Raw genomic sequence first — 106,756 nt, forward strand, 5'->3', positions numbered from 1 at the left:
CGGCCCTTCGAGATAGGGCCCGGTCGCGTCGATATCCGGCCCGGGCTGCTTCCCCTCCCGGATCGCCCGCGCGGTGTTGATGTCGCCATAGGGCGCGAGGCTGCCGCCGGTGCGCATCGTCGTCGTGCCGCCGGCGAGGTAGAGGCGCGAGAAGCTGTAGGGATATTCCTCATATTCCCCGCTCTTGGGCGTGGGGTAGAAGAAATGCTCGTGGACCATGACGAAGCCGGGCAGCAGCGTCTTGCCGCGCCCGTCGATGATGGTCGCACCCGCCGGGGCGGCGACACGCCCGACCGCGGCGATCCGCCCGCCCCGCACCAGCACCGACACATCCTGGCGCGGCGCCGCGCCGGTGCCGTCGACCAGCTGGACATGCTCGATGAGGATATCGCCGCCCGGATAGGCGATGAACGCCTGATCCGCGGCTGAGAATTGCGGCGGTGCGGGGGGCGGAGCGGCGCCCAGCGCGAGCAAGGCCAGAACGATCGACATCTTCATCGGCGCCTCCACTGCCTCGCCATCGCCAGATGGGGAGGGGGACCATGCGTAGCATGGTGGAGGAGTAATGGCACCGGAGGCGGTTGACGCGAAACGACAACGCCTTGTGAATTACCCCTCCACCACCTTCGGTGGTCCCCCTCCCCACGCGCTACGCGCGCAGGGAGGCAGGTGGTCATTCGGACGCTGGGTTTACGGTCCCATCTCGTGGACGTGCTGGACGACGCGGTGCCTGAGCGGTCCACCGAGCCCGAGCGCGGCGGCGAGCTTGTCGTCCCAGCCATAGGGATCGCCGCGGAACACCACCTTGCCTCCGTCCAGGTAAGCGGTGTGGTAGAGGAGGCGGACCGGGATCTTGTTGGGGATGGGGACGTCCGTCTCCTTGTGGGTGGCGAGCGCCTGCTCGAAGCGGTCCCGCACGCCTTCGTCGTCGGCGAGCATGCGGGCGAAGCCGATGGCGTCGTTGACGCGCACGCAGCCGTGGCTCTGGTGGCGCTCGGGCTGGCCGAAGGCGGCCTTGCCCGGCGTGTCGTGGAGGTAGATGGCGTAGGGGTCGGCCATGTTGAACTTGACGATGCCGAGCGCCGACTTGTCGCCGGACGCCTGGACGAGGCGGCCGTTCTTGGTCGTGATCTGCTCCTTCGCCATATAGGCGGCGCCCTTGGGGAGGATCTCCTCCTTCGCGATCTTCTCGGGGATGGTCCAATCGGGATTGGCGACGAGGCTGACCATCGGCGCGCCGATCTCGGGCGTCTCCCAGTCCGGCTGCCCGGCGACGACGACGCGGCGGTCCTTGGCCTGCCCGTCCTTCCAATAGGTGAGCACGGTGGCGGCGGTGTTGACGTCGATGCGGGTCGCCGGGGCCTGGCGGTTCAGCCAGCGGCGGCGCTCGAGGTTGACGGCAAGGATGCGAGCCCGCTCGCCGGCGCCGGAGTTCAGTGCCTCGAGCGTCGAATTGCCGATGATGCCGTCCGGCTTGATGCCGTAATCCTGCTGCACCTTCGCCACCGCGGCGGCCATCGCCTTGGTGTAGCTATTGGCGTCGGGCTGGGCGGCGGCCTTCTTCGCGCTCTGGGGCTGGGGCTGGGCTTGCGGCTGCGCCTGGTCGGCGGGGAGGTAGCCGCCGCCGCGCAGCGCCGCGACGATCTGCGGCACACGCGCGTCCTTGTCGCCGGGCGCGATCTTGTCGCCGGGCTGGATCGGCTGGCGCTGCGGGCCCTTGGACGCGGCGGCGTAGCGGACATAGGCTTCGGACAGCGCCTTATATTCGTCGTCCTGCGGGGCGAGGCTCGCCAGCCATTCGCGGACATTGCCTTTCTGCACCGCCTGGGCGAGGCCACCCGCCACATCGGTATCGTTGCCGGGGACGGTGTAGGGATCGAACACCTTCTTGGGATTAGCGACGCCCTGGGCCAGCGCCTGGGCGTAGTCGAGCGCGTTGAGGGTCATCGCCGCCTCGCGCTCGGCGGGGGTGGCGCCCTGCTTCACCTCCTTGATGAAGGCCTGGCCCTGGAGGCCGTGGCGGCCGGCGTCGGCGAAGGCGGCGGTGAGGTCCCTGGCATGGGCGTCGTCCCAGACGGCGGCCCAGCCCCGCGCCTCGTAAAATTTCTTGGCGCGCGGATCGGTGACGGCGGCCTGGAGATCGGCGGCGCTCACCTGCTGCGGGCTGACGCTGACCGACTGGCCGCCGCTGGCGCCCCCGCCATTGCCGCCCCCCTTGTCGCAGCCGGCGAGGGCGAGGGCGGTGAGGGAGACGCACACCAAAGCTTTACGCATCGAGGGAATTCCTATCGTGGATCAGGCGCTTGAACGTCCGCAGCCGCCGATCCGATCCAGAGCCGCCGCCGATTAACCGGGCACGCCGTGCCGTCCCGCGGCGGGACAGTCCAAATTGGGGGGCAGCCGGGGGGCAACGCCTTAAGCTATCCGGCTTTAGGGGCCCTCTTTCCTCAGGCGGCGAGACCCAGTGGCGGTACGAGATACGATAGCGGCGAAGGCTTTGGGCGAGGTGGCGGCGGCGCGCGGCCGCGAGATCGCCTGCTTGGCCTTGCTCACGCTCAGCGCCTCGTGCGTGCCGAGCTACGCCGCTTATGCGCCCGAGGCGCCGAAGCTTGCCGCCAACGCGGGCGCGGCCGCTCCGGCCGCGGCGCCTGCTCTCACGACGGTGCCGGTCCCGGAGGAAGTGCTCGCCGCATCCGAGCCGCTCGACCTGAAACCCGTCTCCGCCACCGACGCCGCCGCGATAAACGCCGCGATCCCGATCGTCGCCGGCGCTAACTCCCGCGCGCCCTCCATCGTGTTCCGCGCGGCGACCGGCCTGGACCAGCTGCGCGCGCTCGATTGCCTTGCCGAGGCGGTTTACTACGAGGCGCGCTCGGAGACCGAGGACGGCCAGCGCGCCGTCGCCCAAGTGGTGCTGAACCGGGTGCGGCACCCGGCCTATCCGGCGAGCGTCTGCGGCGTCGTCTACCAGGGGCCGATGCGCGCCGGCGGCGGCTGTCAGTTCACCTTCACGTGCGACGGCTCGCTCGCCATCCGGCCGGCCGGCGAAGCCTGGCTGCGCGCCCGCCGCATCGCCGCCGCCGCCCTGGCCGGCGGCGTCTACGCCCCCGTCGGCCTGTCCACCCACTATCACACCCAGCAGGTCGTGCCGGTCTGGGCCTTCCGCCTCGCCAAGGCGGCGGTGGTCGGCGCCCACAGCTTCTATCGCCTGCCCGGCGGCTGGGGCGATTCCGCCAGCTACGGCCGCCGCTATGCGGGCCGCGAGCCCTCCCCCGCCATCGTCATCGCCAACCGCCTGCCGACCTACGTGGCGCCCAAGGCGGTCACCGGCCCGTCTTTGCCGCTCTCCCCGCTCCTCGCATACGGAGCGCCGACGCGGCCGATTTCAGGCCGGGTCGACGCCGCCGCCCCGCCGCCGCCGACCAACGACGCCCTCCCGGTCTCCACCATCCGCCCGGAATTCCAGAACAGCGGCCGCTGGATCGGGGACGCGGCCCCGGCGCGTTAGGCCGGCCGCGGCTCCACGCGCAGGGGCAGCCCGCCCGCAGGCCGCAAAGTAACCATGCCCGAGGCTGTGACGACATGGCCCTGCACCGGCCGGAACCGCCATCTGGCGAGCCAGTGGGCGAGGATGGTCAAAGCCTCCGCCGTGGCGAAACGCGCGCCGACGCAGGTCCGGGGACCCGCGCCGAACGGGATATACTGGAAGCGGTGCCGCTCGGCCTTGCGCTCCGGCGCGAAGCGGTCAGGATCGAAGGCATCGGGATCGTCCCACAGCATCTTGTGGCGGTGGAGAAGCCAGGGCCAGATCGACACAATGTCACCCGGCGCCACCGTTTCGTCGCCCAGCCGGTCCGCAGCCACGGCCTGGCGGTCCATACGGGGCGCGGACGGGTAGAGCCGAAGCGTCTCCTCCAGCACCCGGCGCAGCAGGGGGAGGCGGTCTGGAGGATGCGGGTCGTCCGCCCCCTGACCGAGGGCGGCGCGCGCCTCCCCGGCTAGGCGATCCTGCCATTCCTCCTGCTCCGAGAGGAGGAAGAGCGTCCAGGTGATCGCGTTGGCGGTGGTTTCGTGACCAGCTAGGTAGAAGGTGGCGGCGTTGTCGACGGCGAGCGCCTCCGCCTCGGCCGGCTCGAAGCGGGCGTGGAGATCGGCGAGGAGGCGGCCCAGGAAATCGTCGCGCTCGCTGGCAGGGTCTCGGCCGCGATCGCGCACCACCTGGGTCAGCGTCGCGCGAAGATAGATCTGCCCGCGCCGGCCCGCCCAACCCCGCGGGGTCAGCGGAATGCGCGGCAGGCCGAGCAGCGCCTGCAGGCGTACGCCGCTGAACGCCTCGAGCGCGGCGGCGATGTGCGCGCTTGCCACCGGGCTGGTCAGCCGCGGATCGCCGGCAAAGAGGCTTTCGGAGATGATCGCCATCGTCGTGGCGGTCGCCTCGGTCGCGGCGTCGATGCGGCCGCGGCCCGTCCAGGCGGTGGCGCGTTCGGCGGCCGTACGGGCGAAGATCGGCACCATCGCGTCGGCCGCAGCGGGCACGAAGGTGCCGGCAACGATCCGCCTTTGCTCGCGCCACAGGCTGCCGTCGGACGTCAGCAGGCCGCGGCCGATGACGGGGCCGAGCAGCGACTTGGTGAGCGCCGGCTTCTCGTAATTGGCGACATTGTCGAGCAGGACGTGCTGGACGAGGTCCGGGTCGGTGGGGATGTGGACGTTGAAGCCCATCACCCGCCGCCGCATGTAGGTCTGGGTGAAGGCCGCTTCGGACCAGCCGTAGACGGCGGTCCGCGCCCGCTCGCCGAAGAAGCCGCGCCACACCGGAACGGGCCCGGCGCCCCGCGGCGGATGCGGAGGAACGAAGCGGGCGCTCACTCCGCCGCGAGCAGGCGCTCGGCGCTGCCCAGATCGACGCTGACAAGGCGGCTTATGCCTTTTTCGATCATGGTGACGCCGAACAGGCGGTGCATGCGGCTCATCGTCACGGCGTTGTGGGTGACGATGAGGTAGCGTGTGTCGGTCTCGTCGGTCATGCGGTCGAGGAGGTCGCAGAAGCGCTCGATGTTCGCGTCGTCCAGCGGCGCATCGACCTCGTCGAGGACGCAGATCGGCGCCGGATTGGTCAGGAACAGGCCGAAGATGAGGGCGATGGCGGTCAGCGCCTGCTCGCCGCCCGACAGCAAGGTGAGGGTGGAGAGCCGCTTGCCCGGGGGCTGGGCGAGGATTTCGAGGCCGGCCTCGAGCGGATCGTCGGATTCGACCAGCTCGAGATGGGCCTGACCGCCTTCGAACAGGGTGGTGAACAGGCTGCGGAAGTGGCGGTCGACCGTCTCGAAGGCCGCTAGAAGCCGGGCGCGGCCCTCGCGATTGAGGCTGCCGATCGAGCCGCGGAGGCGGTGGATGGCCTGGCCGAGTTCCTCGCGCTCAGCGGCGCTGGAAGTGCGGCTTTCGTCGAGTTCGGCCAGCTCGCGCTCGGCGACGAGGTTGACCGGGCCGATCCGCTCGCGCTCCTGCATCAGCCGCTCGTGGCGGGCGGATTCCTCGGAGGCGGGGGCGATGCCCGCGTCGTCGAAGCCGAGCTTTTCGGGGAGCAAGGGCGGCGGGCATTCGAAGCGCTCGCCGGAGATGCGGCCCATCTCGATGCGGCGGCCCTCCTGATTCTCGAAGCGGGCGGCGGCACCGGCGCGGGCCTCGCGGGCGGTGGCGAGCGCTTCGCCGACCTCGGCGAGGCGCGCCTCGGTGGCGCGAAGGGCGGCCTCCCCCTCCCGCTCGGCCTGCAGCGCCGCTTCGGCGGCGGTGGCGGCGTCGGCGGAGTCCGCCTCCATGGCGGCGATGCGGCGGGCGATCTCGTCAGGCGCGTCGGCAAGGCGCTCGGCTTCCTCCTCGGCTTCGGCGATGCGGCGGCCCATGTCGGCGTGGCGCTTCGAAGCTTCAGCGGCGCGGACGGCCCAGTCGGCATGCTCCTTCTTCGCCGCCTCGGCCCGCTGCCGGTCGGCGCCGACCGCGCGGGCATGGGTGGCTGCTTCGGCACGGACCTCGGCGAGCGCGTGCTGGGCGGCTTCGGCGACGCCGCGCAGGGCGGCGACGCGGTCCTCGGTGGCGGCGGCGTCGGGAAGGGAAGCGACGACGGCCTGGGCATCCTCGACGGCCTTGCGCGCTTCGGCGAGATCCTGCCCGGCCTGGTCGATGCGCTCGGCGAGGCCGGACTTGCGGATGTCGAGGCGCTCGATCTCGCTCCTGGCGACATCTTCGGCGCGCGCCGCCTCACGGATCGCGGCGCCGGCTTCGGCCTCGGCGCGGCGGGCGGCGTCGGCGGCGTCGCGGGCGGTCTGCATCGCGGCCAGGGCGGCGGCGGTGCGCTCGCCGGCGGCCTCGACGGCGGCGCGGGCCGGGGGCAGCGCCGCCTCGATATCGGCGAGCCGGTTGACGCGGATCAGGCGCTCGGCCGCGGCGGCGCCCACGCCGGTGGCGACGAAGCCGTCCCAGCGGCGCAGGCGCCCGTCGAGGGTGACGAAGCGCTGCCCTACGGCAAGAGGGGTGTTGGCATCCTCCGCGCCGACCGCGATCTGCGCGAGGCGGCGGGCGAGTGCTGCAGGCGCGGTGACGTGGGCGGCGAGGCTCTCGCAGCCGGTTGGCAGCGCGGGATCGGCGGGATCGGTCTCGGCGCCGCTCCAGCGGCGGGGGGCGTCGCCTTGCAGCGCGGCTTCGAGGTCGTCGCCGAGCGCGGCGGCGAGGGCGCGCTCGTAGCCGCGCCCGGCCTTGACGTGGTTGATGGCACGGTCGCCGCTGGTGCCCTCGACGGCTTTGGCGAGCGCCCGCGCCTCGCTCTCCAGAGCCGCCAGTGCAGCACGGGCCGAGGCGCCTTCGCTCTCGGCGGCGTCGCGGGCGAAGGCGGCGGCGGCGCGGGCGGCTTCGGCGGACTTGATGCGCTCCGCCGCTTCTGAAAGCCGGGTCTCGGCCGCCTCGCGCCGCTCACGCGCGGCCTGCAGGCCGGCGACCAGCGGCGCTTCGTCGCCCAGCGCCCCCATCTGCTCGTCCAGCCGCCGCGCTTCCGCTTCGACGCGGGCGAGCCTCGCGCGGGAGGCTTCGAGCGCGGTGCGGGCGACGCGGGCCTCGGCCTGCTCGGCGGCCTGGACGGCGCGGGCCTTGCCGAGCTCGGCCTCGGCGGCGCGGGCGGCGTCCCCGAGCTCGGCGGTGCGGATGTCGATCGTGCCGCGCGAGGCTTCGGCGGCGGCGATGCGGGCGGCGATCTCCTGCTGCTCCCCCTCGAGGCGGGCAAGCGCAACGGCGGCGTCCTCGCCAAGCGCCGCTTCGCGAGCGCGGTCGGCGGCCAGCGTGGTGCGGCGCTCAGACAGCTCGCGGATGCGGCGGGCGACGGTGTCGCGCTCGGCGCGCAGGGTGGCGAGCTGGTGGCCGAGCGAAGTGGCTTTCTCGCGGGCGGCCTGCGCCGCAGCGCGGCGCTCGGCCAGCGCCTGCGTCGCCTGGTGCTGATAGGCGGCGGCGGCGCGCTGCGCTTCGGAGGCCTTGTCGACCGCGGCGCCCGCCGCTTCCGCCTCGCGCTTCGCCGCGTCGGCGGCCTGCGCCGCTTCGCGCCAGCGGGCGAAGATCATGCGGCCTTCCGCCACCCGGATCTGGTCGGAGAGCTTGCGGTAGCGCTCGGCCGCCTTGGCCTGGCGGCGCAGCGCCGCGGCGCGCACTTCCATGTCGCCGAGGACTTCGTCGAGTCGCAGGAGGTTCGCCTCGGTGGCGCGCAGTTTCTGCTCGGCGTCCTTGCGGCGGACGTGGAGGCCGGAAATGCCGGCGGCCTCCTCCAGCATCATCCGCCGCTCGGTCGGTTTGGCGGAGATGACCTGGCTGATCTTGCCCTGGCTGACGAGCGCCGGCGAGTGTGCGCCGGTGGCGGCGTCCGCAAACAGGAGCGATACGTCCTTGGCGCGGACGTCGCGGCCGTTGACGCGGTAGGCGGAGCCGGCGCCGCGCTCGATGCGGCGGGTGACCTCGACGTCGCCGACCGGCGCCAAAGTCACGTCGCCCGGCATGTCCTCGGCGGTGCGTTCGAGGAGCAGGGAGACTTCGGCGAATTCGCGGGCCGGGCGGGTGGCGGTGCCCGCGAAGATGACGTCGTCCATGCCCGCGCCGCGCATCGATTTCGGGCTGGACTCGCCCATCACCCAGCGGATCGCCTCCAGCACGTTCGATTTGCCGCAGCCATTGGGGCCGACCACCCCGGTGAGGCCGGGCTCGACGCGCAGTTCCGCAGGCTCGACGAAGCTTTTGAAGCCCGAAAGCTTCAGGCGCTTGATCTGCATCCGCGCCCCCCCAAGCTCATTCCAGCCCCCCGGCGCCCATCTCTATCCTCCGGCTTTCCGGATCAAAGGCTCGAGCTCTTCCCAGCTTGCGGCGTCGGTCTTGGCGCCGTTCAAGATAAAGGTCGGGGTCTGGTTGACGCCCATCTTGTTGGCGGCCTCGGCGATCGCGCCCAAACGGGCCATGGCGGGCTTGCTCTGCAGGCAGAGGTTGGCGCGCGCGGCGGGGACGCCGAACCGCGCTACCATCGGCGTGAGACCGGACACGGCGCCGATGCGGACCAGCCGCTGCGCGTCGGGAAGCGACTGCATCTGCTGCCGGGCGGCCGCCGACATGGCGCTGACCTTGCCGAGCCATTGCGGCTGGGCGGCGTAGATCGCGTCGGAGGCGCGGAAGAAATTGGGGCCGCTGCAGCGCGCCAGCAGCGTCGCCGCGACGTCGATCCCGTTCAAGATGAAGTTGCGGAATTCGTAGCTGACCTTGCCGGCGCGCACGTAATTCTGGACGAGCGGGCGCACCCCGGTTTCGGCGAAGTGGCGGCAATGCGGGCAGGTGAGCGAGCCGTACTCGACGAGCTTCACCCGCGCCGCCGGATTGCCCATGCGGAAGCCGCCTTCGGGAGTCGCGACGACGGTCTGGCTCCAGTCGCGCGCCCCGGGGTGGGCCGCCGGGTGCGCTGCCGGCCCGTGATGGACCGGAGCGCGGTGATGGACCGGCGCCGCGGCGAGCGGCGCGGCCGCTGCGCTGCCGACGAGGGCGGTGACAAGGAGAGCCCCGCGCATCAGCCGACCGCCGCGCGCAACGAAGGCTCGAGCGGCTTCCAGCCGGCGACGTCCTTCTGGATCTGGCCGTTGATGAAGAAGGTCGGCGTGCCGGTCACCCCCTCCTTGGTCGAGCGCTCCGTGGTGTCGGCGATCTTCTTGAAATTGGCCGGGTCCGCAAGGCAGGACTGGATCTTCGCCGCCGGCATGCCGCGCTGCTGGAAGAACTGGTCCAGCCCGGCAACCTTGACCAATTCGGCGGCGCGCTGCTGCGGCGGCAGCGCGTTCAACTGCTGCTGCTGCGCCTCGGACAGGCCCTGCAGCTTCACCGCCCAATTCTGCTGGTCGGCGTAGAGCTCCTCCTTCAGCCGGAAGAAGGGCATTGCGCCTTGGCAATAGAGCAAAGCGGTCGCGCCGGGGTCGGAGGCGAAGAGCAGGATCGGCCGGAATTCCCAGCTGACCTGGCCGCTCTTCACATATTTGTCGCGCAGGACCGGCCCGCCTTCCTCCTCGAACTCGCGGCAGTGCGGGCAGGTGACGGAGGCATATTCGACGAGCTTCACCGGCGCGTTGGGATTGCCCATGCGGTAGCCGCCCTCGGCGGTCTCGACGACGGTCTGCGTCCAGTCGCTGCCCTGCGGCGCCGCAATCTGCTTGAGCGGCGCGTTGGAGACCTGGCCGTTGGCGTCGGCGCCGCTCTTGTTGCAGCCTGTCAGCGCGAGCGCGAAGAGCGCCGCGCCGGCGAGGGTCCTGGTGGCAAGCTTCATGACTTCCTTTCTCCAATTCTTCCGACGATCGGGATGGCGACCGCAATGGCCGGGGCGTTGGGGCTCTCCGCCACCCCGCGGGCGAGGGATTCGAGGCAGGCGCGCAGCTCCGGATCGGCGATGCCGCGGAGAGACTCGCCAAGCTCCGCCGGGATCGCCCGCAGCGACGGCGGCGCGTTGCGCGAGGCGGCCTTCGCCACCCGGACGATGCCCTGCCGGAACTGCACCCGCTCGATCGCGGGATAGCCGAAGAAGCGGTTGACCCGCTCGACGATCACCGGGACGACATGCTGCATCATCGGCGCGTGGGCGCCCTCGACGACGAGGTTCAGGACTCCGGCCGAGCGCTTGCCGACCGGGAAGCGGATCGATTCGGGCGAGGAGACGCCGGCATAGCGTTCGCCGACAATCTCGCCCCAGCGGCTGACGATCGAGGATTGGACGAAGCCGAAGCGGCGGAAGGCGGCGCCACCGACGGCGGGGAGCATGTCGGCGACGGCGCGCGCGCGGTTGGCCCGCGGCGCCTCCTCGGCCTTCTTCCTCGTCCCGGCCACTTTCGCCCCACCTTTCGCCATCGCGCCGGACCATGCCATAGGCGGACCATGGCCGTCGATGCATCAAATGCCCTGCTGCGCTGGTATGCTGTGGATAAAAGGCGGCTTCCCTGGCGCGCCGAGGCGGGGGAGCGGCCGGACCCGTATCGCGTGTGGCTGTCGGAGGTGATGCTGCAGCAGACGACGGTGGCGGCGGTGCGGCCTTATTTCGAGAAGTTCACCGCGCGGTGGCCGACGGTGGAGGCGCTCGCGGACGCGCCCGAGGCGGAGGTCATGGCGGCGTGGGCGGGGCTTGGATACTACGCCCGGGCGCGCAACCTCATCGCCTGCGCCCGCGTCGTGGCCGGCGAGCATGGCGGGCGCTTTCCGGACAATGAGGAGGGGCTGCGCAGCCTGCCGGGCATCGGCCGCTACACCGCCGCCGCCATCGCCGCGATCGCCTTCGGCCGCCGCGCGGTGGTGGTGGATGCCAATGTCGAGCGGGTGGTGTCGCGGCTGTTCGCGGTCGAAGCGCCGCTACCGGGGGCGCGGGAGACGCTGTACGCGGTCACCGACACGATAACGTCGGAGGAGCGTGCGGGCGATTTCGCGCAGGCGATGATGGACCTCGGCAGCGCCATCTGCACGCCCCGCGCGCCGCACTGCCCGCGCTGCCCCATCGCCGCGCATTGCCGGGCCCGGGTCCGGGGCGAGCAGGAGCGCTTTCCGGTCAAGGCGGCCAAGGCGCCGAAACCGCGGCGAACCGGCACCGCTTACTGGCTCGAGCATGACGGCCGCGTCCTCCTCGTCCGCCGGCCCGCCAAGGGGCTTTTGGGCGGCATGCTGGCGCTGCCCACCGAGGACGCGCCGGCCGCCGCCGCGTGGCGGGAGGCGGGCGCGGTCGACCACGTCTTCACCCATTTCGCCCTCACCATGCGGCTCCTGTGCGCCAACACCGACGACCCGCCCGAAGGCGAATGGCACGAGGTGGAGCGGCTGGAGGAAGCCGGTCTCCCCACCCTGTTCGCCCGCCTCGCCGCGCGAGGAGCCGAGTGGCGCGCCAGCCCTCCTCTCGCTTTTGGGGGAGAGGGGTTTTGATCCGCACCGGGTTCACCGGCGCCGGGCTCGACCGGGCCGACCATCTGCGGCTCGACGAGGCGGCGCTGGCCGAGCTTGCCGGGCGGGAGGGGGCGGCGATGCTGCGGCTCGACGGGCACGACCCCCTGGTGGACGACGAGGGCGCGCTCGTCTGGGACGCGCTCGCCGCCCTCGAAGCGGAGGCGGAGCGGATCTTCCTCGGCCTCGCCGAGGAGCGGCCGCTGTTCGCGCCGGTGCCGCGGGTCGAGATCGGCCGCCCGGCCTGGGGGGTGTTCCCGATCCTGTCGCTGATGTCGGCGCAGGACGCGGCGATCTGGGGCGCGGCGCGCAGCCTCATCGAATGGCACAACCGCCACCTCTTCTGCGGCCGCTGCGGCGCGCCGACCCGGGTCTACCGCGCCGGCTGGGGACGGCATTGCACCGGCTGCGGGCTCGACCATTTCCCGCGCGTCGATCCGGTCGTCATCATGCTCGCCGAGCATGACGGGCACGTCCTCGTCGGCCGCCAGCCGCAATATCCGCCCGGCCGCTATTCCGCCCTCGCCGGCTTCCTCGAGCCCGGCGAATCCATCGAGGAAGCGGTGGCGCGCGAGCTGAAGGAGGAAGCGGGGGTGGACGTGACCGGCGTCCGCTACGTCGCCAGCCAGCCTTGGCCCTTCCCCGGCCAGCTGATGATCGCCTGCATCGGCAGCGCCGCCTCGGCCGACATCGTCCTCGACACGAACGAGCTGCAGGACGCGATCTGGGTCGATCGCGCCGGAGTCGCCGCCGCGCTCGCCGGAGCGCCGGACGCACCGTTCGCCGCGCCGCCGCCCTTCGCCATCGCACGGACCTTGCTGCAGGCCTGGGTGGACGCCCGGGTGGATGGCGCGGCGGACGGTCTTGCTCCGCCGCCCGGCGCTGCTTAAAGGACCCGCCCAACGCACAATCTGCGCGGGGCTCCTCATTCCTTTCCCCGCATCCTCGGAGGCTTGAGACGGCATGGACAATCGCAGCAACACGATTGCGGGCTGGGTGCTCGGCGCCGGCATCGTCGCCCTGGGCGTGACCATCGTGACCGGCGAGATGTTCCACGCCGAGCGGCCCGAGAAGATGGGCTATCCGGTCGAAGGCGTCACCGGGGTCGAGACGGGCGGCGGCGCCGAGGCCGAGAAGCCGGCGGCCTTCTACCTGGCCTCCGCCGATCCGGCGAAGGGCGCCGAGACGTTCAAGAAGTGCACCGCCTGCCACAATGCCGACAAGGGCGGCCCGAACCTCGTCGGCCCCAACATCTACGGCATCGTTGACCAGCCGATCGGCAAGCATGCCGCCGGCTTCGCTTACTCGCCGGCGATCTCCGGCAAGGGCGGGTCCTGGACGTGGGACAATCTCTTCGCCTGGCTGAAATCGCCGAGCAGCTTCGCCACGGGCACCAAGATGACCTTCGCCGGCCTCTCCAACCCGCAGGACCGCGCCAACGTCATCGCCTTTTTGAACTCGAAGAGCGACGCGCCCAAGCCGATGCCGGCCGCCCCCGCCGCCGCGCCGGCCGCAGGCGGTGCTGCCGCGGGCGGCACCACGAACGCGGCGGCCGCCGCCGAGGCGAAGCAGCCGCCGCAGGGCGACAAGGCCAAGGACCAGCCGATCCTCACCGAAAACAAGGCGACTCCCGGCAAGAACGTCAAGGACATGGCCGCCCCCAGCGTCGACGGCCGCGCCTCCCAGACGAAGAAGTAAGGCTCAGGCGGCGAAGTCGCCGAGGTCGACAGCTTCCACACCAGCCGCAACGTCGGGGTGAAGCCGCGCCAGCGCGCGCATCGCCTTGCGCAGGTCCGTGACGAGATAGGGTTTGAGGTACGGCTCGGCTGCGGCGGGGTCGCGGCCGGCAAGGCGTTCGGCGAGGGCCAGCCCCGTCACCAGCGCCCCTTCGCTGAGATAGCCCTGCCGGCGCGAAGACCAGCCCATCTCGCCGCCGCTCTGGAATTGGGCGAAATTGCGGGCGCTGTTGGCGAGAAAGATCCCGAAGCCGAGATAGACGGCGGCGAGATCGGTGTGGAGTTCGTGCAGCGCCCAGCCGCCCGGCGGCGCGCTTTTGGCGGTGCTCATCAGATAGTGGCCGAGCTCGTGGGCGAGGGTCGCGATCATCCCGCCGGTGTCCGCGGCCAGCGACGGATTGTAGGTGATGACGGCCCTCCGCGTCCCGTCCGCCTCCTCGACCTGGAAGGTCCCGCACGGCGCGGCCGCGCCATGATGCTTGAGCAGGAGCGCGAAGCCGACCTGAACCGGCCGCTCCGACCGCCCCGGGCGCAGCTCGCAGGGCCAGTCCGCCATCCCCGCCGCCTTGCGTACCGCCGCGAACAAATCCTCCATCCGCGCGTGGCCCTGGCGTTGCGACGGCGGAAACCAGTGCGGGGTGGGCAGCACCAGCGCCTTGGCGACGGGGCCGAATTCGGCCTGCAGCCATTTGAACGTCGCCAGCTGCCACTCGAGTTCGTCGGCGTCGATCGGCAGCTTCGGGCGGAAGAAGGAGAGCATCTCGGCAAAACCCCGGCTGCGGCGACCAAATGGCGCCGATTACTAATGGCAATAAGGCCCGCGCCCCAGATCGAAGTGCAGATGGTCTCGGTGGAAGGAATTGGCGTCGGGGCCGAGGACGACGTTGAAGCGGCGGCAGCCTTCGTCGTGGACGGCGCGCAGGAACCGGCGGGCCGGTTCGTCGGCGCCGTTCCAGTCGGCGGCGACGCTGATCCGGCGGCCGTCCTTCAGCACGAATGCGGCGACGTCGACGGCGTTGGCGTGGCCGTGCTCGCTCAGGCGGCCGCCGGGCTGGTTGTTGAGGGGCCGGCAGCTGAAGGTGCCGAAGCTCTCAATCCTCGCCACCGGCGTCCGGAAGGCGGCGAGGGCGGCGGGCTGCACGGCGTCCTGGACCCAGGCGGTGAAGCGTTCGGCGAGGCCGCAGGTCATGGCGCCCAGGTTGGTCACCGGCGTGCCGATGTCGAGGAGCTGCACGGCGCCGGTCATGCCGCAGCCATTGTCGAGCACACGGTCCGGGAGTGGGCGGAAGGTGGCGCCGGCGGCGCGCAGGTCGGCATAGCATTGGAGCGGCGCCGCGGCGGCGGCGCGAGGCGGCGGCGGCGGGGCGTGACGAGCATGGGGGATGCAGCTGCTGAGCGCGAGAGGGGCGAGGAGGAGCAGCGGGCGGCGCACGCCTGCGATGCTGCGGCGGCATGGCACGCCGGTCAAGTTGCCTCCCCATCTGGCGATGGGAAGGCAACATTCGCGATATTTTCACCCGACCGCGCGTTGACACCCCCCGCCTTCCCACTACCGTCGCGCGTGGGCCACGCCGTCCCAACGCGGCGCGCGCTCTCTGCAAGGAGAGACTGAACATGACTGCCACGAAACCGGATGCCGCCGGCGCGCTTGCGCGTCGGGAAAAGCCGACAGAACGTCCGGCACGCCCCTTTTTCTCTTCCGGCCCGTGCGCCAAGCCGCCGGGCTGGGGCCCCGAACATCTCGCGCTCGGCTGCCTCGGCCGCTCGCACCGCTCGAAGCTCGGCAAGGCGCGGCTGCAGCATGCGCTCGATTTGACCCGCAAGGTGCTGCGCGTCCCCGACACCCACCGCATTGGCATCGTCCCCGCCTCCGACACCGGCGCGGTCGAGATGGCCCTGTGGTCGATGCTCGGCACGCGGCCGGTGACGATGCTGGCGTGGGAGAGCTTCGGCGAAGGGTGGGTTACCGACGTCGTCAAGCAGCTCAAGCTCGACGCGACGGTGGTGAAGGCGCCTTACGGTCAGCTCCCCGACTTGGCGCAGGTCGATCCGGCGACCGACGTGGTGTTCACCTGGAACGGCACCACCTCGGGCGTCCGGGTGCCGGACGGCGGCTGGATCGCCGACGACCGCGCCGGCCTCACCTTCGCCGACGCCACTTCGGCGGCGTTCGCGCAGGACCTGCCGTTCGCCAAGCTCGACGTCACCACCTTCTCCTGGCAGAAGGTGCTCGGCGGCGAGGGCGGCCACGGCATGCTGATCCTCGGCCCGCGTGCCGTCGAGCGGCTGGAGAGCTACACCCCGGCCTGGCCGCTGCCCAAGATCTTCCGCATGACGAAAAGCGGCAAGCTCAACGAAGGCATCTTCAAGGGCGACACGATCAACACGCCGTCGATGCTCGCCGTCGAGGATTATATCTGGGCGCTCGAATGGGCGCAGGGCGTCGGCGGCCTCCCCGCCCTCGTCGCCCGCGCCGACGCCAATGCCGCCGCGGTCGATGCGTGGGTGGAGCGCACGCCGTGGATCGCCCACCTCGCCGCCGATCCGGCGGTGCGGTCGAACACCAGCGTCTGCCTGAAGTTTGCCGAGGATGGCGATGCGGAGGCGCAGACGGCGCTGGTGAAGCGGATGGCGGCGCTGCTTGAGGCCGAAGGTGCGGCGTACGACGTCGCCTCCTACCGCGACGCGCCGCCCGGCCTGCGCCTGTGGTGCGGCGCGACCGTAGAGACCGACGATCTCGACGCGCTCTTCCCCTGGCTCGACTGGGCCTCGGCGGAGGCGGCGCACGCCTGAAAGCCCTCTCTCCTTCAGGGGAGAGGGTTGGGAGAGGGGCAGTCCCGCCGCTCTCTCCGCTCTCACCGCCCTCCCCCTCTTCCCCTCTCCCCAACCCTCTCCCCTGAAGGGGAGAGGGAGTTTATCCGGAGCACCCCCAATGCCCAAAGTCCTCATCTCCGATCCTATGGATCCCAAGGCCGCCGAGATCTTCCGCGCCGGCGGCGTCGAGGTCGACGAGAAGCCCGGCCTCACCAAAGACGAGCTGAAGGCGATCATCGGCGAGTATGACGGCCTCGCCATCCGCTCCGCCACCAAGGTGACGCCCGACCTGCTGGAGGCGGCGCCCAATTTGAAGGTGATCGGCCGCGCCGGGATCGGCGTCGATAATGTCGACATTCCCGCCGCGACCGCCCGCGGAATCGTCGTCATGAACACCCCGTTCGGCAATTCGATCACCACCGCGGAGCATGCCGTGGCGATGATGTTCGCGCTGGCCCGCGAACTGCCCGAGGCCAATGCCTCCACCCAGGCCGGCAAGTGGGAGAAGAACCGGTTCATGGGCGTCGAGCTGACGTCGAAGACCTTGGGCCTGATCGGCGCCGGCAATATCGGCTCGATCGTCGCCGACCGCGCGCTCGGCCTCCGCATGAAGGTGATCGCCTACGATCCCTTCCTCACCCCGGAGCGCGCCGTCGATCTCGGCGTCGAGAAAGTGGAGCTGGACGAGCTCCTCGCCCGCGCCGATTTCATCACCCTCCACACGCCGCTGACCGACCAGACGCGCAACATCTTGAGCCGCGAGAACATCGCCAAGACCAAGAAGGGCGTCCGCATCGTCAATTGCGCGCGCGGCGGGCTCATCGACGAGGTTGCGCTCAAGGAGGCGCTGGAGAGCGGCCAGGTCGCCGGCGCGGCGCTCGACGTGTTCGTCGAGGAGCCGGCCAAGGCCAACCCCCTGTTCGGGACGCCCGGGTTGGTGGCGACGCCGCACCTTGGCGCGTCGACGACGGAGGCGCAGGTCAACGTCGCCATCCAGGTCGCCGAGCAGATGAGCGAGTTCCTCACCCGCGGCGGCGTCACCAACGCGCTCAACATGCCGTCGCTTTCGGCGGAGGAAGCGCCGAAATTGAAGCCGTATATGGCGCTGGCGGAGAAGCTCGGCTCGCTGGTCGGCCAGCTCGAGGGGCGGCATGCGAGCGGCGTCTCGATCGAGGTCGAGGGGGCCGCCGCGCAGCTCAATCAGAAGCCGATCACCGGCGCGGTACTGGCCGGCCTGATGAAGGTTTATTCGGACACGGTGAACATGGTGAACGCACCCTTCCTGGCGAAGGAGCGCGGGTTCGACGTGCGCGAGGTGCGCCACGACCGCGAGGGCGATTACCACACGCTGGTCCGCGTCTCGGTGCAGACGCCGCAAGGGGAGAAAACCGTCGCCGGCACCTTGTTCGCCAATGCGGCGCCGCGGCTGGTCGACATGTTCGGCATCCGCGTCGAGGCCGAATTGGAGGGCCAGATGATCTACATCGTCAACGACGACACGCCCGGCTTCATCGGCCGGCTCGGCACCACGCTCGGAGAGGCGGGGGTCAATATCGGCACCTTCTCGCTCGGCCGCCGCGCCGCGGGCGGCGAGGCGGTGGCCCTGGTCTCCGTCGACAGCCAGGTGGGCGACGATCTGGTGGCGCGGCTCTCGGGCCTGCCGGGGGTGCGGCGGGTCGAGCCGCTGCGCTTCTGAAGGCCCGCGCTAACCGCTCCTTAACCATCGCGCTCTAGCGAGGAGGGCGAAGCGCTTCGCGGCGCACCGCAAGCGCATTCGGGGGAGTCGCTCGCCTTGTTCGAAGTCGAAGTCCAGAACGAGACCTGCCAGACGCAGTCGACCATGAAGTTCGTGGTGCTGCCGCGCATCGGCGAGGGGGTGCAATTGCTCGCCCCCGACGGCTTCTGGGCTTCGTACGACGTGGTCGACGTCTGGTACCAGCGCGCCCAATATGGCGACGTCTGGGTGCCCTATCTCCACGTCCGCAAGACCCCGGACAGCGACACCAGCCGCGTCCAGGAACCATCGCCTGTCACGCGGCCCCCGGGGCCCGCGCACTAGGCTTAACGCGCCTCCGGCTTTCCATCCACGAGACGGTCGATGCCGCGGGGGTTCGACTCGCGCAGGTCGTCCGGCAGCAGCGCGTCGGGCAGGTCCTGATAGGCCACGGGGCGCAGGAAGCGGTCGATGGCCATCGTGCCGACGGAGGTGGAGCGGCCGTCCGAGGTGGACGGGAACGGGCCGCCATGGACCATCGCGTGGCTGACCTCGACGCCGGTGCCGAAGCCGTTGACGAGGATGCGGCCGACCTTGCGCTCCAGCACCGGCAGCAATTTGCGCGCGTCGTCATGGTCCGCCTCGCTCATGTGCAGCGATGCGGTGAGTTGGCCTTCGAGGCTTTCGAGGACCGCGGCGAGCGCCGGCTCGTCGGCGCAGCGGACGATGAGAGAGGAGGAGCCGAACACTTCCTCGCGCAAATGCTCGTCGCCGGTGAAGGCGTCGGCGCTGGTCGAGAACAGGCCCGCCTGGCCCTGGTAATTGTGGCCGGCCTGGCCGCGGGCGACGGTCTCGACCTTCGGGTGCTTCGACAGCGCCTCGACCCCGGCGCAATAGGCCTGGTGGATGCCGGGCGTCAGCATCGTCCCCGGCGCGGCGTGCTGGAGCGCCGCCGCTGCCGCCTCGGTGAAGCGGTCGAGGCCGTCGCCTTCGATGGCGAGGAGGAGGCCCGGGCTGGTGCAGAACTGGCCGGCGCCCATCATCAGCGAATTGACGAAGGCCTGGGCGATCTGCGGGCCGCGCTCGTCGAGGGCGCCCTTGAACAGCAGCACCGGGTTGATCGAGCTCATCTCGGCATAGACCGGGATCGGCTCGGGCCGGTTCTGGGCGATCTTCATCAGCGCCAGGCCGCCGCGGCGCGAGCCGGTGAAGCCGACCGCCTTGATGCGCGGATCGGCGACCAAAGCCTGGCCGATCTCGTAGCCAGAATCGAACACCAGGGAGAAGACGCCCTCGGGCAGCCCGCTCGCCGCCACCGCGTCACGGATGGCGCGGCCGACCAGCTCCGAGGTGCCGGGATGGGCCGGGTGGGCCTTGGCGACGACCGGGCAGCCCGCCGCCAGGGCCGAGGCGGTGTCGCCGCCGGCGACGGAGAAAGCGAGCGGGAAGTTGGAGGCGCCGAACACCGCGACTGGCCCTACCGGGATCTTGTGCGAGCGGATGTCGGGGCGCGGCATCGGCTTGCGATCCGGGAGGGCGGGATCGATCCGCGCCTCGACATAGCGGCCGTCGCGGACGACCTGCGCGAACAGGCGAAGCTGGCCGACCGTTCGCCCGCGCTCGCCTTCGATGCGGGGCCGCGGCAGCCCGCTTTCCGCCATCGCCCGCTCGACCAGCAGGTCGCCGATGTCGAGGATGTTCTGCGCGATCGCCTCGAGCAGCTGCGCCCGCGCCTCGGGGTCGGCGCTGCGATAGGGATCGAACGCCTCCCAGGCGAGGCGGCAGGCTTCGTCGAGTTCGGCGCGGGTGGCGCCGCCGTAAGCCGGCTCCAGCGTCTCGCCTGTCTCCGGATTGACGCCGCGCACTTCGCCGACGCTGCCTTTGACCCCGCGGCTACCGATGAACATCTCTGCGTTGATCACGTCTCGTCTCCTCGGGGCGGCGCCTGCTGGTAGCGCTACCAAAATGGGTGCGGGCGCTGTAATCCCAACCCCGCACAAAAGAAAAGGCTTCGAGGAGAGAGATGATGAAGACCTTCGCCGCCGCGGCTGCCGCCGCCTCGCTCCTCGCGCTCGCCGCCAGCGCCGCGCCCTCCGCCCCCGCCCCGCACGCCGCCGCGAAGGGTGCTCGGCCGTGGATGAACGCCGCGCTGACGCCGGACCGCCGCGTCGCCTTGCTCCTTCCGCAGATGACCCAGGACGAGAAGCTGAAGCTCGTCTTCGGCTATTTCTCGACGGATTTCCCGCCCAAGAATTTCACCATGCCCGAAGGCGGGCGGGAGGGTTCGGCGGGGTTCGTGCCGGGCATCCCGCGCCTCGGCATCCCGCCGCAATGGCAGACCGACGCCGGCGTCGGCGTCGCCACCCAGGGCGGCGCGAAGCACAAGCGCGAGCGCACCGCCCTCCCCTCCGGCCTCGCCACCACCGCCAGCTGGAACCCGGCGATCGGCTATGCGGGCGGCCGCATGATCGGAAGCGAGGCGCGCGCCTCGGGCTTCAACGTCATGCTCGCCGGCGGCGTCGACCTCGTCCGCGATCCGCGCAACGGGCGGAATTTCGAATATGGCGGCGAGGACCCGTTGCTCGCCGGCACCATGGTCGGGGCCCAGATCGCCGGCATCCAGTCGAATTCGATCATCTCGACGGTCAAGCATTATGCGCTGAACGACCTCGAGACCGGCCGCGACTATCACGACGCCCGCATCGCCCCCGACGCGGCGCGCATGTCGGACCTCCTGGCCTTCCAGATCGCCGTCGAGCGCTCGGACCCCGGCTCGGTGATGTGCGCCTACAACCAGGTGAACGGCGTCCACGCCTGCGAGAGCCGCTGGCTCCTCACCGACATGCTGCACCGCGATTTCGGCGCGAAGGGCTATGTCATGTCCGACTGGGGCGCGACCCACAGCACCGAGGCCGCCGCCAATGCCGGGCTCGACCAGGACAGCGGCTATCCGTTCGACAAGGCGCCCTTCTTCGGCGCGCCCTTGAAGGCCGCCATCGCCGCCGGGCGCGTGCCGCCGGCCAGGCTCGACGAGATGGCCGGCAGGATCCTGCGCGCCATGTTCGCCCACGGCCTGTTCGACCGCCCCGTCGCCCCCGGCCCGATCGACCTCGCCGCCGACGCCGCCGTGAGCCGCGCCGATGCCGAACAGGGCGCGGTGCTGCTCAAGAACGAGCGCGCCGTACTTCCCCTGTCGCCGCGGGCGAAGCGGATCGTCGTCATCGGCGGCCATGCCGATGTCGGCGTCCTCGCCGGCGGCGGCTCCTCCCTGGTCTACCCGGTCGGCGGCAACGCGGTGCCGGGCCTCGCGCCTACCGGCTGGCCCGGCCCGATCATGTACTATCCGAACTCTCCCCTGCGGGCGCTGAAGGCGCTGCTCCCGAACGCGGAGATCAGCTACGTCGACGGCACCGACCCGGCCGCCGCCGCCGCCGCCGCGCGCGGCGCCGACGCCGCCCTCGTCTTCGTGACGCAATGGGCGGGCGAGGCGTTCGACGTCCCCTACCACCTGCCGGACAACCAGGATGCCCTCGTCGAAGCCGTCGCCGCCGCCAATCCGCGGACCGTCGCAATCCTCGAGACCGGCGGCCCGGTGGCGATGCAATGGTCGGGCCGCGTCGCCGGCATCCTCGCCGCCTGGTATCCCGGCACCGCGGGCGGCGAGGCGATCGCCGACCTCCTCACCGGCCGCGCCAACCCGTCGGGGCGCCTCCCCGTCACCTTCGCCCGCGACGAGAGCCAGCTCCCCCGCCCGGTCCGCCCCGGCACCGGCATCAAGGAGGGCGAGCCGTTCGCGATCGACTATTCGGAAGGCGCCGCGGTCGGCTACAAATGGTTCGACGCCAAGGGGCTGGAGCCGCTCTACCCCTTCGGCCACGGCCTCTCCTACACCAGCTTCGCCCATTCGAACCTCGCCGCGGCGACGCGCGCCGGCCGCGTCACCGTGACCTTCCGCGTCCGCAACAGCGGCGCCCGCCGCGGCCAGGACGTGCCGCAGGTCTATGCCGCCGCGCCCGCCGCGGCCGGCTGGGAAGCGCCGAAGCGCCTCGCCGCCTTCACCAAGCTCGACCTCGCCCCCGGCGCCTCGACGAATGCGGCGCTGACCATCGACCCGCGCCTCCTCGCCACCTTCGCGAACGGCCAGTGGCACATCGCCGGCGGCGCCTACCGCATCACCCTCGCCAAGTCGGCCCGCGATCCCGGCGAGACGGTGACCGTCCGCGTCCCCGCCCAGACGCTGCCGGGCAATTGGCGGCCGTGAGGCGGGGGGCAGTTACGTAACTGCCCCCAAGGCGACCGTCCACCCCTCGCGCGCACTCTCGCGTGCCGCTTCGATGATGCGCAGCCCGTCCCGCGCCTCGGCGGGTTCGACCGGCACCGGCCCCTCGCCGCGCACGGCTGCGGCGACGCCCTCATAGAAACTCAGATACCGCCCCCGCTCGGTCGCCACCGTCTCCCGCGCCCCGTCCGCCGAGGTCAGCACGCCGTCCACCCGATCGGCGCCGGTCTCGCGCGGGTCGATCCCCGCCTTGAGCTCGGCCTCCTGCGGATCGACGCCGTGTTTGACGAAGCTCCCGCCGGTCCCATGCACGCCAAAGCGCGGCCGCGGCTCGGCCACCAGCATCGATGCCGACAGCAGCACCCGCATCGGCCCGTAGTCCAGCGTCAGCGCGAAATAATCGTGGATCCCGCTCCCCTCCCGCTGGGCGAGCACGTCCGCCCGCACCCCCCCGGGCATTCCGAACAGGCACAGAGCCTGGTCGACAAGGTGCGGCCCGAGGTCGAGCAGCAGCCCGGCGCCCTGGTCCGGATCCTCCTTCCACCCGTCCCGGAGCGCCGGCCGGAACCGGTCCCAGTGCGCCTCGTACAATCGCACCGTCCCAAGCCGCGGCAGCAGCTTCTGCACGGTCAGGAAATCGCCATCCCACCGCCGGTTATGGAACACGCTCAGCACCCGCCCCCGCGCCGCGGCGAGGTCGATCAACGCATCCGCCTCCGCCACCGAGACCGTGAACGGCTTGTCGACGACGACATGCTTCCCCGCCTCCAGCGCCGCCCGCGCCAGCGGAAAGTGGAACGCGTTCGGCGTCGAGATCACCACCAGCTCGACATCGTCCGCCGCCGCCGCCGCCCCGGCCTCCGCCGAGCCGACCCACCGCACCAGCTCCAGCCCCTCGCACGCGCGGATAAGCGGCGCATGAAACACGCCCCCGCCAAGGCCCCGCCCGATCAACGCCGTCCGTATCGCCACCGCCATCGCCGTCCACTAGAGCGGACGTGGAATTCCGGCAACGCGCTCCGCGTCGGACTCCGTGTCGGGGAGGACCGTGCCTCCCTCTTTCTCGGGGACAGTGACTTCACTGTCCCCACCCCCAGCCTCCCGCCGCGCCTCGTGTGCGCGGATCGCGTCGATCCGCCGCAATATCTCCTCGCGCACTGCTTCGATCGGCATGTCCTCCACCGCCTGCCGCCGCGCCGCCGACGCCGAGGAGCGCGCGCCGCCGCCGCCCTGCGCCCGCCTCTTCTCCTCCCGCCACTTGAGGAAGCGCAGCGCGAATTCCGGGTCAAACGGCACCGCTTCGCGCGCCCCCTCACGCGACGCCGCGGCGGCCCCGGCATCGCCGGTTCCGGCGCCCGGACCCGCGCCGCCGGCGCCCTCCGCCTGCACCCACTTGTTTCCCGTCGAGGCGAGCAGGAGCTCGAGCCGCAGCTCGGCATCCTCGAGCATTTCGTCCATCCGCCGCGCGAAGGCCGGCCACTGGCGCCGGCGGCGGTGCATGTCGGTGCCCGCAAAGCCGACCGCACGCGCCGACGCGTCGATATTGCCGCACGCTGCGAGCGCGGCGAAGAAACGGTCCTCGATCTTCTTCGACCAGCGTCCCGGCCCGACCGCGATGATCTGCACCCGTCCGTCGCGCCGCCGCCGGATCGTCTCGAAATTGCCGTCTTCCACGCCGTCGAACGGCCCCTTGACCCCCGCCAGCCGCCGCGTCGCCGCGGCCTCCGCCTCCGCGCAGTCGCGGTCGAACCCCGGTTCGCGCCGCCGCATCGCCCGCAGCCGGTTGCGCGAGATCCCGATCGCCTCCGCCGCCGCCCGCGCATTCCCCGTCCGCTCCAGCACCTCCAGATAATCGGACCGCCTGAGCGCCGTAAACCGCTTCCGCCGCCCCCGCCGCCACTCCGGCGCCTCTCCCTCGCCAGCCCGCTCCACGCCTTCGCCTCCCACCGAATCGAGGTAAAGAACATAACACGAATTGGTATGTTGCGTCAATCTTGTGGAACCAAATAGGAAACAAACAGCTGCTAATTGCCCCCAGCACCTTCCGCCGGGCCTGAAAAATTGTGCCAGGCACGTGCCTGGCACGTGCCTGGCACCACGTACCGGGAAGTCCGGCTCCTACCCGGTTTGCCTGCCGCCGGCTGACTCGAGGCGCCCGCGGGTTCTCCCGGTGACAGGCACGTGCCTGTCACTACGCGCGGCTGCTAATCCGTTCGCGGGCCGGGCGGCTGCAGGCGGCCGCGGCGTTCGGCGAGGCGGAGGTCGGCGTGGGTGCTGGGATCGAGGCCGGCGTCGAGGAACGCCCGCCAATCCTCGACTCGCGCCCGCGCCGCCGCCGGGTCGGTCAGCCGGTCGGGCCCGAGTCCGAGATGGCCTCGCGCGCTGGACCACGGCCAGTCCTCCGGCCGCTCGACCAGCCCCGCCCGCACCGGATTGAGTTCGACGTAGCGCAGGCACGCGTAGAGATGCGCCTCGTCGAGCGGGAATGAGGCGAAGCGGCTCTGCCACAAATGGCCGCTCCACCCCTCGCGGTGGTTGACTTCGATGCTGTAGCGCCGGTGCAGCGGCCCGAGCGCCGCCGCCAGTGCGTCCTCGCGAGCGGGCACGAGAATCAGGTGGACGTGGTTCGGCATGAGGCACCAGGCCCAGACGTCCGTTCCGGTCTTCGCGCAGGCATGCCGCAGCAGCGACAGGTAGAGCGCATAATCCTCCTCGCGAAAGAAGGTGCGCTGCCGCCGGTTGCCGCGCTGCGTCACATGATGCGGCTGGTCTCGGACGACGAGGCGGGCGGGCCTGGGCATGGCACAGATTCACCGGAAAACGAGGACGAGTCGAGCCCCTTATTCAAAAGCAGTGCCAGGCACGTGCCTGGCACCAGATGCAAGCCTTCCGCTGCCTTCCGCTGATCGAGGATGAGGAATGAAGGACGGGACAATACGTGACTGTCCCGAAGAGACCACAACCTGTCGTAACGGAACGACGCTACTTGTCTTTTTTCGGCTCCGGCGGTTTGGGCCGCGGTTTGCTCGGTTGGTGCGTCGGTGATGCCTTCTCCAGGCGCCCCTTCCTGTCCTGGATGAATGCAGATCGAGACTGCTTTTCCGGTTCCTTTGCCATTCCATGAATATTAAGCAATCGCTATGGCACGAGGCAAGGATTTATCGGATCTCCGGAAACTCGATGCGGAGGTGCTTGCCGAGCTCATCCGAGAAGGTGAGACTCGGATAGCGGCGCAGCTCGCCGTCGCCACGGCAGCAGATCAGCGATCGATGACCTGGGCCGGATTTCTTATTGCAGTCGCGACAGCAGCAATTGGCGGGGGTGCATCATTACTGATTTCGGGCAAGCACTTGGCGTTCGCGCTCGTTGCCATCGTTTTCTCCGGATGGATATTCGCCGCGGCTTGGATGATCGTAGACGCTGTCCGTCCCAAGCATTACTTTTTTCCAGGCAACATTCCGGAGAATTGGCTGCCAGAAAACTGGTTGGCCTATCCGAAAGGACCTTTCGACCTGAAAGAGGCGAGGGTAGAGCAAGCGACGTGCCTCAACAACGGGATCGACGACAATGCGGAGGCCGCTGAGACTCACGCAAACGCGCTTAAACGCTCTATGGATCATGCTCTGCTCGCGATCGCGTTTGCCGGCGTCTCCATACTTGGCCTTTTTATCTGGAGTGCCTTGGCGAACGCGACCCAGGTACAGCCGGTGACTTGGCTATAAGAACGGGGCTGCTCATGACTGTTCAACTACGTGGCATCGGCGATGTCGTGGCTGCCGAGGACCTCGTCTCCGGCCAGTTTTATCACATGCGGCACCACGATGCCAAAACAACGCTGCTTCAGGTTATCGAAGAGGAGCAGCCAGAGGGTATCGTCAAATGGGCTTTGGAATTTCGCGAACACTCGGACGGAGGGGCACGACTGGATGAAATCTACGATGGCATGATGTACGTTGAAGTACCAAACGTCCACATCCGCATCGAGCCGACATCGTTTGCTGGTGATTCATATTCGACCAGTTCCCACGCGGGAATGTTGCTCGTGGGTGGTGGCGCAGTTATTCTCCTGGCGACGCCGCCCCGAAACTATGGCTGGATATCTGTCGATTTGATGACAGGGAAGATAGTGCGGAAGCAGCCAACGGAATGGGCGTGGTTCAGCCGCTGGAGTCTGGTCACGGACGATGCTGATGAGGAGAAAGAGTTGTTCGGTTACGACTTGCCACGCCGGTAAGGGAGTTTTGCTCTAGCCTATACCTGTGGTCACATCCCGATTCGAGCGGGTAAATCAATCGCGTGGCTCGGCGGTAGACAATTAATAATGGATCGCCCGGCCATAAGCATCCAGCACGCTCTCGTGCATCATCTCGCTCAGCGTCGGGTGCGGGAAGACGGTCTCCATCAAATCGGCCTCCGTCGTCTCCAGCTGCCGCGCCACCGCATAGCCCTGGATCAGCTCGGTGACCTCCGCCCCCACCATGTGTGCGCCCAGAAGCTCGCCGGTCTGGGCGTCGAACACCGTCTTCACGAAGCCTTCGGCCTCGCCGAGCGCGATGGCCTTGCCGTTGCCGATGAAGGGGAATTTGCCGACCTTGACGGCGCGGCCGCCCTCCTTCGCCTTCGCTTCGGTGAGGCCGACGCTCGCCACCTGCGGGCGTGAGTAGGTGCAGCCCGGGATGTTCCAGGTTTCGAACGGGTGGGGGTTCTTCCCCGCAATCGCCTCGACGCAGACCACGCCCTCGTGGCTCGCCTTGTGGGCCAGCCAGGGCGGGCCGGTGACGTCGCCGATCGCGTAGAGGCCCTCGACGTTGGTGCGCCCGTAGCCGTCGGTGGCGATGTGGCCGCGGTCGGTCTTCACGCCGAGCGCCTCCAGCCCGACGCCTTCGGTGTTGGGCACGATGCCGATGGCGACGATGCAGTGGCTGAAGTCCTGCACGTCGCCGCCCTTCAGCGTCGCCTTGACGCCGTTCGGGCCGGTCTCGAGCTTCTCCACCCCCGAGCTCGTCAGTATCTTCATCCCCTGCTTGGTCAGCGCCTTGTGGACGAAGGCGGAAATGTCCTCGTCCTCGACGGGGAGGATGCGGTCGAGCATTTCGACGATGGTCACCTCGGCGCCCATGTCGGAATAGAAACTGGCGAACTCGACCCCGATCGCGCCCGATCCGATGACCAGCAATTTGGTCGGCATGACCTTGGGCACCATGGCGTGGCGGTAGGTCCAGATCCGCTCGCCGTCCGCCTTAGCGAAGGGCAGGTCGCGGGCGCGCGCGCCGGTGGCGACGATGATATGCTTCGATTGAAGCGCCGTCGTCTTGCCGTCCTTGACGACCTTGAGGCCGCCCTTGCCGGTGAGGGCGCCGTCGCCCTCAACGACCGTAATCTTGTTCTTCTTCATCAGCCCTTTGACGCCGGCATTGAGCTGGCCGGCGACCTTGCGGCTGCGGTCGACGATCTTGGCGAGGTCGAAGCCCGGCTTCTCGGCGATCAGCCCGTAGGCCGAGGCGTGGGTCATGTAGTGGTAGATCTCGCTCGTCCGGAGCAAGGCCTTGGTCGGGATGCACCCCCAGTTGAGGCAGATCCCGCCCAGCTTCTCGCGCTCGACGATCGCCACCTTCATGCCGAGCTGTGCCGCCCGGATCGCCGCGACATAGCCGCCGGGTCCGGAGCCGAGGACGATGAGATCGTAAGTGTCAGCCATGGAAAGCTCCTGAAATCCCTCTCCGCCCTACGCACCGGCGGACGGGAGGTTTTACTCGAACACATAAGCCAGCTTCGCATCGAAGGCGGGCAGCCACGCCCACCAGACGAAGCCCGCGGCGGCGGCGGCGAGCGCGATCGGGCCGGGGCCGGCCTGGGCGAACAGTTCGAACGATGCGCCGACGCCGATCACGAAGATGGTCGTCGGGACGATGATGGCGAAGAGCAGCGGTCCGATTGCCAGCCATTCGCGGCGGCGCCGAGGCCGGAAGTAATCGAGCATCAGGTCGGTCGCGCCGAGCACGACGGTGCCGAGGACGAAGAGTCCCACCGTCAGCACGACCAAGGTGAGCCAGAAGGGCGCGATCGAGGACGTCGCATATTCGTGCGGCGCGAACATCAAAGCGAGCATCGCCGCCCAGGCGAGGCCGGTGAGGAGGATGCGGTGCCGGCGCCTCGGCACGTCCTGCACGGCGGGCGCGGCGCGGCGGTAGGCGAGGAAGGCGGCGGCGAGGAAGAGGAGGATTCCGATCGCCCAGGGGAGCCAGGGGCTCGGACTCCACTGGGGTTCGGCAGGAGAGCTGATGATGATGAGCTGGCTGCCCGTCCCGTCCGGGGCAGAGTCGGCCAGGAAATGGAGCGCTCCAATCAAGCGATCATCCCCAGCGGGTTCTCCACCAGCCGCTTGAAGGCCTGCATGAGGCGGGCGCCGTCGGCGCCGTCGATGGCGCGGTGGTCGAAGCTGCCGGTGGCGCTCATGATGGTCGCGACCTGCAGCGCGCCATCCACCACCCACGGCTTCTTCTCGCCCGCGCCGATGGCCAGGATCATGCCCTGCGGCGGGTTGATCACCGCGGAGAAGCTCGAAATGCCGTACATGCCCATGTTCGAAAGCGAGGCGGTGCCGCCCTGATATTCCTCGGGCTTCAATTTGCCCTCCTTCGCACGGCCGGCGAGGTCCTTCATCTCGGTGGAGATGGCGGACAGGCTCTTGGACTCGGCGCCGGCGACGATCGGGGTGATCAGGCCGGCGGGGATGGAGACCGCCACCGAGATGTCGGCGCGCTTGAAGGTGACCAGCTCGCTGCCGGTATATTGGACGTTGCACTCGGGCACTTCGACGAGCGCGGCGGCGAGCGCCTTGATCATGAAGTCGTTGACGCTGAGCTTGACGCCGCGGCTCTCGAGGCTGGCGTTGAGGTCGCCGCGCAGCTTGAGCAGGGCGTCGAGCTGGACCTCCACGATGAGGTAGATGTGCGGGACCTGCTGCTTCGATTCGGTGAGGCGCCGCGCGATCGTCTTGCGCATGTTCGACAGCTTGGCGATTTCGTGCGGCACGTCCGGGATCGGGTGCGCGGTGGGCGCGGCGGCCGGAGCCGCGGCTGCCGGAGCCTGTGCAGGCGCGGAGGCAGGAGCCGGCTGGGTAGACGGGGCCTGCGCCTTGCCGGGCTGGGCGCCGTCGACGTCGGCCTTGACGATGCGCCCGCCGGGGCCGGAGCCCTTCAGCGCCGAAAGCTCGACGCCGCGCTGCTCAGCGAGGCGGCGGGCGAGCGGGCTCGCCTTGATGCGGTCTCCGGCATCGTGCTGCGGCTGGGCCGGGGCGGGAGCGGCAGGCGCCTGCTCGGCGGGGCTGACGCCATAGCCCTTGACCTCGGGCGTCGGCGTCGGCGCCTTGTCGGTCGCGGGCTGCCCGGCGCCGGTCTCGCCGCCATCCTTGGCCACCGGCTCCTTCGCCGCGGCGGGGGCGGGGGCGGAGGCGGCGCTGCCGGCATCCTCGCCCTCGGCGGCGATGAGGGCGATGACGGTGCCGACCTTCACCTCGTCGGTGCCCTCGGGAACGAGGATCTTGGCGATCGTGCCTTCGTCGACGGCCTCGAACTCCATGGTGGCCTTGTCGGTCTCGATCTCGGCGAGGAGGTCGCCGGACGCGACGGTGTCGCCCTCCTTGACCAGCCACTTGGCGAGCGTGCCCTCCTCCATGGTCGGGCTGAGGGCCGGCATCTTGAGTTCAATCGGCATGGAAGGCTCCCGTCACCAAGCTCTCAAGCCCAAACAGCATGTTTCGGTTCCCGGTCAAGGCCCCGGACGCCTCGGCTTGCCCGGCGGCGCGATCTGGCGCAGCATCCGCGTGGCAACGAAGGGACGACGATGCGCTCCTATCTGGTGGTGGTCGACGAGAGCGAGGAGGCGCGGGCGGCTTTGCGCTACGCCGCGCGCCGGGCCGCGCGCACCGGGGGGGGCGTCGTCATCCTCGCCATCGTGCCGCCGCAGGAATTCGTCCAGTGGAGCGGCGTCCAGGCGGCGATGGAGGAGGAAGCGCGGCTGCGCGCCGAGGCGATGGGCCTGCAGGCGGCGAGCGCGATCGACGAGGAAGCCGGCGTCGAGCGCAGCATCGTCGTGCGCCAGGGCGAGCCGGTGAAGGAAATCGCCGATCTTCTCCGCGAGCGCGAGGACATCTCCGCCCTCGTCCTCGGCGCCGCCGCGGAGGGTGGGCCGGGGCCGCTCATCGAACATTTCTCCGGCGCGGCGGCAGGGTCCCTGCCTTGCCCGCTGGTGATCGTCCCCGGCCGCCTCGACGGCGCGGCGCTCGACCGGCTCGGCTAGACCAGGGTCGCTTCAGGCTGGTTCAGCCTGAAGCGTGAATCCTGGTCGCACTGTGGTCAGCCGCGCTCGCCGGCGCGGGGCGCGGCCTTGACCAGCTTGCAGCGGCAGGCGCGGCGGACGACGTGCCGCGGCGCGACGCGAACGCGGACACGATGCGTCGTGTAATAGACGCGGCGCTCGACGACGGGGGCCTCGGTGACGGTGGTCTCGGTGACCAGCACGGCGCCGCCGCCGCCATAGGCATAGCCGTAGCCATAAGCCGGACCGCGCGGGCCGCAGGGGCCGGGGCATGGCGGAGGCGGCGGCATCATCGGCGCGCCTTCCATCGCATAGCCGCCCTGCCAGCCGCCTTCCCAGCCGGCGCCGGGGCCCATGTAGCCGGGACCGCGCCCGTAGCGGCGGACTTCGACGTGCCGGCGCATATCGCCACGGCCGTCATGGCCGCGCCCGTCATAGCCGTGCTCCTCGTAGCCGCGGCCGTCATGGCCGTAGCCGCCGCCATAGGCGCCGTCGTCATGATGGCGTCCGTCCATCGGCGGCGGCGGCGGGCCGTCGCCATGGTGCATGCCGCCGCCCATGCCGGGAGGCGGCAGCGCGCCATGCTCGACCCAGGTGCGGGTGCGCACGCCGGGCGCGCCCTGCATGTCGGCGGGCGGAGTGCCGTAGACGTGGCCGGTGCCCGGAGGCGTTCCGTAGACGTGGACGCGCGTGCCCGGCGCCGGCTGGCGCCAGCTGACGCCGGGAGGCGGCGGCGCGTGGACCGCGGGCGGCGGCGGCGCCATGCCGCCGGCGGGCGCGCCGTAATAAGGGCTGGAATCGGGGACGGTCTGCGCCCCCAGCGGAGCCGCCGCGGCACTTGCCGCCAGCGCAATAAGAGCCAGTCTACCCATGTCGCGTCCCCTTGTTGCGTCGCGCGAGGCCTGCACGGCCCCGGCGAGCGGGGACCGAGTTAAGGCTTTCTTAACGCTTCGGGCGCCGCCCCGTCCATGGAGGCAAGCCGGGGTGCGAGCCGCCGTGCCAATTCGGAACAGCCCGCAACGTCCTCCGCATCGAAGCGGGCGAGGCGCGGGCTGTCGAGGTCGATGACGCCGAGCAGCCGCCCTTCGTGGACCAGCGGCACGACCAGCTCGGACGCCGAGGCGCTGTCGCAGGCGATGTGGCCGGGGAAGGCATTGACGTCGTCGATGCACTGCACCTCCCGCGTTGCCGCCGCCGCCCCGCACACGCCCTTGCCGAAGGGGATGCGGATGCACGCTGCCCGGCCCTGGAAGGGCCCGAGCACCAATTCGCCGCCGACATTGCGGTAGAAGCCGGCCCAGTTCAGATCGGGCAATGTATCCCACAGCAAGGCGGCGATGTTGGCCATGTTGGCGACGGCGTCCGGCTCGCCGTCGGTGAGGGCGTCGGCGGCGGCGATCATCTCGCGGTACAGCGCCGGCTTGTCGGCGGCCTCGATCTTAAAGTCGTACATTCCTACTCCATCTCCCGGCGAATGCGGGACCTCAATTCGAAAAGGGCGCGGCGCGGGTCTCCAGGAGATCCGGCTTCCGCCGGGATGACGCTGGTCGACCTGCGGCGTCAATCCAGCTGCGGCTTGGCCCGCGTCGCCTTGACCGCGCCGCGGCCCTTCTTGGTGTCGACCCGCTTCGCCTTGGCGCTGCGGCTCGGTTTGGTCTTCACCCGTCTCGCCTGGCGGATATGGGCCTTGGCGATCAGCTCCGCCAGCCTGGCGCGGGCTTCCTCGCGGTTCATGTCCTGAGTGCGGTGGGTGCGGGCGGTGATGACGATCTCGCCGTCCCCGGTCATGCGGCTGCCGGCCAGCTCCCTGAGGCGCGCATAGGCATAGGGGGCGAGACCCAATTTGAAGACGTCGCAGCGCAGCTGGACCGCGGTAGCGACCTTGTTGACGTTCTGGCCGCCCGGGCCGGAGGAGGCGATGAACTTCTCCTCCAGCGCGTCGTCGGGGATCGGGAAGGGGTCAGAGGAGGGCATCGTCGAAGCCGGCGGAAAGGAAATGCGGCGGCAGCGGCGCCGTCGCCTCGACGGGCGGCTTGCCCTCGCGATCGACGCGGATCGAGCGGGCGTGGAGCAGCATCGGCCCGCGGCCCCTGCCGTAGACCGGATCCCCGGCGATCGGCACGCCGATGCCGTCGGCGGCGTGGACGCGCAGCTGGTGGGTGCGCCCGGTCTCCGGCGAGAAGAGGATGAGCGCGCGGCTGTCCTTCACCGCCAGCGTCTTCCAATGGCTGATCGACGGCTTCCCCGCCGGCTCAGCGATCATCCGCCAGCCGGCCTCGGCCGAAGAGACTTTGGTGAGGGGGATGTCCACACTGCCTTCGCTCGCCTCCGGCACGCCGTCGAGCACGGCTAGATAGGTCTTCGTCACCTGCTTGCTCTCGAAGGCGCGCTGGAAGCGCTTGTGGGCCTTGGGGTTGCGGGCGAGGAGCAGGCAGCCGGACGTGTCGCGGTCGAGCCGGTGGACGGGGAGCGGCGGGCGCTGGAAGCCGAAGCGGAAATGCTTGAGATAATCTTCGAGGCTCTCCGGCGTTTTCGACCCCGGATGCACCGCCAGACCGGCCGGCTTGTCGATGACGATCGCCTCGCCGTCGATGAACAAAACATACTTCTCCCACATATGCTGGCCCTGCCATGCCTGTTGCGGCGGCGCAACGGATTGCGCGACTCGTTGGGATTCCTCGTTTAATTCGAAATTAACCTTTTGCGTTCATTCCTCTCATAGTTAATGAATCTCCTCAGGGGCGCGAGGCCGAGGCCGGAGCACCGCTGAAACAAGGGGCGAGCCAACATGCGCGTGCTGCTGATCGAAGACGAGCCGACCACCGCCAAGAGCATCGAGCTGATGCTGAACGGGGAGGGCTTCAACGTCTACACGACCGACTTGGGCGAAGAGGGCTTGGACCTCGGCAAGCTCTACGATTACGACATCATCCTGCTCGATCTGAACCTGCCGGACATGCACGGCTACGACGTGCTGAAGAAGCTCCGGCTCGCCAAGGTCGGCACGCCGGTGCTGATCCTCTCCGGCATCAGCGAGATGGATTCGAAGGTCCGCGCGCTGGGCTTCGGCGCCGACGATTATGTCACCAAGCCGTTCCATCGCGACGAGCTGGTCGCCCGCATCCACGCCGTGGTGCGCCGCTCGAAGGGCCATTCGCAGTCGGTGATCAAGACCGGCAAGCTTGCGGTGAACCTCGATGCCAAGACCGTCGAGGTCGACAGTGCGCGGGTGCACCTCACCGGCAAGGAATATGCGATGCTGGAGCTCCTGTCGCTCCGCAAGGGCACGACGCTGACGAAAGAGATGTTCCTCAATCATCTCTACGGCGGCATGGACGAGCCGGAGCTGAAGATCATCGACGTGTTCATCTGCAAGCTTCGCAAGAAGCTCAGCCTCGCCTGCAGCGGCGACAATTATATCGAGACCGTCTGGGGCCGCGGCTACGTGCTGCGCGATCCCGAAGACATGGAAGCGGCCCAGGTCGCCTGATCCCTCGAGCGCGTGGGGGCGCAGGAACCGGCGTCCGCTCGAAAGAGCGGGCGCCGGTTTCGTTTGGGGGGGAGAGGGGCGCGCGCATCTCTTGTCCTCGCTGTCGCCGAAGGCGATGGGGAGGGGAACCGCGTGCAACGCGGTGGAGGGGCCTTACCGAGTCCGAGACGGCCCCTCCACCATGCTTCGCATGGTCCCCCTCCCCATGAGGCTTCGCCGCACAGGGAGGATTGGGAGCCTCAAGCCGCGGCGCGGCCGATCGCGATGACCTGGGGCGAGGCGAGCGCCGCAGCGGCCGCGGCGTGCATGGGGGGCGAGAGGAAGAAGCCCTGGCCGTCGCGGCAGCCCATGGTGCGGAGCAGGGCGACCTGCTCCTCGGTTTCGATCTGCTCGGCGACGCACGGCATGCCGAGCGAGGCGCAGAGGTCTAGGACGCCCTTCAGCAAGCGCTGGGCGCGCTGGGACTGGGCGATGGGCGCGACGAGCGAGCCGTCGATCTTGACCCCGTCGAACGGCATTTCGCGCAAATAGGAGATGGACGCGTGGCCGGCGCCGAAATCGTCGAGGACGATGCGGGCGCCGGCTTCGCGTAGCTGGCGCAAATTGCGGCGGGCCGCTTCGAAATCGACGAGCAGGGCTGTTTCAGTGAGCTCGATCTGCAGCCGCTCGGGCGTGAGGCCTTGGGCGGTGGCGACGGAGAGGATGCGGTCCGACGAGCGGGCGGTGCACAATTCTATCGCGCTGACGTTGAAGGAGAGACGCACCGAACCCGCCCAGCCGCGTGCTTCGCGGGCGGCCTTGGCGAGGAGGCGATCGCTCAATTCGCCGATGACGTTGATCTGTTCGGCGACGGTGACGAACTGGTCGGGCGGCACCCTCCCCAATTGCGGATGGTCCCAGCGCGCCAGCGCCTCGAAGGCGCGCAGCTCGCCGGTGACGAGGTCGCGCACCGGCTGGTAGACGAGGCCGATCGAATCCTGCGTGTCGCTGTCGCGCAGCGCCTGCTCGACGAGGCTGCGGCGGCGGTGCATCGCGCCCATTTCCGGCGTGAAGACCGCGATGCCGGCGCGGCCATTGCCCTTGGCGCGGTAGAGAGCGGTGTCGGCACGCATCAGCGCCTCCTCGACCACCGAATCGCCGAAGCCAAGGATGGTGAGGCCGCAGCAGGCGGAGACGCGGAACTCGCGTCCGTCGACGACGAACGGCGCCTCGAGGGCGAGGCAGGCGGCGGCGCCGGCGCGCTCGGCAGCGGCGGCATCGGCGATGCCGGGGAGCGCGATCGCGAACTCGTCGCCGCCGGTGCGGGCGACGAGCGCCCCGGCCCCGGCCGCCGCGACCAGCCGCGCGCCGACTTCCTGGAGGACGGTGTCGCCGGCGGCATGGCCGAACGTGTCGTTGATCGGCTTGAACCCGTCGAGATCGAGGACGGCGAGGGCGAAGGCGCCGCCCGCCTGATGAACGGCGTCGGCGCGGGTGCCGAGCTCGCGCAAAAAGGCGCGGCGGTTGGCGAGGCCGGTCAGCGGATCGGTGTCGGCGACGATGGTGGCGCGCGCTTTCTCGACCTTGGCGGCGCGCTCGGCGCGGCGCGCGCGGGCGCGCTCGGCCTCGGTCTCGACCTGAGCTTCGACGAGCTTGCGGAAACCCCGATTGTGGCCGGTCAGGAGCCGCAGGATCAGCAGCATCACCATGCCGACGCTGACGCCCATGCCGAGATGCGCCGCATCGCCGTAGAGAAGCAGGCGGGCGGCGAGCGGGTAGCCGAGCAGGAGCAGAGGCAGGCGGGCCGCGCCGCCGTAGCTGGAGATGCCGTAGGCGCAGCCGACGGCGGCGAGGCTGCCGAACAGGATGACGTCGAAATGGTCCTCCGGGGAGACCGTATCGAGGAGGTAGAGCGCCCAGCCGCAGAAGCCGACGCTGATCAGCAGCGCGTAGACCCAGGTCTTGCGAAGCTCGCGCAGGATCTGCTCGGGCTCCGGCCGGCTGTTGCGGGCGCGGATCCAGTAGATGAGGCGGAGGACGACGACCGCCACCAGCACCCAGGACACCCGCATCACGTTGCCGGTGCGGCCGCTCGTTGCGACGAGGAGGCCGACGACGTTGGTCAGCGCCACCGTGTAGAGGAGCGGGATCTGGCGCTGGAGCGCGGCGAAGCGCTGCTCGAGCAAGGCACGGCCGGCCGGCGTCTCCGCCTCGCCGGCGTCGACGATCCGCCGCAGCAGCTCTTTCACCCCTCCCATGAGGAAGGGGTTTAAGGCACCAGTCTTAAAAGGAAGTTTCGCTGCCCATGCCTCCCCATCCTGCGGATGGGGAGGCAAGTGAGGCCGGATCAGGCGCCGAGGGGGAGCTCGCGCTGATCGGGCTCGAAGCGGTACCAGCCGTTGGGGCCGAGCCGCTCCAGCGGGCGGAAGCGGCCCTTATAGGCCATGCGGCGCGAATTCTCGACCCAATAGCCGAGATAGACGTAGGGGAGGCCCGCCTTGCCGGCGCGGACGATGTGATCGAGGATGATGTAGGTGCCGAGGCCGGGGCGGTTCGCATCGTCCGGCTCGAAGAAGCTGTAGATCATCGACAGCCCATCGCCCTGCTGGTCGGTGAGGCAGGCGCCGACGAGGCGGCCGGGGCGGCCGTTCTTCGACGGCTCGCGATATTCGATGACGTAGGTGCGGACCGGGCTCTGCTCGATCATGTCGGCGAAATCGGATTCGTCCATGCCGACCATGCCGCCGTCCGGGTGGCGGCTCTTCAGGTAGCGGCGCAGCAGCGCGTACTGCTCCTCGGTCGCCCAAGGCTTGCAGGCGGTGACTTCCAGATCGGCGTGGCGCTTCAGCATCCGCTTCTGCGTCGCGCTCGGCTGGAAATCGGAGGCGACGACGCGGACCGAGACGCAAGCGGCGCAATCGAGGCAACTCGGCCGGTAGGCGACGCCCTGGCTGCGGCGAAAGCCGATGCGGCCAAGCGCGTCGTTCAATTCGCCCGCATGCGTGCCGGTCAGCTCCGTGAAGACCTTCCGCTCCGTCTTGCCCACGAGATAGGGGCACGGCGCGGGGCTCGTCACGAAGAAGCGGGGAAAGCGAAACGGTGCGCTCAAATCGGCTCCGGCGGTTTACGGGCGTGGTTGCACGCAGGTTTATGCGGCCTGGGGCCTCCGTTGGAAAGCTCGGTCCGGCGCAGAAACGTGGTTAACGAACGCACGTTCCGGGGTGGGACGGACCCCTAGCGAATGTCAACGGGATGGAGCGTGAAGCCGGCGGCCTTCAGCTCGGCGATCAAGGCCTCGAGATGGGCGGCGTCGCGCGCTTCGCAATCGACGTCGATGAAGGCGTCCTTGGCGGGGAGCGAGGTGAAGACGCGCTGGTGGACCACGTCGATGATGTTGACCCCGTGCCGCTCGAACAGCCGCACCACCGAGTAGAGGGCGCCCGGCCGGTCCTGGAGCTGGATGCGCAGGCGCGACATGCGGCCGGTGCGGAACAGGTCCCTCAAAAGAACTGTGGCGAGGAGACGCGGGTCGATGTTGCCGCCGGTGAGGACCAGGCCGACCTTCCGGCCGCGGAACCGCTCCGGGTGGGCGAGCATCGCGGCGAGGCCGGCGGCGCCCGCCCCTTCCGCGACCGTCTTGTCGAGCTGCAGGAACATGCTGACGGCGTGCTCGATGTCGGCCTCTGTGACGAGGAGGATGTCGTCGACCGTCTCGCGGATGATCGCCGAGGTGAGCGTGCCGGGCTTCTTGACCGCTATGCCTTCGGCGATCGTGTCGCCGGCCGACGGCAGGTCCTTGCCGCTGACGGCGCAATACATGGACGGATAGAGCTCGGCCTGGACGCCGATCACCTCGATGTCGGGCCGCAGGGCCTTTGCGGCGATCGCCATGCCGGACATCAGGCCGCCGCCGCCAATCGGGACGACGAGCGTGTCGATCTCCGGCGCATCCTCGAGAAACTCGACGGCGACCGTTCCCTGGCCGGCGATGACGTCGGGCTCGTCGAACGGATGGAGGAAGGTGAGGCCCTCCGCCTCGCGCAGGCGCTGGGCTTCCGCGAAAGCCTCGTCGAGAAGCTCGCCGTGGAGGATCACGCGGGCGCCGTGGCGCTCGGTCTGCGCGACTTTCACGGTCGGCGTGCCGCGGGCCATGACGATGGTGACCGGCACGCCGAGGCGCTTGCCGTGATAGGCGACCGCCTGCGCGTGGTTGCCGGCGGAGGCGGCGATGACGCCGCGTTCGCGAACCCCCTTGTCCATCAGCAGCAATTTGTTGAGCGCGCCGCGCTCCTTGTAGGCGGCGACGACCTGGAGGTTTTCGAGCTTCACCCACACGTCGGCGCCGGTCAGCTCGGAGAGGGCGCGGCTGCGATAGGTGGGGGTGCGGACGACCTGGCCTTCGATCCGCTTCGCCGCCGCCTCGATGTCCGCGAGGGTGACGGGAAGCGGGGCGGTCGGAGCGAGGCTGGCCATGGCGCGCGTTACCGCATCTGGCGCGGCCGCGAAACAAGCCTTATCGCCGCGCGATGCAGCTTAGAAAACTCGCCGCCGCGGCCTTCGCTTTCCTCGCCGTTTCCGCCGCGTCGGCCGACGTGCTGGTCGACAACGTCAACGGCTATACGCTGGACAGGACCGGCCGGCTGGTGCGCTTCTCGGCGATGCTGGTGGGCGACGACGGCAAGGTCCAGCAGCTCTACCGGCAAGGCGAGCGCAAGGCGGAGCGGCCGCGCTTCCGGGTCGACGGGCGGGGCCGGACGCTGATCCCGGGGCTGATCGACGCGCACGGGCATGTCATGGAATTGGGCTTCGGGGCGCTGCAGCTCGATCTCGGCGACACCCACAGCCTTGCCGAGGCGCAGGCCAAGCTTGCGGCTTATGCGCGCGCCAATCCGCTGCCGCGCTGGATCGTCGGGCGGGGCTGGAACCAGGAGACGTGGAACCTTGGCCATTTCCCGACCGCCGCCGACATCGACGCGGTCGTCGCAGATCGGCCGGTGTGGCTCGAGCGGGTCGACGGGCATGCCGGCTGGGCGAACAGCGCGGCGCTCAAGGAAGCCAAGATCGACGCGCGCACCGCGGCTCCGGCGGGTGGACGGGTGGAGATGGCGAGCGGGCGTCCGACGGGGATCATGGTCGACGCCGCCAAGGCGCTCATTGAGAAAATCATCCCGCCGCCCCAGCCGCGCATCCGCGACCAGGCATTCGAGACATCGCAGCAGATCCTGCTCGGTTACGGTGTCACCGCGACCGCCGACATGGGGACGAGCCCCGACGACTGGCTGGTGATGCGGCGGTCCGGGGATGCGGGGCATCTGCGGGTCAGGATCATGGCCTACGGCCTTGGCGTCGAGTCGGCGCTCGAGATCGCCGGCACCGGGCCGACGCCGTGGCTCTATGGCGACCGGCTGCGGATGGTGGGGGTGAAGCTCTATGCCGACGGCGCGCTCGGATCGCGCGGGGCGTGGCTGAAGCAGCCCTACAAGGACGCACCGACGCAGCGCGGCCTCCCCTTCCATTCCGAGGCTGAGATCAAGAATTTGATGAGCCGGGCGGCGATGGACAATTTCCAGGTCGCCGTCCACGCCATCGGCGACGCGGCCAATGCGCAGATCTTGGGCGCGATCGGAGAGCTTTCCGACACCTACAAGGGCGACCGGCGCTGGCGGATCGAGCATGCCCAGATCGTCGATCCCGCGGACCTGCCGAAATTCGCGCTGCACGGCACCATCGCATCGATGCAGCCGACGCACGAGACCTCCGACTGGCGGATGGCGCAGGCGCGGATGGGGATGGAGCGGCTGGGCGGCGCCTATGCGTGGCGGACGATGCTGGCGAACAACGTCCCCCTCGCCTTCGGTTCGGACTATCCGGTGGAATCGCCCAACCCGTTTCCGGGGATCGCGGCCGCGATCAGCCGCGAGGATATGCGGGGCGAGCCGCCGGGGGGGTGGATGCCCGAGCAGAAGCTGACGCTGGAGCAGGCGCTGGCGGCGTTCACCAGGACGGCCGCTTATGCCGGTTTCGCCGAGGACCGGCTGGGGAGCCTGGAGCCGGGCCATTATGCCGACTTCATCTTCCTCGACCGCGACATCTTCGCAGGCGCCGCGGCGGCCGACATCCGCCAGACCAAGGTGCTGGAGACCTGGATGAGCGGCGAGAAGGTTTGGCCGAACCAGGCGGCCGCTCCCGCGCGTGATGGGGATCGGGGGCGCTAGGCAGTCAGCCCGGTAATCGCCCCGATCGTGAGGATCTGGGGCAGGGTCTGGGCGTCCTTGCCGGGGGCGTACCACAAATAGAGGGGGACGCCGGAGCGGCCCTGGGCTTCGAGGAAGCGGCCGATCTCCGGATTGCCGCGAGTCCAGTCGCCGACGAGGATTGCGGCGTTGCGCTTCTTGAAGGCCTCGGCGACGTCGCCGCGCTCGAGCACGGCTTTCTCGTTGACCTTGCAGGTGAGGCACCAGTCGGCGGTGAAATAGACGAAGACGGGGCGCTTGGCGGCGCGCAGCTGGGCGAGGCGGGCTTCGCTGAACGGCTGGGCGGCGAGGAGGCCGCCGGTCTCTGCGCGCACCTGAGGTGTGGCGGGGACCGCGACGAGGGCGGCGGCGACTATGGCGAGCGCGGGCGCTGCGGCGAGCCAGCCGCCGCGCTTCCCGCCCCACCACAAAGCGGCGGCGAGGCAGGCGAGCGCGGCGAGGCCGATCAGGAGCGCCTCGTCGCCCGATTCGCGCCAGAGCAGCCAGGCGAGCCACAAAGCGGTCAGCGCCATCGGGACTGCGAGGATGCGGCGGAGCGTCCCCATCCAGGGGCCGGGGCGCGGGAGGCGGCGGCGCAGGGCTGGGATGAAGCCCAACGCCAGAAACGGGAGCGCGAGGCCGAGGCCGAGGCCGGCGAAGATGGCGAGGCCGGCGGCGGCGGGGAGGACGAGGGCGGCGCCGAGCGCGGCGCCCATGAAGGGGCCGGTGCAGGGGGTGGCGACGAAGGCGGCGAGGGCGCCGGTCCAGAAGGCGCCGGCTGCGCCGCTCTTGCCGGCGAGCGCATCGCCGGCGCCGAAGGTCGGGAGCTCGAACAGGCCGGCGAGGTTGAGCGTCAGGCCGCCGATCAGGAGCAGCAGGAACAAGGCGACGCGCGGGTCCTGGAGCTGGAATGCCCAGCCGACGGCGGCGCCGCCTGCGCGCAGCGCAAGGAGGGCGACGCCGAGGGCGAGGCAGACGAGGATCACGCCGGCCGTGTAGGCGAGGCCTTCGATCCGGGCGGCGCGGGGGCTTTCGCCGGAACGGGCGAGGCTCAGCGCCTTCAGGCTCAGGATCGGGAAGACGCAGGGCATGACGTTGAGCAGCAGCCCGCCGAGGATCGCGCCGCCCAGCGCGAGGAGGATGGCGACGGCGCCGCGCGCCGGGGCTGCTTCGCCGAGCGGGTGGCCTCCCGTAGGGACCGTGCCGGGCGCGGCGGCGACGGCGAAGGCTTGGCCGTTGCCGATGCTGAGGACGCCTTCGAGCGCGGCGGCGGGAGTGGGGCCGGCTTTGGTCTCAACGATCAGCCAGTCGCCGTTGCGGCTGATGCGCTGGGGCGCGGCATAATCGATGGCACCGTCGGTGGAGGGGTAGAAATAGGCATCGGCGATTTGAACGGCGGCCGGCAGCGGGATGCCGAGGCGGATCTGGCCGCCGGCCGCGGCGAATCGGGCGGGGGTGCCGAGCGGGCGCGGCAGGGCCTGGCGAGCGGCGGCGACTTCGGCGGGGAGGCCGGCGGGAATCGTCGCCGAGACCTCCGCCGTTTCGGGTACGCAGATCTTGTCGGTGCAGGCGAGGTAGCGAAGCGAGGCGGTCACCGGCAGCGTCTCGCCGGGGGCGAGCGGCCTGGCGAGGGTCAGGTCGGCGAGAAGGACGTAATCGCGGGCGTAGACGTAGTTCATCAGGCCGCCGATCAGCAGGCGGTCGGGGACCGGATATCTGAGCGGGCCGGCGGCGGCGCCCTTGGGGAGCTTCCAGAGGGCGGTGGTCGGTTGCCCGGCATCGCCCGGGTTGATCCAATAGCCATGCCAGCCGGGATGCGGGTGCATGACGAGGGCGAGGCTGCCCTTCGTGCCGTCGACGCCGCCGACGAGGCGCACGTCGATGTGGCGCTCGCCGCCGCCGAGCTGCGCCGCGGCGGGGGCGGCGAGGAGCAGGGTAGCCAAGAAAAGGAGGAGCGCGCGCATGGCCGACGGGACCCTAGGATGCAAAGCGGGTTCCGGCAACGCTGCGAAACTGTTCTTGACACGTTCCGCAGTATCGGCTATGTTCCGTGCGACTCGATGTATGAGTTTCTTTGAAGGTGTGAAGCGAATTGCGGGCGGCGGCGCGGGGGGCGTCAGCGGCGCTCGAAGCGCGCGATCTTCGGGGCGAGGCGGTTGTCCTCGATGCGGATCGCGGCGTCGTTGAAGCCGACGACGAACGAGGTGCCGTGCTCCATGTCCGGAGCGAGCGAGGCGGTGTTGCCGGTCACCGTCAGGCCGCTCGCGTCGTGGACGGTGCCTTCGGGCGCGACGGTGATCATCGCGCTGTAATTTTCCTTGTCGTGGCCCTGGACGAAGACGTTGCGGGCGATGAGGCCGGTGGCGCCGCCGGACAGGTCGATCATGTAGTTGGTGGTGCGGCCGGCGCTGTCGTCGAAGCTCGAATCGGTGACGTCGATGCGGCGGGCGCGGGTCTTGACGTAATGGCCGCCGCGGCCGCGCTCGAAGCGGGAGGCGCGGACGATGAGGCTGCCATATTCGCCGATGTAGATCGAGTGCGCGCAGGCGAGGCCGCGGTCGCAGCGGCCGAGGCCGGAGAAGGTCGAGCGCTCAATGAGGATGCGCGAACCGGCATCGTCGGCGCTGAGGATGCCGCTTTCCGAATTCCTGAACATCGTCTCGCGGACGGTGAGCGGGCCGTGCTCGAGGCGGATGCCGGCGCCGTTGGCATCGGGCACGCGGACATTCTCGAAGATCAGCCCCTCGACCGCCGCCGCACGCCCCCTCAGCACCAGGGTCGCCTTGCCCTCGCAGGCGCCGCCGTCGAAGACCGCCGTGCCCGGCTCGGCAGCCTGGAAGGTGACCTCCCCCGCCTGCTGCACCGCGCAGTCCCGATAGCGCCCCGGTGCGACGAGGATGGTCCCCCGCCCGCCGCCGATCGCCTGCACTGCCTGCTGGAGCGAGCCGAAGCTCTGGCCGGTCTCCTGCACGGTATAGGGGGCGGCGCCCTGCGCACCGGCGGGGGCGGCGAGGACGGCGAAGAGGATGAGGGCGCGTTTCATGCGCGACGGGATTGCGCGGCGTGGGTGCCAAGTCGAGGGTGGAACGAGGTTAACCGTGCTCCTGCCCCTTGGCGGGACAGAAAGGCGGGCAGCGGTAACGCGGGGCTTCCGGGCGCGGCGGGCGGAAGCCGACCCGTCTCATAACGTTCGAATCGAGCTACCTCCCCGCCTCGGGGAACCGATGGTGCGCCGGCCTCGACTCCTATAGGCTCGGCGCGACGCAGGAGGCGACATGGCATATCAGGGCATCAAGGTGAGGCGCGCGACGCTTCAGGCTGAGATCGACCGCTTCGACGCCGGCGATGCGATCGACATGGGCGACGCCGGCTCCTCGAAAAAGACGTCGCCGTCGGAATATCGTGCAGACCTGGGGCGGCGTCGGGATCAGCTGGATCGGCTGATCAGGGCGGGTGGGAATTCCTAAGCGGCCCCGTGAGCCGCATTCGGCTTTGCGGTCCGCGCGTCACCCGTGAGCCGCATTCGGCTTTGCCGTCGGCGCATGACCCGTGAGCGCATTCGGCTTTGCCGTCCGCGCATTGGCACGCGAATTGACTCGCCGGCCGATAAGGTCGAGGGCCGGTATGCTGACAGCCCTGGAGGGTGGCGTTCAGCCGACGTCGCGTACCCTCTGGTTTTAGGTCACGCCACCGCGGCCTCTGCGCGAATCCGACACCTGTGTCGCACGCGCATCACGCTTGGGAGGCAAAATGGCTGAAACCCTTGATGAGGTCGTCGCTGCGTTCAGCCTCGCGGCTCGCCGTGGCCGAGAAGCGCGTCCCGCCACTCCCGCCGCGAAATCGATGCTGAAGCACGCGATCGTCGTGCTGCAATCCTCTCCGCACTCCCCCGGCTACTTCGTCTGGCTGGAGAGCGGGTCGCCGCCGGAGCATTTCGCAGGCCGATGCGCGCTGCCGAACATGATGCAGGCCCGAAGCTTTGCCCAAGCCTTGTCCGTCGTCACGGGGATGCCGGTCGAGGATCGAACACAGGATGCCCGATTGCCGCTTCAGTGACATTCTCTCTGCTGGCCGCAAACACGCGGCCTTCAACCCTGCCAACCAAGGAAATCGATATGCCCACTGGCATTGTGAAATTTTTCGACGAGACGAAGGGCTTTGGCTTCATCACCAACGAAGCCGGTGGCGCCGACGCCTTCGTCCACATTACCGCCGTCCAGGCTGCCGGCATGGACAGGCTCGAGAAGGAGCAACGCATCTCCTACGACCTCGAGAACGATGCCCGCGGCAAGTCAAGCGCGGCCAATCTCAAGGCGGTCTAGCCCGGTCGGAAGTTGCAGGTGTGATGAAGGCGGGTGCCGTGTGCGCTCGCCCCACCGGCGGGAGATCATCGATGTCGGCTATGCACACATTCCAGCTCGCACGCGCTGCCGAGGCGCGCATGGGCGCCGCGGCCGCAACTCTGGACCACGTCCGCGATCGTTGGCTTCGATCGGAAGCGAGTTGGACGGCATTGGCCGCTCGCAGCGGACGTAGCGATGAAATGCGGGCAATGCTGATCGCGAACAAGGCGGCCGAACGGGCTCAGCTTGAAACTCCGAGCCCGACACGGTTCGATTGCTGCGTCTGACCTGAGGCCGCGCGTTCGCTTCACGCGCTCGATCAGACTTGGGCCGCCTCCAGCTTCTCCGCCAGAGCCGCGATCCGCTGTTTCAAGCCGTCGCGGTTTTGCGGGATCGCGCTTGCGGCCGCTCGCGTCTCGTGCTCCTCAAGCACCCTTTTCAACCGCTCGTGCTCCTGGTGCATCTGATCTCTTGTCATCTCGCCTCCGGCTCTCCTTGATATATGGGATGGCGAACCGAAAATCGCACGGATCAGCGTAAAATAGGTGCTGGGCCTTCGCAGGACTTTTGTCTGATCGTCACTGATTGACGGCCGGTCAGGGCCTGGACCTGGGAAAATACCAGCCTCCGGCTGGGGTGCCGAGGCTTCTCCGGCCTCAAAAGACGAGGCTGACGCCGCGAGCTGGCAGGTCTGCACAAGGCCAAACCGAGCAGTCAAACGGCCGTCGCGAGAGATCGCTTTGGGTCTGCCGTCGCGTCCCGTACGGCGCTCTTGCAAATCATCTGAAAGAGCAGCACGTGCCCACCTTGCGCGCGGCGCGTGAACAACATATGTTGTTGATATAGAGTGGAAATCACGCGTCGATCCGCGGGGGCGGGGACGGCTCAGAGCCGAGAAGCATATCATGACCCGAGCAGACATCGTCGCGGGCGCCGCTGGCGCGACGCTGGAGAATCCGCGCTGGAGCGAAGGGGCGGCACACCAATGGTATGACGGACTGCCGTGGCTGGTCGGGTGCAACTTCACGCCGTCCTACGCCATCAACCAGCTCGAATTCTGGCAGGCCGAGACGTTCGATCCGGTGGCGATCGACCGGGAGCTCGCCTGGGCGGCCGCGCTCGGCATGAACGCGGTGCGCGTCTACCTCCACGATCTGCTGTGGCAGCAGGATCCGGAAGGCTTCGCCGCGCGCATCGAGATCTATCTCGCCACGGCGGACCGGCACGGCATCCGTACGATGCTGGTGCTGTTCGATTCCTGCTGGGATCCCGATCCGGCGCTCGGCCCGCAGCGGGACCCGGCGCCCGGCGTGCACAATTCCGGCTGGGTCCAGTCGCCCGGCATGGCGGCGCTGTCGGACCCTGCGCAGCACGAGCGCCTGCGCCGCTACGTCACCGGCGTCGTCGCGGCCTTCGCCGACGATCCGCGCGTGCTGGCCTGGGACATCTGGAACGAGCCCGACAACGGCCCCGAGGTGGCGCTGTGCAACCGCGCCGTGCTGGCCGCCAAGTCCGCTTTGGTGACGCCGCTGCTGGTCGAGGCGTTCCGCTGGGCCCGCGAGGCCGGCCCGAGCCAGCCGCTGACCAGCGCGATCTGGCTGGGCAATTGGTCGGCCGACCACCGGCTGAGCCCGATCCAGCGCGTCCAGACCGCCAATTCGGACGTGATCTCCTTCCACAATTACGGCAAGCCGCGTGAGTTCGCGCGCCGCCTCCGGTGGCTCAAGAGCTTCGGCCGGCCGATCCTCTGCACCGAATATATGGCGCGGTCGGTGGGGAGCACGTTCCAGGCCATCCTGCCCAAGGCGAAGAAGCACCGCGTCGCCGCTTTCTCCTGGGGCCTCGTCTCCGGGCGCACCCAGACCCACTTCGCGTGGGACCGCGAGGAGAATGACAAGATCGCGCGCGGCTCCCGGCGCTGGTTCCACGATATCCTGCACGCCGACGGCCAGCCGCACCTGCCGCACGAAGCCGAATTCCTGCGGCGGATCACGGGGCGCGTCGACGTCGCCGCTTAGACGAGGCGGCGCAGAACAGGGGAGCAGCGGTTGTCCCTTGCTCTGGCCCTCTGCCTTTGACGGTGCTCTGAAGGCATATGTCGGCGTCCGGCGGCCTTAGCCCCTCCCTTTCAGGGGAGGGGGTTGGGATGGGGGATGTCGTCCCCGTTGACCGCCGGCGGTTCCCCACAGGCCCCACCCCAAAACCCTCCCCTGAAGGGGGGGGCTTTTTTAGTCGAGGTTCGGGCGCAGCCAGCGTTCGGCCTGCTCGAGGGTGACGCCGCGGCGGGGGGCATAGTCTTCGAGTTGGTCGCGGCCGATGCGGGCGACGCCGAAATACTGGCTGTCGCGGTGGCCGAAATAGAAGCCGGAGACCGCCGAGGTCGGCCACATGGCGAAGCTTTCCGTCAGCGTGACGCCGGCCGGCTCGCCGCCGAGCATGGCGAAGAGGGCCGGCTTCAGGCTGTGGTCCGGGCAGGCGGGGTAGCCAGGGGCTGGCCGGATGCCGACATATTTTTCGCGGATGAGCTGCTGGTTGGTGAGGTGCTCGGTGCCGGCATAGCCCCACACGCTCTCGCGGACATGGGCGTGGAGGGTCTCCGCAAAGGCCTCGGCGAGGCGGTCGGCCAGTGCCTTCAGGAGGATGTCCGAATAATCGTCATTGTCCGCCTTGAAGCGCTCGAGATGCGGCTCGAGGCCGTGGATGGCGACGGCGAAGCCGCCGATCCAATCCTCGCCGGCGGGATCGATGAAGTCGGCGAGCGACATGTTCGGGCGCCCTTCCCTCTTCTTCACCTGCTGGCGGAGGAAGGGGATACGGGTCTCCTCGTTGGAGGCGAGGACGTGGACGTCGTCGCCCTCACGGCGGCAGCGCCACAGGCCGACGGTGCCGCGCGGGGTCAGCCAATGCTCGGCGATGATGCGGTCGAGCATCGCTTCCGCATCCTTGAAGAGGGCGCTGGCGCTTTCGCCGACGATTGGGTCCTCGAGGATGGCGGGGTAGTTGCCGGCCAGCTCCCAGGCGCGGAAGAAGGGCGTCCAGTCGATCGAGGCGCGCAGATCGCGGAGCGGCCATTCGCCATAATGGTGGAGGCCGGGGCGGAGCGGCGGCGGCGCCTTGCCTTCGAGATCGTAGGGGAAGGCGTTGGCGCGGGCTTCGGCGAGGGGCGAGAGCTCGTTCTGGCCGCCGCGGGCGCGGGCGACGCGGACCGCTTCATATTCCTCGACGGTGCGGGCGATGAGCGGCTCGCGCTGGGTTTCGGAGACGAGGCTGGAGGCGACGCCGACGGCGCGGCTGGCGTCGAGGACGTGGATCACCGGGCCCGCATAAGCCGGGTCGATGCGGAGCGCCGTGTGCGCCTTGCTGGTGGTGGCGCCGCCGATGAGGAGCGGGAGCGTCATGTTCTCGCGCTGCATCTCGGCGGCGACGGTGACCATCTCGTCCAACGAAGGCGTGATGAGGCCGGAGAGGCCGATCATGTCGGCATTGTTCTCGTTGGCGGCTGCGAGGATCGCCGGCCAGGGCACCATGACGCCGAGGTCGATCACTTCGAAGCCGTTGCACTGGAGGACGACGCCGACGATGTTCTTGCCGATGTCGTGGACGTCGCCCTTGACGGTGGCCATGACCACGCGGCCCTTGCCGGCGGTGACGCCCGATTTCTCCTTTTCCTCCTCGATATAGGGGATGAGGTGGGCGACCGCCTTCTTCATGACGCGGGCGGATTTGACGACCTGGGGGAGGAACATCTTGCCGGCGCCGAACAGGTCGCCGACGACGTTCATGCCGTCCATCAGCGGGCCTTCGATGACGTGGATCGGGCGCTCGGCCTCAAGGCGGGCTTCCTCGGTGTCCTCGACGACGAAGGCGTCGATGCCTTTGACGAGCGCGTGCTCGAGCCGCTTCGAGACGTCCCAGCCGCGCCATTCGGCCTCGGCCTTTTCGCGGACGGGGTCGGAGCCGCGATATTTCTCGGCGAGCTCGACGAGGCGCTCGGTGGCGTCCCCCCCGGCATTTGGCCGGCGGTCGAGGATGACGTCCTCGCACGCTTCGCGCAGCTCCGGGTCGATCGTGTCGTAGACGTCGAGCTGGCCGGCATTGACGATCGCCATGTCGAGGCCGGCGGGGATGGCGTGATAAAGGAAGACCGAGTGCATCGCGCGGCGCACCGGCTCGTTGCCGCGGAAGCTGAAGCTCAAATTCGAGAGGCCGCCGGAGAGGTGGACGTGCGGGCAGCGCGCCTTGATCTCGCGGCAGGCCTCGATGAAGTCGAGGGCGTAGCGGCGGTGCTCGTCGATGCCGGTGGCGACGGCGAAGACGTTGGGATCGAAGATGATGTCCTCGGCCGGAAAGCCGTCGCCGACGAGCAACTTGTAGGCGCGCTCGCAAATCTCGACCTTGCGCGCCCTGGTGTCGGCCTGGCCGACCTCGTCGAAGGCCATGACGACGACGGCGGCGCCGTAATTGCGGACCTTCCGGGCGTAGCGGAGGAACTCCTCCTCGCCCTCCTTCATGCTGATCGAATTGACGATCGGCTTGCCCGAGACGCACTTCAGCCCCGCCTCGATGACCGACCATTTCGAGCTGTCGACCATCACGGGCACGCGGGCGATGTCGGGCTCGGCAGCGATGAGCTTCAGGAAGGTCGTCATCGCATATTCGGCGTCGAGCAGGCCCTCGTCCATGTTGACGTCGATGACCTGGGCGCCGTTCTCGACCTGGCTGCGCGCGACCTCGACGGCGGCGGCATAATCGCCGGCCATAACCAGCTTCTTGAAGCGGGCAGAGCCGGTGACGTTGGTGCGCTCGCCGATGTTGACGAAGGTGGAGGAGGCGGAGGCGGTTTCGGGCTGAAGGGCAGTGGCCATTTTTCTCGTTTCAATTTTTTCCGTCACCCCGGACTTGATCCGGGGTCCCCCTTCTTCCCCTCGAAAAAGGAGAAGGTGGATGCCGGATCAAGTCCGGCATGACGGCTCTGGATTATGCGGCGATGGTCATCGGCTCGAGGCCGGCGAGGCAGGTGATCCTGGGGGCGGTCGGGACCTTCCGGGGCGGGAGGCCCGCGACGGCTTCGGCGATGGCACGGATGTGGGCGGGGGTGGAGCCGCAGCAGCCGCCGAGCACGTTGACCAGCCCCTGCTCGGCCCAGGCGCGGACGAAGCCTGCCGTCTGGTCAGGACGCTCGTCATATTCGCCGAGGTCGTTGGGGAGGCCGGCGTTCGGATAGGCCATGATGAGGGTGTCGGCGATGGCGGAGAGCGCCTGGACGTGGGGGCGCAGCTGCTGGGCGCCGAACGAGCAGTTGAGTCCGATCGTCACCGGCCGGGCGTGGCGGACGGCGTACCAGAAGGCCTCGACGGTGTGGCCGGAGAGGTTGCGGCCGGAGAGGTCGGTGATGGTCATTGAGATCATCAGCGGCACGTCGCGGCCGGCTTTCTCCGCTGCCTGGAGCGCGGCCATGATGCCGGCCTTTGCATTCAGCGTGTCGAAGATCGTCTCGATGAGAAGGAAATCGACGCCGCCTTCGATGAGCGCGTCGGCCTGCTCGACATAGACTTCGGTGAGGCCGTCGAAATCGATCTCGCGATAGCCTGGATCGTTGACGTTGGGGGAGAGGGACAAAGTCTTGTTGGTCGGCCCGATCGCGCCGGCGACGAAGCGGGGGCGGCCGTCGCGCGCGGCATAATCGTCGGCGGCGGCGCGGGCGATGCGGGCGGATTCGATGTTGATGGCGCGGACGAGATGCTCGGCGCCGTAATCGGCCTGGCTGATCCGGTTGGCACTGAACGTGTTGGTCGAGACGATGTCGGAGCCCGCGTCGAGATAGGCGCGGGTGATCGCGTCGGTCACCTCGGGCTTGGTCAAAGCGAGGATGTCGTTATTGCCCTTCTGGTCCCGCGGCAGATCGAGGGTGCCGCGATAATCGGCCTCGACGAGCTTGCGGTTCTGGATCTCGGTCCCGAAGGCGCCGTCGGTGATGAGGATCCGCTCCAGGGCGGCCTTTTGCAGTCTGTCTCGCGCGCTCATGCGGCCTGCTCCTGTGCGGGCGCCCGCGGCCGGAGGCCGAGGAGGTGCGAGATCGCGTAGGCGAGCTCGGCCCGGTTCAACGTGTAGAAATGGAAATGGCGGATGCCGCCGGCGTAAAGCTGGCCGCACAGCTCCGCCGCAATGGTCGCGGCGACCAATTGGCGGGCGGCGGGAAGGTCGTCGAGGCCTTCGAACAGGCGGTCCATCCACGGCGGGATGGCGGCGCCGCAGGCGGCGGCGAACTTGCGCGTCTGGGTGACGTTCGAGACGGGAAGGATGCCCGGCACCAGCTCGGCGTCGATACCCGCCGCGGCGGCGGCGTCGCGGAAGCGGAAGAAGCTCTCGGGCGCGAAGAAGAACTGGCTGATCGCGCGGTCCGCACCGGAGTCGATCTTGCGCTTGAGATTGTCGATGTCGCTCTGGCGGCTGACAGCGTCCGGGTGGCATTCCGGATAGGCGGCAACGGAAATTTCGAACGGCGCGACCCGCTTCAGGCCGGCGACCAATTCGGCGGCGTTGGCATAGCCGTCCGGGTGAGGGACGTACTTCTGGCCCTGCACCGGCGGGTCGCCGCGCAGGGCAACGATGTGGCGAATGCCGGCGTCCCAATAGGCGCGGGCAATGTCGTCCACTTCGCCGCGGGTCGCCTCGACGCAGGTGAGATGTGCGGCGGGGGCGAGGCTGGTCTCGCGGGCGATCCGGACCACGGTGTTGTGGGTACGCTCGCGGGTGGAGCCGCCGGCGCCGTAGGTCACCGATACGAAGCGCGGCTGCAGGGGCTCGAGCGTCTTCACGCTGTCCCACAAGGTCTGCTCCATCTTCTCCGTCTTGGGCGGGAAGAATTCGAAGCTGACCTCGATGTCGCCGGCGACTTCGGCGAACAGGGGTTCCCTCCAATGGGCGATGCCGGGGCTCATGCGACGACCTTCAATTGCTGCGCGGGCCGCTCTCCGGCCCAGATGGTGACGGTGAGTTCGCCGCCTTCGAGATGTTCGACGACGCGGCCTTCGAGGCCTGCGGCGGCGAGGTAGGCGAGCATCGTCTCGTCGGCGAAGCCGAGGCGCAGGTGCGCATCGCTGTCGCGCAGCTCCTCGCGCTCGTGCGGGGCGAAATCGACGATGAGCAGGCGCCCGCCCGGGGCGAGCAGCCGCGCGGCCTCTGCGATCGCGGCGGAGGGCTGCTGGGCGTAATGGAGGACCTGGTGGATGATCACAGTGTCGGCGGCGCCGGCCGCGAGGGGCAGCGCGTACATGTCGCCCTGGCGCAGCTCCGCGCCGAGCCCGGCCTGGGCCAGCTTGACGCGGGCGAGGCGGAGCATTTCGGGAGAGCGGTCGACGCCGAGCGCCTGCTCCGCCGCAGCGCCGAACAGTTCGAGCATGCGGCCGGTGCCGGTGCCGACGTCGAGCAGGCGTCCGAGCGGGCGGCCATCCGCTTCGGCGCCGAGGGCGCGGGCGATGGCGGCCTCGACCTCGCTCTCGGCGACGTGGAGCGAGCGGATGCGGTCCCAGTCGCCGGCGCGGGCGGCGAAATAGCGTTCGGCGGCGGCGGCGCGGTCGGCGCGAACGGCAGCGAGGCGGGCGGCGTCGGCGACGGCCCACGGATCCTCGCCGTCGCGCTCGGCCCAGCGGTCGAGGGCCTGGAACAAGGGCTCGACCCGGTCGCGCGCGCCGAGGCTGAGGAACACCCAGCTCCCCTCCTTGCGGCGCTCCGCGAGGCCCGCCTCGATGAGGATGCGGACGTGGCGCGAGACGCGCGGCTGGCTCTGCCCGAGCACCTGCGCCAGCTCGCCGACCGAGAGCTCCATCGCCCTCAGGAGATTGAGGATCCTGAGCCGCGTCGGGTCGGCAAGGGATCGGAAGATGTCGGCGGCGGCGGGCATAGATAAGGATATAAAGATATCTTTATATGCGGGTCAAGGCACTCGGCTCGCCGCAATCCTAACTGAAGCAGTAGACATATACCCACGGCTCCCGTACATCCCGCCCCTGCCGGACGCTGCGCCCGAGAGGGGGCGGCACCTCGCCCGGCGAAAACAACATCGCTTCCCCAAGGAGGGCAATGCCATGAAGAAGATCGCTTTCGTCGCCGTCGCCGTCGCCGCTCTCGGCGTCGCCGCCTGCACCCCCAAGACCGCCGACACCAACAACAGCGCTGACTTGAACGCCACCGAGAATGCGGCCGGCGTCGACGTCAACGCCGCGGTGATCGACGCCAACTCGACCACCATAACGTCGAACACGGCGACCACCAACACGACCGGCGGCAACATGGGCGCCGCCAACGTCACGGCGACCGGCAACACCGCCGCCGGCAACGTTGCCGCCACGACCACGACGACCACCAACACCTCGCACACCGCGAAGCATTGATCGGTTAAGCCGGCCGCTTTCGCGACCGGCTGAGAAGGGGCCGCGTTCCTTGGAGGGACGCGGCCCTTTTTCTTTGCCTTCGCTTCGGGCAAGCTGCGGTTCGATCAGCAGGGGAAGCCTCATCATGCGCAAGACCGCCATCGCCGCTTTGCTCGCCGCCGCCGCCGGCGTGACGCTCGCCGGCTGCGGGAAGAAAGCCGATCCCAACGTGCCGACGGCCGAGGAGAATGCCTCCCTCGCCAATGCCTCGGCGATGGACACGTCGCCGGACAGCCTGGTCGCGGGGGACAACACCGCGCTCGGCAATGGCGAGGATGCGGACGACGACGACGATGGGGGGAATGGGGCTTAGGCACTCGAGACTGCCGCAGGGGCCATACACGTCGTCCCAGCGAAGGCTGGGACCCCAGCGAGAGTACACGCCAGCTTCTCAGCAGCGGGCAGCTCGTACTCCTGGCGAACCATCCCCGGGGCCCCAGCCTTCGCTGGGGCGACGGGTGTTGCAAAGGCGCCGCCAGCGGAGCAGCATCGGCCAATGACCGGTGGGTGGGTCTACATCGCCTGCAACAAGCCGCACGGGGTGATTTACGTCGGCGTCACCGCTGATCTCGTCCGCCGTGTCGCGCAGCACCGGGGGCGGGAGGGTTGGGCGGTTCACCCGCAGGCACCATTGCGATCGGCTTGTCTACGCCGAACCACATGCGATCATCGATGATGCCATTCGCCGCGAGAAGGCGGTGAAGGCATGGCTCCGGCTCTGGAAGCTGAGGCTGATCCAGGAGCATAATCCCACCTGGGAGGACTTGTTCCCGAAGATCGCGGCAGTCGAGGGTTAGGACAGGTCCGTCACGGCCGGGCCGGTCCCGTCGCCCCAGCGAAGGCTGGGGCTCAGCGGGTTTCGTTCCCCGCGTGTGCAGCGCCCTACATGACCGCCGGGCTAGTTCTCGCTGGGGTCCCAGCCTTCGCTGGGACGACGATCTCGTGCGGCGTCCTCGGCGCTGCGTACAAGAAAAGGGCCGGGGGTTTCCCCCCGACCCCTTCTTTTCGTTCAGCCTGGCGTCTGGATCGGCGCGGGCAAAGCCCGCGCTGGCGTCGGACGAGATCTGCGATCTGAGGAATCGCAGCCTCGCCGGCCGTTCCTCGGCGAGTCCGCCGCCAGCTTGCGGGCGCTGTCGCGCCCGCTTCGCTGACGGAGGCCGCCTCAGAAATCCATGCCGCCCATGCCGCCCATGCCGCCGCCGCCCATGCCGCCGCCGCCGCCGGCCGGCTTGTCTTCCGGAGCCTCGGTCACCGCCGCTTCGGTGGTGATGAGGAGACCGGCGACCGAGGCCGCGTCCTGCAGCGCCGTGCGCACGACCTTGGTCGGGTCGATGACGCCGGCGGTCACGAGGTTCTCATAGACGTCGGTCTGGGCGTTGAAGCCCATCGTGTCGTCATTGCCGTCGATCAGCTTGCCGACCACGACCGCGCCGTCGCTGCCGGCATTTTCGGCAATCTGGCGGATCGGGGACTGGAGGGCGCGGCGGATGATGTCGATGCCGCGCGTCTGGTCGTCATTGGCACCCTTCATGCCCTGCAGCGCCCTGGTGGCGTAGAGCAGAGCCGTGCCGCCGCCGGGGACGATGCCCTCTTCGACGGCCGCGCGGGTCGCGTGGAGCGCGTCGTCGACGCGGTCCTTGCGCTCCTTGACCTCGATCTCGGACGAGCCGCCGACCTTGATCACGGCGACGCCGCCGGCGAGCTTGGCGAGGCGCTCCTGGAGCTTCTCCTTGTCGTAATCGCTGGTGGTGTTCTCGATCTGCGCGCGGATCGCCTCGACGCGGCCCTTGATCCGGTCGCCCTCGCCGGCACCGTCGACGATGGTGGTGTTGTCCTTGTCGATGGTGACGCGCTTGGCCGAGCCGAGCATGCCGACGGTGACGTTCTCGAGCTTAATGCCGAGATCCTCGCTGATCATCTCGCCGTTGGTCAAAATCGCGATGTCCTCGAGCATCGCCTTGCGGCGATCGCCGAAGCCCGGCGCCTTGACGGCGGCGACCTTCAAGCCACCGCGCAGCTTATTGACGACGAGGGTGGCAAGCGCCTCGCCCTCGATGTCCTCGGCAATGATCAGGAGCGGACGGCCCGACTGGACCACCGCTTCCAGGATCGGAAGCATCGCCTGGAGATTGGAGAGCTTCTTCTCGTGGATGAGGATGTAGGGGTCGCTGAGCTCCACCTGCATCTTCTCGGGATTGGTGATGAAGTAAGGCGACAGGTAGCCGCGGTCGAACTGCATGCCTTCGACGACGTCCAATTCGAACTCGAGGCCCTTGGCCTCCTCGACGGTGATGACGCCTTCCTTGCCGACCTTCTCCATCGCTTCGGCGATCTTCTCGCCGACGATCGTGTCGCCATTGGCCGAGATGATGCCGACCTGGGCGATCTCGTTGTTGCTCGACACCGGCTTCGAACGCGCCTTGAGGTCCTCCACGACCTTCAGGACCGCGAGGTCGATGCCGCGCTTCAGGTCCATCGGGTTCACGCCGGCCGAGACCGACTTCATCCCCTCACGGACGATCGCTTGGGCGAGGACCGTGGCGGTGGTGGTGCCGTCGCCGGCATGATCGTGGGTCCGCGACGCGACCGAGCGCAGCATCTGCGCGCCCATATTCTCGAACTTGTCGTGGAGGTCGATCTCCTTGGCGACGGTGACGCCGTCCTTGGTGATGCGCGGCGCGCCATAGCTCTTGTCGAGGAGGACGGTGCGGCCCTTAGGGCCGAGCGTCACCTTGACGGCGTTGGCGAGGATGTCGACGCCGCGGGTGATGCTTTCGCGCGCGTCGCGGGAGAATTTGACGTCTTTGGCGGCCATGTTCGGTTCCTTGATTTGGGGTCCCGGCGGTCAGGCCGCTCGGGCGGGGAGCGTCGCCGCTCCGGAAGGGATATCGGCCGGTGTCAGCCGAGGACGCCGAGGATGTCGGCTTCCTTCATGATGAGGAGGTCCTCGCCATCGAGCTTGACCTCGCTGCCGGACCATTTTCCGAACAGGATCTTGTCGCCGGCCTTGACGTCGAGCGGCGTCACCTTGCCGTCTTCGGAACGGGTGCCCGAGCCGACGGAGACGATCTCGCCCTCCTGCGGCTTTTCCTTGGCGGTGTCGGGGATGATGATGCCGCCGGCGGTTTTCTCGGCGGCTTCGATGCGGCGCACGAGCACGCGGTCGTGAAGGGGGCGGAATGTCATGGATTGCGGTCCTCGCGCTGGATCGCGACGAAGTCGTCGCTTCACAAGCGGGAGCCAGCGCTGCCAATTTGCGATTGGCACTCTCAGTTCGCGAGTGCCAACCTAACCCATGTGGGTGTTCGCACGCCGCGGGTCAAGCTGCGCATGGTGTGGCTGGCCTCGTATCCCCGTGACCGAACCCCTATATCGGATCATCACCTGATCTTCCCGCGAGCATCCCGTGACAGAGAGACCGTCGTGCTCTCGCTTGCGCACACGGAGGCTTCAGATTGCCAGACGATCATTCCGACGCGGCCACTCCGCCCGCAGGCTCATCGAAGGAAGCACGCGAGACCGTGGCCGGATGCCGCGACCGGGCGGCCAAAGACCGTCTTCAGGCCGCCGGCGCCGGAACCGAAAACAGCCGCCGCGTCTTCGAGCGCAGCGCCGCCAGCTGGGACGTGCGGGGGAATGACATACAGGAAGCCGAGGATGCGTCCGCACAGCAGCGGGCCGCCGATCGCGACCTGTGGGCGAGCGAGGAGCGGGATGACGCCAGCCCGCCGGATGACGCTGCGTCCAAGGATTAAACGTCGAAAAGCCCCAGCGTCCCCCCGAGGGGCTGGGGCTTCTCCGGCCTCAAAGCAGGAGGCTGACGCCGCCTTATGGCAGGTCCGCTAAGGCCGGATCGATCCGATCGACGGCCTCTGCGCCCGACCCGTCTCGGCGTCCGGCACGAGGTTGTCAACGCGGGGAAGTGTCTCGGTCTGAAATCGTTCCGGACCTGATCCCGTTTATGGCGCGACCCAAAAAACTGGGCATAGTGCGAGCGTGGCTCGCTTCTACTTCCACGTCTTCAACGACGAAACATGCCTCGACCAAGAGGGGCTTGAGCTGGCCGATGCGGGGGCCGCGCGGAGCATGGCGGTGAAGGAAGCGCGCGTCCTTATGGCCGAGGCGGTCAAGAAGGGGGAGATCGTCCTGAGCCATCATATCGCCGTTGAGGATGAGGACGGCGCATCCGTGTGCAACGTCACTTTCGGCGAGGCGGTTCGGATCAGCATGTAGCCCCCTTCTCGTAGGAGCCGCGCGGCTTGGGCTCGGGAGCCACCGCGCTCAGGGCAGGCTCAGCGAATCTTCCAGTCCAGTCCCGGCAGCTTGATCATCGCTGCGTGGCAGACGGTGCAGCGGGAGACGAAGTTGCCACGGTCCCAGCGGCTGGCGACGTGGTCCGGCAAATGACGCCCGAACAAGCTGTGCAGGCTCATCTTCCTGCCTCCCGCGAGCGCCTGGCCTCCGCGATCGCGTCAGCGGCATTGGTGTAGCGATAGCCGCCGACGTCGAAGCGGTCGGCAGGCACGCGGACAATGCCATGTTCGGCGAGCAGCGCGGCTTCGGCTTCGGCAGCGGACCGGTTCGCCAGCCCGCGATCAGGTGTTTCGGAAACCATGACGCTCTCCTTAGAACTGCTTGCCCGCCGTCCAGGCGGTGACGTCCGCTTGCGCGTCGGCACGCGACCGGCCGCTGCGAATTCCGACGAGGGACGCAAGCTGCATCTCGTTCTTGATCGTGGACGCATCGAAATTGGTGAGAAAGGGCCAGCGCTTCTGAGCGTCACGCATGTAGGCGCGCTTTCGCGCCACGGTCTCGCCGCTCTCGGCGCCCTGGAATCCGAACATCGTCTTCTCCTCGCTAAGGGATGGTGTCAGCGCCGGCGGTCGCCGACGGCGTCGACCCGCAGCCGTGCGTATTTCGTGGCCATGGCGAGATGCTCGTTCGCCTCCGCCTCATTGGCAGCACGTGACGCCAGCCAGCGCGCGCCGGTCTCGAGACGCTCGTAATGCTCGGCACCGCCCCGCTCCGGCCGCTCCAGCGTGAGCGCCATTCGCGGTTCGACTCCAGGGCGCGCGGGACACGCCAAGGCGGCTTTGATGCTGTAGCGGCCGGCAAGATCGAGATGGATGAGCCGGGATACCGCGCTCCTTGCGCCCCGCGCGTTCGCAAGGGAGGCGCGCTTACGGCCGAGCCAATATCTCTGTTCCATGGGATTCACCTGGTGTGCAAGCGGGAGCACACGGTGTCTCTCTGTCACGGGACGCTTGCGGGAAGGTCAGGTGATGCAAGCAGCGTAGCACCCAAGGATCGGGTTAGCCAGCCCGACGACGTCGACGACGCAGGCTGCGCATGTGCGGTCGGACTGCCCGGCGTATAATTTGAGGAACTCTGAGGGTCCGCGGCAGCGTCGCCAGCTTCGCGCCGTCAGCGGCGTTTGACGAGGCCTGTGGGCATCCTCGAGGGGCGGGCCTCGCCGATCTCCACCCAGGGGAGGTCGTCGAAGGGCGGGAGATAGCCTCTCAGGCGGTAGAGCCGCTCGGCGATGTCGAAGGCGATGCTGCGATCGTTGACGAAGGCGGTGTGGCCGCTGGGATCCGCGCCGCGGCATCGATATTGACCGGTTCCGTCCATCGCCTTGGCCCCTTCGTTGCGGCGCGCGACGCTTCTCGCGGCAGCGGCCGGCGCCGCCGGCCCGATCCCGCGCGTGGCGCGCACGAGACGATCCTACCGGCAATGACCCGGGATGGGAACCAAGCGATGCCAGTACGCGGGGCGCGCAGTCCTGACGCCCGCAACGTGGCGGCGTTGCCCTCCGCTCAGCCCTCGCCGCGGCGCATCTTGTCGGCGCTGCGGCGCATTTCGGCGGCGCCGCGGCGCATGCCTTCGGCGCCGCGGTGGAGCTCGGGGATCATACGCTGGACGTCCGCGTCGGTGACGCGGCGGCCTTCGCGGGCGGCCTTGGCGATCTGGCGGGCGCGGTAATCGGGTGAGCGGAGGCGCTCGGCCTCCTCGTCCATCTGCCGCGCGCCGCGCTCCATGCCGTCGGCGCCGCGCATCATGCCCTCCGCGCCGGCCGCCATCGAGATGCGGACCTGGCGCTGGGCGTCGGCGACGGCGCGGGCGGCCTGCGCGGCGATGGCACGGGTGTCGATGTGGCGGAGCGCCTCGCGCTGCGCCTCGCCGACTTCGCGCATGGCCTCACGCTGTGCCTCGCCCGCCTCGCGCAGGGCCTGCTCGCGCTCGACTCGGGCCTCGGCGAGCGCCTCCTGCACCTCGCGCGCGATCTCGTCTCCGTCGACCATGCCGTGGCGGGCGTGGCGGGGCGGAAGCGGCGGGATGGGCGGCGCGGGCGGCGCATAGGCCGCGGCATAGGCTGCCGCCAGCGGTGCCACGGGGGCGGGCGGCGCGAGCGGCGTCGAGGGGGCACGAGGCGCACCAGGCACCGGCGGCACCAGGGGGGCCTGTGGAGCAGTCGCAAGCTCAGGCAGATCCGCCGGAGACACGGGAGCCTGCGGAGCGACCGGCGCTCCGGGCGCCACCGGCGGGGCGGCGCGGACGATGGCCTGGACGGGCTTCAGCGCGGCGATCGGCGCGGCAATTGCGGCGACGGCGATCACCGCCATGCGGATCCAGCGCGGGTGCGGCGCGCCGGCGGCGAGGCGCCGGTCGAGGATCGCGCGCACCCGCTGCCCCAGAGCGGCGTCGGCCATGCCGCTCGCGGGGAGACGAAGGGCGGTATAATGCTGGGCGCAGCTCAGCAGGGTCTGGGCGTAGCGCGCCGGCTCGACGTGGAGGAGGGCGAGGGCATCGGCCGCCTCCTCCGCCTCGCGGACGATCTGCCGCTCGAGCAGCCACATCAAAGGGTTGAACCAGAACAGGGCGACGGCGACCCGCGACAGGATCAGCACCTGCCAGTCGCCGCGGGCGATATGGGCGATCTCGTGGGCGAGAACGGCACCCGCCTCGCCGGGCTCGCGGGCGGTGTCCGGGTCGATGAGGATGACGGGGCGCAGCGCACCCCAGCTCAGCGGTGCGGTGACGTCGGCGCGGAGCAAAGCGATGGGGCGGACGATGCCGGCCTCGGCGGCGGTACGCTCGAGCGCGGCCTGCCAGACGGGGGAGGCGATCGGCTCACCGGTGCGGGTCCAGCGCCGGAGGGTCCAGAGGCCCGCAACGAGGCGCGCGAGCACCATCGCCGCGCCGCCGGCCCACAGCCATTCGAGGAGCAGCGACGGATCGTCGAACGCGCTCGGCGCGGCGGCGGGCTCGGAAGCCGCCGCAGCCGCCGCGGCGAGCATCGCGGGAGTGATCGCGATTGGCGCCGCTTCGTGCACCGTCGAGGTTACCACCGGCAGCGCCGGCAGCAGCAATGTGATGAGGGGCAGCGCGACGATCAACGCCGCCGCGGTGGCGAGGAGCGCCGAGCGCTCGCCGGCGCTGCGGCGGCGGAGCAGGGCGGCAAGGCCCAAGGCGGCGCCGCTGATCAGGGCCGATTTCCAGGCCAGCTCGAGGAGAAAGTCGAAGCTCATTGCGTGCGCTCCCTCGCTTGGTCGATCGCCCGCTGGAGCGCGTCGAGCTCCTGCGCGTCCATGTCCTTGGTGAGGCCGAGAAGGGCCGTCGCGGCCGAGGCCGCCGATCCGTTGAAGAAGGTCCGCACCATCTGCTTGAGCGCCGATTCGCGGACCTTGGCCGGCTGCGGCACCGGCGCGTAGACGTAGCTCTGCTCGGCGGTGCGGTGGCGCAGCATGCCGCGTCCCTCCAGCCGGGCGAGGAGGGTGCGGACGGCCGAATGGCTCGGCGGGTCCTTCATCGCCGCGCGGACGTCGGCGGCGGTCGCCTCCCCGGCGCTGCAGACGATCTCGAAAATCTCGCGCTCGCGGCGCGGCAGGGTCTCGATCATGACGTTCGAATCGGCCTTGTTGCTGCTACACCTGTAGCATGCCACATTTGTAGCCGAGCGCAAGCCCCGTTCGTCGAGGAAACGATCCGTTGGTCGCTGAGGGGAGTGGGCTCTTGCTACTTCCGGGGTTTGCGGAAGCGGTAGACGATGCGGTCGGTGTTGCCGCGGATACTAGGGTCGAAGACCAGTTTGGTGTGGTCGTCGGCGGGGTTGCGCAGGAGGCTGGATTCGCCGTCGAGAACGAAGCCGGCGCGTTTGAAGTCGGCCTTCACCACCGCCGGGTCGATGCGGTGGAGCTTTTCGACCACGTCGCGGACCTCGCCGCCGGGGGCAGCGACATGGTCCACCACCTCGATCGCGGCGCCGGGCTTCATCGAATCGTAGACGGTGCGCAGGAAGGCGTTCGGGTCGAGCGGGCCGTAGCCGTACTTCGCGCTCTGCCAGTAGACGTCGTGATAGTTCAGATGGATCATCACGAAATCGAAGGCGTCGCGCGGCAGCGTGAAGGCGCTGGAGGAGACCATGATCAGGCCGGCATTCGGCGCACGCTTGCGCAGGTCCGCCCAGCCCGCTCTGGCCTTGTCGTTGAGGAAGCCCGCCGGCTCCCAGGCAAGCACGCCTCCGCGCGGGCCTACGGCCTTGGCCATGATCTCGGTATAATATCCGCCGCCGGCGAACAGATCGAGCGCGATGTCGCCGCGCCGCAGGCCGCCGAACTTGAGGATTTCGACGGGCTTGCGCACCGCGTCGAGCTTCACCTGGTCGTCGGGACGGCCGGGGCCGGAAACCGCCGCGGCGACGTCCGCGGGGCCGCTTGCCGCCACTCGCGCGTCGGGTGCCGCCGCCGCCAGTGCGGGCGCCGCGAGCAGCAGGGCCAAGGCCGTCAATCCGAAAGCGCGCATAATCCCCTCCATCGATTTTCTTGCCGCGAGAGCTAGGCCAAAGTCGCAGCCTCCGCATCCCCTCTCTTGCCGTTTTCGCGGGGAGCGACACCTAGGGCTCTTCGACGGAAGCCCCGTCCGCTGCGACGAAGCCCGGGCCGGAGCCGGGGGCGCCGCGCAGCTTCGCCCGCTGGGCGCGCTTGTGGCGGCGGCGGGAGCCGGCGACGACGTCCTCGCCCAGCCATTCCCGCCACACCAGGAACAAAGCCGCCATGATCGCGGGGCCGATGAACAGGCCGACGAGCCCGAACGTCTCGAGGCCGCCGAACGTCGCCACCAAAGTCCACAGGAACGGCAGCTCGACCGAATTGCCGATCAGCGCCGGCTGGACGATGTTGTCGCCGATGAGCATCACCGCCGCGCCGAACACGAGCAGGATCACCGCGCCGACGACATGGCCCTGGACGAGGAGGACGAGGCTGGCGACGCCGAAGGCGGCCCAGGCGCCGAAGGGCAGCATCGCGAAGCCGATGGTGATGACCGCGAACAGCACCGGCCGCGGCACGCCCAGGGCGGCGTATGCGAAGCCGATCAAAGTGCCCTCTCCGATCGCAACGAAGACCGTCCCGTTGACCGCGCCGCGGATCGCGTCGGCCAGGCGCATGACGAAGCGCTCGCCGAAATCGCCGTAGAAGCGGCGGGCATTGTCGACCGACTTGTTCGCGAGCCGCTCCCCATCGCGAAGGATGATGAAGAGGGCGAGCAGGGTGATGGCGAAGAACATGCTGCGCGAGGCGAGCTCGCGAGCCAGCGTCTCGGTCCATTTGGCGATTGCGCCGGCGTCGAGGCGGCCGAGGAGGTTGGCGGCGGCCTGCGGGGTGGCGAGATGGCCGTTCCACCAGCCCACGGCCCGGTCCCCCGCCAGAGGCATGTGCGAGAGCCAGGGCGGCGCAGGCAGCCCGTGCTGCTGGGCCTGCGTCACCCAGGCCATCGCCGCCTGGCTGTCGCGCGCCGCCTCGACGGCGACGATGGCGAGCGGCAGCATGAGGATCAGGCCGGTGCCGAGCGTGACGACGAGCGGCGCGACGATCGGCAGGTGGCGACCCTCTTTCCGCGGCGGGGCGAGGCGGCGGTAGAGCGGCCACAAAGCCACCGCCATGACCACGGCCCAGGCGAGCTCGAGCACGAAATCGCGGGCGATCCACATCCCCGCCAGAGTCAGCACGACGAGCAGCAGCCGCAGCTGCAGCACCGGCGTCGCGACCGCGGCTTCCTCGATCCGCGCCTCCTGCAGCGCCGCCGCCTCGCGGCCCTCGCCGCGCCCCTCGTCGCGGCCCTCGCCGCCCCCCTCGTCCTGGCTCGCCATGGTCCCTCCCTCGCCGCCTTCCTGCCCAAAGCGGGGCCTTGGAGCAAGGTTTCGCGGCGGCAACGAGATTGACAGCGGCGCCTTCCGGGATTATCGGCCCGCTCCCCGCGCCATTTCCGGCGCGCGGAGATGACGGAGACTGCGATGCACGATCGCATGAATGACGGGATGAATATTCCCGCCTCCGTCCGCATCCCGCCCAAGCGCTAAGGCGCGCCGGCCGGGTTCGGACCCGGCGGGCAACCAATCGACCTCAAAGCAATGAACGGCTCCGGCCGCGCCTTTTTTCGTGCGCGTCCGGGCCATGCAGGAACGAGCCATGGGCGAGAAGCTTCTGGCGCAGCGTGCGCTTGCGCTGCTGCGCGACACTGTGGGACCGTCGAGCCAGGAGGCCGCGGCGGCACTCGGCTGGGCTGCGGACCAGCGCGACTGGCTGTGGCCGGGTCAGGCCTGGGCGGACTCGCCGCCGGGCCGGATTGCGCGCGCCTTCGGCGTGGAGGCGCTCGACTGGGAGACTCTGCCGCGCCTGCTTTCCCGCATCGACACGGCCGAGCCGGAGCCGCCGCTGCTCACCAGCCTCGCAGCCGCTGCGGCCCTGCTCGACCTTGACGGATTCGAGCTTGCCCTCGTCCGGACGGTAGCCGCCTTCGAGCGCCTGCCGCGCCTGTCCGGGCTGCGCTGCCGGCTCGCTACGGCGGGGCACGACGTGGCCTCGCTGGTGGGCCAACTCGCGGGCGCCCCGGCCGCCGAAGCGGGACAGCGCATCCGCCGCTCCGAAGCGCTCGGGCTTGGCCTGCTCTGGTTCGGAGCCGACGGCGGCTATGGCGGCAGCGAGCTCCAACTCCAGTGGCGCTTCGCGCGCCTGCTCGACCGCGGCCAGACCGACGAGGCGCAGCTGGTGGCGGCGCTCGCCGGCGCGCCTCAAGCCGCGGCGCTCGGTCGCGAGGACTTCGCCGAGCAGGCGGAGGCATTCGACCTCGTCGTGCGGCTGCTGAAGGGCGCCCTCCGGGCTCGGGCGGCGGGTATCGGCGTGCTGCTCTACGGCCCGCCGGGAACCGGCAAGACGGAATTCGCCCGCGCGGTCGCGGCCGCCGCCGCCGCGTCGCTGTTCGCCGTCGGTGAGGCCGACGTCGAGGGCGAGGAGCCGAGCCGCTCCGAGCGGCTGCAGGCGCTGAAGCGTGCGCAGCGGCTGCTCGCACGCCGCGGCGCCAGCGTCCTGCTGTTCGACGAGATGGAGGATATGTTCGCGGAGGCCAGCTTCACGCCCGGCGTCGGCCGTCGTGCGGGGTCCAAGATCTACGTCAACCGTCTCCTCGAAGAGGGGGCGGTGCCGGTGATCTGGACCACCAACGACCTCACCGCCGTCGATCCGGCGCACATACGGCGGATGAGCTTCGTGCTGCGTATGGACCACCCTTCGCCGAAGGCGCGCGCGCGCATCGCCGCGCGCGCGGCGGAGGCGGAGGGAGTCGCCGACGCCGCGGCGGGGCTCGCCCCGTTCCTGCTGCACGAGCCGGAAAGCGCCAGCGTCGCGCGCTCGGCGCTGCGCACCGCCGCCCTCGCCGGTGGAGGAGCGGCGGCGGCGGCGGCGGCCGAGCGCGCGCTTATCCTCGGCCTGCGCGGTGGTCGGGCGCTGGCGCCGGTGCCTGAGGGAGGCGGGCTGGACCTGTCGCTCTACGACGGCGGCGGCGACATTGCGGGGCTCGTCGAGCGGCTCGCCGCCGCCGGGGCGCCGCGCGACTTCTCGCTGCTTCTCACGGGTCCGCCCGGGACGGGGAAGACGGCGCTCGCGGCGCACGTCGCGGAACGGCTCGACCGGCCGCTGCAGGTGAAGCGCGCGTCGGACCTCCTGTCGAAGTGGGTGGGGGGCACCGAAGCGAATATTGCCGAAGCCTTTGCCGAAGCGCGCGAGACGGGCGCCGTCCTTTTGTTCGACGAGGCGGATTCGCTCCTCCTCGACCGCACGGATGCGCAGCATTCGTGGGAGATCACCCAGGTGAACGAATTGCTCACCTGGATGGACGCCCATCCCCTCCCGTTCGTCGCGGCGACCAACTTCGCACGGCGGCTCGATCCCGCGGCGCTCAGGCGCTTCGTGTTCAAGATCGGGCTGCGGGCGCTGTCGGAGGACGCCGCGGCGCGGGCGTTCGCGCGCTTCTTCGGTCGGGCGGCGCCACCATGCCTGCGCGACGTCGGCGGCCTGACGCCGGGCGACTTCGCGGTGGTGAAGCGGCAGCTGCGCTACCGTGGCGAGGCCGGGCCGGCGGAGATCGTCGCATTGCTTGCGGCGGAGGCGAAGGCAAAGCCCGAGCGGCCGGTGAAGCTGGGCTTTTAGGCCGAGACCTTCGGCGGCAGGGGGAAGAGGGTGGCGAAGCGCCTGGCGAGGGCTTCGTCGCCCTCGACCTTCAGCGCCCCGGCGGCGGCGAGGGCTTCGAACGGAGCGCCGCCATAGACGGCGCCGGCGATCGCTTCCGGCGCGCCGGTGAAGATCGCGTCCGCGCCGGCCGGATCGCCCCGTTCCGTGTGGACGCGGCCGTCGGCGATGCGGGCGACGAAGCTTTGCTCGCCGATGCGGAAGCCCACTCTGGCGGCAAGACCGGCGATGCGCTCCGGCGACTGCATCGTGCGGAAGGACAGCATCAGCGAGGTGGCGCTGAGCGGCAGGCTCGGATCGTGGGCCGGCGAGCGGGTCGCCCAGCGGCCGAGCTCCTGAACGATCGGCTCTGCCTCGTAGCCCCAATCGGTAAGTTCGTAGACTTGGGCGGCGGCGGGGGGCGGGAGGCGGCGGCGGCGGACGAGGCCGGTCCCCTCCAGCCCTTCGAGCCGCTGGGTGAGGACGTTGGCGCTGATGCCGGGAAGGTCCGCCTTGAGGTCGCTGAAGCGCTTCGGGCCGAGCATCAGCTCGCGCATCACCAGCAGCGCCCAGCGCTCGCCGATCAGGTCCAGCGCATGCGCCGTCCCGCAAGCGTCGTTATAGCTTCTGGTCCTTTTTTCTAACTTCATTGTTGCTTTTTATAACACCAAGCGGCATCACCGTCAAACAACGATTCGAAAGATGGAGAGGCCACTATGTCGAGACTGATCTTCCTCAACCTGCCGGTGGCGGACCTCAAGCGCAGCACCGCTTTCTACGAGGCGCTCGGCTTCACCCGGAACCCGCAGTTCAGCGACGACACCGCCTCCTGCATGGTGCTGTCGGACGTCATCCACGTCATGTTGCTCACCCACGACAAGTTCCGGATGTTCACGCCCAAGGAGATTCCCGACGCGCACAAGACGAGCCAGGTTTTGCTCTGCATTTCGTGCGAGAGCCGCGCGGCCGTCGACGAGATCACCGAAGCGGCGCTCGCCCAAGGCAGCAGCGAGCCGAGCCCGAAGGACGAATACGACTTCATGTACGGCCGCAGCTTCGAGGATCCGGACGGCCACATGTGGGGCCCGATGTGGATGGACGTCGCCGCATTGAATGGCCGCGCCCCCGGCGAAGTCTCCGCCGAAGCCGCTGCCTGAACTTTGTACGCGTGCAAGAGGAAGAAGGAATGGCGCAGGCGATCCGATACGGACTCACCCCGGCAAGCCGAGCCTCCGGCGGCTTCGCGCTCTGGACCGGCCGAGCGCTCAGCGGACTGGTTGCGGCGTTCCTGCTGGTCGACGGCGGGATGAAGCTTGCCGGGGCGCGCGTGGTCACCGCGACAATGGCACGGCTTGGCTGGCCCTCGGATCTCGCCACCGCACGGCTGCTGGGCGTGCTGACGGTCGGCGCCACATTGCTGTACCTGGTGCCGCGGACCGCATTCCTCGGCGCGGTCCTGCTCACCGCCTATCTTGGCGGCGCGGTGGCGACTCACGTTCGGATTGCCAACCCACTGTTCAGCCACGTCCTCTTCGGCGTCTATCTGGGGGTCATTTTATGGGGCGGGCTGTGGCTCCGCGATCCGAGGCTGCGCGCCCTCCTCCCGCTGACAGCAATGGGCGGTGCGCGAGGAACAAGAGATCAAAGGGACGGAGAAGAATGAGCCCGTCGCTGGCGTCTAAATGGTCGCCGAAGCCGGCGCCCCAGGGAGAATCGAGATGAACTACATAGACGGATTCGTGATCCCGGTTCCGGACGGGAAGAAGGACGCCTATCGCGACATGGCGAAGAGGGCGGCGGAGGTGTTCATCGATCACGGCGCGTTGCGCGTCGTCGAATGCTGGGGCGACGATGTGCCGCACGGCAAGGTGACGGACTTCTACCGCGCGGTCGCGGCGGAGGAGAGCGACGGCCTCATCTTCTCCTGGATCGTGTGGCCGTCCAAGGCGCTGCGCAATTCGGCCAGCCCCAAGGTGATGGCCGACCCGCGGCTCCAGCCGACGGACGACATGCCGTTCGATATGAAGCGGATGATCTTCGGCGGGTTCGAGGTCCTGCTCGACAGCGGCGAGAAGGCCTGACAACGCAACGCCAAGGGAGAGCAAAGATGTCCCGCATGATCTTCGTCAACCTCCCCGTCGCCGACCTGGCGCGGGCCACCCGCTTCTACGAGGCGATCGGCCTCACCCGGAACGCGCAGTTCAGCGACGACAGCGGCGCGTGCATGGTCTTGTCGGACCTCATCAGCGTGATGCTGCTGACGCACGACAAGTTCAGGATGTTCACGCCCAAAGACGTGGCCGACGCGCACGGGACGAGCGAAGTGCTGCTCTGCATCTCGTGCGACAGCCGCGAAGCCGTCGACGCGATGACGGAGGCCGCGCTGGCGAGCGGCGGCCGCGAGCCCCGCGACAAGCAGGATCACGGCTTTATGTACGGCCGTAGCATCGAGGATCCCGATGGGCATATCTGGGAGCCGATGTGGATGGACATGGCCGCGCTCGGCGACCGGCCGGCCGGCGAGGTCGTCGCAGAGGCGGCGGCCTGAACCATTTCGAAAGGGAGAGAAAGAATGACACCGTCCTTTATCTGGTACGAGCTGATGACGCCCGACCCGGAGGCGGCGATCCGCTTCTATTCGGCGGTCGTCGGCTGGACTGCGGCGCCGCACCCGAGTTCGACGACGGACTCCGGCCCTTACATCGTGCTGAGCCGGGACGGGCGGGCGTTCGGGGGTCTTTTCGGGTTCACCGACGATATGAAGGCGAACGGCATGCCGCCGATGTGGAACGGCTATGTCGCCGTCGCCGATGCCGACGAGACCGCCGAGAAGATCAAGGCGGCGGGCGGGAGCATCCATATGGGGCCGAACGACATAGCGGGCGCCGGGCGCATCGCGATGGTCGCGGATCCCGGCGGTGCCTTGTTCTACATAATGACGCCCGATCCGGGCAGTGTGCCGCCGCCACGGCCGGAGCCGGACTCCCCTGCCTGCGGCTGGCACGAGCTGTTCACCAGCCAGGGCCAGAAGGCCGGCTTCGAATTCTATGCGGACCTGTTCGGCTGGGAGACGCTGTCGGAGATGGATATGGGCCCGATGGGCATTTACCGCGTCTTCGGCGCCAATGGCGAGCGCATGGGCGGCATGATGGACAAGCCCGACGCGCTGCCGAAATCCACCTGGGGCTATTATTTCACCGTCGACGGCACGGATGCGGCCGCCGAACGGGTGACGGCGAACGGGGGCGCGGTGCGGATGGGGCCGATGGAGGTGCCGGACGGCAGCTTCGTGGTGCAGTGCGCCGACCCGCAGGGCGCCGTCTTCTCCCTCGTCTCGCGCAACCGCTGAAGGAGCCTTCGATGACCAGCATCGCCCCCTGCCTGTGGTTCGATCGCGACGCCGAGGAGGCGGCGAACTTCTACGCCACGCTCTTCCCCGATAGCCGCGTCGATCATGTCCAGCGCTCCCCGGCCGATTACCCCAACGGCAAGGCCGGCGACGCGATCCTGGTGGAATTCACGCTGTGCGGGCGGCCGTTCCAGGGCCTGAACGGCGGGCCGAACAATCCCTTCACCCAAGCGGTCTCCTTCTCGGTCGCGTGCGAGGACCAGGCGGAGGTCGACCGCTATTGGGAGGCGCTGACCGGCGACGGCGGCGAGCCGGTCGCCTGCGGCTGGTGCAGGGACCGTTTCGGGCTGTCGTGGCAGGTGGTGCCGAAGCGGATGATCGAGCTGCTCGCCGATCCCGACCCGGGCCGCGCCAGGCGCGCGATGGAGGCGATGATGCACATGGTCAAACTCGACGTCGCTGCCCTCGAGCGCGCCGCCGACGCCGGCTGAGCCCATCGCCTCACCAGATGCGGACGCGCTCCTCGGGCTTGAGGTAGAGCGCCTGCCCGGGTGAGGCGCCGAAGGCGGCATACCAGTCGTCGATGTTACGCACGACGCCGTTGACCCGGAACTTGCGGAAGCTGTGCGGGTCGCCGACGGTCATTGCCTTGATCGCATCGGGCTGCATCTTGCCCGCCCACGCCTGGGCCCAGCCGAGCAGCACGCGCTGGTCGCCGGTAAGGCCGCCGATCACCGGCGCCGGCTTCCCGTTCAGCGAGCGGTGATAGGCGTCGAGGGCGATCGAGAGGCCGCCCAGGTCGGCGATATTCTCGCCCATGGTGAGGCCGGGATTGATGTGGAAGCCCGGCACCGGCTCGTAGGTGGCATATTGCGCCCCCAGCCGCTCGGCGCGGGCGTTGAAGGCGGCGGCGTCGGCCGGAGTCCACCAGTCGCGCAAGGCGCCGCTGGCGTCGATCAGCCGTCCCTGGTCGTCGAAGCCGTGGGTCATTTCGTGACCGATGACGCCGCCGATCGCGCCATAGTTGATCGCCGGATCGGCCGCCGCGTCGAAGATCGGCGCCTGGAGGATGCCGGCGGGGAAGACGATGTCGCGGAGCGAGCCGTTATAGGCGTCATTGGTCTGCGGGGTCATCGACCATTCGCTACGGTCGACGGAGCCGTCGCTGCGGCGGACGAGGAAGGCCCAGTCGGCGGCGGCGGCGCGGCGGACGTTGCCGAGCAGGTCGTCGCGGCGGATGGTGACACCGGCATAATCGCGCTGCGGCTTGTCCGGGTAGCCGACCTTGATCGAGTAGGTGTCGAGCTTCTTCAGCGCCTCCTGCTTGGTGGCGGGGCCCATCCAGTCGAGCTTCACGATGCGGTCTCGGAAGGCGGCCTTGAGGTTGCCGACCAGCACCGTGACCTTCGCCTTGGTCTCGGGCGGGAAGTAGCGCTGGGCATAGAGGTCGCCGACCGCCCAGGCGATGGTGCCGAAGCAGCTTTGCGGGTCGGCCCCGCAATCGCCGCCGCCGACGGCGACGATCGCCCGCTTCCAGCGCGGCCGGATCTCCGACTGGCCGGTCAGCACGCGGCCGTGGAAATCGAAATGGGCGGCGACGAAGGATTTGGAGAGGTACGGCGCGGCCGCGTCCGCCGTCCGGAACGCCATCCACGCCTTGAGCGTGTCGACGGGCGTCTCGGCATAGATGGCGGCGAGCTTCGGGAAGGCGCTCTTCTCGGCGACCACGACCTGCGCCTTGCCTGCCAGGCCGGCGGAGGCCAGCAGGGGAGCCCAGTCGAAGCCGGGCGCGAGGGCGCGAAGCTCCGCGGGCGTCAGGGGATTGTAGATGGCGTTCAGATCGCGCTGCTGGACCTTGGTCCAACTCGCCTCGGCCACCCGCGTCTCGAAGGCGACGATCGCGTCGGCGGCGCGCGCCGCATCGGCCCAGCCGGCGAGGCCGAGCAGCTTCGCGGCATAGAGGCGATAAGCTTCCTTCTTCGCCGCCAGCTCGGGCTTCAGATAATAATCGCGATCCGCGAGGCCCAGGCCCGCCTGGCCCATATACACCGTGTAGCGATCCGGGTGCTTGAGATCGGTGTCGATGCCGAAGCCGAACACGGACGGGTACAGCCCGGAATCCGCTTGCCCCATCAGCCCGGCAAGAGCGGCGCGGTCGGGCGCGCTGCGGATCGCATCGAGCTCCGGGCGGAGCGGCGCGGCGCCGAGCCGCTCGGCCTGCGCTTCGTCCATGAAGGCGGAATAGAAGGTGCCGACCTTGAAGCGATTGTCGTTCCCGGCCGGCGCTCTGGCGGCATCCTCCATCAGAATGTGGAGCTGCGCCTCCATCCGGTCGGTCATCTCGAGCCGCCGGGAGGCGGAAGGCCGGTCGGAGGGGATGCCGGTGCGGGCGAGGTAGGCGCCGTTGGCGTATTGGAAGAAGTCGTCGCCGGCCTTTACCGATCTGTCGGGGGCGGTGAGATCGAGGCCGAAGGGCGGGTAGACAGGCGCGGCGACGGCCGCTCCCAGCGCAACAACGGACACGGCCGCAGCCAACCAAAGCTTGTTCATGTCATTCCCCTCCGGATCGGGGGGAAGGGTAGAGCCTGTGGAGCGTGTTGCAAGCTGCCGCTTAGCAGCCCTGCTTCTCCGCGGCGCCCGCCCCGCCGGCGGGAAGGCGGCGGACGCCTTCCAGGCAATGCGGCGGCGTCGGCGCCGCGGCCGCGTCGGGCGCCTTTTTACCGAGCGCGGCTTGCGGCTTTTCGGGCAGGCCCGAAAGCGCCCAGTGCAAGGTCGAGGAGGGCTGGTTGGCCTGCGCCATGGCGCTGTCGGTGGCAGCCTGCGGAGTCATCGGCTCATAGCGGCGGACGATGGCGCGCGAGAGGCTGTCGACCCCGCCCTTCTCCGGCGTCACCGCGGTCGGCACGCCGTTGGCGGCAGCCGCGGCGGCAGCGGCGGCTTGGGCGGCAAGCAGGGCGTCAGGCGCGGGAGCGTCGCTGAGCGTCGAAGGATCGGAGGTGACGCGGCGCATCAGGGCGATCTGCGGCTCCGAACCGCCGGGGCCGCCGCGGAAGGCGGGGGCGCGGCCCCAGCCGCCCGCCCAGCGGTAGAAGATGTGGCGGCCGACCACCGCCGCCTTGGCGAGGGTGCCGGACCAATAAGGCACGACGTAATTGGCGTGATAATGGGTCGACCAGCCGACCGGCGCGTAGACCTTGCCGGCGATCGCTTCCTCGGCGACGATGCGGGCGCGGGTCCACAGCACCGCCACCGGCGTGCGCATCATCGCGCCGTCGCAGGTGAAGGTGAACTGGCAGCCGGTGGTGCGCTCGGAACCCTGGAAGACGACGCCGCAGACGCTCTTCGGGTAAGCCGGGTGACGGGCGCGGTTCAGCACCACCTGCGCGACGGCGCGCTGGCCATCGACCGGCTCCATCGCCGCCTCGTAATAGACCGCGGCGGTGAGGCATTCGACGGCGCGGGTATGGTCGGCGGGGGTGGCGAAGGCCTCGCGATAGGGCCGCGCGGCGGGATTGGCATCGGTGGAGAGCGGAATGGCGGCGTTGAGCGCGACCGCGTCCTGCGGGCTAACGTCGGTTCGGAACTGGAGCGGATCGGCCGCCGGCGGCGCGCCGGTCGGCAGCGCCTGCTGGATGTTGCCGGGGACGTTGGCATGGGCCGCCGTCGAGGCCGGCTGCAGCGCGCCAATGCTGAGCCCCGCGACCAGGTACAGCGCCGCCGTCGTCGCGAGGACGAGGCCGGCGAGCCAGTGGCGCGCCTCGGGCATCGTCGGCCGGCGGAGCGTCGGCAGGCGAAGCGCGGGCAGGCGCAGGGCAGGCAAAGTCGGTCTGGCGAACGGCATCCACTACTCCGGGAAGGGCGAGCCCATAGCCAAAGGGGCGATTTTTCGCAACCGCAGCACCGGCGAACATGGATCAAGGGGGGTGCCGCACAGGCCGTGGCCGGCCGTGAAGAGCCGCCGGTTGGCTCCCGAAAAGTGGCTATTTTCCGGCGATTGTCAAGAGCGCCTCGCCCTCAGCCACCCTTCGATTCGTAGCGGACGCGGAACGACTCGGCGAAAGCCGTCAGGCGCTGTCCGGCGATGGCGGCGCGCAGGTCCGCCATCAGCGCCTGGTAGAAATAGAGGTTGTGCTCGGTCATCAGCATCGCCCCCAATATCTCGCCGGCGCGGACCAGGTGGTGGAGATAGGCGCGCGACCAGCCGTGGCAGACGGGGCAGGCGCAGTCGGGGTCGAGCGGATCGGTGTCCTCGGCGAACTTCGCGTTGCGGATGTTGATCGGGCCGGCGCGGGTGAAGGCCTGGCCGGTGCGGCCCGAGCGGGTGGGGAGGACGCAATCGAACATGTCGATGCCCCGTTCGACCGCCCCGACGATGTCGTCCGGCTTGCCGACGCCCATCAGATAGCGGGGGCGGTCGGCCGGGAGCTGGCCGGGCGCGAAATCGAGGCAGGCGAACATCGCCTCCTGCCCCTCCCCCACCGCCAGCCCGCCGACCGCATAGCCGTCGAAGCCGATCCCGACGAGCGCGTCCGCCGACGCCTTGCGCAGCCCCTCGTCGAGCGCGCCCTGCTGGATGCCGAACAAAGCGGCGGCCTGCGCGTGCGCGCCGCCCGCGTCGAAGGCGTCACGCGAGCGCTGCGCCCAGCGCATCGAACGCTCCATCGCGGCGACCTGGTCGGCGCGCGGCGCGGTGGTGGGGACGAGCTGGTCGAACGCCATGACGATGTCGGAGCCGAGCAGGCGCTGGATCTCGATCGAGCGCTCGGGCGAGAGCATATGCTTGGAGCCGTCGAGATGGCTGCGGAAGGATACGCCCTCCTCGGTTACTTTGCTCAGCTCCGAAAGGCTCATCACCTGATAGCCGCCGCTGTCGGTGAGGATCGGCCGCTCCCAGCCCATGAAGGCGTGGAGGCCGCCGAGCCGCGCCACCCGCTCGGCGCCGGGGCGGAGCATCAGGTGGTAGGTGTTGCCGAGCAGGATGTCGGCGCCCGACGCGCGCACGTCCGCCGGCTTCATCGCCTTGACGGTGGCGGCGGTGCCGACCGGCATGAATGCAGGGGTGCTTATGTCGCCGCGGCGCATCGACAGCGTGCCGGTGCGGGCGCGGCCGTCGGTCGCGGCGATCGAGAATGCGAAGCGTGGGCGGTCGGCCATGCGGCCCCCTAGCCTGCCGCCGCCGTCGCCGCGACCCCCCGAAGGGTCTCGACATAGAGCGCGAAGTCGCCGATGCGTTGGCCCACCCTTTTTACGGAGATGATCGATGGCCAAGGGACAGGTGCGCGGCAACAAGGAAACGCGCAAGCCGAAGAAGGAAGTGAAGAAGACGATCGCGGCCAAGCCGTCGACCAAGGGGACGGTGGCCCAGGATTGATGGCGGAGAATTTCGCCCGCCACCGCCAGCCCTGGAAGCAGGACGAGATCCAGAAGCTCCACCTTCTGGCGGGCAAGGAGATGTCGCTGAAGGCGATCGCCAAGGCATTGACCCGCACCGAGGAGTCGGTGAAGGACCGCGCGAAGATGGACGGCCTCAAGATCAGCAAGCTGCGCTGAGCAAGGGGCCGTCCGGAGCAGCAGGAAAGACCCAGCCCCTATGGCCGACACGCCGCCCGACCGCCTTTCGCTCGACCCCCGCAGCCCGCATTTCGACGCGGACATCCTGCGCCGCGGCATCGGCATTCGCTTCAAGGAGCGCGAGCGCCACGACGTCGAGGAATATAGCGTCTCCGAAGGCTGGATCCGCGTCCAGGCCGGCAAGACGATGGACCGCCACGGCCGCCCGCTGACGATCAAGCTGACGGGCGCGGTGGAGCCTTACTTCGTCGACGGCGGAGATGGCGGTGAGCCCGAAGGGGCTGCAGAGGCCTGACCGAACCGCGAGCCCTGCCCTCGCGCCTGCCAAGGCTTCGGCTTGGCTCCTCGGGAAGTCCGCTTCCAGTAGCATCGTCGTTACCTTGCGGAGGGCCGGAACATTGGGCGGGGTCTTTTAAGAAGCCGGTCGCGAGCGACCAGCGCTAGCCCGTGTCCGCCTGACGACTCCGCCCGAGACCGACATTGCGAGAAGCTCGGCCAATGCCGCTTCCTGAATGTGAATAGTCGCCCCCCTGCGATCGAGGCTTGGGCTTGGCGCACCGCAATATCAGGTCAAATAAAATCATGTAGACTCGGTATCCACAGAGGGTCATTCTCCCCGATTGTGATTTGAGGGGGAGTGAGTCGCGGACGCGCAAAGTTTCCTTTGGAGGTCGCGCCCGGCGCGATCCGACCTAGGGAGTCCGCAGATACAATAGAGACCCGGCGAGCCCTGTTCGCTTGAGCGATCCTGGCCGGCGCGGCTCCGTTGCTTTGCGCGCCACCACCGCTTTTCCCCCAGAGAACTCAAAGGGGGAGAGCGACGTGGCTATTTACACCGGCACCAGCGCCAGCAACATCATCAACGGCTCGAACGGCGACGACACGATGTCGGGCCTGGGCGGCGACGACACCCTCGCCGGCGGCAACGGCAACGACACGGTCTCCGGCGGCACCGGCGACGACAAGCTCGACGGAGGCAACGGCAACGACACTCTGTCCGGCGACGACGGCAACGACCAGATCCATGGCGGCAACGGCAACGACCAGCTGTTCGGCGGCGCGGGCAATGACACTCTGTTCGGTGACAATGGCGACGACAGGATCACGGGGGGCGCCGGCGACGACCTGATCGACGGCAATAACGGGTTCGACACCGTTTATTATTCCGGCGCGATCGACGAATATTCCTTCTTTGCCGCCGGCGGCTATCTGCACGTATCCCATCTCGGCGGCGCCGGCGCCGACGGCGACGACCGGTTGATCCGCGTCGAGCGGCTGGTTTTCGCGGACCGAGTGATCAACCTCGGCGGCGGGGCCAACAATGCCCCGGTCGCCGGTGACGACCATGTCTTCATCGACGAGGACGCAGGAACCTACAGCAGCCTCTCGGGCAGCGTGAAGGACAACGACTTCGATTTCGAAGGCCAGCCCCTGACCGTGACGGGCGGCACGTTCACCGGGACCTACGGCACGCTGACGCTCAACGCCGACGGCACCTACAGCTACACATTGTTCGCGTCCGCCCAGGCCCTTGCGCAAGGCGCCGAGGTCCAGGACAGCTTCAACTACACCGTCTCCGACGGCACCGGCACCGACACCGGCGCGCTCGTGTTCCACATCGGAGGGGTGAACGATGCCCCCGTCGCCAATGCCGACACCGCCACCACCGGGGAAAATACCATCCTGCTGGTCGACGTGCTCGCGAACGACAGCGACGTCGACAACGGCGCGGTGCTGACGGTCACCGACGCCTCTGCCCCCACCGGCCAGGGGATTGCGAGCGTCGCCGGCAACCATGTCCGGTTCGACCCTGGAACGGACTTCGACTATCTCGAAGAGGGCGAGACCGCGGTCGTGATCGTCGGCTATGCGATCGAGGACGAGCATGGCGCGCAGTCGCTCTCAACCCTCACGATCTCGGTCGAGGGCGCCGCCGACGCCGGCGTCGTGATCACCGGCACGGATGCGGGGGAAACGCTTACCGGCACGTCCGGCAACGACACCATCACCGCCCTCGGCGGCAACGATACCGTCTTCGGCCGGGGCGGCGCGGATGTGATTTCCGGCGGCGACGGCTCGGACGTCCTGTTCGGCGGCGGGGGCAGCGACCTGATCACGGGCGGCGATGGCGGCGACGCCCTGTCCGGCGACGACGGCAACGACCAATTGCTGGGCGAGGCCGGCAACGACGCCCTCTCCGGCGACGCTGGCGACGATCAGCTGTCGGGCGGCGACGGCTCCGACAATCTGGACGGCGGGGACGGCAACGACGTCCTTTTGGGAGGCAGTGGCGACGACTTCGTGACGGGCGGTCAGGGCGACGACACGCTCGACGGCGGCGATGGCAACGATATCCTGATCGACCTGAGCGGGACCAACAGCCTTTCAGGCGGCCTGGGCAGCGATCTGATCATTGCCGGCTCGGCCGACGGTGCCCAGACGATCGACGGCGGCGACGGCAACGACACGATCCGCCTTTATTATCGGGACAATGCGAGCACGATCACCACCGGCGCAGGCAGCGACATCGTCGAGATCGCCTACGCGGGCGAAGGCACGTCCGCGATCACCATCACCGACTTCACGGCCGGGGCCGGCGGCGACATGTTCCGGCTCGACGGCGACGATGGGCCGCTGCTGGGGCAGCTTTCCGGCTGGGACGGCAGCTCCAACCCGTTCGGCTCGGGCTTCCTGCGGCTGGAGCAGAGCGGCTCCGATACGCTCCTCGAATGGGACCAGGACGGGACCGCCAACGGCGCGAACTGGCAGACGCTCGTCGTGTTCCAGAACACCGATGCCGCGGCTTTCACCGCCGCCAATTTCGGCCCCGGCTACAGTCCCGACGGGTCGACGCCGGCCGGCCAGACGATCACCGGCACCGACGGCAGCGAGACCATAAACGGCACGACAGGCGGCGACACGATCAATGCGCTGGGCGGGAACGATACCGTCAATGGCAATGCCGGGGCGGACCTGATCGATGGCGGCGACGGCAACGACCAGCTGAACGGCCAGGGCGACAGCGACACCCTCTACGGCGGCAACGGCGACGATCTTCTGGCGGGTGGCGGCGGCAACGACCAATTGTTCGGCCAGGCCGGCAACGATATCCTCAGCGGCGGCACCGGCAACGACACGCTCTCCGGAGGCGACGGCAACGACAGTCTCGACGGCGCCAGCGGGGACGACAGTCTCGACGGCGGCGACGGCGACGACATTCTTTCCGATCTCGCCGGGGTCAACAGCTTCAGCGGTGGGCTCGGTAACGATCTCATCGTTGCCGGCTCGGGCGACGGAGCCCAGACGATCGACGGCGGCGGCGGCGACGACACGATCCGCCTTTATTATCGAGACACTGCGAGCACCATCACGACCGGCAGCGGCAGCGACACGATCGAGCTCGCCCATGCCGACGAAGGCAGTGCGGCGATCACCGTCACCGACTTCACGACCGGGGCCGGCGGCGACATGTTCCGGCTCGACGGCGAGGACGGCGGGCTGCTCAGCCTGCTCTTGGGCTGGGACGGCAGCTCCAACCCGTTCGGCACGGGCTTCCTGCGGCTCGAGCAGAGCGGCTCCGACACGCTGCTCGAATGGGACCAGGACGGGACCGCCAACGGCGCGAGCTGGCAGACGCTCGCCATCCTCCAGAACACCATCGCCGCAGATTTCACGGACGCCAATTTCGGCCCCGGCTACGACCCCAACGGGTCCCTACCGGCTGGTCTCACGATCACCGGAACCGATGATGACGACGTGCTGATCGGCAGTGTCGGTGCCGACACGATCGATGCGCTCGGCGGCCAGGACGCCGTCTTCGGCCTGGCCGGCGCCGACGTGATCCATGGCGGCGACGGTATCGATACCCTGTACGGCGGTGCCGACAACGACTTCATCGAGGGCGGCAACGGGGACGATTCCATCTCCGGCGACGAGGGCAACGACCAATTGTTCGGTCAGGCCGGCAACGACAGCGTCTTCGGCGGAGATGGCGATGACCAGATCTCCGGCGGCGACGGCTTCGACAATCTCACCGGCGAAGGCGGCAACGACAGTCTGTCGGGCGGCAATGACGACGACGTCCTGTCCGGCGGCGACGGCAGTGATTTCCTGTTGGGTGGCCCGGGGTTCGACCTGCTGATCGGGGGGGGCGGCGCCGACATCTTCGCCTTCCAGTCCGCTTCGGACGGAGCGGACACGATCGCCGACTTCGAAGGCGGAACGGACCATATCCAGATCTCCGCCAGCGGCTTTGGAGGCGGCCTGATCGCAGGCGGCGCGGTCTCGTTGGTGTCGGGAACCGACCCGACGGCAACGTCTGCGACGGGCCAGTTCCTCTTCGACACCGACGACGGGCGCCTGCTCTGGGACGCCGACGGAACCGGAGCCGGCGCAGCGGTCCTCGTCGCCACCCTCAGCAACGTCCCGACGCTCGGCGCCGCGGACTTCATCGTGGTGTAATTCGCCGGACGTAGTCGACCTTTAAAGGACGGCGGGCGTTTTCCTAGGCTCAGGCGGGATGGCCCCCTGAGGGCGGTGTGTCAGGCCGCTGGCCCGCTCCGTTCACCGCAGCTTGCCGAGTCTTACGGTGTTCCTTCGCAAGAAGTATCTATTGCGCGTGGATCACCTGCATGTTGTCGAGGCGCCCTTCGACCAGCACTTGCCCTATGATGAGCTTCCGAAACCGGTCACCCTTCAGAAAGTCCGGGAGGCGCAGCAAAGCTTCACGAGATGTAACTTCTTTCCGAATCAATCGGGCGAGCTCCATGCCGGCGGCTGTGACGTTAGCACATGGCACGGAAAGCGCTCCCCCCGGCGTCATTTCTCCGGCTAAGGAGAGGGGATCTCCCCGCGCGATTAGTATCAGCCCGTTGGACCGGGCTATGTTGCGGGTGAGGAAGCCTCCCCCCATCGCTACGAGGCCTGCTGTTTCCAGCCGCATCAACCTTGTGAGGGGCTCGCCCTCGTTTTCGCGGTCCGATCTGTAGATGAAATCTTGGGTGATGTGACCAGCCACCTGCTCGAAGTCATCCGCTGTTCGCTGATCCATCTCGGATAGCAGCCGCAAGGTTCGGAGCGAAATCGATCCGGGCGAGCGATACTCTCCAGCCAACACGCGACCCCAAAGCCGACGGGCCCGACAGGCACTGACGCCTCGGCGAAATGAACTCGTGAAAGGCTTTTTTTGTGCCCGGCCTTTCTGCCGTCTGCCCATCTCGCCGTTCCTCTTTCGCGGGTGCGCCCCATGAGTGCGGAAAATCGACGTTCGGATGAGGCGGAGGTTCGGGCGCGCATCGCGCCGGACGCCCGCCTAGATGCCGTTAGCTGGAATCCAGCCACTAATTCTAGCGCATGCACCCCTTATTAAGAGAAGAGGAGAGTAGGTTCATTCCGCATCCCACCTAAAATGCTGGTAAAAATACCGACTAGATATTGTAAACCTCACGAACGGCGTTCATGAGTCGTTCCAATTGCGAAAACCGTCCGCAATAACCGCCTGAAAGACATAGACAAGTCAATGAGCTTGACTCCTCTAGTTCGGGGCTCTTTATTGGGGTTTCAAGGGAGAGGAAGCGGTTATGCGGCGCGTCCTATTTTTGACAAGAGCTTCGATTGCAATCGCGTCGATTGCAGCCGGCACGATCGCCGCCGCTACCGAAACAATCACTTACACGTACGATGCTCGAGGTCGCCTAATCAAAGTTGAGCGAACCGGCACCGTGAACAATGGTGTGACGACGACTTACACGCACGACAAGGCGGACAACCGCTCGAACGTCACCGTAACAGGGTCCCCGAACAGCTCCCCGCCACCTTAGCCGCCGGGGCCGCAGGGCCGTCTTCCTATTATTTCCTGTCCGTGGGGGATTTTTGATGTCGTTGCGATCATATCGGGCGCGAGCTCTTGCTTGCGTGCTACTCGGCTCAACCGGGCTCGCATCCCCTGCGTTTGCGCAAGCCACGGATGTTCCGGCGCCGCCGGTGCGCTCGTCCGTTGACTCGAACGGCGTTGACCTAGCATCCGGAACGCTCACCGTGCCGACTTCAGCCGTCAGCATCGGTCCAGCCGGTGCAGGCCTCCGCTTCTCCAACTATCTCAGCAGTTCCCGCTGAAACGCTTCGTACCGGTACGCTGTGTACGCCACGGGCACCACTGCGGAGGTGGTGATGGGTACGCGTACCTTGTACTTTGACCTTTCGGGCGGGGCATATCAAAACAGGCAAGGATCCGGTGAAGCACTCGCTCAGAGCGGTGCGACATGGACCTTCACGGACCGTGACGGAACCGCCATTCAGTTCGACAAGACGCCGTTCAACGCGTCTGCCGACCGATTCTATTACTTCAAAGTCGGGGTCTCAGGGGTAGCTCAGTCTATCACGCTTCCCACGGGTGAAAAGATGATTTTCAATTATAAGGAGCGGAGCAACACGACTGGTGCCGGGACGCGGGGCGGAGCAAAGACAACCAGCCATCTCAGAGTGCAGTCGGTTACGTCCAGCTCCGGCCTCATGCTGAAGTTCGAGTACAGCACGAACTCGACAACCTCACTGGTAACCGATTGGCTATCTCTCGCAAAGGTTTCCGGCATCAATAATTCTGTGGACTATTGTGATCCGGCAGCAGACAGTTGTACATCGCTGACCCAGACGTGGCCGGCAATGAATTTGTCTACGTCGGCGTCAGGCACGGACACGGTGTACACAGTGACAGATGCGTCAGGGAGGGCCGCGACCTACACGTTAAATTCCGCCGGATCTCTCACGGCGTTCCGCCGTCCCGGGTCCACGACCGATGACGAAACCGCAACCTACGGATCCGACGGCCGGGTTTCGTCCGTGTCAAGCCATGGACGGAATTGGACCTACTCCTGGAGCTCGTCGGCTCCGCTGTTGACGGCAACGCGGACCAACCCGGACGCGACGCAACGGACCGCTGTAATCGACACTACCGTGGGGTTGCCGACGTCAGAGCAGGACGAGCTCGGAAGGACCACCAGCTACACCTATGATACATACGGACGACTGACGCAGGTGGCATCCGCGGAGGGCAACAAGCTCGCGTACGCATACGACAGCCGAGGCAACGTTACTCAGTCCCAAGAAATTGCCAAGAACGGCATCACCACCATCACCAAGGCGGCATCCTTCCCATCGACCTGCACGAACTCCCTCACATGCAACAAGCCGACGTCCGTCACGGACGCGCGCAGCAACGCCACCGATTTCACGTACGACTCCACGCATGGAGGCCTGGTCACCGTCACGCTGCCGGCGCCGACACCGCTGGCGACGCGTCCCCAGACTCGCTTCACCTATACGGCGCTGCAGGCCTACCTTAAAAACAGCGCTGGTTCGATCGTCGCTTCTGGTCAGAACACATACCGTCTGACGGCCATGTCACAGTGCCAATCCGGCTCGAGCTGCGCCGGCACCTCGGATGAGGCGCTAACTACTTTCGGTTACGGCTCACCGGGAACAGCAAACAATCTCCTTCTGACAACGAGTACAGCGGGGACTGGTGACGGTAGTCTGAGCGCTACTACAACCACCAGCTACAATATTATCGGTAACGTGACGTCCGTTGACGGGGCTATAGCCGGATCTGGTGACACGACCTCCTATCGCTGGAATGCCGATCGTGAACTGGTGGGAGTTATAGCTCCCGATCCAGACGGCTCGGGGGCACTCAAGAACCCGGCGATCCGTACGACGTACGACGCGGGTGGCCACGTGACAAAGATCGAACGCGGCACCGTCAACAGCGCCTCCGACGCTGATTGGGCGGCATTCTCATCTCAGATGGAAGTGGACACGGCTTATGACAGCAGCGGTCGTCCGGTGACGCAGAGTACCGTCGCCGGGGGCACCGCATACGGTCTCACGCAGATGAGTTATGACACGAATGGCCGGCCGCAGTGCGCCGCGACAAGGATGAACCCCTCCACCTACGCTTCTTTGCCCTCCGATGCCTGTACATTGGCGGCCGCCTCTACTTCTTACGGCTCGGATCGGATCGTAAAGTCCGCTTACGACGCAGCGGGGGAAGTGACGAAAATGACGGCCGCCTTCGGGACGTCGGATGCCGCAGACCTCTCAACGATGACCTACAGCAGTAATGGAAAGGTCGCCTCCGTCACCGATGCGGAGGGAAACAAGACAAGCTACGTCTACGACGGCTTCGACAGGCTGTACCAAACGCTCTACCCAAGCTCGAGCAAGGGCGCGGGCTCCAGTGACAGCTCCAACTACGAGCAGTTTCTGTACGACGACAATGGCAACGTCACATCCCAACGAACAAGAGCGAACGAGACGCTCACCTACTCCTATGATGCTCTCAACCGACGCACGGTCAAGAATGTGCCAACATCCTCGAGCGGCGCGTCATCCTATTCCACGTATTTCGGATACGATCTGCTTGGACGCATGCTCTACGCAAGGTTCGCCTCCATCACCGGGAGCGGGATCACCAACACCTATGACGGGCTTGGTCGGCTGACCTCCGCGGCCAACAACATGAGTGGTGCGGCGAGGACGGTGTCGTATGCCTATGACCTTCATAATAACCGGACTCGTGTCACACATCCTGACGGGAATTATGCTTCATATAGCTATGACGGACTGGACCGCCTTACTGCCGTTCAGGAGAACGGCGGTTCTTCGGTGATCGCCGCTTATACCTTTGACAACACCGGCGCCCGGATTTCAACAAGTCACTTCGGATCTTCGACGTCGGCCTATTCCTACGATGCCATCGGGCGCCTCACCAGCCTCGGACATGACTTGGCTGGTACTACTTACGACCAAAGTCTCAGCTTCACTTACAATCCCGCGGATCAGGTCGTGACCCGCTCGGGATCCAACGACAGCTACGCTTGGACGGGGCACTACAATGTAAGTCGCGGCTACACTGCCAATGGCCTCAACCAGTATACGGCCTCCGGGTCGGCCAGTCCTACCTACGACGGCAACGCAAACCTGACGTCGGACGGCTCTACCAGCTTCGTTTATGATGCCGAGAACCATCTCGTTACGGCGTCGGGCAGCCATGCGGCGACTGTGGCATACGATCCGCTCGGCCGCATGTCACAGCTCACCAGCGGAACCGCGACAACCCAGTTCCTATACGACGGGTCCGCGCTCCTGGACGAGTTTGATGCGAGCGGTAACTACCTTCGCCGTTTCGCGCACGGGGCGGGCGCTGACGAGCCGATCGGCTGGTACGAAGGCTCGAATACCCTCGTCCCGCTCCCGGACGAGCGCGGTTCGCCGGTGGGATTTGCCGACAGGAGCGGTAACGGCGTGGCGATCGACACTTACGACGAATACGGCATACCACGCTCGAGCAATATAGGACGGTTCCAGTATACCGGCCAAGCTTGGCTGTCCGAACTGGGATTATATTATTATAAAGCGAGGTTCTACTCGCCTACCATGGGGCGGTTTTTACAAACGGATCCGGTAGGCTATGGTAGTGGCATGAACCGCTACGCTTACGTTGGCTCCGACCCGGTGAACTCGATCGATCCGACTGGCCTGACCCCTTGCGCCGCGAATCGTTCCGATTGTCTTCCGCCAAAGCAGGACAGCGACGGCGGCGAGGGCGGGGATGACGGCGACGGTGGGGATGATGAGAACGGCGGCGGGCCGCCTATCGTTGTCGAGGCTACCAGATTACCCAATGCAGCCTTGGAATTCGGGGTGTCGAACGCTCCAGGCAAGAACGACCACGCAGGGGACGTTCAGGAGGGTAAGTGTCCTGGCGGATCCACGACCGCCCGCAAGGAGGGTAACAAGGTGACCTTCACAGGGACGATAAAGCCAGTTCCGGGAGCCACTGCCTCAGCCCGGTCTGCCCCTCCCGTCGCACCAGGATCAGTTCCACCTGAGGTCCAGCAGTTTATCGTCAACAGCATTAATCAGTACATGAGCAATCCATCGGCTGGAAGATATGATGTAACCACACATGTGACGGTGTCATCGGACGGACTGCCTTTCTATGTGATGCCCATCAACACCAGTGGAAATTCGCAGTCGGGACTTTACGCAGCCATGTCCTATTACCCGGATGTTCCGGCATATTCCGGCAAATTAGCAGCCCACGAATGGGGACACGGCGCATTGGGCCTCTTTCCTCCTCTAACACAGAATGGGGGGCACAATTCCGACCCAAATAGCATCATGAACGCGAACACCGGTCCACGGATCACCGAAGCGGACGTGGCAGCAGCCCTGGCGGCTTGTGGGATCAAATAAGATGCAGATCGCCTTCCTAGGAATGTTGCTGGGGATCTCGCCACTTCCCCAAGGGACAAATCAGAGTTGGTGTCAGGCGCTGCCCACTCGCGGTCATGTTCTCGAAGAGAGGAAGGACGTCACCATCGAGCAAATCCGCACGCCTGAACTGGCTCGCGCCGTCCGTATGCTCACGCAGCGGAGCCTGGTGCCGCTAGCCCCCGCCCGCTATGAAAGGCTCGTCGGAAAACGCCTGCCGGCGGGCAAAGCGAGGTTCACCTATCTCGTCCGAGCCGGCTTCATGGCTGGGAAACACCTGTCGAACCGAGGTCTTCTCGAGGAAGGACGCAAGCCCTGGTACACGGTCTACGCCGAAGACCGGAGCGGAGTGATCAACATCACGTCTCTGCTGACGGCCTACGATGAGGATCAAGTACCGACCGGTTTCCCGCTGGTACTCGTCGCCCAAAGGCCGATCAGGGGTGTTACCATCAGGTGCATCGGTGGGTCCTGAGTGGCCGCACGCCCGTTAGTTCTGGAGGCGGCGGCTGCCCTATTGCTTTTAGCCCGGGTGACTAAGCCGGTCGTAGCGATACCGTTGCAGCTGCACTGCGGCACCCCAGCAAGCCTCTGCGCCCTAGGAACCGCTTCTTAACGCGCCTCAGCTCAGGGCAACCACCGCTCGCGACGCGCCTCAGGCCGCTTTCGCCGCCACTGGCGACTCGCCGGTGGCGACCTCCCGGAGCCGATCTAGCTCATCGGACCAAGCTTGCATCATCCGGACACGTTCAGGCCAATACTCGCCCCTCGCGTAGATGCGCGGGATGCTGTTGCCATCAACGTGCCCGAGTTGCCGCTCGATCGCGTCGGGATTCCACCTCCCGCTCTCATTCAGGAGCGTGCTTGCCATGGCGCGGAACCCGTGGGCAGTCATGCGCCCGCCGCCGTACCCGAGGCGCTGAAGAGCGAGGTTGAGCGTGTTCTCGCACATTGGCCGATCCCGCTTCCCCTGGCAGGGGAAGACGTAGCGGCCGCGGCCGCTTACCGAATGGATATCTCTGATAATAGCCAAAGCCTGCGCCGAGAGCGGCACGACGTGCGGCCGCCGCATCTTCGTCTTGGCCGACGGAATGGACCAAATGCGCTCCTCGAGATCGATTTCTGTCCACTCGGCCTGGCGGAGCTCGCCGGGGCGAACGAAAAGGTGCGGTGCCAGTCGAAGCGCAGCATGGGTTACCCGATAGCCGTCGAACCCCTCAATTGCGACGAGCAGACCGCCGACTTCATCTACCTGGGTGACGGCACCGAGATGCTTCACCTTCGGCGTGACCAACGCGCCCCGCAGGTCCGCACACACGTCCCGCTCCGCCCGTCCAGTCGCGGCCGCATAACGGAATACTTGACCACAGGTGCCACGTAATCGCCGGGCGGTCTCGAAATGCCCCTTCGCCTCCACGGCACGAAGCACCTCATAGGCTTCGTGCGGGGTGACCTCCGCGATCGGCCGGCTCCCCAGCCGTGGGAAAGCGAAGGCGAGCAACCAGCGCTGCTTATGAAGGGTAATCGCCGCGCGTCCCTCTCGCTCGCATTTCGCCAGCCACTCGTCGGCCACCACCTTGAACGTCGTCTGCTGCGCCCGCAGTGCGGCCGCCGCTGCCTCGCGAGCCGCCGCGCCCGGATCCCGCCCCTCCGCCAACTCGTTTCGAGCAGCCTCCCGCTTCGACCGTGCCGCAGCGAGGCTCACGCTAGGGTAGACGCCGAGGGCGAGGGTCTTCTGCTTCCCGTCGAACCGATAGGCGAGTCGCCAGTAACGCTGGCCGCTGGGCTGGACGAACAGGTGCAGCCCGCCGCCGTCGCTGACCTTGTAGGGGCGGTCAGCCCCCTTGAGATTCTGGACCTGCAGGGCCGTCATGGCCATGTTGGTACTCCCCGGCTGTTCATACGAATATGCCAACGAAAGTGCCAACATCGACCGCGGGACTCTATGAGTACCAGTTGGACTTTCTGAGCTTGAAGGTGGCAGAAAACTGCCATTTTTTCAAGCTGCCGGGATTTCTTGGGATCCCCCGGAAAAGGGGGGTTGGTGCCCAGGAGAGGACTCGAACCTCCACGCCCTTGCGAGCGCCAGCACCTGAAGCTGGTGCGTCTACCAATTCCGCCACCTGGGCCCAAGAGAGAGAAACAGTCGGTAGGCGGCGCGAACTAGGGGTGCTGTCGCCGCTTGTCAACGCGGGAGCGACGCGGCAGAGAGGCGCCGCATTTCCACGGTCAGGCAAGGGTTTTTCGGATGGACCGGCTGGTCACGTTGTTCGGCGGCGGGGGGTTCCTCGGCCGCTACGTCGCCCAGGCGCTGTTCAACACCGGCGCCCGCGTTCGCATCGTCCAGCGCAACCCGAGTACCGCGGTCTTCCTCAAGCCTCTCGCGAGCCTCGGCCAGATCCAGTTCGTCGCCGGCGACATCGCCGACGCCGCACGCGTCCGCGCCGCCGCCGAGGGCAGCCACGCGGTCGTCAACCTGGTCGGCATCTTGAAGGGACGCTTCCACGAGGTGCATGCCGAGGGGGGGCGCAACGTCGCGGAGGCCGCCGCGGCGGCGGGCGCCGAGGCTCTGGTCCAGGTGTCGGCGATCGGCGCCGATCCGGAGGCGCAGTCGGCCTATCTCGCCAGCAAGGGCGAAGGGGAAGCGGCGGCGCGCGCGGCCTTCCCCAACACCACGATCATGCGCCCCTCGCTCGTCTTTGGCCGCGAGGACAATTTCATGAACCGCTTCGCCGGCCTCGCCCGCATCGCCCCGGCGCTGCCGGTGGTGCGCGGGGCGATGAAGATGCAGCCGGTCTATGCCGCCGACGCCGCGCGGGCGATCGCCGCGGCGGCGCTCGACCCCGGCACCCACGGCGGCAAGACGTACGAGCTGGGCGGGCCGCAGGTGATGACGATGCGCGAGCTGGTGCAGTTCGTCTGCCGCACCACCGAGCGCGACCGGCCGCTGGTCGACGTCCCCGATCCGATCGCCCGGCTCCTCGCCCGCGGGCTGGGCTGGCTGCCCGGCGCGCCGCTCACCTGGGACCAGTGGCTGATGCTGCAGCGCGACAGCGTCGTCGCCGAGGGCGCGCGCGGGCTCGAGGCGTTCGGCATTCCCAAGACGCCGATGATCGCGGTCGTCGAAGGCTGGCTCACCGCTTATCGCCGCCACGGCCGCTTCGCCGCCAAGCAGCCTTACTGAGCGCCCGTCCCTCCCCTTCCCCGCCGTCCCGCCGCAGCGGGAGGGCCGACACGCCGGAGCCTAAATGAGCGACCTTGTGCTGATCATCCTGCTCGCGATCGTCGAGGGCATTACCGAGTTCCTGCCGGTCTCCTCGACCGGGCATTTGATCCTCGCCGGCTCGCTCCTCCATTATGACGGGGCGCGGTTCGAGGTGTTCAACATCGTCATCCAGCTGGGCGCGATCATGGCGATTGTCGTGCTCTACTGGCGCACCTTCTGGGCGGTGCTGCAGGGGCTGTTCAGGGGCGACGCGGCCTCGTTCCGGTTCGTGCGCAACCTGCTCGTCGCGTTCCTCCCGGCGGCGGTGCTCGGCATCGTGCTGCACAAGAAGATCGAGGCCCTGCTCCTCTCGCCGATCACGGTGGCGGTGGCGCTGATCGTCGGCGGCGTCGCCATTCTCGGCGTCGAGAAGGTCGCGAAGCCGCGGCACGACCACGGCATCGCCGACCTCTCGCTCGGCACCGTGCTCGGCATCGGCGTGCTGCAATGCCTGGCGATGATCCCCGGCATCAGCCGCTCGGGCGCGACGATCATGGGCGCGCTGGCGCTCGGCGTCGACCGGCGCACGGCGGCCGAGTTCAGCTTCTTCCTCGCCATTCCTACCATGTTCGGGGCGAGCGCTGTGCAGCTGTTCAGCCATCGCCACGAGCTTTCCAACGGCGGCCAGGTCGGGCTCGGAGCGATAGCGCTCGGCTCCGTCATCGCCTTCGTCGTCGCTTTGGTGGTGGTGCGGTGGTTCGTCGGCATCGTCACCCGCCGCGGCTTCGCGCCCTTCGCCTGGTACCGCATCGCCGCCGGCGGCGCGGCGCTCGTCTGGCTGCTGGCGGCACACTAGGCACGGCTCACGACGCGCGCTAAGCTCCTGCCTTAAACGGGGAATCGCCGCCATGATCCTGCCGCTCTTGCTCGCCGCAGCGGCGCCGGCCGCGTCCGCGCCGCCGCCAGCCGCCATCATCACCACCGCTCCGCAGGCGGCCCCTGCGCCCGGCAAGCCGCCGAGCGCGGCGGCCCTCAAGCTGGTCGAGGCAGTGCAGCTCGAGGCACGGATGGATGCGGCGTTCCGCAAGCTCGTGCCGCTGATGGGCATCCAGGTGACCACAACCCTGGAGGCGAACCCCGCCACCCGAGCCTATGCCTCGCAGCTCTTCGCCAAGGTCCCGGGCGGCCGCGCCCGCGTCGCCGACTTGATGAGCGAGGAGTTCCAGAAGGAGCTGCGCAAGCAATATCCCGAACTGAAGCGTGCCATCGCCCAGGCGTATGACGCCATGTTCACGCCGCAGGAGATGGACGAGCTGATCCGATTCTTCGGCAGCGGCGTCGGCGCCAAATATATGGCGAGCACGGAACGCCTGCAGCAGGAGACGGAGGCGGTCTCCACCAAGCTCGGCGAGCGCGCGGGGATCGCGGCGGCTCCCGTGGCACTGCAGCGGGCTGAGCGGGAAGCGGGGCTGAAGCCGTCCGGCAGGACGAGCTGAGACGTTCACGGATCGCTCAGCGCCATGCTATAAAAGCGGCGGCGACTCGGCCGCTCGTGCGTTTCAGAGGGCGCCGATTTCTGCCTGACCGAGGGAGGCATTATGTTGCGTAAGCTCATCCTGACCGCCGGCCTTGCCGCCGCCGCCACCGCCGCCGCGGCCCAGCCGCCGCGTTACGATTCCCGATACGACCGCGCCGGTCCGCCGCTGCCGCCGCCGGGCGAGCTCGCGCGCGCCCGCGATTCGCTGGACCGGATGCTCGACGCTTTGATGGACGTGCGGATCGGGCCGGTGGTGGACGCCGTCGATCCCAGGGCGCGCTACGATCCCTATCGGCCGGAGACGGTCGGCGACCTCGCCACCCGCGACGATCCTTATGCCCGCCAGCGGCTCCACGCCGAAGTCGGGCGCACCGCCGCCGGGATCGGCGCGGCGGCGCGTGAGGTGGCGATCCTCGCCCCCGCGCTGCAGCGGAGCATCGACGACGCGCGGCGCCGCGTGGCCGACGCCGTGCGTTCGTACGAGGCGCCGCCGCCGCGCTGACGCCTGGCGCAAAGCATTTCGTAATCGTTTCGCCCTAGGAAGGGTGACGGTACGCGACTTGGGGGGGCGGAGACGGCGCAGGCCGGCTCCGCCTTCTTCTTTGCCTTAACCGCCGCTAACCGTTCCGTTCAGCCTCTTCTCAACGGCTTGGCGCCATAGAGTGCGTCGTCGCCCACGGGCGGCCCCTCGTGTCGCGTATCGAGGGGGGGCCGGCTTCCCGCGAGGGCGCCGGCCCCATCCATTTCACCCCTACGGAATGTTAACCAAGCGGCGGTAGAGCCGAGGCTCGAAACGGCGGAGGGAAGCCTTGTTCATCAACGCGGAATTGTCGCAGATCCCGATCACGGACGGCCGCAAGGCCACGCGGCGCATCGTCAACATCGCCGGCGCGCTGCGCGAGGACGGATCGAAGACAGCTGCGATCGTGGTGCTCGACATCTCGACGGGCGGCTTCAAGTGCGACACCGCCGAACCGTGCGAGGAAGGCTCCGAAGTCTGGCTCAAGGTCGCCGGCTTCGAAGCCAAGCGGAGCCGCGTGGTGTGGGTGCGGGGCAACGAGGCGGGCTGCGAGTTCGAAACGCCGCTTCACCCGAGCGACCTGGAGGCGATCGTCGCCCCGGCGCCGCGCAAGATCGTCAAGGGCGTGTTCAAGCGGGTCTGACCCGCCGCCTACGCCGCCCCGGCCGCCACTGGCTCACATCGCGTAGCGCGCCACGTCCCGCAGCGGCAGCTGGCTGAGCGGCCGCCCCTTGTCGTCGGCAATCTCGATCGCCTGCTCGTCGAAGCCGCAGCCGAGCTGAACGTCGGCGCGGATGATCTCGCGCGCGCTGCGCAGCGCCTGGTACCAGGCTGCCTCCGCGTCGGGCAGGACCAGCCCCTCCTCGTCTCTCAGACGATCGCGCGGACCGTGCACGTGGAAATAATAGCGAGGCATGGCTGCAGAACGGGGCAAGTCCCTGATTGTGCCGGGAAAAGAGGGTAGCCCCGGGGTTAACCAACAATAGTCGGTTTGCCCCCGCTGCCCCCTCAGCGGCTCGGCTGCTGCGGGCGGACGTAAACCGCCTTCAGCGCGTCCGACAACATCGAAGCGTCGACCGCACGGGGGTCCGACACTTCGGGTACGAAGCGGACGTCGATCTGGGTCATGTAACCCGCCAGCGTCGGTGAGCCGATCGGCACCCCGCGCATCGTCATCTGCCGCATGCGTGTGAAGTCGCTCCGATTCTCGATGACGAAGCCCTTCTGCCCCGCCGCGAGGGCGAGCTGGGCGGCGCGCAGCAGGGTCATTTCCTCGACCGCGACCGGCGAGGAGACGGAGCCGACATATTCGATGCGGGTGAGGCCGCTGTCGAGCTTCTTGTCCTTGAAGCCTGTCGGCTTGAGGCCGAGGCCGAACTGCTTGGAGAAGGCGTTGAGGCGGTTCTCGTCCTCGGGCTCGGGCAGGATCTTGAACAGTTCGGAACCGTTGACGCGCTCGAGCTTGGCCGCCGAACCTTCCTTCCCCTTGGCACGGATCTGGACCGGGTCGATCAGCACGAGGCCCCGCCTCTCCTTTTCCGGCAGCTTCGCCCGCAGTTCGGTGACGAGATCGGCGAGCATCGGGATGGCCGGCCAGGTCGAGGTCGACAGCAGGCGGTCCTGCGCGCCGCGGGCGTCGCCGCCGGCCAGCAGATTGGCGGCATCGATCATCGGCCGCCACCGCTCGAGCGGCGCGAGCAGGGCCTTGGTCATCGCCGACGGTTCGGAGGCGCCGGAGAGGTGAAGCTTCATGTTCGCCAGCTTGCCGCCGGCCGCTTCGGCCTGCGCGGTGATCCGGGCGACGACCGCGTCCGACCCCTTGCGGTCCCCGGCGCGCGCCGCGGTGAAGGCGGCGAGCGGCAGGCTCGAATTCCCGACGAAGAGGGCAAGGTCGCTGGTCTTTTCCTCCGCCGGCAGCGCCGAAGGGCGGAACAGGGCCCAGGCGTCCTTGTAGCGCCCGGCGCGGAGCATCAGGGTTGCGGCGAGGTCGTTCGAGCCGGGATTGAGGCGGCGGAGGCGGTCGACGACGGCGAGCTTGGGCTCGTCCATCGCGTCCTCCCACGACAGCAAGGCGAGCGCCACCGCCTGGACCCGGACGCTCCACGGCCGGGCGGCGCCGGCGCGGCGGGCGACGGCGAGGCTCTCCGTGCCGCGATCTAGCCGGACCAGGGCGATCGCCTCGAGAAGATCGAGGCTGACGCCGGTGCTGCGCGCGAAATAGGGATTGGACGCATTTTGTCCGGCGGCGGCGCGAGCGGCCTGCACCGCGACGAGCGCGGCCTCGGGCTTCTTCGCCTCGAGCTGGTGGATGGCGAGCGCCTGGTTGAGCGTCACGCGCCGGATCCAGGGGCCGGAGGCGGCGGCGGAGTTGGCGAGCGCTTCCTGGCAGGCGGCGATGCCGGCCTCGGCGACGGCGCGGCGCTCCGGCTCATAATGTTCGGGGATGCCAAAGATGCCGAGGGTGCTGAGCGCGGCGAGGCCCTTGACCAGCTTGACGCCGGCATCCTCGGGCTTCGGATAGCCGTCGCACTGGACCCAGATGCTGGCGGTCTTGGACGCCGCGGGCGAAGCGGCGACGATAAAGGCGGCGGCCGCAAGCGCGGCGTGGCGAAGCTTGAACATGAGAATCCCCCTTTGCCTGCCGGATTTAACCGCCAAGCGCCTGCAGGCAAAGGGTTATTCTTACGCCCGCCGCGTCAGCGCGAGTCGACGAGGACGATCTCCGCATCGCCGAGCGCGCGGATCGTGAGCGCCGCCTCGCCGGTGATCGCGACGCCGTCGCGCGGCTCGGCGCGGCGGCCGTTCACCTCGACGGCGGCGCCGAGCGCGACGAGGTAGGTGTGGCGCGCCGGATCGAGCGTCAGCTCGGCCGTCTCGCCTTCCTTCAGCGTCGCGCCGAGGATGCGGGCGGCGGCGTTGATCTTCAGGGCGTCCTCATCCGCCTCGAACCCGCTGGCGAGCGTGACGAAGCTGCCGGCCCGTGCGCCCTTGGGAAATTCGCGCGCGCCCCAGCTCGGCTCGGCACCCTTTTTGTCGGTCTCGATCCAGATCTGGAACAGGGTCGTCGTCTCGTCCTCGAGATTATATTCGGCGTGGCGGACGCCGGTGCCCGCGCTCATCACCTGGACGTCGCCGGCGCCGGTGCGGCCCTTGTTGCCCAATGAATCCTGATGGGTGATCGCCCCCTGCCGGACGTAGGTGACGATCTCCATGTCGTTGTGCGGATGCGGCGGGAAGCCCGAGCGGGGGCCGATCTCGTCGTCGTTCCAGACGCGCAGCGCGCCCCAGCCCATGCGGGCCGGCTCGTGGTAATTGGCGAAGGAGAAATGGTGCCGCGCGTTCAGCCAGCCATGGTTGGCATGGCCGAGCGAAGCGAAGGGGCGGATGTCGATCATAGTGTCACTCCCGCCGGAGCGGCCTCAGGCCGCCTCCAGCTCTTTCGTTTGGATCGTGCCGGCAAGGTAGGAACCTTTGGCGCGGATGAAAGCGGCGAGCCGCTGGACGTAATCGGCCGGCGCGGCCCCCTGCACCGACGGCCGCTCCCGGAGCGCCTCCCGCCAGGCCTGAAGCTTCGGCAGGCGTTCGAGAAGGCTGGCGACCGGTAGGCTGTCGAGCAGGTCGAGATAGCGGAACACCGGCGCGAAGGCGGCATCGACGAGGCTCGGCTGCGCGCCGGCGAAGAACGGGGCGCCGCGCACCTCACCCTCGAGCCGCTCGAACTTGCCGCGAAGCGCCGCTTCCTTCTGGCGGAACGCGTCCGCGTCGGCGGCACTGTAATAGCCGGCGAGATCGGCGAGCGCGGCCGAGGCGAACTCGATCCAGGCACGGTGCCGCGCCTTTTCGAGCGGGTCGGCGGGGTGGAGGCGCGGCGCCAGCACCTCGTCGAGATATTCGGCGATCACGGCGGATTCGAACAGCACCTCCTCGCGCCCCTCCTCGGTCGTGACGATCAGCACCGGCACCTTGCCGAGCGGGGACAGCTTGAGGAACCAGTCGGGCTTATCGGCGAGGTCGATGTCGGTGCGCTCGAACGGCACGCCCTTCTCGGTGAGCACGATCGCGGCGCGCTGCACATAGGGGCAGAGCGGGAAGCTGATCAGGCGGAACTGGGTCACGTCGTCTCTCTCCCTTTCAAATGGTCCGTCCGCCCCGGCGCTGGAGGGGGCGTGGCCGAGGCGGACGGGATGCGCGGCGGCCTCAGGCCGCCAGCGGCAATTCGATGTCGGCGATGCGGGCGAGGTCGGCGGTCGCCTTCTCGATCGCGGCCGCCGCGGCTTCCGGCCCGAAGGCGAGCTTCTCGGCGCGGACGAAGCTAACGTCGGTGACGCCCATGAAGCCGAGCAGGGTGCGCAGGTGCGGCTCCTGACTGTCGAACGCGGCGGCGGGGCCTTCGCTGTAGAGGCCGGCGCGGGCTTCGATGACGATCGCCTTCTTCCCGGTCACCAGCCCTTCGGGGCCGGCTTCGGAATAGCGGAAGGTGATGCCAGCGCGCAGGACATGGTCGAACCAAGCCTTGAGCGTCGAGGGCATGCCGAAATTGTACATCGGCGCGCCGATGACGATCACGTCGGCGTCCTTCAATTCGGCGATGAGCTCGTTCGAAAGCGCCAGCGCGCGCTCGGCTTCCGGGCTCTCGACGAGGCCGGCGCGGATCGCGGGGACGGTCGCTTCGGTGAGGTGCGGGATCGGCGCGGCGCCGACGTCGCGGTGGACGATGCGCGCCGACGGGTCGCGCCGCTGCAGGGTTTCGGCGAGCTCGCGGGTGAGCTTGCGCGAGACGGACGCGGCGCCGGTCGCGGCGCTGTCGATGATGAGAATGTTGGTCACTTTGGCCTCCACTGATCTTGTGGAACCGGAGATAGGGGCCTAGCTGCGTTCGCACTAGCCGTGCGCGGCGCATGATGGTGTTGCGGAATATGGAACGCTCTTCGGTCGACTTGCTCGACGTCCTCGCCTTCGTGCGGGTGGTGGAAACCGGTGCGTTCAGCCGCGCGGCGGAGCGGATGGGGATGGCGAAGTCGATCGTCTCGCGGCGCGTCGCCCGCCTTGAGGAAATGCTCGGCGCGCGGCTGCTGACGCGCAGCGCGCAGGGGGCGAGCCCGACCGATGTCGGCCAGGCCTATTTCGAGCGCGCGTCGAACATCCTCGCCGAACTGGAGGCGGCGGAGGAGGTGGTCGCCGAGGCGGTGACGCAGATCGCCGGGGGGATCCGGCTGTCGGCGCCGCTCTCCTTCGGGGTGCAGCATCTGGCGCCGGCGCTGGCCGAATTCGCCGCCGAGCATCCGCGGGTCGAGCTCGACATCTCGTTCGAGGACCGGCCGGTGGATCTCGTGGCGGGCGGCTACGACCTCGCCATCAGGATCGGCGCGCTGAAGGACAGCGCCCTCATCGCCCGCCGCATCGCGCCGGTGCGCAAGGTGGCGGTGGCGAGCCCGGCTTACATCGAGCGGCGCGGGCGGCCGGAGCATCCGCGCGACCTCGCGAACCACGACATCCTGCTCTACGCCAACGAGACGTGGCGCTTCCGGGTCGGCAAGGCGTGGGAATATGTCCGGGGGCAGCCGCGGCTGCGGGCCGACAATGGCGAGATGCTGCGGGCGGCGGCGGTGGCGGGGCTCGGCATCTGCATCCTGCCGAGCTTCATTGCCGCCCCCGGCTTCGAGAACGGCACGCTCGTCCCCCTGCTCGCCGATTTCCCCATGGAGGAAGGCGCGCTGCAGGCGGTCATGCCGAGCCGCGCGACGACGGCGCGGGTGCGGGCACTCGTCGATTTCCTGGTCGCCCGCTTCGGCCCCGAGCCGAGCTGGGACCCGTGCTGGATGCACCGCAACGTTGTCGGGTAGTGCGAAAAAGGCTCGCAACTTCAGGTAATTGCACTAGAACGCGGCCGGGGTGGCCCGGGCCGCGGTGGGAGATTCTCGACATGAAACGCTTCGTTCTGCTCGCCTCGTGCGCGCTGGTCATTGGCCTCGCGAGTCCGGCAGCCGCCCTCCCCGCGGGCCAGCCCGGTACCGCTGCGCCCGCCACCACCGCCGCGCCGGCTCCGGTCGCGGCGACGACGGCGCTTCGGCCCGATCCGGGGGTGCGCTTCGGAATGCTGCCGAACGGCATGCACTATCAGATCATGCGCAACACGACGCCGCCGCACAATGCGTCGCTGCGGCTCAGGATGGGCGTCGGCTCGCTGTACGAGCGGGACGACCAGCGCGGCATCGCCCATTTCATCGAGCATATGGCGTTCAACGGCACCACCCATGTGCCGAAGGGCGAGTTCATCAAGCGGCTGGAGCGCGCCGGCCTCAAGTTCGGGCCGGACACCAACGCCGTCACCAGCTTCGACGAGACGGTGTACATGCTCGATCTGCCCGAGACCGACACCGGCACGGTCGACACGGCGCTGCTGCTGCTGCGCGAGACGGCGGGCGAGGTGACCTTCGCCCCCGAATCGATCGAAAGCGAGCGCGGCGTCGTCCTTTCCGAGGAGCGGGTGCGGGCGACGCCGGGCTTTCGCAACGTCGTCGACGAGCTTGGCTACATGCTGAAGGGCGACATCCTGCCGGACCGGCTGCCGATCGGTTTGACCGACGTGCTGAAGCAGGCGCCGCGGCAGCGCTTCGTCGATTTCTACAATGCCTATTATCGGCCCGAGCGGGCGACGCTGATCGCAGTCGGCGACTTCGACCCCGAGGCGATGGAAGCGAAGATCCGGGCGCAGTTCGGCGATTGGAAACCGCGCGGCGCCGCCGGGCCGGAAGTGGCGGGCTCCAACATCGGCGCGCGGGCGCCGGAGGCCCATGTCTTTACCGAAGCGGGCGTGTCGAACCGGGTGAGCATCGCCTGGGTGGGGCCGCCGGATCTGCGGCCTGACACAGCCGCGCTCGAATCGGAGAAGGTGGTTCGCCAGCTCGGCCTGCGGATGCTCAACCTGCGGCTGTCGCGGCTCGCCTCGGGCGCGAACCCGCCGTTCGTCGGCGCCGGCGCAGGCCTGCAGGAACTCGCCGACCGGGCGCAGATCGTCCAGCTCAGCGCGACGATGCAGCCGGGCGGCTGGCAAAAGGCGCTGGCCGCGATCGACCAGGCGCAGCGCCAGGCGGCGGGCGCCGGCTTCACCCAGGCCGAGCTCGACCGCGTCGTCGGGGAAGCGCGGACGGGCCTGACGACTGCGGTGCAAGGCGCCTCGACACGGCAGAGCGCGTCGATCGCGCAGGGGCTCGTGTCGGCGGTCAACGACAAGGAAGTCTATACCAGCCCCGCCGACGACCTTGCGCTGTTCGAGGCGACGGTGCGCGGCCTTACCTTGCAGCAGGTCAACGACGCGTTCCGCGGCCTCTTCGCGCGCAGCGGCCCGCTCCTCTACCTCGCCTCGCCGACGCCGGTCGAAGGCGGCGAACTGGCGTTGCGCACCGCCTATGAGGGCGCGCACAAGGCGGCGCTGTCGGCGGCGGCGGTCGAGCAGGCCAAGGCCTGGCCCTATGCCAGCTTCGGCGCGCCGGGGCGGATCGTCGAGCGGCACGAGATTGCCGGCGTCGGCGCCACCGCCATCCGCTTCGCCAACGGCGTCCGGCTGACGGTCAAGCCGACCGACTTCGCCAAGGGGCAGATCCTCGTCACCGCGCGGATCGGCAACGGGCTCCTCGACGTGCCGCCGGCGCGGGCGAAGGATATCTGGGCGTTCGCGGGCGGGGCCTTCTCGCTCGGCGGTCTGGGGCGGATCAATTACGAGGATCTCCAGCAGGCGCTGGCCTCCAAGGTGTACGGCGCCGGCTTCGGTATGGGCGAGAACGCCTTTACCCTCTCCGGCCGAACCCGGCCCGAGGACCTCGGCGCGCAGCTGCAGGTGCTCGCGGCCTATGCCAGCGATCCGGGCTATGCCCCGACCGGCTGGAACCGCTTCCGCTCACTCGCCGGGACGATCCACGACCAGCTTTCGACGACGCCGGGCGGCATCCTCAGCCGCGACCTCGGCGCGCTGCTGCGCAGCGGCGATCCGCGGTGGCGGACGCCGAGCCGCGAGGAGATGACAGCGAGCAGCATCGAGACCGGCAAGTCGGTGCTCGCGCCGATCTTCGGCAACGGCGCCGTCGAGATCGTCATGGTCGGCGACGTGACTGTCGAAGAGGCGGCGCGGCAGGTGGCGGCGACCTTCGGTGCGCTTCCCGCCCGCCGCGGCCTCAGCCCGACGCCGGCGGCGCGGAGCATCCGCTTCCCCGCACCGGGACTGGTCCGGGAGACCCATCGCGGGCGGGCCGACCAGGGCGTCGCCTTCGTCGCCTGGCCGACGGTCGATTTCTATTCGGACACGAAGCGGGCGCGGACGTTGAACGTCCTCGCCCAGGTGCTGCAGCTGCGGCTGATCGACGAAATCCGCCAGAAGCAGGGCACCACCTACAGTCCGCAATCGGGCCACAGCGCGTCGGAGGTGTTCCCCGGCTACGGCTATATGGCGGCGCAGATCGAAGCGCCGCCCGAGAAGCTCGACAAATTCCTCGTCGACGCCGCCAAGATCGCCGCCGACCTGCGCGACCGGCCGGTCAGCGAGGACGAGCTGCAGCGGGCGAAGAAGCCGGTGGTCGAAGGCCTCATCCGCCAGCGCGCCGGCAACGGCTGGTGGCTGGGCCAGCTCGCCCAGGTACAGACGCGGCCCGAAGTGGCCCGCAGCATCGCCAACCAGATCGAGCAATATCAGGACGTGACCGCCGCCGACGTGCAGAAGGCGGCGCAGCGTTACCTGGTCGACGCCAAGGCCTGGAAGCTCGAAGTGGTGCCGGAGGCGAAGCGGTAGCGGCGACGCGCCAGGCGCCGGTCAGCAGAGCCCGTTTTTGCGCACCGGCAGGGCGGCGAGGATGCGGCGGCGCAGCTCGGCGTCGGCGCCGTGGCGGCCGACCTGGTGGGCGCCGGCGCGCTGGAAGAGGAGGCTGGCGAGCGGGCCGTTCTCCGCCTCGACCGTCCACGTGCAGCGGTCGATCGGCAGCGGGGCGAGGAAGCGGGCTCCGAACTCGTTGCCGCGCTGCCATTCGACCTGCGCTTCGACCGGGCCGATGCCCGGCACTTCGAGGCTGATGAGCGCGCCGGCCTGCAGCCGTGCCTCGCAGCCGGCGCGGAAGCCGAGCTCCGAAATGTCGGCCATGCGAATCTCGACGCTGCTCCAGCTGTTCGGGCGCAGCCGCGCCGCCTCGTCGAGCGACTTGCGCTCGGCGCGCCGCACCGTGTCCCCAATCTGCCTTTGCCGCGAACCCATAAGGTCGCCCCGTCTCGTCTTCGAACTGCGGCGATCCTAGCGGAGCAGCGTTAACGAATGGCTGATCCTCCGGTAACGGCTTGAAAACCAGGGTTGCCGGTAGTGAGTACGGACCTAGTGGACGGCGCCGCTGACGGCCTCGTCGCGGAGCATTGCGATCATCCGCTCGACTTCGCGCCAGCGGCAGAAGTGGACGACATTGCCGAGCGTCCGGCTGCGATGGGCGCGCACCGCGGCTTCCGACAGCGCGTGCTCGCCGAAACTGGCGATGAGTTCGGACGCGTCGGCCAGGGCTTCCCGGCCGGCGAGATGGACGTCGTGACGCAAGGCTTTCCCCTCTTCTTTCCCGAGGACCGGCTTAGCCTCGATCAGTTTCCAAACCGCCCACCATGGACGGTTAACGCCTGACAAGACCCGCCGCCTCTGCCATGGCCGCGGCATGAGCGGAGGCAAATTCACACAGGCGGGCGGCTTCATCCTGGCGGCCAGCATCCTCATCGGCGCGATCGTGGGGGTTGTGCTGCACCAGTCGATGATCGGGCTGCTGGCAGGGCTGGCCGTAGGGGTCGCGATCGCGGTGCTGATCTGGCTGGTGGACCGGCGGCGCTAGCGCCCGATCAGAGGCGGCGGCCGACCCAGAGGACGCGGCCGACGACGTCGACGGCGGCGGGGTCGCAATCGGGCCAGCCGGGATAAGCGGGATTGTCGCTGAGGATCGAGACGCGGCCGCCCGCGGGGCTGACCGACAGGCGCTTGACGAGCAGCGCGCCTTCGAAGCGCAGGACGTAGAGGCCGTCGCGCAGGCGGCCGGCGCGGTCGCCGCGGTCGACGAGGATCTCGTCGCCGTCGGAGAGGGTCGGGGCCATCGAATCGCCCTCGACGCGGATCAAAGCGGCGGAGGCCGGCGCGACGCCGAGGCGGCGGAGCCAGGACGGATCGAAGCCGATGCGGCCGAGCGCCCGCTCCGACGTATCGGCGGCGCCGGCGCCGGCCGAGGCCGCGACGTCGAGCCGGGGAATCCGGACCAGTGCGTCCGCCGCTGAAGGCTCCGAGGTCTCGCGGCCGCCGAGCAGGGCCTCGTCGATGCCGAAATAGCGGGCGAGGCGGCGCCGGTCCTCCTCGGCGAGACGGCGCGGCGAGCCGCGCTTGATGAACTGCTGGATGTAGGCCGGGTTGCGGCCGATGAGGCGCGAGAGGGCGGCATAATCCTCCCTCCGTTCCCGGATCAGGCTTTCCAGCAAGGCGCGCGGATCGGCGTCCATGATGGATGCAGTAGCGATAGGATTTTTCCTAGACAAGTAGGAAATTGTGTGGGATAACGGAACACAGCACGAACACCGATTCGCAGGAGGAGAAGGATGGATGCCGCTTCTGGACCGTATCGAGGCCTATCTGCGGGCGACTCGCAGCTCGGCGACACGCTTCGGGCGGGAGGCGGCGCGGGATCCGATGCTGGTCCACGATCTGCGATGCGGCCGGCAGCTGCGGGCGGCGACGAAGCGGCGGGTGGCGGCCTATCTGGAGGCGGCGCAAGCGGCGCTGGAGGCGCGGCAATGAGCGCGCCCTTCACGGACTCGACGACGGCGCTGCTGCGGGCGGTGCGGGCGATGCTGGCGACGGCGGAGCGCTTCGTCCTGGAGGAGGTGCGCAGCCGCAGCTGGGCCAGCGTCACCTTCGCCGGAGCACGGCACGAGCTGTCGTTCCGCCTTGAGGGCGCCGGGGCGGAGGATGCGGCTGCGCGGTTCGTGTCCGGGCTGGAGGCGGCGGAGTTCCCGCTGCGCGGCCATGTGCTGGCGGACATCGTGCTGGTCGGCGAGGAGCGCCGGCCGGGCTGCGCCCGCCTCAGCCTCGAGGCGCTGACTGTGGAGGACGAGTGATGGAGGGTGTGCTCGATCCTCGTCCTCCCCGTCGGCGGAGCCGATGGGGAGGGGGACCATGCGAAGCATGGTGGAGGGGCCATGCTGCCTCCGAGAGGCCCCTCCACCGCACTGCGTGCGGTCCTCCTCCCCATTCGCTTTGCGAACGGGGAGGACTGGTGCTGTTAGCGGCCGGCGACCTTCTGGAGGTCGGCCATGGCGCCGCGGAGGCGGTGGCCGACGGGCGCGGGGCCGACGGGCGCGGGACCGGCGGGCGCGGGTTCCGGGGCGGGCGGCGCCGGTACGGGGTCGGCCTGCGGCGGCGCGGGCTGCGGGGCGGCGGCGTAAGCGGGCGGTGCCGGGGGCGGTGGGACCGGGTCGATCGCGCGACGCTCGGGAAGCGCCTGCTTCTTGCGGGTCAGGCCGGTTTCGAAGCGGGCCATGAGGCTGACGATGCTGTCTTCGCCGGTCTCGGCCTGCTGCGGTACCTGATCACGGTCGGCCTCGGGCTGCTCCGCCTCTTCGGGCTGGGCGACGAGGAAGGGCGGCAGGGCCTCGGGCTGCGGCGCCGCGACGGGGGCCGGAGCGGGTTCGGGCCGCGGAGCGGGCTCGGGCGCCGCGACCGGCTGCGGCTGCGGCTGCGGCTGCGGCTGCGGCTGCGGGACGAATTCTTCCTCGGCTTCTTGCGTGAGGTCGAGCGGCTCTTCGGCCGGCGGAGCGGACTCGAGATCGAGCGGCTCGCCCAAATCGCGGCCGGCGAGGAGCGGGCGGCGGCGCGGCGCGTCCGGATGGGCGTCGGCCCTGCGCAGGCGCGGGGCGTCGGCTTCCGGCTCGGGCAGGCGCACGGCTTTGGCGGACGAGGCGGCGGCGGCCGGTTTGCGGTCGAGCGCCTTCATCAGCGACCAGACGAAGGCGAAGGCGATGAGTGCGGCCGCGGCGACCAAAGCGGCGCGCAGGCCCGCGCCGATCGGCGGCTGGAACCTGGGCGAGAAGGAGGCAAGGCCGGTGGCGGCGAAGGCGCGGGCGAGCAGCTCCTCCGGCATCGCGAACAGCAGGAAGGCCGCCGCACCTCCGGCGAGCAGACTGGCGCCGGCGTCGATAGCGGTGCCGAGCATGTTGCGCTGCGTGGTCATGTTTGCTTGCCTGTCAGCCTCTGGTACGCCGGCATGTACCTGGAAATATTTGACGACCAGTTACGATCGCGCTCGACGAAGAGCCGGGCGACGTCGCGCCGCGCCTCCCAGGACGGACGGTTGGCGAAGAGCTGGTCGAGGGCGTTGGCGATCGCATCCGGATCGCCGGCCGGGAAGAGCGTGCCGGTGACGCCGTCCTCGATTAGCTCGCGATGGCCGCCGACGTTCGAGGCGACGACGAGCTTGCGCTGGGCCATCGCTTCCAGCGGCTTCAAGGGCGTCACCAGTTCGGTGAGGCGCATCGCTTTTCTGGGATAAGCGAGGATGTCGATGAGGCTGTAATAGAGGTCGACTTCGTGATGGGGGACGCGGCCGATGAAGTGGATGCGTGTCCGGGCGGGCGAGGCTTCGGCCTGCGCCTTCAGCGCCGCCTCCATCGGGCCGCCGCCGACAAGGAGGAGGTGCGCCTTGGGGCGCTGATCGAGGAGGCGGGGCATGGCGGCGATGAGGTCGTCGAGCCCCTCATAATCGTAGAAGGAGCCGATGAAGCCGACGACGTCGGCGCCGGCGAGGCCGAGGCGGCGGGCGAGCGCGGCGTCGGGGCGCAAGGGGCTGCCGAACAGGCTCATGTCGACGCCGTTGGGGGCGACGATGATCTTCTGAGGCGGGATGCCGCGGGCGACGAGATCGCGGCGCAGGCCTTCGCAGATGACGGCGACGGCGTCGGCGCGGCGGGCGGCCCAGGTCTCGAGCGCGCGGGTGGCGCGGTAGCGGGGCGAGCCTTCGCGGCCGGTGCCGTTGCCGACCGCGGCATCCTCCCAGAAGGCGCGGATTTCGTAGAGCAAGGGGAGGCCGTGGCGGCGGGCGACGGCGAGGGCGGCGAGCGCGTTCAGGACGGGCGAGTGGACGTGGAGGTGGTCGGGGCACCAGTCGGCGACGAGGCGATCCAGCCGCGCTTCCAGCGCCTTGATCTCGCGCCACTCGCGCAGCGGCGACGGCGCGGGCGGCGGCGGGGCGGTGCGGTGGAAGGTGATGCCGTCGATGACCTCCGGGTCGGCCGCGGTGGCGCCCTGGCGCGGGCCGGTGAGGCAGGCGACGTCGAGGCCGCGCGCCTGCTGCGCCGTGACGATGGCGCGGGTGCGGAAGGTGTAGCCGCTGTGTAGCGGCAGGCCGTGATCGAGGACGTGAAGAATGCGCATCGTCCCCGCCTTGTGCCACGCGAGGCTTAACGGCCCGTCAACCGGGGGGAGGTTAGGGCGAGGTTGAGACGAACGATAAGTCGTCACCCCGGACTTGATCCGGGGTCCATCTTCTTTTGACCGCGGAGGAAGAAGAAGGTGGATGCCGGATCAAGTCCGGCATGACGAACCCCTCCGCCGCAACGGCCAGCCGGCGCAGGAGGCGAAAGAGTGATCGACAATTTCGCGCTTGCGCTGAGCCATGGGCTGCTGCTGCTCGCCGCGTGGCGGCTGGTGCGGCGCAAGGATCTGGACGATGCCGATGCGCCGGCGCCCGATCCGGCAGCGAAGCCGGTGCGCACGTTCTTGAAGGCGAAGGGCGATGGCCTCAAGGCGAAGCGCGTTGCGTGACCTCGCCTTCGTCGGCTTCCTGGCGGCTCTGCTCGGGCTCGGCTTCAAGCGGCCGTTCCTGTTCGTGCTCGCCTACGCCTATGTCGACATCGTCGCGCCGCAGCACCTTTCCTATTTCCTGCTGAACTCGATCCCTTTGTCCCTGATCGTCACCCTGATGGCGATGGCGGGGTGGCTGATCGCCGACGACAAGAAGGGGTTCAGCGTCGCACCCCGGCAGTGGCTGATGCTGGCGATTTTGGGATGGGCGGCGTTCACCACGCTCAACGCCGACGTGCCGAAATATGCGCCGGAGAAATGGGAGTGGGTGTGGAAGGCGGTTTTGTGGTCGATCTTCCTCCCGTTCACATTGCGAACGCGGCTGCGGGTCGAGGCCTATCTGCTGTTCATGACTTTGTCGGCGGCGGCGATCATCATTGTCGGCGGGATCAAGACGGCGGCATCGGGCGGCGGATACGGGGCGCTGAACCTTATGATCGCGAGCAACACCGGCCTGTACGAAGGGAGCACCATCTCGACGGTGGCGATCGCGATCGTGCCGATCATCCTGTGGCTGGCGCGCTACGGCACCCTCTACCCGCGCGACTGGCGGGTGCGGCTGTTCGCCTACAATCTGGTGTTCGCCTGCCTGCTCATCCCGGTCGGGACCGAGGCGCGGACCGGGCTGGTGTGCATCGGCGTGCTCGCCATCCTGATGCTGCGCGATGCCAAGCGCCGGCTGCTCTACATGGGGCTCATCGGCGCGGCGGTGGCGGTGGCGACGCCGATGCTGCCGAGCAGCTTCTCCAGCCGCATGAACACCATCCAGAATTACCAGGGCGACAGCTCGGCCGCCTCGCGGATCGCCGTTTGGAAGTGGACCTGGGACTATGCCAAGCAGCATCCGCTCGGCGGCGGCTTCGACGCCTATCGCCAGAACCGGCTGCAGGTGCACACGAGTGTAGGGGCGAACGGGGCGACCGAGAGCCAGGTCGACTGGCGGGTGACGGTCGACAAGGGCCGCGCCTACCATTCGAGCTATTTCGAAATGCTCGGCGAGCAGGGCTTTCCGGGCCTGTTCATGTTCCTCCTCCTCCATCTGGGCGGGCTGGTGCGGATGGAGGTGGTGCGGCGACGCTACCGGCGCGAGGAGGGCGAGAAGGCCTGGATCTCGCCGCTGGCGACGGCGCTGCAATCGGGGCAGGTCATCTACCTCACCGGCTCATTGTTCGTCGGCATCGCCTTCCAGCCGTTCGTCTGGATGCTGCTGGCGGTGCAGATCGGCTTCGACACGTTCGTGACACGGAAATATCCGCGGGTGATCGAGCTGCGGTTCAAGGCGCCTGCGGGAACGGGTGCGGTGGTGGGGAAGCAGCGGCGTAGACCTCAGTCAGCCTTTTCGTAGAGTGCGGCGATCGCCTCGACGAAGGCGGGGATGTCTTCGGGCTTGCGGCTGGTGACGATGTTGGCGTCGGTGACCGCCTCGCGGTCTACCACGTCGGCGCCGGCGTTCTTGAGGTCGGTGCGGATCGAGGGCCAGCTGGTGACGGTGCGGCCGCGCACCACGTCCGCTTCGACGAGCAGCCAGGGACCGTGGCAGATGGCGGCGAGCGGCTTGCCGGCGTCGGCGAAGGCGCGGACGATCTCCACGACGCGGGCGTTCATGCGCAGCTTGTCGGGGTTCTGAACGCCGCCGGGGAGGACGAGAAGGTCGTAATCGCCTTCGCGCACATCATCGACGCTGCAGTCGGGATCGGCGGTGCGGCCGTTGTCGCCCTTGATCTGCTTCTTCTCCGGCGAGGCCAAGGTGGTTTTGGCGCCCTTCTCGTCCAGCAGGCGGCGGGTTTCGAGGAGCTCGGAATCCTCGAAGCCGTCGGTGGCGATGAGGAGAATTTTCGCGTCGGCGATGGCGGGCATGAAGGGTCTCCGGGAAGGAATGTCGCGCCGCCAACGGCGCGCGGGCCGGAGCGTTCCGGCGAACCGCCGGAACGAACGGCGCGGGCCGGCGCTTTAGCGCGGCATGTTGCGTTATGTCGACGACCAGGTGCCGGGGATCACGCGCAAGCGCCGCGGCCGCTTCTGGCAATATTTCAAGCCGGACGGGAGCCGGATCACCGACCGGGAGGAGATCGACCGGCTGAACGCCATCGGCATGCCCCCCGCCTACGAGCGGGTGTGGCTGTGCCCGTGGGCGGACGGGCACCTCCAGGGGTTCGGCTTCGACGCCAAGGGCCGCAAGCAATATCGCTACCACCCCGATTTCCGCGCCGAGCAGGAGGCGCGCAAATATGAGCGGCTCGCGGCATTCGGGCGGGCGCTGCCGAAGCTGCGGAAAAAGGTCGAGGAGGATCTGGCGGGCAAGCCGACAGCGATGGAGACGGTGCTGGCGGCGGTGGTGCGGCTGATCGACGAAACGCGGATGCGGGTGGGCAGCGAGGAATACGCCCGCGACAACAAGAGCTTCGGCGCGACGACGCTGCGGAACCGCCATGCCAGGGTGGAGCGCGGGCGGCTCAAGATCGCCTATAACGGCAAGCACGGGATCAGGCGGACGGTGACGATCACCGACCGCAATCTGGTGCGGATCGCGCGGCGGACGCAGGACCTGCCGGGCCAGCATCTGTTCGAATATGTGAACGACGAGGGCGGAATCTGCCCGGTCACGTCGAGCGAGGTCAATGCCTACATCAAGGCGGCGATGGGCGACGATTTCACCGCCAAGGACTTCCGCACCTGGGGCGCCTCGACCATCGCTTTCAACGCCATGGTCGAGAAGCTCAAGGAACACGGCACGGTGAAGCTGAAGAGCGTCATGGAGCCGGTCGCCGAGGCGCTCGGCAACACGCCGGCGATCAGCCGCAAATCCTACGTCCACCCGGCGGTGATCGCGGCGGTGAAGGACGCCAAAGGGGCGTTGCGCTTGCCATGCCCCCGCCCGACGAAATATCTGTCGAGCGCCGAGCGCGGGCTGATCGCCTTTCTCGGCAAGAAAGAGCGCAGGAAATCCGGCAAGCCCAAATGAACGAACACGCGTCGCTCGACATCCAGACCGGCCAGCTCTGGGCGGAAATGACCGCCTGGCTGTCCAGCCACAGCCTGCAGATCATCCTCGGCTTCGCGGCCGGCGCGGCGATCGTGCTGCTGCTACTCGGCGTCAAATGGGTGGGCGTCAGGATCTGCGGCACCGATC

At 68.7% G+C, this 106,756-nt stretch carries 105 protein-coding genes and 1 tRNA gene; 47 read left to right on the top strand and 59 right to left on the bottom strand.

Annotated elements, in window-relative coordinates; translation table 11 throughout:
* Together VGC56_RS13035 and VGC56_RS13040 are read right to left on the bottom strand one after the other, a co-directional pair.
* A partial coding sequence (locus VGC56_RS13035) for an amidohydrolase family protein (protein WP_464125479.1) occupies positions 1-498 on the bottom strand: 498 nt, incomplete at its 3' end.
* Between the two features lie 192 nt (positions 499-690).
* Positions 691-2,274, bottom strand: a complete 1,584-nt coding sequence (locus VGC56_RS13040; RefSeq protein WP_464125481.1) for a L,D-transpeptidase family protein — start codon at positions 2,272-2,274, stop codon at positions 691-693.
* Between the two features lie 190 nt (positions 2,275-2,464).
* Here VGC56_RS13040 and VGC56_RS13045 point away from each other — a divergent pair, with 190 nt between their 5' ends.
* The gene (locus tag VGC56_RS13045) at positions 2,465-3,508 is read left to right on the top strand and encodes a cell wall hydrolase (protein WP_464125484.1); all 1,044 of its coding nucleotides are present in this window, start codon (positions 2,465-2,467) and stop codon (positions 3,506-3,508) included.
* On the opposite strand, the gene VGC56_RS13050 is transcribed toward VGC56_RS13045, so the two are convergent.
* From VGC56_RS13050 to VGC56_RS13070, 5 genes are read right to left on the bottom strand one after another with little or no spacing between them, the layout of a single operon-like run.
* The gene (locus tag VGC56_RS13050; protein WP_464125486.1) at positions 3,505-4,869 is read right to left on the bottom strand and encodes a cytochrome P450; all 1,365 of its coding nucleotides are present in this window, start codon (positions 4,867-4,869) and stop codon (positions 3,505-3,507) included. The genes VGC56_RS13045 and VGC56_RS13050 overlap by 4 nt on opposite strands.
* Complete coding sequence (locus tag VGC56_RS13055; RefSeq protein ID WP_464125489.1) at positions 4,866-8,303, bottom strand: chromosome segregation SMC family protein; 3,438 nt, start codon at positions 8,301-8,303, stop codon at positions 4,866-4,868. Before VGC56_RS13055 ends, VGC56_RS13050 begins: the two co-directional genes overlap by 4 nt.
* A gap of 42 nt (positions 8,304-8,345) precedes the next feature.
* Positions 8,346-9,083: a thioredoxin domain-containing protein gene (locus VGC56_RS13060; RefSeq protein ID WP_464125491.1), complete on the bottom strand. Its 738-nt coding sequence runs from the start codon at positions 9,081-9,083 to the stop codon at positions 8,346-8,348.
* The gene (locus tag VGC56_RS13065; protein WP_464125494.1) at positions 9,083-9,829 is read right to left on the bottom strand and encodes a thioredoxin domain-containing protein; all 747 of its coding nucleotides are present in this window, start codon (positions 9,827-9,829) and stop codon (positions 9,083-9,085) included. Before VGC56_RS13065 ends, VGC56_RS13060 begins: the two co-directional genes overlap by 1 nt.
* Positions 9,826-10,404, bottom strand: coding sequence for a DUF721 domain-containing protein (locus tag VGC56_RS13070; RefSeq protein WP_464125684.1), 579 nt, complete (start codon positions 10,402-10,404; stop codon positions 9,826-9,828). The genes VGC56_RS13065 and VGC56_RS13070 overlap by 4 nt, the downstream gene beginning before the upstream one ends.
* A 27-nt stretch (positions 10,405-10,431) precedes the next feature.
* On the opposite strand from VGC56_RS13070, the gene mutY reads away from it, so the two are divergent.
* The 3 genes from mutY (at position 10,432) to VGC56_RS13085 (ending at position 13,176) form a co-directional block, all read left to right on the top strand.
* Entirely contained in the window at positions 10,432-11,460 is a 1,029-nt protein-coding gene (mutY, locus tag VGC56_RS13075) for an A/G-specific adenine glycosylase (protein ID WP_464125496.1), read from the top strand.
* Positions 11,457-12,368, top strand: a complete 912-nt coding sequence (nudC, locus tag VGC56_RS13080; protein WP_464125499.1) for an NAD(+) diphosphatase — start codon at positions 11,457-11,459, stop codon at positions 12,366-12,368. The genes mutY and nudC overlap by 4 nt, the downstream gene beginning before the upstream one ends.
* A 73-nt stretch (positions 12,369-12,441) precedes the next feature.
* A complete protein-coding gene (locus VGC56_RS13085) occupies positions 12,442-13,176 on the top strand; it encodes a c-type cytochrome (protein ID WP_464125501.1) in 735 nt (244 codons plus the stop codon).
* Positions 13,177-13,179: 3 nt separating this feature from the next.
* Here VGC56_RS13085 and VGC56_RS13090 read toward each other — a convergent pair whose 3' ends face one another.
* Together VGC56_RS13090 and VGC56_RS13095 are read right to left on the bottom strand one after the other, a co-directional pair.
* On the bottom strand, positions 13,180-13,974 hold the full coding sequence (locus VGC56_RS13090; RefSeq protein ID WP_464125504.1) for a hypothetical protein: 795 nt from the start codon (positions 13,972-13,974) through the stop codon (positions 13,180-13,182).
* 42 nt (positions 13,975-14,016) lie between these two features.
* A complete protein-coding gene (locus VGC56_RS13095) occupies positions 14,017-14,673 on the bottom strand; it encodes an extensin family protein (protein WP_464125685.1) in 657 nt (218 codons plus the stop codon).
* Positions 14,674-14,828: 155 nt separating this feature from the next.
* Between VGC56_RS13095 and VGC56_RS13100 the strand changes: the two genes are divergently transcribed.
* The 3 genes from VGC56_RS13100 (at position 14,829) to VGC56_RS13110 (ending at position 18,087) form a co-directional block, all read left to right on the top strand.
* Positions 14,829-16,007 (top strand): phosphoserine transaminase, encoded by a 1,179-nt coding sequence (locus VGC56_RS13100; RefSeq protein ID WP_464125506.1) that lies wholly within the window; start codon positions 14,829-14,831, stop codon positions 16,005-16,007.
* 139 nt (positions 16,008-16,146) lie between these two features.
* Complete coding sequence (serA, locus tag VGC56_RS13105; protein ID WP_464125507.1) at positions 16,147-17,724, top strand: phosphoglycerate dehydrogenase; 1,578 nt, start codon at positions 16,147-16,149, stop codon at positions 17,722-17,724.
* 96 nt (positions 17,725-17,820) lie between these two features.
* Complete coding sequence (locus tag VGC56_RS13110) at positions 17,821-18,087, top strand: hypothetical protein (protein WP_464125509.1); 267 nt, start codon at positions 17,821-17,823, stop codon at positions 18,085-18,087.
* Between the two features lie 2 nt (positions 18,088-18,089).
* On the opposite strand, the gene VGC56_RS13115 is transcribed toward VGC56_RS13110, so the two are convergent.
* Entirely contained in the window at positions 18,090-19,664 is a 1,575-nt protein-coding gene (locus VGC56_RS13115) for an aldehyde dehydrogenase (NADP(+)) (protein ID WP_464125511.1), read from the bottom strand.
* Between the two features lie 101 nt (positions 19,665-19,765).
* Between VGC56_RS13115 and VGC56_RS13120 the strand changes: the two genes are divergently transcribed.
* Positions 19,766-22,003, top strand: coding sequence for a beta-glucosidase (locus tag VGC56_RS13120; RefSeq protein ID WP_464125513.1), 2,238 nt, complete (start codon positions 19,766-19,768; stop codon positions 22,001-22,003).
* Between the two features lie 12 nt (positions 22,004-22,015).
* On the opposite strand, the gene VGC56_RS13125 is transcribed toward VGC56_RS13120, so the two are convergent.
* The 3 genes from VGC56_RS13125 to VGC56_RS13135 form a co-directional block, all read right to left on the bottom strand.
* Positions 22,016-22,999: a Gfo/Idh/MocA family oxidoreductase gene (locus VGC56_RS13125; RefSeq protein ID WP_464125515.1), complete on the bottom strand. Its 984-nt coding sequence runs from the start codon at positions 22,997-22,999 to the stop codon at positions 22,016-22,018.
* 9 nt (positions 23,000-23,008) lie between these two features.
* A complete protein-coding gene (locus VGC56_RS13130) occupies positions 23,009-23,953 on the bottom strand; it encodes a hypothetical protein (RefSeq protein WP_464125516.1) in 945 nt (314 codons plus the stop codon).
* Between the two features lie 272 nt (positions 23,954-24,225).
* Positions 24,226-24,822 carry an REP-associated tyrosine transposase gene (locus VGC56_RS13135; RefSeq protein WP_464125519.1) on the bottom strand — a complete coding sequence of 199 codons (597 nt, stop codon included), beginning with the start codon at positions 24,820-24,822 and terminating at the stop codon, positions 24,226-24,228.
* 339 nt (positions 24,823-25,161) lie between these two features.
* On the opposite strand from VGC56_RS13135, the gene VGC56_RS13140 reads away from it, so the two are divergent.
* Positions 25,162-25,743 (top strand): hypothetical protein, encoded by a 582-nt coding sequence (locus VGC56_RS13140; RefSeq protein ID WP_464125521.1) that lies wholly within the window; start codon positions 25,162-25,164, stop codon positions 25,741-25,743.
* A gap of 14 nt (positions 25,744-25,757) precedes the next feature.
* A complete protein-coding gene (locus tag VGC56_RS13145) occupies positions 25,758-26,255 on the top strand; it encodes a hypothetical protein (RefSeq protein WP_464125523.1) in 498 nt (165 codons plus the stop codon).
* A gap of 81 nt (positions 26,256-26,336) precedes the next feature.
* Here the strand turns inward: VGC56_RS13145 and lpdA are convergent, their stop codons facing one another.
* From lpdA to VGC56_RS13160, 3 genes are read right to left on the bottom strand one after another with little or no spacing between them, the layout of a single operon-like run.
* A complete protein-coding gene (gene lpdA / locus VGC56_RS13150) occupies positions 26,337-27,719 on the bottom strand; it encodes a dihydrolipoyl dehydrogenase (RefSeq protein WP_464125526.1) in 1,383 nt (460 codons plus the stop codon).
* A 51-nt stretch (positions 27,720-27,770) separates the two neighbouring features.
* Positions 27,771-28,370 carry a hypothetical protein gene (locus tag VGC56_RS13155; protein ID WP_464125527.1) on the bottom strand — a complete coding sequence of 200 codons (600 nt, stop codon included), beginning with the start codon at positions 28,368-28,370 and terminating at the stop codon, positions 27,771-27,773.
* Positions 28,367-29,737 (bottom strand): pyruvate dehydrogenase complex dihydrolipoamide acetyltransferase, encoded by a 1,371-nt coding sequence (locus tag VGC56_RS13160; protein ID WP_464125529.1) that lies wholly within the window; start codon positions 29,735-29,737, stop codon positions 28,367-28,369. Before VGC56_RS13160 ends, VGC56_RS13155 begins: the two co-directional genes overlap by 4 nt.
* Before the next feature lie 129 nt (positions 29,738-29,866).
* On the opposite strand from VGC56_RS13160, the gene VGC56_RS13165 reads away from it, so the two are divergent.
* Positions 29,867-30,322 (top strand): universal stress protein, encoded by a 456-nt coding sequence (locus tag VGC56_RS13165; protein WP_464125532.1) that lies wholly within the window; start codon positions 29,867-29,869, stop codon positions 30,320-30,322.
* Between the two features lie 56 nt (positions 30,323-30,378).
* On the opposite strand, the gene VGC56_RS13170 is transcribed toward VGC56_RS13165, so the two are convergent.
* The 4 genes from VGC56_RS13170 to VGC56_RS13185 all read right to left on the bottom strand — a co-directional run bounded on the left by VGC56_RS13170 (position 30,379) and on the right by VGC56_RS13185 (position 32,957).
* Positions 30,379-31,212: a hypothetical protein gene (locus VGC56_RS13170; RefSeq protein ID WP_464125535.1), complete on the bottom strand. Its 834-nt coding sequence runs from the start codon at positions 31,210-31,212 to the stop codon at positions 30,379-30,381.
* Positions 31,213-31,271: 59 nt separating this feature from the next.
* Positions 31,272-31,793, bottom strand: a complete 522-nt coding sequence (locus tag VGC56_RS13175; RefSeq protein WP_464125537.1) for a GAF domain-containing protein — start codon at positions 31,791-31,793, stop codon at positions 31,272-31,274.
* Positions 31,794-31,900: 107 nt separating this feature from the next.
* The gene (gene arfB, locus VGC56_RS13180) at positions 31,901-32,314 is read right to left on the bottom strand and encodes an alternative ribosome rescue aminoacyl-tRNA hydrolase ArfB (protein WP_464125539.1); all 414 of its coding nucleotides are present in this window, start codon (positions 32,312-32,314) and stop codon (positions 31,901-31,903) included.
* Entirely contained in the window at positions 32,301-32,957 is a 657-nt protein-coding gene (locus tag VGC56_RS13185; RefSeq protein ID WP_464125540.1) for an RluA family pseudouridine synthase, read from the bottom strand. Before VGC56_RS13185 ends, arfB begins: the two co-directional genes overlap by 14 nt.
* Positions 32,958-33,128: 171 nt before the next feature.
* On the opposite strand from VGC56_RS13185, the gene ctrA reads away from it, so the two are divergent.
* Positions 33,129-33,830: a response regulator transcription factor CtrA gene (gene ctrA / locus VGC56_RS13190; RefSeq protein WP_464125542.1), complete on the top strand. Its 702-nt coding sequence runs from the start codon at positions 33,129-33,131 to the stop codon at positions 33,828-33,830.
* 239 nt (positions 33,831-34,069) lie between these two features.
* Here the strand turns inward: ctrA and VGC56_RS13195 are convergent, their stop codons facing one another.
* From VGC56_RS13195 to VGC56_RS13205, 3 genes are all read right to left on the bottom strand, one after another.
* Entirely contained in the window at positions 34,070-36,058 is a 1,989-nt protein-coding gene (locus tag VGC56_RS13195) for a putative bifunctional diguanylate cyclase/phosphodiesterase (RefSeq protein WP_464125545.1), read from the bottom strand.
* A gap of 98 nt (positions 36,059-36,156) precedes the next feature.
* Positions 36,157-36,918 (bottom strand): arginyltransferase, encoded by a 762-nt coding sequence (locus VGC56_RS13200; RefSeq protein ID WP_464125546.1) that lies wholly within the window; start codon positions 36,916-36,918, stop codon positions 36,157-36,159.
* A 125-nt stretch (positions 36,919-37,043) separates the two neighbouring features.
* Positions 37,044-38,282, bottom strand: coding sequence for a threonine ammonia-lyase (locus VGC56_RS13205; RefSeq protein WP_464125548.1), 1,239 nt, complete (start codon positions 38,280-38,282; stop codon positions 37,044-37,046).
* Between the two features lie 53 nt (positions 38,283-38,335).
* On the opposite strand from VGC56_RS13205, the gene VGC56_RS13210 reads away from it, so the two are divergent.
* Positions 38,336-40,024, top strand: a complete 1,689-nt coding sequence (locus tag VGC56_RS13210) for an amidohydrolase (RefSeq protein WP_464125551.1) — start codon at positions 38,336-38,338, stop codon at positions 40,022-40,024.
* Here the strand turns inward: VGC56_RS13210 and VGC56_RS13215 are convergent.
* Together VGC56_RS13215 and VGC56_RS13220 are read right to left on the bottom strand one after the other, a co-directional pair.
* Complete coding sequence (locus VGC56_RS13215; RefSeq protein WP_464125554.1) at positions 40,021-42,006, bottom strand: protein-disulfide reductase DsbD family protein; 1,986 nt, start codon at positions 42,004-42,006, stop codon at positions 40,021-40,023. The two genes, VGC56_RS13210 and VGC56_RS13215, sit on opposite strands and share 4 nt — an antisense overlap.
* 152 nt (positions 42,007-42,158) lie before the next feature.
* Positions 42,159-43,085 carry a right-handed parallel beta-helix repeat-containing protein gene (locus VGC56_RS13220; protein ID WP_464125557.1) on the bottom strand — a complete coding sequence of 309 codons (927 nt, stop codon included), beginning with the start codon at positions 43,083-43,085 and terminating at the stop codon, positions 42,159-42,161.
* Positions 43,086-43,317: 232 nt separating this feature from the next.
* Between VGC56_RS13220 and VGC56_RS13225 the strand changes: the two genes are divergently transcribed.
* The 3 genes from VGC56_RS13225 to VGC56_RS13235 all read left to right on the top strand — a co-directional run bounded on the left by VGC56_RS13225 (position 43,318) and on the right by VGC56_RS13235 (position 44,364).
* Positions 43,318-43,509, top strand: a complete 192-nt coding sequence (locus VGC56_RS13225; RefSeq protein WP_464125561.1) for a hypothetical protein — start codon at positions 43,318-43,320, stop codon at positions 43,507-43,509.
* Between the two features lie 283 nt (positions 43,510-43,792).
* The gene (locus tag VGC56_RS13230; protein ID WP_464125563.1) at positions 43,793-44,098 is read left to right on the top strand and encodes a hypothetical protein; all 306 of its coding nucleotides are present in this window, start codon (positions 43,793-43,795) and stop codon (positions 44,096-44,098) included.
* A gap of 59 nt (positions 44,099-44,157) precedes the next feature.
* Positions 44,158-44,364, top strand: coding sequence for a cold-shock protein (locus VGC56_RS13235; RefSeq protein WP_464125566.1), 207 nt, complete (start codon positions 44,158-44,160; stop codon positions 44,362-44,364).
* 340 nt (positions 44,365-44,704) lie between these two features.
* Here the strand turns inward: VGC56_RS13235 and VGC56_RS13240 are convergent, their stop codons facing one another.
* Positions 44,705-44,848, bottom strand: a complete 144-nt coding sequence (locus VGC56_RS13240) for a hypothetical protein (protein WP_464125568.1) — start codon at positions 44,846-44,848, stop codon at positions 44,705-44,707.
* Positions 44,849-45,290: 442 nt separating this feature from the next.
* Between VGC56_RS13240 and VGC56_RS13245 the strand changes: the two genes are divergently transcribed.
* A complete protein-coding gene (locus VGC56_RS13245; RefSeq protein WP_464125570.1) occupies positions 45,291-46,403 on the top strand; it encodes a cellulase family glycosylhydrolase in 1,113 nt (370 codons plus the stop codon).
* A gap of 210 nt (positions 46,404-46,613) precedes the next feature.
* Here VGC56_RS13245 and metH read toward each other — a convergent pair whose 3' ends face one another.
* The 4 genes from metH to VGC56_RS13265 all read right to left on the bottom strand — a co-directional run bounded on the left by metH (position 46,614) and on the right by VGC56_RS13265 (position 52,288).
* Positions 46,614-49,265: a methionine synthase gene (gene metH / locus VGC56_RS13250; RefSeq protein WP_464125688.1), complete on the bottom strand. Its 2,652-nt coding sequence runs from the start codon at positions 49,263-49,265 to the stop codon at positions 46,614-46,616.
* A gap of 97 nt (positions 49,266-49,362) precedes the next feature.
* Positions 49,363-50,409 carry a homocysteine S-methyltransferase family protein gene (locus VGC56_RS13255; protein ID WP_464125572.1) on the bottom strand — a complete coding sequence of 349 codons (1,047 nt, stop codon included), beginning with the start codon at positions 50,407-50,409 and terminating at the stop codon, positions 49,363-49,365.
* The gene (gene metF / locus VGC56_RS13260) at positions 50,406-51,326 is read right to left on the bottom strand and encodes a methylenetetrahydrofolate reductase [NAD(P)H] (protein ID WP_464125574.1); all 921 of its coding nucleotides are present in this window, start codon (positions 51,324-51,326) and stop codon (positions 50,406-50,408) included. Before metF ends, VGC56_RS13255 begins: the two co-directional genes overlap by 4 nt.
* Positions 51,323-52,288, bottom strand: coding sequence for an ArsR/SmtB family transcription factor (locus tag VGC56_RS13265; RefSeq protein WP_464125576.1), 966 nt, complete (start codon positions 52,286-52,288; stop codon positions 51,323-51,325). Before VGC56_RS13265 ends, metF begins: the two co-directional genes overlap by 4 nt.
* A gap of 184 nt (positions 52,289-52,472) precedes the next feature.
* Between VGC56_RS13265 and VGC56_RS13270 the strand changes: the two genes are divergently transcribed.
* The 3 genes from VGC56_RS13270 to VGC56_RS13280 all read left to right on the top strand — a co-directional run bounded on the left by VGC56_RS13270 (position 52,473) and on the right by VGC56_RS13280 (position 53,493).
* Complete coding sequence (locus tag VGC56_RS13270; protein ID WP_464125578.1) at positions 52,473-52,778, top strand: hypothetical protein; 306 nt, start codon at positions 52,473-52,475, stop codon at positions 52,776-52,778.
* A gap of 124 nt (positions 52,779-52,902) precedes the next feature.
* Positions 52,903-53,130 (top strand): hypothetical protein, encoded by a 228-nt coding sequence (locus VGC56_RS13275; protein ID WP_464125580.1) that lies wholly within the window; start codon positions 52,903-52,905, stop codon positions 53,128-53,130.
* Between the two features lie 183 nt (positions 53,131-53,313).
* Entirely contained in the window at positions 53,314-53,493 is a 180-nt protein-coding gene (locus tag VGC56_RS13280) for a GIY-YIG nuclease family protein (RefSeq protein WP_464125583.1), read from the top strand.
* Positions 53,494-53,979: 486 nt separating this feature from the next.
* Here the strand turns inward: VGC56_RS13280 and groL are convergent, their stop codons facing one another.
* On the bottom strand, positions 53,980-55,632 hold the full coding sequence (gene groL / locus VGC56_RS13285; protein ID WP_464125586.1) for a chaperonin GroEL: 1,653 nt from the start codon (positions 55,630-55,632) through the stop codon (positions 53,980-53,982).
* Positions 55,633-55,715: 83 nt separating this feature from the next.
* Positions 55,716-56,003: a co-chaperone GroES gene (gene groES / locus VGC56_RS13290; RefSeq protein WP_464125588.1), complete on the bottom strand. Its 288-nt coding sequence runs from the start codon at positions 56,001-56,003 to the stop codon at positions 55,716-55,718.
* A 269-nt stretch (positions 56,004-56,272) separates the two neighbouring features.
* On the opposite strand from groES, the gene VGC56_RS13295 reads away from it, so the two are divergent.
* Together VGC56_RS13295 and VGC56_RS13300 are read left to right on the top strand one after the other, a co-directional pair.
* Positions 56,273-56,572 (top strand): hypothetical protein, encoded by a 300-nt coding sequence (locus VGC56_RS13295; RefSeq protein WP_464125590.1) that lies wholly within the window; start codon positions 56,273-56,275, stop codon positions 56,570-56,572.
* 241 nt (positions 56,573-56,813) lie between these two features.
* Positions 56,814-57,050: a DUF6894 family protein gene (locus VGC56_RS13300; RefSeq protein WP_464125592.1), complete on the top strand. Its 237-nt coding sequence runs from the start codon at positions 56,814-56,816 to the stop codon at positions 57,048-57,050.
* Positions 57,051-57,109: 59 nt separating this feature from the next.
* On the opposite strand, the gene VGC56_RS13305 is transcribed toward VGC56_RS13300, so the two are convergent.
* From VGC56_RS13305 to VGC56_RS13345, 9 genes are all read right to left on the bottom strand, one after another.
* Entirely contained in the window at positions 57,110-57,250 is a 141-nt protein-coding gene (locus tag VGC56_RS13305) for a hypothetical protein (RefSeq protein ID WP_464125594.1), read from the bottom strand.
* The gene (locus VGC56_RS13310; RefSeq protein WP_464125597.1) at positions 57,247-57,432 is read right to left on the bottom strand and encodes a hypothetical protein; all 186 of its coding nucleotides are present in this window, start codon (positions 57,430-57,432) and stop codon (positions 57,247-57,249) included. The genes VGC56_RS13305 and VGC56_RS13310 overlap by 4 nt, the downstream gene beginning before the upstream one ends.
* 10 nt (positions 57,433-57,442) lie before the next feature.
* Positions 57,443-57,661 (bottom strand): hypothetical protein, encoded by a 219-nt coding sequence (locus VGC56_RS13315; RefSeq protein ID WP_464125600.1) that lies wholly within the window; start codon positions 57,659-57,661, stop codon positions 57,443-57,445.
* A 26-nt stretch (positions 57,662-57,687) separates the two neighbouring features.
* Positions 57,688-57,867, bottom strand: coding sequence for a hypothetical protein (locus tag VGC56_RS13320; RefSeq protein WP_464125602.1), 180 nt, complete (start codon positions 57,865-57,867; stop codon positions 57,688-57,690).
* Between the two features lie 374 nt (positions 57,868-58,241).
* Positions 58,242-58,532, bottom strand: a complete 291-nt coding sequence (locus VGC56_RS13325; protein WP_464125605.1) for a hypothetical protein — start codon at positions 58,530-58,532, stop codon at positions 58,242-58,244.
* Positions 58,533-58,633: 101 nt separating this feature from the next.
* Positions 58,634-60,346: a M56 family metallopeptidase gene (locus VGC56_RS13330; RefSeq protein ID WP_464125607.1), complete on the bottom strand. Its 1,713-nt coding sequence runs from the start codon at positions 60,344-60,346 to the stop codon at positions 58,634-58,636.
* Positions 60,343-60,717, bottom strand: a complete 375-nt coding sequence (locus VGC56_RS13335; protein WP_464125610.1) for a BlaI/MecI/CopY family transcriptional regulator — start codon at positions 60,715-60,717, stop codon at positions 60,343-60,345. The genes VGC56_RS13330 and VGC56_RS13335 overlap by 4 nt, the downstream gene beginning before the upstream one ends.
* Before the next feature lie 116 nt (positions 60,718-60,833).
* Positions 60,834-61,619, bottom strand: a complete 786-nt coding sequence (locus VGC56_RS13340; protein ID WP_464125613.1) for a class I SAM-dependent methyltransferase — start codon at positions 61,617-61,619, stop codon at positions 60,834-60,836.
* Between the two features lie 91 nt (positions 61,620-61,710).
* Positions 61,711-62,964 (bottom strand): AI-2E family transporter, encoded by a 1,254-nt coding sequence (locus VGC56_RS13345; RefSeq protein ID WP_464125614.1) that lies wholly within the window; start codon positions 62,962-62,964, stop codon positions 61,711-61,713.
* Positions 62,965-63,283: 319 nt separating this feature from the next.
* Here VGC56_RS13345 and VGC56_RS13350 point away from each other — a divergent pair, with 319 nt between their 5' ends.
* Positions 63,284-65,299 carry an AAA family ATPase gene (locus VGC56_RS13350; RefSeq protein ID WP_464125616.1) on the top strand — a complete coding sequence of 672 codons (2,016 nt, stop codon included), beginning with the start codon at positions 63,284-63,286 and terminating at the stop codon, positions 65,297-65,299.
* On the opposite strand, the gene VGC56_RS13355 is transcribed toward VGC56_RS13350, so the two are convergent.
* Positions 65,296-65,967: a winged helix-turn-helix transcriptional regulator gene (locus VGC56_RS13355; protein ID WP_464125618.1), complete on the bottom strand. Its 672-nt coding sequence runs from the start codon at positions 65,965-65,967 to the stop codon at positions 65,296-65,298. The genes VGC56_RS13350 and VGC56_RS13355 overlap by 4 nt on opposite strands.
* A 66-nt stretch (positions 65,968-66,033) precedes the next feature.
* On the opposite strand from VGC56_RS13355, the gene VGC56_RS13360 reads away from it, so the two are divergent.
* From VGC56_RS13360 to VGC56_RS13385, 6 genes are read left to right on the top strand one after another with little or no spacing between them, the layout of a single operon-like run.
* Complete coding sequence (locus VGC56_RS13360; RefSeq protein WP_464125619.1) at positions 66,034-66,474, top strand: VOC family protein; 441 nt, start codon at positions 66,034-66,036, stop codon at positions 66,472-66,474.
* Positions 66,475-66,503: 29 nt separating this feature from the next.
* Positions 66,504-66,980: a DoxX family protein gene (locus VGC56_RS13365; RefSeq protein ID WP_464125621.1), complete on the top strand. Its 477-nt coding sequence runs from the start codon at positions 66,504-66,506 to the stop codon at positions 66,978-66,980.
* A 55-nt stretch (positions 66,981-67,035) separates the two neighbouring features.
* Entirely contained in the window at positions 67,036-67,398 is a 363-nt protein-coding gene (locus tag VGC56_RS13370) for a DUF1428 domain-containing protein (protein ID WP_464125622.1), read from the top strand.
* A gap of 26 nt (positions 67,399-67,424) precedes the next feature.
* Positions 67,425-67,865 (top strand): VOC family protein, encoded by a 441-nt coding sequence (locus VGC56_RS13375; RefSeq protein WP_464125624.1) that lies wholly within the window; start codon positions 67,425-67,427, stop codon positions 67,863-67,865.
* 24 nt (positions 67,866-67,889) lie between these two features.
* A complete protein-coding gene (locus tag VGC56_RS13380; RefSeq protein WP_464125626.1) occupies positions 67,890-68,666 on the top strand; it encodes a VOC family protein in 777 nt (258 codons plus the stop codon).
* Between the two features lie 11 nt (positions 68,667-68,677).
* Positions 68,678-69,157, top strand: coding sequence for a VOC family protein (locus VGC56_RS13385; RefSeq protein WP_464125627.1), 480 nt, complete (start codon positions 68,678-68,680; stop codon positions 69,155-69,157).
* A 10-nt stretch (positions 69,158-69,167) separates the two neighbouring features.
* Here VGC56_RS13385 and VGC56_RS13390 read toward each other — a convergent pair whose 3' ends face one another.
* The 3 genes from VGC56_RS13390 to tgt form a co-directional block, all read right to left on the bottom strand.
* Positions 69,168-71,216, bottom strand: coding sequence for a M13 family metallopeptidase (locus tag VGC56_RS13390; RefSeq protein WP_464125629.1), 2,049 nt, complete (start codon positions 71,214-71,216; stop codon positions 69,168-69,170).
* Between the two features lie 61 nt (positions 71,217-71,277).
* Positions 71,278-72,507, bottom strand: coding sequence for a cell wall hydrolase (locus tag VGC56_RS13395; protein WP_464125631.1), 1,230 nt, complete (start codon positions 72,505-72,507; stop codon positions 71,278-71,280).
* A gap of 173 nt (positions 72,508-72,680) precedes the next feature.
* A complete protein-coding gene (gene tgt, locus VGC56_RS13400; RefSeq protein WP_464125633.1) occupies positions 72,681-73,820 on the bottom strand; it encodes a tRNA guanosine(34) transglycosylase Tgt in 1,140 nt (379 codons plus the stop codon).
* Positions 73,821-74,036: 216 nt separating this feature from the next.
* Between tgt and VGC56_RS13405 the strand changes: the two genes are divergently transcribed.
* From VGC56_RS13405 to VGC56_RS13415, 3 genes are all read left to right on the top strand, one after another.
* Positions 74,037-74,216: a hypothetical protein gene (locus tag VGC56_RS13405; RefSeq protein WP_464125635.1), complete on the top strand. Its 180-nt coding sequence runs from the start codon at positions 74,037-74,039 to the stop codon at positions 74,214-74,216.
* Between the two features lie 40 nt (positions 74,217-74,256).
* On the top strand, positions 74,257-74,532 hold the full coding sequence (locus tag VGC56_RS13410; RefSeq protein ID WP_464125637.1) for a DUF3297 family protein: 276 nt from the start codon (positions 74,257-74,259) through the stop codon (positions 74,530-74,532).
* Positions 74,533-75,059: 527 nt separating this feature from the next.
* Positions 75,060-78,698, top strand: a complete 3,639-nt coding sequence (locus VGC56_RS13415; protein ID WP_464125639.1) for a beta strand repeat-containing protein — start codon at positions 75,060-75,062, stop codon at positions 78,696-78,698.
* A 148-nt stretch (positions 78,699-78,846) separates the two neighbouring features.
* On the opposite strand, the gene VGC56_RS13420 is transcribed toward VGC56_RS13415, so the two are convergent.
* A complete protein-coding gene (locus tag VGC56_RS13420) occupies positions 78,847-79,452 on the bottom strand; it encodes a DUF2806 domain-containing protein (protein ID WP_464125640.1) in 606 nt (201 codons plus the stop codon).
* Positions 79,453-80,405: 953 nt separating this feature from the next.
* Between VGC56_RS13420 and VGC56_RS13425 the strand changes: the two genes are divergently transcribed.
* Entirely contained in the window at positions 80,406-84,491 is a 4,086-nt protein-coding gene (locus VGC56_RS13425) for an RHS repeat-associated core domain-containing protein (protein WP_464125641.1), read from the top strand.
* Between the two features lies 1 nt (position 84,492).
* Entirely contained in the window at positions 84,493-84,984 is a 492-nt protein-coding gene (locus tag VGC56_RS13430) for a hypothetical protein (RefSeq protein WP_464125643.1), read from the top strand.
* Positions 84,985-85,164: 180 nt separating this feature from the next.
* On the opposite strand, the gene VGC56_RS13435 is transcribed toward VGC56_RS13430, so the two are convergent.
* Complete coding sequence (locus VGC56_RS13435; RefSeq protein ID WP_464125644.1) at positions 85,165-86,388, bottom strand: tyrosine-type recombinase/integrase; 1,224 nt, start codon at positions 86,386-86,388, stop codon at positions 85,165-85,167.
* Positions 86,389-86,551: 163 nt separating this feature from the next.
* Positions 86,552-86,638, bottom strand: a tRNA-Leu gene (locus VGC56_RS13440).
* Between the two features lie 119 nt (positions 86,639-86,757).
* Between VGC56_RS13440 and VGC56_RS13445 the strand changes: the two genes are divergently transcribed.
* From VGC56_RS13445 to VGC56_RS13465, 5 genes are all read left to right on the top strand, one after another.
* Positions 86,758-87,693: a complex I NDUFA9 subunit family protein gene (locus tag VGC56_RS13445; protein ID WP_464125645.1), complete on the top strand. Its 936-nt coding sequence runs from the start codon at positions 86,758-86,760 to the stop codon at positions 87,691-87,693.
* A gap of 64 nt (positions 87,694-87,757) precedes the next feature.
* Entirely contained in the window at positions 87,758-88,570 is an 813-nt protein-coding gene (locus tag VGC56_RS13450; RefSeq protein WP_464125647.1) for an undecaprenyl-diphosphate phosphatase, read from the top strand.
* A 52-nt stretch (positions 88,571-88,622) separates the two neighbouring features.
* Positions 88,623-89,210, top strand: coding sequence for a DUF2059 domain-containing protein (locus tag VGC56_RS13455; protein WP_464125649.1), 588 nt, complete (start codon positions 88,623-88,625; stop codon positions 89,208-89,210).
* Positions 89,211-89,315: 105 nt separating this feature from the next.
* The gene (locus VGC56_RS13460) at positions 89,316-89,753 is read left to right on the top strand and encodes a hypothetical protein (protein WP_464125650.1); all 438 of its coding nucleotides are present in this window, start codon (positions 89,316-89,318) and stop codon (positions 89,751-89,753) included.
* A gap of 307 nt (positions 89,754-90,060) precedes the next feature.
* A complete protein-coding gene (locus VGC56_RS13465; protein WP_464125652.1) occupies positions 90,061-90,414 on the top strand; it encodes a PilZ domain-containing protein in 354 nt (117 codons plus the stop codon).
* Positions 90,415-90,447: 33 nt separating this feature from the next.
* On the opposite strand, the gene VGC56_RS13470 is transcribed toward VGC56_RS13465, so the two are convergent.
* The 5 genes from VGC56_RS13470 to VGC56_RS13490 all read right to left on the bottom strand — a co-directional run bounded on the left by VGC56_RS13470 (position 90,448) and on the right by VGC56_RS13490 (position 94,598).
* A complete protein-coding gene (locus tag VGC56_RS13470; RefSeq protein WP_464125653.1) occupies positions 90,448-90,687 on the bottom strand; it encodes a DUF6894 family protein in 240 nt (79 codons plus the stop codon).
* A gap of 92 nt (positions 90,688-90,779) precedes the next feature.
* Positions 90,780-92,393, bottom strand: a complete 1,614-nt coding sequence (locus VGC56_RS13475) for a hypothetical protein (RefSeq protein WP_464125655.1) — start codon at positions 92,391-92,393, stop codon at positions 90,780-90,782.
* Between the two features lie 74 nt (positions 92,394-92,467).
* On the bottom strand, positions 92,468-93,166 hold the full coding sequence (locus VGC56_RS13480; protein ID WP_464125656.1) for a pirin family protein: 699 nt from the start codon (positions 93,164-93,166) through the stop codon (positions 92,468-92,470).
* 24 nt (positions 93,167-93,190) lie between these two features.
* A complete protein-coding gene (locus VGC56_RS13485) occupies positions 93,191-93,886 on the bottom strand; it encodes a glutathione S-transferase family protein (RefSeq protein WP_464125658.1) in 696 nt (231 codons plus the stop codon).
* Positions 93,887-93,968: 82 nt separating this feature from the next.
* On the bottom strand, positions 93,969-94,598 hold the full coding sequence (locus tag VGC56_RS13490; protein ID WP_464125660.1) for an FMN-dependent NADH-azoreductase: 630 nt from the start codon (positions 94,596-94,598) through the stop codon (positions 93,969-93,971).
* 89 nt (positions 94,599-94,687) lie between these two features.
* On the opposite strand from VGC56_RS13490, the gene VGC56_RS13495 reads away from it, so the two are divergent.
* Positions 94,688-95,614 carry a LysR family transcriptional regulator gene (locus VGC56_RS13495; RefSeq protein WP_464125661.1) on the top strand — a complete coding sequence of 309 codons (927 nt, stop codon included), beginning with the start codon at positions 94,688-94,690 and terminating at the stop codon, positions 95,612-95,614.
* An 80-nt stretch (positions 95,615-95,694) separates the two neighbouring features.
* Positions 95,695-98,553, top strand: a complete 2,859-nt coding sequence (locus tag VGC56_RS13500; RefSeq protein ID WP_464125663.1) for a M16 family metallopeptidase — start codon at positions 95,695-95,697, stop codon at positions 98,551-98,553.
* Positions 98,554-98,574: 21 nt separating this feature from the next.
* Here VGC56_RS13500 and VGC56_RS13505 read toward each other — a convergent pair whose 3' ends face one another.
* Together VGC56_RS13505 and VGC56_RS13510 are read right to left on the bottom strand one after the other, a co-directional pair.
* A complete protein-coding gene (locus VGC56_RS13505; protein ID WP_464125664.1) occupies positions 98,575-99,009 on the bottom strand; it encodes a hypothetical protein in 435 nt (144 codons plus the stop codon).
* Between the two features lie 114 nt (positions 99,010-99,123).
* Positions 99,124-99,336 carry a hypothetical protein gene (locus VGC56_RS13510; protein WP_464125666.1) on the bottom strand — a complete coding sequence of 71 codons (213 nt, stop codon included), beginning with the start codon at positions 99,334-99,336 and terminating at the stop codon, positions 99,124-99,126.
* Positions 99,337-99,448: 112 nt separating this feature from the next.
* Here VGC56_RS13510 and VGC56_RS13515 point away from each other — a divergent pair, with 112 nt between their 5' ends.
* Positions 99,449-99,619, top strand: a complete 171-nt coding sequence (locus VGC56_RS13515; protein WP_464125668.1) for a hypothetical protein — start codon at positions 99,449-99,451, stop codon at positions 99,617-99,619.
* Positions 99,620-99,626: 7 nt separating this feature from the next.
* Here the strand turns inward: VGC56_RS13515 and VGC56_RS13520 are convergent, their stop codons facing one another.
* Positions 99,627-100,271: a S24 family peptidase gene (locus VGC56_RS13520; protein WP_464125670.1), complete on the bottom strand. Its 645-nt coding sequence runs from the start codon at positions 100,269-100,271 to the stop codon at positions 99,627-99,629.
* Positions 100,272-100,371: 100 nt separating this feature from the next.
* On the opposite strand from VGC56_RS13520, the gene VGC56_RS13525 reads away from it, so the two are divergent.
* Positions 100,372-100,566 carry a hypothetical protein gene (locus VGC56_RS13525; RefSeq protein WP_464125671.1) on the top strand — a complete coding sequence of 65 codons (195 nt, stop codon included), beginning with the start codon at positions 100,372-100,374 and terminating at the stop codon, positions 100,564-100,566.
* Positions 100,563-100,886: a hypothetical protein gene (locus VGC56_RS13530; RefSeq protein WP_464125673.1), complete on the top strand. Its 324-nt coding sequence runs from the start codon at positions 100,563-100,565 to the stop codon at positions 100,884-100,886. The genes VGC56_RS13525 and VGC56_RS13530 overlap by 4 nt, the downstream gene beginning before the upstream one ends.
* A 164-nt stretch (positions 100,887-101,050) precedes the next feature.
* Here the strand turns inward: VGC56_RS13530 and VGC56_RS13535 are convergent, their stop codons facing one another.
* Complete coding sequence (locus tag VGC56_RS13535) at positions 101,051-101,998, bottom strand: hypothetical protein (protein ID WP_464125674.1); 948 nt, start codon at positions 101,996-101,998, stop codon at positions 101,051-101,053.
* A complete protein-coding gene (locus VGC56_RS13540) occupies positions 101,995-103,197 on the bottom strand; it encodes a TIGR04063 family PEP-CTERM/XrtA system glycosyltransferase (RefSeq protein WP_464125675.1) in 1,203 nt (400 codons plus the stop codon). Before VGC56_RS13540 ends, VGC56_RS13535 begins: the two co-directional genes overlap by 4 nt.
* Before the next feature lie 210 nt (positions 103,198-103,407).
* On the opposite strand from VGC56_RS13540, the gene VGC56_RS13545 reads away from it, so the two are divergent.
* Positions 103,408-103,587: a hypothetical protein gene (locus VGC56_RS13545; RefSeq protein WP_464125677.1), complete on the top strand. Its 180-nt coding sequence runs from the start codon at positions 103,408-103,410 to the stop codon at positions 103,585-103,587.
* Positions 103,580-104,971 carry a putative O-glycosylation ligase, exosortase A system-associated gene (locus tag VGC56_RS13550; protein WP_464125679.1) on the top strand — a complete coding sequence of 464 codons (1,392 nt, stop codon included), beginning with the start codon at positions 103,580-103,582 and terminating at the stop codon, positions 104,969-104,971. The genes VGC56_RS13545 and VGC56_RS13550 overlap by 8 nt, the downstream gene beginning before the upstream one ends.
* On the opposite strand, the gene VGC56_RS13555 is transcribed toward VGC56_RS13550, so the two are convergent.
* Positions 104,953-105,483, bottom strand: a complete 531-nt coding sequence (locus VGC56_RS13555) for a type 1 glutamine amidotransferase domain-containing protein (protein ID WP_464125681.1) — start codon at positions 105,481-105,483, stop codon at positions 104,953-104,955. The two genes, VGC56_RS13550 and VGC56_RS13555, sit on opposite strands and share 19 nt — an antisense overlap.
* A gap of 103 nt (positions 105,484-105,586) precedes the next feature.
* On the opposite strand from VGC56_RS13555, the gene VGC56_RS13560 reads away from it, so the two are divergent.
* On the top strand, positions 105,587-106,588 hold the full coding sequence (locus VGC56_RS13560) for a DNA topoisomerase IB (RefSeq protein ID WP_464125682.1): 1,002 nt from the start codon (positions 105,587-105,589) through the stop codon (positions 106,586-106,588).
* Positions 106,589-106,756 lie beyond the last annotated feature (168 nt).

This window comes from Allosphingosinicella sp., from assembly GCF_036403745.1.
GTDB lineage: Bacteria > Pseudomonadota > Alphaproteobacteria > Sphingomonadales > Sphingomonadaceae > Allosphingosinicella.

Coding starts and splice junctions, on each gene's coding strand:
- VGC56_RS13040 (WP_464125481.1), bottom strand. CDS start 2,274: ATGCGTAAAGCTTTGGTGTGCGTCTCCCTCACCGCCCTCGCCCTCGCC.
- VGC56_RS13055 (WP_464125489.1), bottom strand. CDS start 8,303: ATGCAGATCAAGCGCCTGAAGCTTTCGGGCTTCAAAAGCTTCGTCGAG.
- VGC56_RS13060 (WP_464125491.1), bottom strand. CDS start 9,083: ATGCGCGGGGCTCTCCTTGTCACCGCCCTCGTCGGCAGCGCAGCGGCC.
- VGC56_RS13065 (WP_464125494.1), bottom strand. CDS start 9,829: ATGAAGCTTGCCACCAGGACCCTCGCCGGCGCGGCGCTCTTCGCGCTC.
- VGC56_RS13070 (WP_464125684.1), bottom strand. CDS start 10,404: ATGGCGAAAGGTGGGGCGAAAGTGGCCGGGACGAGGAAGAAGGCCGAG.
- mutY (WP_464125496.1), top strand. CDS start 10,432: ATGGCCGTCGATGCATCAAATGCCCTGCTGCGCTGGTATGCTGTGGAT.
- VGC56_RS13085 (WP_464125501.1), top strand. CDS start 12,442: ATGGACAATCGCAGCAACACGATTGCGGGCTGGGTGCTCGGCGCCGGC.
- VGC56_RS13090 (WP_464125504.1), bottom strand. CDS start 13,974: ATGCTCTCCTTCTTCCGCCCGAAGCTGCCGATCGACGCCGACGAACTC.
- VGC56_RS13100 (WP_464125506.1), top strand. CDS start 14,829: ATGACTGCCACGAAACCGGATGCCGCCGGCGCGCTTGCGCGTCGGGAA.
- serA (WP_464125507.1), top strand. CDS start 16,147: ATGCCCAAAGTCCTCATCTCCGATCCTATGGATCCCAAGGCCGCCGAG.
- VGC56_RS13120 (WP_464125513.1), top strand. CDS start 19,766: ATGATGAAGACCTTCGCCGCCGCGGCTGCCGCCGCCTCGCTCCTCGCG.
- VGC56_RS13125 (WP_464125515.1), bottom strand. CDS start 22,999: ATGGCGGTGGCGATACGGACGGCGTTGATCGGGCGGGGCCTTGGCGGG.
- VGC56_RS13135 (WP_464125519.1), bottom strand. CDS start 24,822: ATGCCCAGGCCCGCCCGCCTCGTCGTCCGAGACCAGCCGCATCATGTG.
- VGC56_RS13140 (WP_464125521.1), top strand. CDS start 25,162: ATGGCACGAGGCAAGGATTTATCGGATCTCCGGAAACTCGATGCGGAG.
- VGC56_RS13145 (WP_464125523.1), top strand. CDS start 25,758: ATGACTGTTCAACTACGTGGCATCGGCGATGTCGTGGCTGCCGAGGAC.
- lpdA (WP_464125526.1), bottom strand. CDS start 27,719: ATGGCTGACACTTACGATCTCATCGTCCTCGGCTCCGGACCCGGCGGC.
- VGC56_RS13160 (WP_464125529.1), bottom strand. CDS start 29,737: ATGCCGATTGAACTCAAGATGCCGGCCCTCAGCCCGACCATGGAGGAG.
- VGC56_RS13165 (WP_464125532.1), top strand. CDS start 29,867: ATGCGCTCCTATCTGGTGGTGGTCGACGAGAGCGAGGAGGCGCGGGCG.
- VGC56_RS13170 (WP_464125535.1), bottom strand. CDS start 31,212: ATGGGTAGACTGGCTCTTATTGCGCTGGCGGCAAGTGCCGCGGCGGCT.
- VGC56_RS13175 (WP_464125537.1), bottom strand. CDS start 31,793: ATGTACGACTTTAAGATCGAGGCCGCCGACAAGCCGGCGCTGTACCGC.
- arfB (WP_464125539.1), bottom strand. CDS start 32,314: ATGCCCTCCTCTGACCCCTTCCCGATCCCCGACGACGCGCTGGAGGAG.
- VGC56_RS13185 (WP_464125540.1), bottom strand. CDS start 32,957: ATGTGGGAGAAGTATGTTTTGTTCATCGACGGCGAGGCGATCGTCATC.
- ctrA (WP_464125542.1), top strand. CDS start 33,129: ATGCGCGTGCTGCTGATCGAAGACGAGCCGACCACCGCCAAGAGCATC.
- VGC56_RS13205 (WP_464125548.1), bottom strand. CDS start 38,282: ATGGCCAGCCTCGCTCCGACCGCCCCGCTTCCCGTCACCCTCGCGGAC.
- VGC56_RS13210 (WP_464125551.1), top strand. CDS start 38,336: ATGCAGCTTAGAAAACTCGCCGCCGCGGCCTTCGCTTTCCTCGCCGTT.
- VGC56_RS13215 (WP_464125554.1), bottom strand. CDS start 42,006: ATGCGCGCGCTCCTCCTTTTCTTGGCTACCCTGCTCCTCGCCGCCCCC.
- VGC56_RS13220 (WP_464125557.1), bottom strand. CDS start 43,085: ATGAAACGCGCCCTCATCCTCTTCGCCGTCCTCGCCGCCCCCGCCGGT.
- VGC56_RS13225 (WP_464125561.1), top strand. CDS start 43,318: ATGGCATATCAGGGCATCAAGGTGAGGCGCGCGACGCTTCAGGCTGAG.
- VGC56_RS13230 (WP_464125563.1), top strand. CDS start 43,793: ATGGCTGAAACCCTTGATGAGGTCGTCGCTGCGTTCAGCCTCGCGGCT.
- VGC56_RS13235 (WP_464125566.1), top strand. CDS start 44,158: ATGCCCACTGGCATTGTGAAATTTTTCGACGAGACGAAGGGCTTTGGC.
- VGC56_RS13240 (WP_464125568.1), bottom strand. CDS start 44,848: ATGCACCAGGAGCACGAGCGGTTGAAAAGGGTGCTTGAGGAGCACGAG.
- VGC56_RS13245 (WP_464125570.1), top strand. CDS start 45,291: ATGACCCGAGCAGACATCGTCGCGGGCGCCGCTGGCGCGACGCTGGAG.
- VGC56_RS13255 (WP_464125572.1), bottom strand. CDS start 50,409: ATGAGCGCGCGAGACAGACTGCAAAAGGCCGCCCTGGAGCGGATCCTC.
- metF (WP_464125574.1), bottom strand. CDS start 51,326: ATGAGCCCCGGCATCGCCCATTGGAGGGAACCCCTGTTCGCCGAAGTC.
- VGC56_RS13265 (WP_464125576.1), bottom strand. CDS start 52,288: ATGCCCGCCGCCGCCGACATCTTCCGATCCCTTGCCGACCCGACGCGG.
- VGC56_RS13270 (WP_464125578.1), top strand. CDS start 52,473: ATGAAGAAGATCGCTTTCGTCGCCGTCGCCGTCGCCGCTCTCGGCGTC.
- VGC56_RS13275 (WP_464125580.1), top strand. CDS start 52,903: ATGCGCAAGACCGCCATCGCCGCTTTGCTCGCCGCCGCCGCCGGCGTG.
- VGC56_RS13280 (WP_464125583.1), top strand. CDS start 53,314: ATGACCGGTGGGTGGGTCTACATCGCCTGCAACAAGCCGCACGGGGTG.
- groL (WP_464125586.1), bottom strand. CDS start 55,632: ATGGCCGCCAAAGACGTCAAATTCTCCCGCGACGCGCGCGAAAGCATC.
- groES (WP_464125588.1), bottom strand. CDS start 56,003: ATGACATTCCGCCCCCTTCACGACCGCGTGCTCGTGCGCCGCATCGAA.
- VGC56_RS13305 (WP_464125594.1), bottom strand. CDS start 57,250: ATGAGCCTGCACAGCTTGTTCGGGCGTCATTTGCCGGACCACGTCGCC.
- VGC56_RS13310 (WP_464125597.1), bottom strand. CDS start 57,432: ATGGTTTCCGAAACACCTGATCGCGGGCTGGCGAACCGGTCCGCTGCC.
- VGC56_RS13315 (WP_464125600.1), bottom strand. CDS start 57,661: ATGTTCGGATTCCAGGGCGCCGAGAGCGGCGAGACCGTGGCGCGAAAG.
- VGC56_RS13320 (WP_464125602.1), bottom strand. CDS start 57,867: ATGGCGCTCACGCTGGAGCGGCCGGAGCGGGGCGGTGCCGAGCATTAC.
- VGC56_RS13330 (WP_464125607.1), bottom strand. CDS start 60,346: ATGAGCTTCGACTTTCTCCTCGAGCTGGCCTGGAAATCGGCCCTGATC.
- VGC56_RS13335 (WP_464125610.1), bottom strand. CDS start 60,717: ATGATCGAGACCCTGCCGCGCCGCGAGCGCGAGATTTTCGAGATCGTC.
- VGC56_RS13340 (WP_464125613.1), bottom strand. CDS start 61,619: ATGCGCGCTTTCGGATTGACGGCCTTGGCCCTGCTGCTCGCGGCGCCC.
- VGC56_RS13345 (WP_464125614.1), bottom strand. CDS start 62,964: ATGGCGAGCCAGGACGAGGGGGGCGGCGAGGGCCGCGACGAGGGGCGC.
- VGC56_RS13350 (WP_464125616.1), top strand. CDS start 63,284: ATGGGCGAGAAGCTTCTGGCGCAGCGTGCGCTTGCGCTGCTGCGCGAC.
- VGC56_RS13355 (WP_464125618.1), bottom strand. CDS start 65,967: ATGAAGTTAGAAAAAAGGACCAGAAGCTATAACGACGCTTGCGGGACG.
- VGC56_RS13360 (WP_464125619.1), top strand. CDS start 66,034: ATGTCGAGACTGATCTTCCTCAACCTGCCGGTGGCGGACCTCAAGCGC.
- VGC56_RS13365 (WP_464125621.1), top strand. CDS start 66,504: ATGGCGCAGGCGATCCGATACGGACTCACCCCGGCAAGCCGAGCCTCC.
- VGC56_RS13370 (WP_464125622.1), top strand. CDS start 67,036: ATGAACTACATAGACGGATTCGTGATCCCGGTTCCGGACGGGAAGAAG.
- VGC56_RS13375 (WP_464125624.1), top strand. CDS start 67,425: ATGTCCCGCATGATCTTCGTCAACCTCCCCGTCGCCGACCTGGCGCGG.
- VGC56_RS13380 (WP_464125626.1), top strand. CDS start 67,890: ATGACACCGTCCTTTATCTGGTACGAGCTGATGACGCCCGACCCGGAG.
- VGC56_RS13385 (WP_464125627.1), top strand. CDS start 68,678: ATGACCAGCATCGCCCCCTGCCTGTGGTTCGATCGCGACGCCGAGGAG.
- VGC56_RS13390 (WP_464125629.1), bottom strand. CDS start 71,216: ATGAACAAGCTTTGGTTGGCTGCGGCCGTGTCCGTTGTTGCGCTGGGA.
- VGC56_RS13395 (WP_464125631.1), bottom strand. CDS start 72,507: ATGCCGTTCGCCAGACCGACTTTGCCTGCCCTGCGCCTGCCCGCGCTT.
- tgt (WP_464125633.1), bottom strand. CDS start 73,820: ATGGCCGACCGCCCACGCTTCGCATTCTCGATCGCCGCGACCGACGGC.
- VGC56_RS13405 (WP_464125635.1), top strand. CDS start 74,037: ATGGCGGAGAATTTCGCCCGCCACCGCCAGCCCTGGAAGCAGGACGAG.
- VGC56_RS13410 (WP_464125637.1), top strand. CDS start 74,257: ATGGCCGACACGCCGCCCGACCGCCTTTCGCTCGACCCCCGCAGCCCG.
- VGC56_RS13420 (WP_464125640.1), bottom strand. CDS start 79,452: ATGGGCAGACGGCAGAAAGGCCGGGCACAAAAAAAGCCTTTCACGAGT.
- VGC56_RS13425 (WP_464125641.1), top strand. CDS start 80,406: ATGGGTACGCGTACCTTGTACTTTGACCTTTCGGGCGGGGCATATCAA.
- VGC56_RS13430 (WP_464125643.1), top strand. CDS start 84,493: ATGCAGATCGCCTTCCTAGGAATGTTGCTGGGGATCTCGCCACTTCCC.
- VGC56_RS13435 (WP_464125644.1), bottom strand. CDS start 86,388: ATGGCCATGACGGCCCTGCAGGTCCAGAATCTCAAGGGGGCTGACCGC.
- VGC56_RS13445 (WP_464125645.1), top strand. CDS start 86,758: ATGGACCGGCTGGTCACGTTGTTCGGCGGCGGGGGGTTCCTCGGCCGC.
- VGC56_RS13450 (WP_464125647.1), top strand. CDS start 87,758: ATGAGCGACCTTGTGCTGATCATCCTGCTCGCGATCGTCGAGGGCATT.
- VGC56_RS13455 (WP_464125649.1), top strand. CDS start 88,623: ATGATCCTGCCGCTCTTGCTCGCCGCAGCGGCGCCGGCCGCGTCCGCG.
- VGC56_RS13470 (WP_464125653.1), bottom strand. CDS start 90,687: ATGCCTCGCTATTATTTCCACGTGCACGGTCCGCGCGATCGTCTGAGA.
- VGC56_RS13475 (WP_464125655.1), bottom strand. CDS start 92,393: ATGTTCAAGCTTCGCCACGCCGCGCTTGCGGCCGCCGCCTTTATCGTC.
- VGC56_RS13480 (WP_464125656.1), bottom strand. CDS start 93,166: ATGATCGACATCCGCCCCTTCGCTTCGCTCGGCCATGCCAACCATGGC.
- VGC56_RS13495 (WP_464125661.1), top strand. CDS start 94,688: ATGGAACGCTCTTCGGTCGACTTGCTCGACGTCCTCGCCTTCGTGCGG.
- VGC56_RS13500 (WP_464125663.1), top strand. CDS start 95,695: ATGAAACGCTTCGTTCTGCTCGCCTCGTGCGCGCTGGTCATTGGCCTC.
- VGC56_RS13505 (WP_464125664.1), bottom strand. CDS start 99,009: ATGGGTTCGCGGCAAAGGCAGATTGGGGACACGGTGCGGCGCGCCGAG.
- VGC56_RS13515 (WP_464125668.1), top strand. CDS start 99,449: ATGAGCGGAGGCAAATTCACACAGGCGGGCGGCTTCATCCTGGCGGCC.
- VGC56_RS13520 (WP_464125670.1), bottom strand. CDS start 100,271: ATGGACGCCGATCCGCGCGCCTTGCTGGAAAGCCTGATCCGGGAACGG.
- VGC56_RS13525 (WP_464125671.1), top strand. CDS start 100,372: ATGCCGCTTCTGGACCGTATCGAGGCCTATCTGCGGGCGACTCGCAGC.
- VGC56_RS13530 (WP_464125673.1), top strand. CDS start 100,563: ATGAGCGCGCCCTTCACGGACTCGACGACGGCGCTGCTGCGGGCGGTG.
- VGC56_RS13535 (WP_464125674.1), bottom strand. CDS start 101,998: ATGACCACGCAGCGCAACATGCTCGGCACCGCTATCGACGCCGGCGCC.
- VGC56_RS13540 (WP_464125675.1), bottom strand. CDS start 103,197: ATGCGCATTCTTCACGTCCTCGATCACGGCCTGCCGCTACACAGCGGC.
- VGC56_RS13555 (WP_464125681.1), bottom strand. CDS start 105,483: ATGCCCGCCATCGCCGACGCGAAAATTCTCCTCATCGCCACCGACGGC.
- VGC56_RS13560 (WP_464125682.1), top strand. CDS start 105,587: ATGTTGCGTTATGTCGACGACCAGGTGCCGGGGATCACGCGCAAGCGC.